Genomic DNA, 89934 nt, shown 5'->3' with positions numbered 1-89934 from the left:
CTCTTTATCTGCCAGAGATTGAGTGGCGACATATTCAGTAAGTTGACGTTCAAACTCCATCACCTTGATTGGGTCATTTTTAACCTGCACCGGTAACTCATCATGTTCTACTCTTATCCGCCCCAGTGTTCGAGTCAGTTCGGCCATTTGTAGCTTGTGAAGATTGTCTTCATCTTGGTGGGCTGTGCTGCGCGCCGCAACCTGTTTGGAAAGAGGTAAGAACAAGTCGCTCACATCCGCTAGAGGGTCATCGAGGGCAATAAACATCCCGCAATCTTGGGCGGGCAAGTCAGCTCGATAATCTAAGTCCCAACACCCAACCTTGTCTGCCACATGTTTGAAGTCATCAACTCCGCCTTCAATGGGAGTTAATGGTGTACAGGTCGTATCAAACACACCTGTCGGTGCTCCATCGGTGCCAACATCCGCCACATACTTACCAAGCTGAGACGAAAGGCCCGCATGGGGGTGACTCTGTGTTGAATGGAACTGTTGCAAGTTGACCTTACGCATCCATGTCGAACGATGGGATAGGTTAGAACGCATATGCTCACACAGTCGCCATGTCCAGCGTTGATGGGCAAACGCCATATAGAGTGTATTTTTCGCTGGGTAGACCAAGCAGCTTTTCGTTTCGCCTTTGCTGCCACGCTGATTCGCAGGTTTATCCGCTTCATCGTTTGACCAGTCAATTTTGGTCAACTCATACCCTTTCACCTGATACTCATCAAAAGTCTTATCCGTCTCGTCATAGACATACAACCAACCATCACGTAATTGCCTTAACGTATACTGACGCTGCTTTGGGGTAAATCGACCTTGCCACTGGGTATCGGTGGTAGGCAGTGGGTGAAGTGGTTGGCCTTGTTCATTCATATCATCCAAGGCGTAACGGACAGGGATGATACCTACGTCATTACGTCGAAAAGGGCATAAGGCAACCGCACTTTTTGCATTGCGGGTGGACGCGCATTTAGCGGCTTTATTGGGGGTGCTCATGGTTAGTTCTCCCTTGATTGGTTGGCAATTTGCTCGGCTAAGCTCGCCGCTTGAGCAATACGTTGTGATGAGGTGTGTGATGACGGTTGTTCGATAAGTTGAGTGAGATTTGGGTAGGTATTCTTTAGCAAAGCCTCTTCGCCGACATACCCAAGGATATTGAAGTAATAGAGTAAGTCTTGCTCGGTCTCAAAACCTTTAGCGTGAGCCGTCTCCATATGAGTACAAACCCAGCCCCTTAAATCGGGAATCTGATGGCTGCGCTCAGGAAACCAACGCTGCATGTGAGCAATCAATGTATTGGGCAGTGAATTTTGCCATGGGATGAGCGAGAGTCTTCGCCACTGTTCGTCTGTAAGTTTCAGCATTTGATGGGGGATTTCTGGCGGTATCAGAAAAGGATTTTCCAGCCTTTGCCACTGCCCTGCTTGGTGAATCCAAGCTTTGTTCATCGGCTGCCATAACATGGAACATTGAGTATCCAATAAAACATAGGCTACATGGCTGTCAGCAAAACGAAAAAATCCGGGATTACCACTTGGCATTTCAACCATAATTAGTCGCCGTAAAGCTTTCGCTGCATCACTTAATGATAAATCTGAAGAGAAAAAGTATCCCCATTGAAACTGGTTGAGGTCAAAAAACCAGTGTTGAACCTCTGGGGTCGCTTTCACTAGCCTCGGTGAAACACTCAATAGCTGATTATAAGGGGGATACAAAAAAATCGGTTCTTGTTCCATTACCCCAGGTAGCTGATAAAGCTGCCTTTCTAGGTCAGGAATGCAAGCACCTTCCACCAAAAGGAACAGTTGCTCTGATTTTGACAATTCAAATAACGGTTTCATTGCGTATTACTCTGGGCTGACGTAGATAATATCTTCTGTATTAAACCGAGAATAACGACCGCTCAATAAGCAAGCAATGGCACATTGAAAAATTACTCATTTTCTGACTTAAAAAGAAAAACTAGGCAAAAAATGTCGAAGTAAGATCACTTTTTCTCTATCTATGCGAGCGAGAGAAGATTTGAGCCGTTCTTGAACCATTTCCAATGCCACTTTTTCAGGAGGTCGAGAAATTGCTTTTCCTAATTGGCAATAAGTCGTATTTGGACATTTATTTACCAGCGTTTTTGCTAATTTAGCAACTAATGAATAACTACAGGTATGGCACAGCTAGCTATGAAGTGCTAGTGCGGTAAGTAAAATCGCACTAGCTAAAAAATTGGTTTAGGTTCACACTAAGTTAAATTGGACATATTTTTAGCGACATCCTCTGCACCTCTTTGTATTTCATCGATCACTGAAGATACAGTGTATAATTGTTCATTTGTATCTATTGCAGAGACTCTAATTTTCCCCATTGATTCGGATATTTTATTCGTCAACATTACATTTTCAGAGACCACTCGACTAATTTCATCTGTTGAACCTGATGTCTTGGAAGCTAAAACCCTCACTTCATCAGCCACAACAGCAAAACCACGTCCATATTCACCAGCTCTTGCTGCTTCTATTGCCGCATTTAAAGCCAGTAAGTTCGTTTGATCAGCAATGCTACCAATAACTTGGACGATATTTTCAATGTTAGTTGAGAGTTCATTTAGCTTATTTATTAGCTCGACGGAGCTTTCCACTTGTTGAACTGCGTCTAGTGATTGTTCTTGAACTTTGTTTATTGACTTTTTACCATCCGTTGCTACTTGTTCAGTTTCAACAGCCGTTGTGTAAGCAATCGATATGGCCTCATTTGAAGCCTCCTCTTGAAGGACCTCTGGTGTAATATCAGTAGCAAACTTAACCACTTTATATACTTCATTTTTATCGTTGAATATTGGGTTGTAAGACGCCTGAATCCAAATTCTATCGCCTAGTTTTGATTTTCTTAAAAAACGCCCACTAAATGCTCTCCCACCTTGTAACTCCCTCCAAAAATGAGGGTTTTCTTGATAAAAATCGTCAAAACAAAGCATTTTATGATGCTTGGTTACGACTTCATCTTGTGAATAACCTAAAGTACTCAGGAATGCATCATTTGCATTAATTACCTCTCCAGAAGGTGAAAATGTGATAACGGCAAACGTTCGGTCTAATGCACTTAATAACTCACAATCTTCAATGCTTCTTACATGTTGTTCTGTAACATCAGAGGCGACTTTAGCAATTTTTATAACTTTTCCATCAGAGATTATCGGGAAATACGTTGCCTCAACAAATATTTCTTTTCCTGATTTATTAAGTCGGGAGAAAACTCCACTTTGCGCTTCCCCTGAAGCTAGATTGTGCCAAAAATGGGAATACTGTTGCGATAACGCAATTTCTTCTAAACAAAAGAGAGAATGGTGCTTACCTATAATTTCTTGCCTTTGGTATCCAACACAGGATAAAAACAAATCACTAGCATTTAAAATCTCCCCTTCAGGGGTAAACTCAATAACGGCCAGAGATCCATATAAAGACTCAATAAAATCTTGATTAAGGTCGGGGGTTTTGACCATTTTTTTCTTTTTAAAAAACATATATTCCGATTCTAATTACGTTTATGATTTTGTAATAACAGTACTAACACAAAATAAGTATCAAAATTAACAGAACCAGAATAGAATAAATAAGCGACGAATGATGTAGTTAATTTCCTATTATGTTAAACGTGACTTGTACTCAAAACACCCCTTAAATCACCTCAAACGCTTTTAGCAACAATCGGCGCATTCATTTTAAAAATTGAAAGGACACACACCATAAATATCACTAGCTAAGTGGTATGGCTCACAACTCAACCACCACATGAGCTTCTCACCGCCAGTTTGGGTGGGAACACAACGCTTTTGTATGGCTGCTTGTCGCCTTCCATGCGTGACAGAATAATCTCTCCCGCCGCTCGGCCTATTTCTCTTGCAGAGACAGAAATAGAAGTCAACGAGGGGTTGGTATCGGCAGATTCCGCAACATCATCAAAACCCACAACTGCGATATCTTTCCCCACGGTTTTACCGAGATCTTTAATTGCCCGCATGACTCCAAAAGCAACAATATCTTGGTAGCCAATAATGGCGGTTATCTCAGGGTGTTGATCCAATAGCTCTCTTGTTACCTTCGCTCCCTCGGAGCGGCTCGCTGAACAGCTTCGAATGTATCGTTCATTGAAAGGAATCCCATGTTCAATCAACTTTGACATATAGCCCCCAAGACGATGGGAACGCGTCTTCGAAATATCCAATCCACCAACGAACGCAATATGTTTGTGACCTTTTTTGATAAGGTGCTCCGTTGCCAACTGTAAGCCCATAAAGTTATTGGTTCCGACGAAATCAAATTGATCTTCTCCAATAGGTCGAACAGCCAACACTATCGGAAACCCACGACTTTGTACTGTCTCCAGAAAGTCCAGATCGGTTTCCATCGCAGGGCACATAACTACACCACCGGCATTCTGACTCAACAACGAATCGATGAACTTGCTTTGACGCTCAACGCTCTCTTCAGCGTTAGCGAGAAAGAGTAACGAATCTTGCTCTTCAAGATAGTGACTAAGTCCTGCAATCATTTCAGCGAAAAATGGGTTGGTGATATCCGGTATGACGAGCCCAACTAGGTTACTGCGCTTGTGTCGCAAGTTGGCAGCGGCCTGATTGTAAACATAACCAAGCTCTTTAACCGCTTCTAATACCCGCTCACGCGTGGTGGCAGAGATTCGCCCTTTGTTCGTCAATACCATGGACACGGTTGCGGTGGAAACGCTGCAATACTTAGCCACATCTGCGATGGTTGCTTTCGTCATGTTGAACTCCAGTAAATGAAATTAGCGCCAGTTATAACGGCTTTCCTACCTGATTAAAACCAGATTAATCGATTAACCCAAATCACGGACTATTATCGCTATGATTATGTGATTAACTACAAAGTTAGCCTTCAAATCAAGGGTTAACGAACGCTAAATGAGTAGTTAACCGCGTTAACCAATTTGTTGATTGATTAACTGAGTGATTAGACTGTAGTCAAATGATTAACTCAAGGTGATGTATGAAATACCTATCTGGTCAATCCAATTATGACAAGTTTCCAAATGTAGAAGTGAAGGGCTTTGACCACTCAGCCGTTCGCGGTTGGGGCAGTATCGTTGACACAATTGAACAACGCCTTCAGGACCAAGATAAACATATTTTGGTGATCGATACCTATCATGGTGTCAATCACAATGAAATCCTCGACCAGCTTGTTGCTCCGCTCTCCCCCGCTTTAGTGGTGTCAATGGACGACGCAAAATATTCCGAAGAACATATCTTCGCTATGTTGCAACGCAACATTACCGATGACCGAGTCTTTGGTGTCATTGCACCACACAAGCTGGAAGAGTTTTTTGACTGTGAAAAACTACAACAACTAAAGCAAGCCGTTAAAAACGCTGATTCTGGTTTAATCGTTGTTTTAGGCCATGGCGCAAGATTGGTCGCTGAAGGGGATACCTTTATTTATGCTGACCTAGCCCGTTGGGAAGTCCAACAACGCTTTCGCCGTGGTGAGCTCGGGAACTGGGGCGCAGAAAACTACGATGAGGATGTATTACGTAGATACAAACGCTCATTCTTTATCGAGTGGCGTGTCTTCGACCGTTATAAGACCAAACTGCTGTCTGTCGTCGATTTTCTATTAGACACTAACACCGCTTTTGACCCTAAAATGGTCTCTGGCACAGCGTTCAACGCCGGCTTGCAACAAGCGACAACTCAACCATTTAGACTGGTGCCTTTCTTTGATCCAGGGGTCTGGGGCGGTCAATGGATGAAAGAAGTCTGCGACCTCGACCAAGACAAGCCAAACTATGCATGGTGTTTTGACTGCGTTCCTGAAGAAAACAGCTTACTACTTAAATACGGTGACGTTGTTGTCGAAATACCATCGCAAGACTTGGTATTAACACAACCACGCGCACTCTTAGGCGACAGTGTCCATGCACGTTTTGGCGCAGAGTTCCCAATTCGATTCGACTTCCTCGATACCATGCAAGGTCAGCATCTAAGCCTGCAAGTACACCCTCTAACAGAGTACATTCAGAACGAATTTGGGATGCACTATACCCAAGACGAGAGCTATTACATATTAGACGCTGGAGAAAAAGCCAGTGTTTATCTTGGCACTAAGTCTGGCATCAACCCAGATGAACTGATGGATGATTTATATGCAGCGCAACGCGGCGAAAAATCATTCGATGATGAGCGCTTTATCAATCAATTTCCAGCGAAAAAGCACGACCATTTCTTAATCCCTGCCGGCACTATTCACTGCTCGGGCTCCGACTCAATGGTGCTTGAAATCAGTGCAACCCCATATATTTTCACTTTCAAACTGTGGGATTGGGGTCGTCTAGGGCTTGATAACCTGCCACGACCAGTACATTTGGACCATGGCAAAGAAGTGATTCAATGGGAGCGCAACACGGAATGGTGTCAGGAGCATTTAGTTAACGCTATTACACCAATCGCAGAAGGCGAAGGCTGGAGAGAAGAAAAAACGGGTCTGCATGAGCGTGAGTTTATCGAGACCCGACGCCACTGGTTCAACAAACCCGTTCTTCATAAAACTGAGGGAACCGTCAATGTTCTGAACTTAGTCGAAGGTAGGGAGGCAATTATCTTGAGTCCAGACAATAAATTTGAGCCATTTGTTGTTCATTATGCCGAAACCTTCGTTATCCCAGCTCACATAGACGCTTATGTCATCCAACCATATGGCGAAAGCGAAGGAAAAGAAATTGCCACTATTAAAGCGTTCGTAAGAGGTTAATCATGCTCCATTTTATTGTAGCCAGTCACGGCCCATTAGCCACTGCACTTATCAGTAGCGCCAACATGGTATTTGGCGAACTCAATAACACGACTGCGATCTGTCTGACCGAAGAGGGAGGCATAGAGCAATTTAAACACGATTTTCACCATGAAATCACTGCGATAGCACCCAATGTCGACGGCATTATTGTGTTATGCGATTTGGAATGCGGCACACCCTACAACGTAGCTTGCACTTACGCATTCAACCCAGATTTAAATCCCAAGGTGGAAGTCGTAACTGGGGTTAACTTCCCAACACTTTTAATGACGGCAGACTTTGTTGAAGAGACGGACGCTTCATCGGTTGCAACGACCTTGCAGCAAGAAGCGCTAAAAACGGTTGTGGTTGCCAAGCCAGTAGAGCTGTCACAAGAAGACTATTTTTAAGGAGAAACACTATGGCTATTTCATTTGTGCGTATCGACGACCGCGTTATTCATGGACAGTTAATGACTCGTTGGGCAAAAGAACTTCCTTGTGATGGCATCGTGGCCATTGACGATGCTGTAGCAGCTGACCCATTGCTATCACAAGTCATGAAAGGCGCAGTAACCGACGTTAAAGTTTGGCTATTTGACACGGCTACCGCCGTCAGCAAGCTACCGAAGGTGATCGCCAGCGACAAGAAGTATTTCGTCATCGCGAAATCTCCAGTCACGCTGCGCCGTATTCGCGAAGCCGGTATTAGCCTTGAAAATCTCAATAACAAAATCAACGTAGGCCCAATGAGCGCTAGAGAAGGCACAACGACAATTGGCAGCAACCAATGCGTTAACCAAGAAGAAATCTCTGCGTTTAATTACCTCTCAGAAGACGGTCACCACATCGACTTTAGATTGGTTCCTGATGCCAGTTCCTACACCTGGCAAGATGCACTGCAAAAACTGAAATAACAACAAAACAACCTCCACTTTTGGCGCAGCTTTTAGCTTCAAAAGTGGAGAGACTAGTACGTGAGCTAAAGGATGACATTATGTTTATAGAAGCAGTATTTATCGGGATACTCTGCTATCTCGGTGCCCTCTCCACCCCCTGGTTACTTGGACTAACCGGTGGTTGGTACACTATCACTCGACCACTCGTGTCCGGTATGTTGGTGGGTATCATCTTAGGTGATATTCAAACTGGCATCATGGTTGGTGTAGCGGTACAAGCCGTTTACATCGCGATGGTTACACCTGGCGGCTCCATGCCAGCAGACCTTAACTTTGTCGCCTATCCTGCTGTCGCGCTGGGTATCATGTCTGGACAGGGCGTGGAAGTAGCCGTTGCTATTGCCGCAACCATCGGTATCGCAGGCACCATCATCTTCAACTTTATGATGGTCATTAACTCCTATTGGAACCATAAGGCGGATTTAGCCATAGAAGCTGGTGATGAGAAAGGCGTGTACATGAACTCCGCCATTTACCCGCAGGTCACCAACTTCTTGATGCGCTTTATTCCGACCTTTATTGCGGTTTACTTCGGTAACCAATACATCGAAGGCTTTATGGCTAGCCTCCCGGATTTGGTGATTAACACTATGACGGTTCTAGGTGGCATCTTACCTGCTGTGGGTATCGCAATTCTGTTAAAGCAGATTATCAAGGAGTCTACGATGCTGATTTATTTCTTAGTCGGTTTCGTTGGCATCGTATTCCTAAACCTCAACATGGTGGGTTTGGTAATGATTGGCGCACTATTCGCTCTACTTCATTACAACTACAAACCAGAACCACAAACAGCTAACGCTGCGCCAGTTCAACAGGCTGATGATGACGAGGATGAATTCTAATGACTGTACAACACAACAAATTTGGTAGTGAGATCGAACCAAAGGTCGCACTCGACAAAAAAGACCTAAAGAAATGCTGGCGAGCATGGATGATGTATAACCTATCATCGATGAGTTTTGAACGCTTGGAGTCGTTTGGCTTCTGTCTTGGTATGATGCCTGCCTTGAAAAAGCTCTACCCGAATCAAGAAGACCGAAAAGAAGCGATGAAACGCCATGCCTCCTTCTACAACACCGAACCGCAGTTGGGCGCTATCATCAATGGTATGGCTGTGGGTATGGAAGAGAAGAAAGCCAACGGCGAGCCGATTGACGGCGAGACCATCAATACACTCAAAGTCGGTTTGATGGGACCAGTTGCTGGCATTGGCGATTCCATGATTCCGGGTATGTTAGTACCTATCTTACTCAGTATTGGTATGGCACTAGCCGCTGGCGGTAGCATGTTAGGCCCGATCTTCTATATCGTGGCATTTAACGCTATCGCTATTATCGGCTCTTACCATCTGTTTATGAAAGGCTACAAGATGGGCGCAGGCTCCGTTGAGATGCTTGTCAGCCACCGTTCAACTAAGATTCGTGAAGCACTGTCGTTATTAGGTGTCTTTGTCATGGGCGGTGTTGCGGCTAGTTATGTCAACCTAGGCACTGGACTTGAGTTTGCAACCAAAGACGGCGTCGACATCAACGTACAAATGATGCTCGACGGAATTTTTCCTAAACTGCTGCCATTAATTGTCGTGTTAGGCACTTGGTTTGCGATGGCGAAAAAAGGTCTTAGCCCAGTAAAAGCAATGCTTTCGCTTGTGGTTCTCTCTTTCATCGGTGTCGCTATCGGTCTCTTCTAATTCTCAATACCTAGGGCACTCATTGAGTGCCCTATTCTTTGGAGTAAACCATGGACTCCCTAACATCTCAAATCGCTCGTTGCCAACACTGGCTTTCTCAACATGCCCTACCTCGATGGCAAAAAGCACAATCCAATCAAAGCGGGATTTTTGCCGAAGGCTTACTCTCCGACGGACAAGAGTTTAATGACGATTTACACAGATTTCGCGTGCAGCCACGTCAAGTTTACGTCTTCGCCCATGCTACAAAACTCAACCTAATTGACGGTCGTAATCAAGTTTTGGCGGCCATTGAACAAGGATTTACATACTTTGGCTCACCATCATCCGGTTATCGTTTTGCGCTGTGCAAAAACAATGACAGTAATAGTGAGGCGATTAACTTATACGAGCAAGCTTTCGCACTTCTTGGGTTTGCCTGGTATTACAGACTAGTGGCTAATGATATTGCTCTAGCCGCAATGGAAACCATTTACCAGCACATCTCAACATATCTTAGGGATACTGAACAAGGTGGCTTTTTTCTGACTGAAGGCAACACTGTCAACAAAGGGCAAAATCCTCACATGCATTTGTTCGAAGCGTTAATGGTCAGCTACGAACATACCGACAACCCTATTTGGTTGGAGCGAGCAACACAAATCTATTATTTGTTCCAAGCTCATTTCATACAAAGTGACCATTTAGCTGAGTTCTTTCAGGCCGATTTCTCACTTGACTTTGAAACAGGCTCCCACATCGATCCAGGCCATCATTACGAGTGGATCTGGTTACTCAACCATTACCACAAACTCACTGGCGCTTGTGTCGACAATGAAATTGATGTGTTGTACCGCTTTGCACAGCAATATGGGCATAACGACAATGGTCTGGTTAGGGACGAGATATACGCCAATGGAAAGCCCTTGCGTCCAACATCGCGCCTTTGGTGTCAAACCGAATACTTAAAAGCGTGTATTGCACTTTGGGAGCGAGCCCCAAGCGACAGCCGCCGAATCGCCATCACTCGAGCGGTGGAAAACATCTTTGTCCATTATTTAGATCCAGCATTACCCGGTTTATGGGTCGATCAAGTAAATAGCACAGGAGAGCCGTTAAATAGCCACTCTCCTGCGAGCAGTTTTTACCATCTATTTCTCGCATTTTCTGAACTACTCAGAATAGCGGATAAGGACTAACATGCATTTATCTATTCCTCCAACCATCAATTACTTAACAGGTCATATTGATGCAAAAAACATTGTCTGCAAAGAAACCACGCTTGGCGAACTTGAAGGCGTATTTGCCGACGAAACCCTACGTGCCGCAAGTGCACAGGACCAAATCATCTACCAAGTAGAAATGCTACCTGCGCAGCAAGCAGAAGGAGAGCTAAACTTTGGTGTTTCGCATATCGAACCCGGTTGTGTAGGCGACGAGTTCCACATGACCAGAGGGCACATTCACCAACGCAAAGAGCAAGCAGAGTTCTATTTGGGCTCGCAGGGTGAAGGGTTATTACTCATGCAAACAGAGCAAGGAGAAGTGTCCATTGAGAAAGTCTTCCCAGGCAGCGTGCATCATATTCCAGGCTTCATTGCCCACCGATTGATCAATACGGGTACCACTCGACTATCTGCAATTGCAGTTTGGCCTGCAATCGCAGGGCATAACTATGATTTTTTAAATGAGGTAGGGTTTAAAGTTCGTGTATTCAAATCGTCAACCGCATATAAAATAGTTTATATGGATATAACTGACTAATAAACCACCGCTTTTAATCATTGATTGCCGCCATTACTGTACAGAGTCTTTGATTAAGTGAGCAAAAATAAACTAAGATGGCAGGTCAGTTTGCATCTGCCATCTATTGCTGTTTTGGATTGGCTATATAAGAGGCGGTACAGATTAGGTTTGAGACTCTGACAAGCTCTGTACCGCATTCAAACCTTATGTTCTGTAAAGCACTTTCACAACATGCCAACCAAACTTAGTTTTCACTAGGTGCGGAACAAGCGTTTCGCCAGAGAAACAGACTTTGTCAAACTGAGGCACCATTTGCCCACGTCTGAACTCACCAAGGTCACCACCACGCTTACCCGACGGGCAGGTCGAATACTTCTTTGCTAATGTTTGAAATTTAGCGCCCTTTTTAAGCTGTTTAATGATGTCTTCTGCCTGTTCTTTATGTTTAACAAGAATATGCAGAGCAGCTGCTGTATTGGCCATGTTAATGCCTCGTGATTGGTAACAAATATGGGGCCGATTGTACCCGATCAAAATGAGATCTTCATCTAAGCGATGAGTTAATAATATTGAAAATATCTGACTCGCAGCCAAACGATAACAAAATTGATATAGGTTCATTGACCCTAAATGGTTTTACATTACCATGTAAGGTAACAAGCACTCGGATGAAGATGGAATGGCCAAGACAATTAGTAAAGCAAATCAATCGCAAGGTATGCTGATGTTTACTCTCACCAGTAACAAACAGCTATTTGCTATTGGTACACTTAAAGTACGCGAAATCGTCCCATACCAACCAACAACGCAGATCCCTTATTCACACCATCATGTCATTGGAACGGTCACTATTCGTAATAAGACCATTCCGGTGATAAATATGCCCGCTGCGATCGGTTTTCGTCCCATTCAGCCAGAAGAGTATGATTCATGCTATTTGATTGTGACTGACTGTCTACGAACAATAGTCGCCTTTATGGTTCGCTCCATCGAAAAGATTATTGAATGTGACTGGAAGTCGATAGAATCCGCACCAAAAACGGCTGGCAATAATGTGTTCGTTACGGGTATTACCCGATACAAGGATCAGATTGTACAAATGCTCGATGTCGAGCTGCTGTTGTCAAAAATCTATCCTCAGTATGAGTCCACCAATATTCCTATGCTCACTGATATTGAGCGAGAGCGCTTAAAAGCCCTCAGAATTCTGTTGGTTGATGACTCATCTATCGCTCGTAAGCAACTGTCTGATGCCCTTGATAGTATCAATATCCCCTATCAAATCTGTAACAACGGGCTAGATGCCTTGGCGTTAATGCGTGCATGCGCAGCCAAAGGCGAGGCTATCGATATGTTAGTGAGTGATATTGAAATGCCTGGGCTTGATGGTTATGAACTGGCATTCGAGACCCAAAATGAGCGAGAGTTGAGTAACAGTTATGTCATTTTACATACCTCACTCTCTAGCGAGATTTGTGTAGAACGTGCTCAGCAAGTGGGAGCACATGAAGCACTAGAAAAATTCAACGCTGGCGATTTGATTCAGGCTATGTTACGTGGTGCTAGCAGACTGGAAGAAGGCAACGTAAGAAGCGAAGTTATTGTCGGCGAATAAGCGCCAACAGTCAGGATGTTAAATTCGTCACGCTTCATTTGCTCAATCTCTATACAGCTTCTAGTATTTAGATGTGCTAAAGTTCATTTAATCAATCAATAAGTCAGAACAAAGTATTAGTAAATCAAGCATCTATGCGTTTTATCCGCTAATCTTAACGAACAGGTGCCTAGAGTAAGAATGCTCATAAAACATGACAGACGACGACTTTAAAAAATCGACGGCAAATTTAAAAAAAGCCGTCCCGCTAATGATGAAAAATCACGTAGCTGCTACCCCAGCAAACTATGCACTTTGGTACACCTATGTAGACAACGCGATCCCTCAGCTAAATAGAGAACTAGACAGCGTTTTAGAAAACTATGGCATCTGCCCACCCGCGGCAGGCGAACAACTCTATAACAACTATGTTGCCACTCGTTCTGAAACCGACATGAGGAATCTTCGGGCTAATATTGAGATTCTGGTGAACGAAGTAGCCAGTTCAATGACTGACACCCTCTCTGACACCTCTGAATTTTCACAACTGATTGATAAGAGCTTTGACAGCCTTGAAAGAGTGGAAGATGAATCGGTTTCTCTCGAAGAAGTGATGACCGTGATAAGACAACTGGTGGCAGAATCAAGAGAGATTCGTAATTCGACTCGATTCCTCAACAGCCAGCTTGCAAACGCGGCAAAAGAGATCAATCAGCTTAAAAGTCAATTAGCCGAAGTACAGCAAGACGCACTTTTTGATGCACTAACCAGCCTTTACAACCGTCGCGCATTCGATAGTGACATTAAAACACTGTGTCGAGCAGAGCAGAAAATGTGTTTAATCCTTGCTGACATCGATCACTTCAAGAACTTCAACGACTCGTACGGACACCTGTTCGGAGATACGGTTATTAAAGGAATTGCTCGTAGGATGCAATTAAGCTGCCGAGAAGGGATTCATGCGTACCGCTTCGGTGGTGAAGAGTTTGCGCTGATTATTCCAAATAAGTCTCTTCGCATCGCTAGACAATTTGCTGAAAGCCTGAGACGAACCATTGAAAAGCTTACCGTTAAAGACAGACGTACCGCTAAGTCGGTCGGCAATATCACTATTTCATTAGGTGTTGCCGAGCTAGAGCCAGGAGAGTCGCCAGATTCACTGATTGAGAGAGCCGACAAACTGCTTTATGAGGCCAAACAGCTAGGCCGTAACCGTGTTATGCCGATTTAGGGCTTAGCATACAAGCAAACATTGCAGCCCCAGCCAATCGCGCTGGGGCTTTTTTGTGCTTAACCGTCTGAGGTGATGGCTTTGATCAGTTCTTGCTCAACTTCATCTGCTCGTTGGTTGTCAATCTGACAGGTGCCAGCAGCTTTGTGTCCACCACCACCATATTTGAGCATCAGTTCCCCCACATTGGTCTTAGAGCTGCGATCAAATATCGATTTTCCGGTTGCAAATACCGTGTTCTGCTTTTGGAAGCCCCACATTTTGTGGATTGAGATATTACATTGTGGGTAGAGCGCGTAAATGATGAAGCGATTACCAGCATAGATGACCTCTTCTTCGGTCAAATCCAGCACCACTAGATTGTTGTAAACCTTTGCACAACGCTGGATCTGCTGTTTAAACAAGTTTTCATGTTCACGATAGAGGTCGATTCTCTCTCTCACATCAGGCAATCGTAATATTTCATCAATGGTATGGTTTTTACAATACTCAATCAGATCCATCATCAAGCTGTAGTTCGAAATTCGAAAATCTCGAAAACGCCCTAGCCCTGTGCGGGCGTCCATCAAGAAGTTGAGTAGGTTCCAGCCTGTAGAGTCGAGCACTTCATCGCGACTAAACTGAGCGGAGTCCCCTTTGTCCACAGCAGCCATCATATCAAGCCAGCGGCTGGGGAAAGTTTGCTCACCACCATAATGCTCCCAAACAACACGCGCGGCTGAGGGAGCGTTTGGGTCGATAATGTGGTTCTTTCTTTCACCCTGGTTGCGTATCACTTCTGACAAGTGATGGTCAAAGACAAGGTGGGCTTGTTCAACGTATGGCAGATTGGTCACGATATCGTTCCCCGTAATTTCCACAACGCCGTCTTGCATATCTTTAGGGTGAACAAATTTAATATCATCAATCAGTTCTAACTGCCTAAGTAGTACGGCACAAACCAATCCATCAAAATCACTACGAGTTACAAGTCGATGTTTTCTATCCGACATCTGACACTTCCTATGCTTCGAATTATTTTAGGGACACAACATACTTAGCAATAATCTTTGTGCTTATTTATAAGTATGTTGAATTGTTACTTTTAATTTTAGACATCGACTACTTTTTAACAAACTCAAGACAGAAATTTTAGTTCAATCCTCTATACTCGATATGCTACCAATTGATTCAATTGAGGAAACTCTATGAGAAATACCTATTTAGCTCTGGCAGTGTCCAGTGCTGTATTACTCGCAGGCTGCGCGAGCGAGCCAGATGAATACGAAGTGAAAGAGTACACATCTCTTGCTAACCCAGCTGCGGTTTATTGTGTCCAGCAAGGTGGAGCGCTTGAAACGGTGACTGAAGATGCTAAACGAGTCACCTACTGCGTATTCCAAGACGATCAACGCGTTGAACAGTGGGAGTACTACCGAAACAATCATAAGCAACAGAGCGACAATAGCTAATTGCTTGATCTGAATCGGGTTGGCACGAGAAACCGATTCGTTTGGCTAGATGAAAGAGAGAGCACTGTCTCTCTCTTTTGGATCTTAAGTGTACACTGTTCAGTTATGACATTTCTCTGACAAAGGAACCAAGGCGAAAAATAAAATGTGACGAAAATCACTAAAAAATTTCTACACAAAGGCGATAGATGCCATGAAATGCCAAACCTCAACCGATCACCCAGCCGATCACCGCGCCGTAGTCACTGTTAGCTCAAAAGCGACCTTCCAACGAGCTGCCCTTAATGTCTTGGTTCTAGCCGCACTCAGTATCTTTGTGAATCTCTGCTTGCGCGTCGATTTTACTCTACTTCATCATGGTTTAAGTGAAAGCTCTATGACAGAGTTGGCTCAATCACTCATGCTTGCGGTCACAAGCTTGGCGTTCTTTCTATTAGCCCAACGCAATCGCTCTATTCGTCACGCATCGATACTGTTCAGCGGCTTCTTTACTGTGCTGTTTATACGTGAATCCGATGTGTGGTTTGATTTTATATTTCATGGTGCGTGGGTTATCCCAGCCCTTTTGGTCACATTTTCTGCGTGCTTTTATGCTTACCGTGGGGGAAGTGATTCAATTCAACAGCTTGCCAAGATCTTAAACAGTCGATATATGCCGATGTTGATTACCGCTGTGGTGTTGCTGCTGGTATTTTCTCGTTTGTACGGGATGGGCTCGTTCTGGCACTCCGTGATGGAAGAGCACTATCTGCGAGAGGTAAAAAACCTATCAGAAGAAGCGATCGAGCTGCTTTGCTACAGCCTGATTTCACTGAGTGCAGTTAAGACTTATTACCTTCTCACAAAATCTGACGCTCAGGATCGTACTGGCGATTAAGCTTCGTCAGCGTCACATCAAGCCGCTTGAGCTGTTGTAACGTTTCTTCGCGATTCAATTGCGGGGTGGTCATTTCGACTGCCCTTTTTATCGCATCAAGATCAGCAAGCGTCTCTTCATCCCCTATACATTTTTCAAGCTCAATAAGTGCATTGCGAGCAATTTGATACGGTTGCTCCCTCACATCAGCCAATGGCCGTTTAAAGACATTTGACACGTATCCTTGCAGATAAACTCGATATGTAGTCAGTTCATCGAGTAGCAAAAACACTCGACTAAACTCATTGTCGTGCGGATAAGGTACTGAATAGTGAGCACTGACCGCCCTATCTATCTTGATGGGTAGTCCCGTCTCAGCACATCGCTTTTCCAATACACGCAATAAGCCCTGCTCATCCATCAACGCCTGTATTTCAAATATCCGTTTAAGGTGGTAGTCGTTCGAGACGAGTTGGACATTGATCCCCTCTCCCTTCGCACAGAGACCACTCTCAATCAATTTGTTGGCAGCATTACTAATATTCTCAATAGTGTTGGTGGATTGGTCTTCAAGCAGCAAATATAGTGGATTGAGATTGGCACCAGCAACGCAGCGTTTGAAGTAATCATACATAGCTTGCGCCTCAGTCACAGTCTGTCCTTCAGTGACTCCACCACAAAATAGCACCACCGTTTGACGCAAGTCCTTTGCCGCTAGAAGCGCTATCAAGGCTTTCACTCTTGAGCGACCTTCAGCCGTAATCGTGTTATCGACCAGTCGTTTTCCGAGAACTAGCACAACATTGATAATGTCCATTATTTACTCATGTCTCAATTATTCCTACTAACGATACGAGAAACTGTACAAGTATTGACCTTATCGCTAAGTTAGCTTGGATTATTATGTTGATGATCACACTGGCAAACGTGCAATTGCTCGGCACATGCCATACTTGTTATTAAAAGAGTCCGAAGTAGCGGCCATTCAAACAGGAAGTTAAGTTTATGCTGTCAATATTTGATATTTTTAAAGTTGGGGTCGGGCCTTCCAGTTCCCATACTAACGGTCCGATGCTCGCGGGTTATCATTTTACCCGCCTTCTCGCCTCCTCGATAGCGAGTGTCAGTCGCATTCAAGTGGATCTTTATGGTTCACTCTCCTTAACGGGTAAAGGTCACCACACTGATCGCGCGGTCATCCTTGGCTTACTTGGCAACAGACCGGACACCATCAAAATCTCCAGCGCGAAACAAGCATTAAGCTCAACAATCGAAGAGGGAAAACTTTGCCTTGCCGGAGCGCATACGATCAACTTCAGCTACGATAGCGATATTCTTTTTCACAAAGATAACCTACCTCTGCATGAAAATGGAATGACTATCACCGGCTATGATTCATTAGGCACCCAAATCGCGTTCGAGACTTATTATTCTGTGGGTGGTGGCTTTATCGCAACAGAAAAAGAGCTCAAAGAAGGCGGTGGTCAAAACGAAGTTGACGTTCCTTTCCCGTTTACCAGCGCAGATCAAATGCTAGAAATGGCAGAAGCAAATGGTTTAAGCCTTGGCGGCATGATCTTGCAAAATGAACTCCAGTTTTTCAGTGAAGAGGAAATCGTTCGTAAAGCAGACCAGATTTGGAAAGTGATGACGCTTTGTATGCAGCGAGGTTTTGAGACTGAAGGCATTCTAGAGGGCGGCCTCAACGTAACCCGACGCGCACCTAACCTTCTGAAGAAGCTTGAGGCAAATGCGGCAATAGAAAATGATCCGATGGAAATTATGGACTGGATCAACCTGTTTGCTTTTGCCGTCAGTGAGGAGAATGCCGCTGGCGGCCAGGTCGTAACGTCTCCAACTAACGGTGCAGCGGGCGTTATTCCTGCGGTTCTCATGTATTACCACCGTTTTATTAAAGAATTAGATACCAAACAACTCAAAGACTTTCTGGCCGTTGCTGGGGCGATTGGTATTCTTTACAAAACCAATGCGTCCATTTCTGGGGCAGAAGTAGGCTGTCAGGGCGAAGTCGGTGTGTCGTCATCTATGGCTGCTGCGGGCCTCACAGCGTTGCGCGGAGGCAGCAATGAACAAATCTGTATCGCAGCAGAAATTGCGATGGAACACTCGCTGGGCATGACCTGTGATCCTATTGGCGGACTGGTTCAAGTGCCTTGTATCGAGCGAAATGCGATGGGGGCAATGAAAGCAATTAACGCCTCACGTATGGCGCTAAAACGCACCAGTAAGTGTCTTATCTCTCTAGACAAGGTGATTGCGACTATGTACCAGACAGGTAAAGACATGAATAAAAAATACCGCGAAACATCATTGGGCGGATTGGCCGTGATCCATATGGCTCCGCCATGTGAATAACACTCCTAATAAAAACCCCTGAGATTCGTCTCAGGGGTTGAGTGTTTTGCTCATTTTAGCGCGATTAGATCTTATCGCTGACAGCGAACACTGCGCTCAGCATATCGTGTCCGAATTTAACACTACGTTCCGGAGACCAGCCGTAAAGTGGATCGGGATAATCGTTATTGTCTTTAAACGGCATCTCTACTGTGTATGACAAACATCTGAACTGTTCACCCACCCAGTTAGAACCAACCGTCAGGTTCGCCTTGCCTGCTTCGTCTTTATCGTAACCAAACTCATCCTGAAACTCTGGCGTAACCGTTTTTAGGACATCTTTGAACGCTTGCTCTAACTTAGCATGGCGCTCATCATACGATGGTATTCCCTCAGAGCCCGCTACAAAGTTATACGGTATCGCTTCATCACCATGAATGTCCAAGAACATATCAACCCCCGTTGCAAGCATACGCTCTCGCACTAGGTAGACTTCAGGGCTACGTTCCATTGAAGGCGTTTGCCATTCACGGTTTAGGTTGACCCCAATTGCATTGCAACGTAGGTGGCCTCGAATACCGCCATCTGGATTCATGTTAGGCACAACGTATAGGACGGCTTTCTCGAGCAAGGCACGCGCCGTTGTGTCATCGTCATCCAGTAGTCGCTGTATGAACCCCTCCATAAACCATTCAGCCATGGTTTCACCTGGATGTTGGCGTGCAATCAACCAGATTTTCTTTTTGCCCTCTTCTGGCTCACCAAAAGTGAGTAGGCTCATATCATTGCCATCAAGTGTATGACCCAAGGTTTCAAGCTGACAATGGTGCGCACTTTGCGCCATATGCAGGAGATCAAGGTGACGGTCGTAGGTATAAGGCGCGAAGTAAGCGAAATAGATAGAGCGACGCTCAGGAATCACAGTAAATGTCAGTGTGTCGCCATCAAAGTCTGCCGGAATTCGAAACCACTCTTCACGGTCATAAGAAGCAACCACGTCATAACCGTTCCAACCTTCTGGATACGCTGAGTTTTTCAGATCCAGTATTTTGAACGTGTGAGGCTGTTCAGCTTCAGACTCTAGACGAAAATGGAACCACTGATAAAACTCAGACTGATTGTCATTAGGGATTCTAAGCTGAATATCATCCATATTGGTGGTATTAACGACTTCTATACTACCGCTATCGAAGTTACTGAAAATTTTCATAACGTTACGTTCCTTTTACAAATTCAAGCTTGCAGCGCAGACTAACACAAAGATTTCTAACTAAGAATAGATTTGAACTTGAATGACTAACTAGCGCTGCTCAACAAATATCCAAGGCAAACGATTTAGATCAATAACATTACATTAATTTATGCGATTCTGATAAAACTTAGTGCATCAAGCATTATTTCTGCGATAATTGTTTCAATTTATAACATACCACAGATTCATTAATATTAAGTTGTTAATTCTGTGTTACAGGTTCTAAAAGAGACTATTATGTGGAATAAACTCAATAAATCAATGATGTTCTGCCAAGCCATGTTTGGATTATCATTCTATGGTGTAATGGTGATTCTAACCCGCTTCTTCTTAGAAGATTTAGGCTATAGCGAAGCGGATACTATGATGGTCGTGGGCGCATTTTCTTCTATCGGACCGCTGTTTGCGATCGCGGGCGGTTTTATAGCAGATAAGTTCCTTGGTGCCTACCGCTCTCTAACTATCGCATACGGCACTTTTGCTACAGGTTACACGCTACTTGTATTGGGTGCTTCAGCAACCAATATCCCGATGAGCTTGGTGGGTATTGCTCTAGCAAGCTATGCGCGCGGTTTGATGTCTCCTTCTTACCCTAGCCTTTACAAACGCACTTTTGCTTCAGAAGAAGATTTTGAAAACGGCTACCCTGTCAACTATTCGGTAAACAACGTCGGAGCACTATTAGGTCAGTACCTATTCCCGATGTTTGTACTTGTTATTGGTTTCCACGGCAGCTTCTCACTCTCAGCTGTTATGGCGGCTTTCGCGTTTGCGGTACTGGTCCTATTCAACAAACAACTTGTTAGCGTAGGTGCAGACATCGACCAGAAACCAGTTAGCGCAAAAAACTGGATCGCTTTCCTTACCCTATCTGCGGCGATGGTAGGCTTAGTATTCTTCATGTTCTCTAACATGGATATTGGTCAAAATATCGTTTATGCGATTGGCGCTGCCGCGATTCTTTACTTCATCTCACTAATGTTTAAATCAGGTAAATCTGACGCACTGAAAATGGGTACTATCCTAATCATGACAGTGCTAACGACCTGTTTCTTTGTTTACTACGGTCAGATGATGACATCTATGACAATGGTCACCATCAACACAATGCGTGGTGACCTGTTCAACTTGATCCCAATCGCACCAGAAGCCTCAATGGCGATGAACCCACTATGGTGTATTGTTGCAGGTCCAGTGATTTCACTGACTTTCTCTTCTTTGGAAAAGAAAGGCATCAATTTCTCAACAGCCACTAAGATTGGTTTTGCTTTCATCTTTACTGCGATCGCGTTTGGTATCCTGACGATGGCTGTCATGAATGTCGGCGAAGATGTCATTATTCGTCCTGAAGTGTTCCTTGCCATCCACTTCTTCCAAGCGTTCGCTGAAGTGATCGTTGGTAGCTTGGTGGTGGCGTTTATTCTGTCGGTTGCACCTAAGCACATCGAAGGCTTCTCAGTCTCGCTATTTTCCGTCGCTATGGCCCTAAGTGGGATCGTTGGTGCAGTATTCTCCACATCTATCGCATTAGAAAAAGGCCAGCAAATCACCCAAGAGATCGTGCAAACGGTTTACGGTGAGTACTTCCAGCTACTGACAATTCTTGCAGTCGTAATGGTCGCAATTGCTTTGCTCTCTTCAATGATCATCCGCAAAATGCTTGCAGCAGCGCGAGCAGATGAGCAACCTCAAATGGTTGAAGCGGAAAGCTAATTTACTGCCAGTAAGAAATAGAAAAACCCAAGCCATTGCTTGGGTTTTTGTTGTTTGTTGTCCTGGTCAAATCCAGCCGGACACTTTCTCTATTGAATCATGTCAGAGCATGAATCAAACCTGTGATCATCAGGGTGATTCCTACAGAACGAGTTAGACACCACTTCTCTCCCAAGAAATAGATCCCCATAAACAATCCAAATACAATACTGATTTGCCTTAGTGCCACAACTAAGCTGACGTTGTCGGTCATGGTCATCGCAAATAGCACCAAGCCGTAGGTTGATGCCATCATTACTCCTGCCATACTGGCTGTTTTGCGGATCTGCCACGCTGTCTTAATCTCATCTGGCTTACCCGTGACTAAGCACCACACAAGGGCAGGAATACCTATCGCCCAAAACTGCACGCCTAAGTAGAAGATCGCACTGTAGTGATCACTCAAGATCTCTGCTGCTTGTTCAGTGAGTAAACTGAGTGCTTCTTTGTCGACCACCGAGTAACCCGTTGTGCCTATTGCGGCAATCAATGCCCAGAACACACCGACGTTAAAGTAAGATCCCGATGTCATTTGACGAAAATTCGTCAGTGGAACCAGCATACAACCAAGGGTTATCAGCAAGAATCCAAGCCACTGCTGACTGGATAATTGATGCCCTAGAGCCACACTGATTGCGCCGACCATCATCACAGGCAGTGCCCGAGCAATCGGATAAACCACACCCACATCAGCGTGCTTATAAGCGACAATCAAACCGACCAGATAGACCATTTGTGAAATGCCGCTAATGAACAGCAATCCCCAAAATTCACTCGGCAATGATGTCCAGCCAATGGTTGCCAAATACCAAATCAAATAAGGGGTAAGAATGGCACAGGCAGAAAAGCTAGCCGCCATGGTAAACGCGAGCCCAGACCCTGAGTTGCTTTTACCAAGGATGTTCCAGCTTGCATGGAGAACAGCAGAAAAAACGACGAGACTAATCGCCAACAAATCCATTTCAATGTTCCTATTTGAATAAAATAAAGGCTCCGAGATGGAGCCTTAGATAATGAGAAAATCCACTTAACGATTGAGTTCTGCCAGAGATTCAATACTGATGGCATCGTGTCGCCAATACTCGATATCGCAATCAATCAACTCGCCGTGTTGGTTGTAGTTGATACGCTCTACCACCATCGCTGGCGTGCCTGCTGTTGCGCGAAGTGCCTGAGCCATTTCACCCAACAAGGTGCTGGTTGAAATGCGGTAGCGAATCTTTTGATACGTCACGCCATAATGATCGCGATAAATGTCCGTCAGTGAATTTGATAAATCGTAGTCCAACAGGTTCGGAAACAGCTCTGGGCGAATGTAGTTTGTTACAAATACCACAGGTCTATCTTCAAGGTATCGCACACGGTCGACTCGATATACGTCCGAGAAAGGCTGCAAGTCCAGCAAGCGCGCGGCTTGTTTGTTTGCTAACGTTCCTTTTGCTGCGATCAACTCCGTTTTTGGCACACGATTTTGCGCTTTCGCCATGTTCGGGAAGTTTAGCGTTTGGGTTGGGTCGTAACGCAAAGGCTCAGGTGAGATAAACCAACCTCGGCGATCTTCGCGATAGATTCGACCTTCCGCTTCTAGCAGTGATAACGCTTCACGCAGAGTGACGCGTGTAGTATCGAACGACTCTGCCAACTTACGCTCTGCTGGCAGTTTTTGACGCGGCGATAGCATGCCCGCTTCAATCTGTTCAACAATCGAATCTTTAATTTTTAAGTATTGCACGAAGTGTCCTTATCTTTTGCGCCAAGCTTGTGTGCGATTCTCTAACAATTTACCCAACGTCATCTGAACAATCTTCGCAATTGCGGCAGCAATCATGATCATCACAGCCATTGCCGCTGCTGCGCCAGTTTGACCTGCATCATCCATATTCAGAATCGAGACCGAAGCTGGAATCGTATCAGTTGAGTAAAGGAATACTACCGCAGAAGTGGTGGTCAATGCATTAACAAACAAGTAAGTCGCAATGTCCAAAATCGCAGGTAAACACACCGGTAATGTCACTTTAAAGAACAACTTGTATTGAGGAAGCTTCACCGATGCTGCTGTGGCTTCAATCTCCGATGGCAGCTGCTTCAACGCTGTCAGTGCAGTCATGTGACCTACTGTGTAGTAATGCACTACCGTGTTAATCACCAAGAATGCCATGGTGCCATAAAGCACGTTGAGAGGATTGTTCGCATCGTTAAAGTAAAAGATGTAACCCAAGCCAAGTACCATACCCGGAACCGCCATTGGTACCACGCTGAGCATTTGCATCACTTGACGAATTGGACCAAACGCACGCCCTTTCTCAATGCAGTAAGCACCGACAAAGATGATGGCAGTACCAATAACTGCCGTCCAACCTGACAGCGTTAGCGAGTTGAAGAATGGGCTCCAACCGTAAGTGCTCATTTCAGCAAAGTTGTAGTTGTTTAGCGTCAGCGCTTTGTTCCAAGGCCAGAACGTAACTAACGAGCCATACACCGCCATGCCAAGCACTGCAAGCACTGCGATAGAAATGATGCTACAGTAAACCAAACAAATCCAGTCGCGTGCTTTGTTGGGTTCTGGTTGATAAGGCACTGAACGTGTGTCGAATAAGCTCTTTTGCTTTTTCTGTACCCAACGGTCTGCACCAAATGCCATTACCGCAGGAAATAGCAGCATAATGCTGGTCACCGCACCCATGGCAAAGTTTTGCTGTCCCACGACTTGCTTGAAGATGTCGGTCGCCAGAACGTTATAGCTGCCACCAATCACTTTCGGTACACCAAAATCCGTGATAACCAGTGTAAAGACGACGATAAGTGTACTGATCAAACCGTATTTCGCCGCAGGTAACGTGACCATAAAGAAGGTCTTAATTGGTGAGGTTTTAAGCGCGCAAGCTGCCTCATACAAGCGAGCATCTGAGGTGCGCAGCGAAGTGGTCAAAATCATCAATGCATGAGGGAAGGTCCAGAAGATCAAACCCATCGAGATACCAATCACGCCGTAAACCGAATTTCCTAACAGCATCTCTTTGGCAATACCTTGATTACCGAAAAGGAAGATCATACTGATTGCCGGCAACAACGAAGGCGCGAGAATGGGTGCTGTGCCGAGGATTTGAAACAAACCTTTAAACCGCATACATGAACGAGTCAGCGCGTAAGCATAACCAAACGCAAGCACACCCACTACCGAGGTCACAATCACGCCCAAAGTAAAGGTATTTCCCACCGACACCCACAAGCTTGAAGAGGAGAAGTACGTCGCAAAGTTTGCCAATCCGACAAATTCGCCATTGGCATTTTGCACACTCTTAATCAACATTGCCCAAAGCGGCATCAAGATGAACAGCACCATTATGGTCGACAAACCAGCGAGCAAACCAAACAACACAAGGTTGTCGCGGCTAACACGTCCGAGTAAGGATTTTGCTTTGTCTTGTGTGGTCAGGCTAGTCATCGTCATTGTCTTCGCATCCATGTTTACACCTACGCTGCTAGCGCTTTATCAACCGAGGGCACGGCGTAACCATGCAACCCTTCTTCAGCAAACTGGATGTAACGTACATCGCCCGCCTTGATATTGAGTTGTTGAACCGTTTCCACAGGCACATCCACTACGATGGTTTTGGTTGAGCTGTCGTTTTGCAATACGCAATCAATGCGGAAAAACGCCCCCAGAAACTCGGTTGCCGTAACTCGCACTGGCAGAGAGTTGGTGTCGTTTTCAACGAACTTGATGCTTTCAGGACGCACCGCAAGGTCGAAGCGGTCACCACGTTGAATCTTACGATTGGTCAAACTTGGCGCTGGCATCAAGGTTTCTGCAATGCGTATTTGGGAGTCCGTTGCGACTGAGGTTTCAATAAAGTTCATGCTGCCGACAAACTCAGCGACAAAGCGCGTTGCTGGCTGTTGGTAGATTTCTTGAGGCGTGCCAACTTGCTCAATCACGCCATGGTTCATTACCACGATACGATCCGCCATCGACAACGCTTCGTCCTGATCATGCGTAACCATGATGGTGGTGATGCCAAGCTTGCGTTGCAGCTTACAAATCTCGTCACGTAAGTGCACACGTACTTTAGCATCCAGCGCCGATAATGGTTCATCAAGTAGCAGTAGACCCGGAGACAGCGCCAATGCACGAGCCAAAGCGACACGTTGTTGTTGACCACCAGAAAGTTGGTTAGGGAACTTCTCGCCAGAAGTTGGAAGACCAATCGTTTCTAGCCAATAATCTACCTTCTCTAGCGCTTCTTTGGTCGACATGCCTTGGTTCTTTAAACCCACAGCAATGTTCTCTTGTACAGTTAGGTTCGGAAACAGCGCGTAAGATTGAAATACGATGCCGAAATCGCGCTTCTCTGGAGGGAGGAATGTGGTCTCTTGGCCGTTTTGAAAAATCGCACCAGACGTTGGCAAGTCTAAACCTGCAATAGCACGTAATAGAGTGGTTTTACCGCAGCCAGAAGGGCCAAGAAAGCAAACAAACTCGCCCTTTTCAATCGCTAGCGAGATTTTCTTTAATGCGGTGAACTGCCCGAATTGCTTCACTACATTTTCAATATTTAGGTAATGTTGATTAGTTGACATAACACATGCTCCAAATGGTATATACCAAACTTAACTTTGGAGTGTTACGTTCCAATGACAAATTTATAGAAAAATAGGAATCTGATGCAATGAGAAAAGAACAAGCTGCGCCTTTGTGAGGAGCAGCTTTAATCACGGTAAATGTTAGCTGATTTTATCTGCTTTACCAGCTGGACCCGCTAACTTGGCTAACTGTTTATCAATCCAAAGTGGTGCATTTTCGTTATCTTCTGCATTCTCTTTTCTTCGCACAGCATCTCGCACCAACATCGCACCGACCCAACGAAATGGCTCTGGCGGAAAATGGCCTAATGGGCCGTTTGTCATACCGCATCGTGTCCATGGATTATCAAGATCTAAAACCAACGATGATAGTATTTTTCCTCCAATACGTGTTTGAGCAACACCGTTACCTGAATACCCTAAACCATAAAATATGTTGGATTGATTATTGAGCCTACCGAAAAATGGCAAACCGGAAACAGATCTGTCTGAACCGCCAGACCAATGATAGGAAAAAGACGATTGTTGTAACCTAGGAAATAGTTTTTGAAATGATCGACTCAACAGAGAAAGATATTCACTAGGCTGATTAAACATCGGATCGACTCGGTTAGCGAACGAGAATTTATTTCCACCTTTCCCAAGCATTAAGCGTCCGTCTCGAGTGTCACGATAGTAGTGGACGAATATTCTTGAATCGACTATTGCAACTCCCTTTTCTGGGCCGTGTTTTTCAAGGCGTTCTGCGATTGGGTCGGTGATCACCATATCGGAAGAAACAACCACTATGCTTCGTTTAAACTCTCTAAAATGTTCAACCATCCAAGCATTTAGTGCAATAACCACCTTATCAGCAACCAGCGAACCGTCAGGGGTCGTTATTTTGGCTGGTTGACCATATTCTAGTTTGGTCATAGGGCTATTCTCAAAAACTTGGATCCCCATTTTTAATGCAACGGTGCGCAACCCTCGCGCTAAAAGAGCGGGTTGAACACTGCCGGCTGCAGGAGAGTAATAACCCTCGATGTGTCGATCAGAACCTGCTTTCTGGGCAACCTCTTTCCCGCACTTTTGCCAACTGTTGATGCCTAAACGCGTTAATTCATCAACAACAGGTTGCATCCCACCTCTCTGTGCCTGATTGGTTGCTGTATAGTACGTCCCACTTCGATTCAAGTGTGCATCAATACCATGCTGCTCACAAAACTCTTCAATTTCGTAAATGACCTTTTCTGATTCCTCGACCAACCACTTTGCCTGTTGTTCACCATACAGTTTTTTTAAAGTCGGGTACTTGGTCGACCACGTTAGCATGCAACCGCCATTGGCACCTGAAGCACCGCTGCCACAGAGCGATTTATCAATAACCGCAATATCTTTATCGGGTTGTTGTTGCTTTAATAGTATCGCTGTCCATAATCCAGTATACCCTCCTCCAACAATAGCGATATCACAAGTTCGCTCCTCTCTGAGCTGGGTATAAGTGACTTGCTCGAAAGAGCCAAATTCTTGTTCAATGGCTTGTTTGAACCAATAAGAGTGGTGTTGTTTCATTGCATAATTCCAACAGACGTGTTGAGTGATGGGTTAACCAATGACAAATAAAGGAAGACAATGTCTTCCTTTATCGGTCTATGGGTTAACGAGATAAGTAACTACGATTTTGGCTCTGATTTCGCGTCAAACTTCTCAGACCATGCCGCTAGGATTTCCGCACGCTTGCTACCCATTTGCGCAAAGTCCATCTTCGCCATGTTCTCTTGAACGTTAGGGAAGTTAGCTACAGTCGCTTTCACATCTTTGTGACCAACCACTGGGTACATTTCTACGTAAAGCTCGTTTGCCGCTTTAGAGATTGACCAGTCCACAACTCGCTTCGCTGCATCAGACTCTTTTACTAGACCAACCGCTTCTGATTCCCAGCCGATACCTTTTGGTGTGATAACCGCTAGTGGTGCGCCTTGTGTTTTCAGCTTCGCGCCACGGCTCGCCATCGAAATGCCGATAGCCACTTCACCCATCCCCGCTTGAACACATGGCTTAGAGCCCGAGTGGGTGTAGTGTGCAATGTTCTTGTCTAGGTCACGCATGTAATTCCATGCCTGATCTTCACCCATGTTTTGTAGCCAAGCAGAAACCTGCATGTAACCAGTACCAGAAGAGGCAGGGTTAGGCATTGCAATGTGACCTTTGTAAACTGGCTTCGTTAGGTCTTCCCAAGATGTTGGTTTAGGCAGGTTAAGTTGTTTCGCTACCGCTTCGTTGAAACAAACTGCATTAAAGAACGCATCGTTACCGAACCAAGCTTGGTTTGATTGAGGGTCGTTTAGATTCGCGTGCAGCTCTTCCAAACCTTTTGGCGTGTAAGGCTTAAGAAGGCCTTCATCTTTAAGCAGCGCCATTGACGAGCCAGCAAGACCCCAAACCACCTCCGCTTGAGGGTTGTTCTTTTCTGCCAGCAATTTCGCCGTCATGATACCAGTTGAATCGCGAACCCACTTAATCTTGATATCTGGGTTATCTTTCTCAAACGCAGACTTGTATTTAGCAAGAATGTCAGTTTCGAAAGCGGTGTAAACCGTGACTTCCTGTGCTGCCATTGCGTTCGTTGCTAGCAGAGAGACAAGTGCAGCCAGCGATCCTTTCATCAAACGGTTTTTCATCATTTTCTCCAGTTAATTTGGCTAAGTTTTTATTTGGTCTGTACCAGTTGTACGATATAAACCCTACTGACACTTTGTGACGAAATCATGACCATTAAATGGCAGTTTTACGAAAATTTGCGCTGAATAATCGTTCAATAGATCCGCTATTTTTCGGATGTTAAAGTTTTATGAAATTGAAGATTTACCTATTTACTGCCCTTCTCTTCCTCGTTAGAGTGAATTGAAAATTTGGTGTAGACCAAAAAACCTATTCTGATGGAAATCGAGATGAAAAACGAATATCTACTACTGACTCCAGGCCCTCTATCTACTTCTGAAACGGTACGTGAAGCCATGCTAAAAGACTGGTGTACTTGGGATGATGAATACAACAAAGATATTGTAGAAGTGATCCGCACCAAGCTTGTTAAACTGGCGACTCAACAAGACGGCTACACCAGCGTATTAATGCAAGGTAGCGGCACAGCATCAGTAGAAGCCACGATTGGTAGCGCCATTGGTAAAGATGGAAAACTGTTGGTTGTCGACAACGGTGCGTACGGTGCACGTATCGCTCAGATCGCCAATTACCTGAATATTCCGTGCCATGTAGTTTCCCCTGGCGAAACATCACAGCCACACTTGAACGAGGTGGAAACTGCATTGGCATCGGATCCTGCTATCACACACGTTGCGATTGTTCACTGCGAGACAACCACGGGCATGCTTAACCCAATTGAGGCATTTGCTTCGGCTGCAAAAGCGCACGGTAAAGTCGTGATTCTTGATGCCATGTCCAGTTTTGGTGGCATTCCTATTGATATCGCGGAGTTAGGCATCGACTTTATGATCAGCTCTGCAAACAAGTGTATCCAAGGTGTACCGGGCTTTGGCTTTGTAATTGCGAAACAAACTGAGCTAGAAAAATGCAAAGGTCAAGCACGTTCATTAAGCCTCGATCTTTACGATCAATGGCACTGCATGGAAGTAAACCATGGCAAATGGCGTTTCACGTCTCCGACACACACGGTTCGCGCTTTCTACCAAGCATTGTTAGAGCTAGAACAAGAAGGCGGCATCGAGGCCCGTCACAACCGTTACCAGACTAACCAGAAAACACTGGTTGCAGGTATGCGTTCTCTTGGTTTCAAACCACTACTGCATGATGACCTTCACTCGCCAATCATTACCTCTTTCTACTCCCCGACGCACAGTGATTACCAGTTCAAAGAGTTCTACACCCGTTTGAAAGCGCAAGGTTTTGTGATTTATCCGGGTAAGGTGTCAAACGCAGACTGTTTCCGCATCGGCAACATTGGCGAAGTTTACCCAGCAGATATCGAACGATTAATCGGTGCGATTGAAAAAGCAATGTACTGGCAAATTGCCTAAAGCAGCCTTCTGATTGAGAGAGCGTTATGACTGAAAATGTAAAACCGACCCATTTTCGCAGTGAAGGCGATGTCAACACGACACTGGCACGCCAAGCTTGGAATGCATCGATGGACGACGCACGAACGCAAGCATTGTTGAATCGTGATTCAGAGATCTTTCTTCATCAAGCCATGTCGACACCTTGTTTAGATACCTTGGAAGCAGCGCAAGGCATCTACATCCAAGATGCTAGGGGTAAAAAATACATGGACTTCCATGGTAATAACGTGCACCAGTTAGGCTACGCTCACCCACACGTTATCAAACGTGTGCAAGAGCAAATTGCCAAACTGCCGTTTTCACCACGTCGCTTTACCAACGAAACCGCAATTGAATGTGCCGAAAAGCTAACGCAAATCTGTGGCGGCGAGTTGAATCGCGTATTGTTTGCTCCGGGTGGTACATCAGCGGTAGGTATGGCACTTAAACTAGCACGCCACATCACAGGGAACTACAAGGTAGTGTCCTTGTGGGACTCCTTCCACGGAGCATCGTTGGATGCCATCTCAGTGGGCGGCGAAGCGTGTTTCCGCCAAGGCATGGGACCATTAATGGCAGGTGTTGAACGCATTCCACCAGCGGTCTCTTATCGAGGTGCTTTTCCAGTCGCTGACGGTAGTGATGTGCATTACGCCGATTATCTTGAATACGTAATTGAGAAAGAAGGCGGCGTGGGTGCATTTATCGCAGAAGCGGTTCGCAACACGGATGTTCAAGTGCCGAGTAAAGCCTACTGGAAACGCATCCGCGAAATCTGTGACAAACATAATGTCATGCTGATCATCGACGACATCCCTAACGGCATGGGTCGTAGCGGTGAATGGTTTACCTACCAAGCCTACGACATCGAGCCAGATATGCTCTGCATTGGTAAAGGCTTGGGCGGAGGCCTAGTGCCTATCGCAGCCATGGTAACCAAAGATAAATATAACACTGCCGAGCAAATCTCGATGGGACACTACACTCATGAGAAAAGCCCTATCGGTTGTGCTGCGGCGCTGGCAACCATGGAAGCCATTGAGCAATACGGCTTGTTAGATAAAACCAAAGCCGACAGCCAGTTCATGCGCGAAAAGCTACTAGAGATGAAAGCCAAGTACCCAGTGATTGGTGATGTACGTGGCATCGGCATGTTGTGGGGCATTGAACTGGTCACCGACCACGAAAGCAAAGCGCGCGCGTATGACGAAGCGGAAGCTGTGCTGTACCAATGCCTCAACAATGGCGTCAGCTTTAAGGTATCGCAAGGCAATGTGATTCAACTCAGCCCCCCGCTGATCATAACGCGCGAGCAACTGACAGAAGCGTTGGCAATCTTCGAAGAAGCCATCGCCAAAGTGTGTAAAGACTTTAACTACTTCTAACTTCAACAAAAACCAATTTATCCAGAGCGTAGTTCCAGCGTGTAGGTAAGCGCTCTGGCAAACAAGACAAAGGATTAAACATGAACAAGTCACCAATTCAAGCTGTGATCTTTGACTGGGCAGGCACTATCGTCGACTTCGGCTCTTTTGCACCAACCAGCATCTTTGTGGAAGCATTTAAGCAAGGCTTTGATTTCGATATCGACCTTGAAGAAGCGCGTGAGCCGATGGGACTTGGCAAATGGGATCACATCCAAGCTGTGGGTCGCATCCCAGCGGTTGATAAGCGTTGGAATGAGAAGTTTGGTCGCTCAATGACCAGCGAAGACATCGACGCGATCTATGCCGCATTTATGCCTCTGCAAAAAGCGAAAGTCGCTGACCACGCCGAGCCGATTCTCAATGCAATTGAAGTCGTGAACGGTCTGAAAAACAAAGGCATCAAGATAGGTTCTTGTTCTGGTTACCCTCGCGAAGTGATGGATGTACTGATTCCAGTAGCAGCGGATTACGGCTACAAACCTGATTACGTGGTTGCCACGGATGATCTGCCTCAAGGAGGCCGCCCTGCACCATTTATGGCATTGAAGAACGTGATTGAATTGAACGTAACCGATGTTAACGCGTGTATCAAAGTGGATGACGCAGCACCGGGCATTGATGAAGGTCATAACGCAGGTATGTGGACCGTTGGTCTGCTGCTTTCTGGTAACGAAGCGGGTCTGACATTTGAAGAGTACCAAGCGGCCGACCAAACCACACTAGATACTGCTCGTGAAAAGGCACGTGCAAAATTGCTCAAGAGCTCGCCGCACTACCTAATCGACACCATTGCTGACTTCCCTGAAGTCGTTGCAGATATCGAACGTCGCCTAGCGGCAGGTGAGCGTCCATAGGATTTATGTAAAAGCCTCTAATTCAACTAAATTATCAACTGAGTTAGAGGTACGCTTCCACGGTATAACAATAGTACGGTTTTTCCTTCCGCTGCGCGGTACTTAGCGAGGCCTGACACTGCGAGAGACGCAGTGATAATAAGGTTTGGCATCAATAGATATCTGTTGTTTTCTCGCAGTTGTCATTTAATGTCCTGTATATGGCTCATGACCATAACACTAGCTAGGTAATTTGCGAGGTCGAGCGACCACGAGCAGAGAGCTTCAATCCTTTAACGGAACAGTAGTCTTTTAAATAGAGATGAACTCCAAACTAACAAATGTGGGAGCAGCCTAAACCAATAAAAGGCCACCTTTCAGAAACTATCGAAATGAACCCACTTGCCGCTCTTGAACTTGAATAACTAGTGCGGTTTTGGGCAAACCTGAAAAGTAGCGCGAAGCAAAAATGCCTCAGGTGTAATCACTCCTGTTTTCAGACAAAAAAGAGCCGCACTCTAAACGACACCAGCTCTAGGAAGGTTTTGGACAAAAGTGTTTTAGTGAATGTTCTAAATTAGCATCTCACGGATAATTTCAGGTATTGCAAACCTCCAATCAATTGACCAAATTAACTAAGCCACTACACTAGTGATGTTTTATTCTTGCTCCAAGTGCCTTGTAAACAACCAAGTTTATTGATATGAATAAAACTAACGCGAGTGATCCTCGGTAAGTTTGCTCAGCTCTTCAAAGAAAGCTTTCGCAACGGGAGAAAGCGAATCAAGTGGCTGTTTCATGACGGCATAAAACTGGCTAATTAGAAACCATCTCTCTGGTTGCAATGGAACTAAGGACTGGTCGTAATGACCACGATCAATCAAGTGAGAAGGGAGAAAACTTAAATGGGTGCCTGCCAGGGTGAGAAGAACGCCAGACTCCACATGCCAGCCGTCATAGAGCTTAATCGAGTCATATTGCTCAATGTTGAGTAATTCAAACATTTCGTCCTTTGCATATCCGCCCATATTGATACGACATCCATCAAGGGAGAACTCTAGATCCATGATCTTATCTGCAAGATCGCGGCGCGCATAGAGATAACTTCTCTCATCAAACAATGGGTAGCTGTGCTTAAAGGCGGTTTTTTGATGCCCCCCCAGTACTACGATCATTAAGTCAATTTGGTTTTTTGCGAGCTTTTCGTTAAGTTGAGTGAAGTCACCGACTTCAATACTCACTTCGACGCTATCACTACGCTGATAAAATGACTCGACCGCTTTGGGTAACGGGTTATTAGGGAGTGTCACCGTATTGTCTAAGCAACCAACACGAACGTGGCCCGAGAGTTCAGTTTGCACGCCTCGCAACTTATAAGCGAAGTCAGTAAGAGTGGATTTTAACTGATTTGCATATTTATAGACTTTCTCACCCTCGTGAGTAAGCTTAAACCCCTTTCTTCCGCGTTGGCATAGTGTTAAATCTAAACTATTTTCTAGCGCAATAAGTTGATTACTCAAGACGGGCTGGCTAAGACCTGTACTTGCAACCGCTTGGTTAATGCCTCCTTGCTCAACGATTTCACAAAAAAGCTCTAATCTTCGTAGGTCACGCTTATCTAACTTATTGTTTGAGTTCATCTAAATTAACACATTTGGTTTTTGTTATGTTTGCATTTAATTATATTCATTTATTGATAAGAAATACATCAGTATGATTTATTCAGGCTTATGGAATAACAATGCAAGGGATGCATCATGAATAAAGAAACATACATGGAAGAAGAGACGACAGAGCTAAGCCAAGCTGGTCAGACTCAAAAGAATATCGATGATTTCGAGTTAGAGCCAGTGCCAGAAAAAGCCAGGCGTTCTTGGTGGGTGATTAGCCTCATTTGGTTAGCGATCGGCATCGATATTTCTGGTCTTTTCTTGGGTTCTATCCTCAGCAGCGCTATGGGTTTTGAAGATGCACTCATCGCAACCTTTGTGGGCTCAGGTCTTCTCGCAGTGATTGCGATGCTGTGCGCCAATATCGGCTTTCAATCTGGAGTATCCACATCTTTGATGAGCAGCGCAGTTTTTGGTCGTAATGGCGGTAAGATTCTTGGGTTTATCAACGGTATCTCACTTGTCGGTTGGTTCGCTTTCCAAGCCGACTTCTTTGCATTCATCCTAGTTGATGCTCTAGCAAAATATGAGATTGTGGTTTCTCATCTATCTGCGCTGATTGGCGGCAGTATCTTGATGATGGCGACAGCAATCTATGGTGTCCGTGCTTTGGGTAAGTTGAGTACTTACTCTGTGCCCCTTATGGTCACTCTAATTACTCTTGGCTTATTTATGGCGGCGGATTACCAAGGTAGTGGCGCTCCATCCATTACTGATCCTCTAACGATGGGGCAAGCGATCTCGTTCGTTATGTCTATCTGGATCCTAGCAGCCGTCGCTGCGCCAGACATTGCTCGCTATGCGAAGACACGTAAAGATGCGATTTTGGGTGCGGGTATCGGTTTCTTGGTTGGCAACAGTGCGATCATCCTTGTCGCTCTTATTCTGACAAAAATCACCGGCACCGATGACCTTGTTGAAGTCTTCTTTAGCCTAGGTTTGGGCATGGCTGCCATCATTGTGTTGGTGTTTGCTCAATGGACAACCAACAGTAGCAACCTTACTTCTGGCGGCCTATGTATGTCGATGGTACTACCCAAGGTGCCGCGCCCTATCCTTGTGATTCTAATGACCGTCGCAGGTATCGCCATTGCCCAATTAGGCATGGTGGACAAGTTCACTGAGTTTTTAATGCTACTAAGTGTCACTATCGCACCGGCAGCGGGGGTTTATATCGCTCAATATTATGTTCTTGATTCGAGCAAAATGAATTTTAAGAACATTCAACAAGTGCCGAGTTGGATGCTAAGAGGCTTAGCATCTTGGGTGTTCGGTACCGTATTTAGTGCTTGTACAGCCCCAGAATTCTTCGACTTATTTTCGCTGACGAGCATTTCGGCACTTGATGGCATTATTGCTTCGGCTGTGTTTTATATTGCTCTGATGAAGCTATCAAAGCGCAAAAATCTTTCTAAATGATTGGAAATTAGTAATAAGGAAAGTTGTAGTGATTATTACAGAACAGATGATTGATGACATAGCACTGGGTGCTACCGTACTTGGCACTGGAGGTGGTGGTGACCCTTACAGTGGCGCGCTGATGGCGAAGGTTGCGATTGCAAATGCAAAACAGCCTGTGCAATTAATCGCTTTGGATGAAGTACAAGATGATTGGATGACAGTTCCTTCATCCATGATTGGGGCACCTACCGTTGCGATTGAAAAGCTTAACTCCAAAGACCAAATGCTGGTGGCGTTTGAGGCCATGGAACAGGCGCTTGAAACCGAGATAGCCGCAACATTCCCAATTGAAGTGGGTGGCTTCAACTCACTGATTCCTATCTTGGTGGCGGCACAAAAGAATATCCCTCTCGTTGACTGTGATGCGATGGGGCGCGCCTTCCCTGAGGCGCAGATGGTGACGTTTTTTCTCGACGACTTGCCATCGGCACCCAATACCTTGGCTGATGAACGAGGCAATGTGGTCACGCTCTATCCAGTCAATGGTCTTTGGTCTGAAAAATTTGCTCGCCCAATTACCGAGCAAATGGGCGGTTCAGCAGCAATGTGTGATTACCCAATGAGTGGAAAAAACCTCAAGCGCAGTGCTCTGCCAGCCACTTTGACCCAAGCAATGAAGATTGGTGAAGCGATACGCCAAGCCAATGAGGGTAACCAAAGCGGCACACAAGCGGTATTGGATATAGTGGGTGGTCATATCTTGATTAGTGGCAAGATCGTTGATATTCAGCGTGAAACCGATGGTGGCTTTGCCATGGGGGGAGTGGTGATCGAAAAACTCGTTCAGTTCGAAGACACGGGGGTAGACTCGGTATTTGTCCATTTCCAGAATGAACTTCTACTCGCCCACAAAGGACGTAGCAGGGCAGACATGTCACAAGAGAACTTGCTAGCGTCAACTCCTGACCTTATCTCGATCCTTGACCATGAAACAGGCAATCCCATCACCACAGAACAATTGCGCTATGGTCAGCGCATCGACTTAATTGCTTATCCTTGTGACCCGAAGTGGCGCAGTAAAAAAGGGATTGAAGTCGCAGGGCCAAACTACTTTGGTTATACCGTGGATTATCAGCCTATCGAACAACTGAAGTCGGCGTTAAAAGGAGAGTAATAGAATGGCAAACAACACATTAGATTACTACCGTTTAGGTATTGATGTTGGCGGAACGAATACCGATGGTGTGTTGCTAGATGCTGAACTCAATGTGGTAGCTAAAATCAAAACCGCCACCACACATGATATTTCAACCGGTATCGATAATGCAATTTCAAAGCTTTTACAGGTGACGAACATTGATGGATCGCAAGTTCAACATGCCATGCTTGGGACGACGCAATGTACCAATGCTATCGTTGAGAAAAAAGGACTCGACAGCGTGGGTATGATCCGCCTTTCTTTACCTAGCGGTGATAGCGTTCCACCATTGTGTGGCTGGAGCCAATCATGGCAGACACTGCTTGGTGAGCACTTTTATCAAGCGCACGGTGGATATGAATACGATGGTCAACTCATCGCAGAGTTGCAAGAACAAGAGATCCGCGAGATATGCCATAAGATGAAAGGTCGAGTAGACTCGATTGCGATCTGTGGTGTGTTCTCGCCGGTGAATGGTGATCAAGAACTGAGCGTTGCTGAGTGGGTCGCTGAAGAACTTCCAGGTGTAAACATCTCACTGTCTCATAAGATTGGGAGCTTAGGGTTACTTGAGCGCGAGAACGCAACGATTTTGAATGCGGCACTTCAAGGCACAGCCAAGCGCTTTGTCGATGGTTTTTGCCGTGCCTTAGTGAATCACAATATTAATACGACGCCTTACTTTGGTCAGAACGATGGCACACTCATGTCACAGCAGTTTGCGTTAATGTACCCAATCTTGACGGTCGCTTGTGGCCCTACGAACTCTATTCGTGGCGCAAGTCATCTTACTAAACTCAAAGATGCGATTGTGGTCGATGTAGGTGGAACAACATCCGATATCGGTGTGCTTACTCACGGATATCCTCGCGAGTCGAGTTTAGCTGTCGAAATTGGAGAAGTGCGTACTAACTTCCGGATGCCCGATATTTTGGCTCTTGCTATCGGTGGTGGCACCAAGATTGCCCTTGAGCGAGAACGTATCGTACTAGGGCCTGATAGCGTAGGTCATACACTGACTTCAACGGCTCGCAGTTTTGGTGGCGATGAGCTTACGTTAACAGATGTTGCTTTAAAGACAGGCAACATGCAGTGGCAATCCGACCATCTTTTGACGGACAATATCGGTATCACTCTGCAGCAAGCACAGGCTATTTATCAACAAATGGTGCTTGATGTGGAAGAAGGTATCGATAAGATGAAAACTTCTGCTGCCAGTGTCCCTGTGATCATGGTCGGGGGCGGCAGTGCGCTTTTCCCCGATAACTTCGAAGGAGTGAGCCAAGTTGTTCGTCCAGAACATTTTGAAGTTGCTAATGCTATTGGGGTTGCTCTTGGGGAAATTTCTGGGCAATTAGATAAAATAGTCCCGATTGAATCCACATCACGTGAAAAGGTGCTGTCAACATTAGAAGAGCAGGCAAAACAGTTCGCGATTGCAGCGGGTGCGTGCAGAGAAAATGTTTCCATTATCGAGCGCAGTGAAATCCCACTGAGCTATCTGCAGGGCAATATGGTTCACGTGAAAATCAAAGCTGCCGGACATATTAAGATGGATTAGTCTGGACTCAATTTATCGCTTCCAAAACAACGCTGCTACCTGCTCATACAGGTAGCAGTGTATAGAAGTAATGAGCCTCATATAGAGAGTGTTCAAAGTCAAAATCTAGCGTTGTGAGCCTCTCAATTAACTTCTCCAAAGAGGCATAATCCTGACTGATGATATGTTGATCGGCTTCTTTACTGAAATCGTTAAGTTCATTTCTCGTCATTAACAAAATGGCACCTCAAATACCTATGTGACTTAAATAGCGCCTTCCTAGTAGGTGCTTAACTGCATATTAAGTTGATTAGGATAATCTGGTCAAATGACACGTATCAGAACTCATACGAGCAATAGTTCTAGCACGGAAAGGGGCAGAAGTAAGTTGAGTTTTAGTGAGCAGAGGCATTTCATTGAGGTGATTAGAAACAGCCTTCAACGCAGCTACTAGAAAAGTAAAAGGCTTGATTAAGTGGCATTGCTCTTTGGCCTTTCTGTATATGGAAGCGCCTCGCTGGCTTGATTTTAGAAATACCAAGCCACCAAGGTATGATTCTGTATTATTCGTTCTGAGTAACTTTGACCATCGTTTCACCATTTATGAGGTCAATGTTCTCACCAAAGTAAGAAGCAATGTCATCAGGCTTGATTTTATCAAGCTTGCTTCCTGAATATTTGAAGGTGCCTTCATCACATACGTTATCTGGAGTACCACACAGTATCTTCACCTTGTAATCAGGATGATTTGACTCAAGTATTCTGAAACCAACGCCTCCATCAGGTGCAGAAATCCATAACATTTCACCAAGCATTTGGTGTTGCGTTGGTGCTGTTTTCTCGAACTTGAAGAAGGTGAAGAAAAGAACTAGAAGTGCTAATACAGTTGCTGCTCCTAAGATTAACAACCACTTTAATATTTTTCTCATATTACTCCGATACGACTAACGTATTCGTTGAGAAGTCGTAGTCTAAATCGACTTCAGAAAGTTGAAATTGTTCAATGTAAGCGCTTGGAATTACGACAGGTGGACGCCAGCTTGGATCCAACTCTAGATGCTCGGCGAGATCTATTACAAATGTCATACAGTTATGACTATCTAGATCATAAGGGAGTTTGTTAGGACTGCTATTACTGCTCATTTTATTTTTAAGCCAGCTATCTCCCTTTGCAAAAAAGCTTCCCCTTAAGACCACACCAGAAATTCTGCCGCTTTGTCCTGAGCTTTTTGAGATTGATTTCAATGTTTCTTTCAGAGAGCTTTCGGTAATCAATCCGTTGATCAGTTTCACATTTGGAATTGATACCTTTCTGACATTTCCTGGAATATCGGAAGCTCTGTTCGGGTAACGACCATATTCATAATACCTCGTCACTCCGGTCTCTCCGTTAATTAATATAACCCCAGCATGCCCGAGGTACGGTGCTTTCACTTTAGGGGTCGTAATATCAAACCCAAACAAATCAAATGTCTGTTCGCTTGCAACAAGAATTTCGTAATCAGGAAATACTATGGGTATCAGGAAATCTTCTGTGCCATCACTGAATACACAAATTAACTCCATTTCGGAACATACTGAGCCCGAGGATTCCTTAACCAAAAGATTGATATCGTATAGTTCTTCAGCAGCCGCAATAATTTTTTTTGCTGAAGCAGTTGAAGGGGCGTCCCCAATATTGACTATCGTGTGGCTCTAAAGGATCTCCAACTCTAGCTGCTGGAGAACCATCAAAATTGACTGTAGGAGATCCTGCGATTACACGTGTTGGAGGAAAGCCATCATGCTCAGTTCCTTGATCCCCCACTTTAACTGCTTTAGCCATTTCACAAGCCCACCACGATATTTATAGTAGATAAGACGTTAATTTCATATTTCTTATTATGCAATGAGGTTCTTTAAGAATATGAATAAAGATCAATAGATATCATGTGAGTCAGAAATATGATTCAAGTATATGCTATCAATAATCAAAACGGCGATCGTTAGTAGTCCAGTTAACAGCAGTTTAATTCTATCAATCATCGGCTTAGAATCTCCGGAAAATTATTTACCCATCATCGATCCAACCGCCGTGTAACCCCAAATTATTAGCCGCTTGCTTTAGTTAGCTAATATCGCATCGGCCCCTTCGTAGTTAAGACCCCGTAACACGTTTCCGGACAAAATGTTACGCAATTTAATAATTTAGTGAGAAATGGATTAGTTTAAGCAAGTTAAATGAGATTAGACTCAAATTGGACACAAAGCACTTAGGGCTGCCAAATACTCAATATTGTTTGCAGTTGCCATTTATTTAGTAGTGTCAACTCTTAAAGCTAGCCCTAGTTGCAAGCCACGTGAAGGGTCAAAGTATATGCAAATTAATTGAATGCTCGGGCTATCCTCCCATGCCCTTGATAATCGTATTTCACTGAGTTGCTGCTAACGAATACTGATTCACCAGCTCTCAAGACAAGGTGATTATTTTGACTTGAAATTGCCACTTCACCTTCAATACAAAACAGTATTTCTGCGCTACGGACAAACTGTACTTGGCTGCTATGTTCGACTGTCATTACATCAAAGCAAAAGTCATCAACTGGGATGGGATAGCTCACTTTATTACCCTCTTTATATATTGGTTTTAGCCGAATCTCCGCTGGATTAATCGGTTCGAATGAGGTGTTCTCTATCAACTCAATTACATCAATGTGTTTTGGTGTTAGCCCTGCGCGCAATACATTGTCCGAATTTGCCATGATCTCAAGGCCAGTGCCCTGCACGTAAGCGTGTGGGGTTTCTGCATAGAGGAACATTGCCTCACCTGGAGCCAGTTCAACGGTGTTTAGTATCAGTGGTGAAAATAGACCGATATCTCCCGGATAGTGCTGTTTGAATTCAGCACTGTATTGCAACGCTTCTCGTCCCATCATGGTTTTAGCGGGGCGATTATGGGCGGCTTCCAACTCTGCCAGAGCCACCTCTTTGTGTTTGCCTTCAAGTGACATGATAGTAGTGAAGAATGCCTTTAGTGCGGCGTTATCTGCCTGCTTTTCAAGCTCTGCGACCTCAGCGGCCAAGCTTAGGATATTGGCTTCTTTGAACAGGGCAACTATATCGGCGATCGGACGAAAGCCATTCATCGCTTTGTAGAAAGTTAGCGCATAAACCAACTCAGGCTTATGATTAGGATCTTTGTAGTTTCGGTGAGCAGCATCTAACGGAATCCCTTGTTGGTTTTCTCGCTCAAACCCTTGCTGCGCTTTATGTTTACTTGGGTGAACCTGAATAGAGAGTGGCGTCTCTGCGGCAAGGACTTTGAATAAGAAAGGCAACTCCCCAAAACGTGCGGCGGTGTAACCACCAAGGATATCTTGTTTGTTGTGCTCAATTACCTCAGCAAGAGGCTCTCCGGTATCATCGAGCTTAGAGCTGCCATTTGGGTGAGCACCCATCCAGATCTCTGCCTGCGGCTTGTGCTCTGGATTATTGATACCAAATAGGTTGTGAATGGAGTCTTTACTACCCCATGCATAGTTTTGGATGACGTTATCAAGCTTAAATAGAGACATACTACTTCTCTCCAAATATCTGTGCGCCGACTTTCAAGGTGGCGGCAATATTGCGTGCAGTGCGAGTCAGATTATCGCCCGCCTCTGTCAGAACTTGTTCTAGGGGTTGTGGTGAACGAACCGTGCCAAAGGTGCTATCGACAGCGTTGTAGAGTTCATCAATCTCTTTACCCAATGAGCCTGCAATTCCAATCACGGGAATACCTTGTAGCGTGGCTCGTTTTGCAATACCAAACGGGGTCTTGCCTTGCAGGGTTTGGTTATCCATCTGACCCTCGCCAGTGATAACGAGATCCGAGCCTTGCAACACTTGGTCTGCGTTTAAGGTGTCTAAAACCATCTCAATACCTTGCTTGATTTGAATATCAAATAGCAGTGATAAACCAAGAGATGCGCCACCAGCGGCGCCAAAGCCGGGTGTCGTTCGGTTGTCTTTTCCAGTGAGACGGCTGCTGATCTCTGCAAAATGATTTAGTGCGTCATCAAGCTGAACAATCAGTTTCGAAGAAGCCCCTTTTTGAGCACCGAAGATATAGCTAGCGCCGTTTTCACCAACTAGTGGATTGTTGACATCACAAGCAATCACAAACTCGACCTGTTGGCATCGAGGATAGATATTGCTCAAGTCGATGCGAGAAAGATGAGAAAGAGCGGCTCCACCCAAGGCAATCTCATTGCCTTGCTCGTCCAACAACTTTCCACCCAATGCTTGGACGATACCTGCCCCACCGTCATTGGTGGCACTTCCGCCAAGACCAAGCAGGATTTTATTTACACCTTTCTCAAGTGCCTCTTTGATCAACTCACCAGTACCATAGGTAGTTGCAAGGGCAGGATCGCGATCTTGTGGCGAAACTAGGTCTAATCCCGATGCCGCCGCTATCTCTATCAATGCCGTATTACCGTCATCAAGCAGTGCCCAATGTGCGTCGACGGTCTCACCCAGTGGGTTCATCACTTGGGTAGTTTGCATAATGCCATCTAACCCTTGCATCAATACATCCACCGTCCCCTCACCACCGTCAGCCAGCGGTAGATGCACATACTCCGCTTCTGGGAATACTTGTACAAAACCTGCTTCAATGCGTTGGCATACCTGCTTGGCACTAAGGGACTCTTTAAATGAATCGGGGGCAATTACAATCTTCATCTCAGTTCACCAACTCCGCCCAGTTGGAATCAGAGCGGAGGTTTCTACGTTTAAAAACTAGGATTAAAACTTCACTCGGAATGATTTAGCCTGACACGCTTTAAGGGCACCAAAGCTCTGGCTAGCGACTTCGGTATCACGTACTCGCTCATCCATGCTGGTCTCTAGCCATGAAGCCACTGGTTGAGTGAAGGCAACACCATCTTCAATCTGTCCAGATTCAGCAGGGTTGTAGACGCGTAGAATTAAGGCATCTTCATCTTCTGCTTTCTTTAAGACGCTTAGGACGGCACCTTTCTGCTCTTTAGCTAAGAGCGAGTAAGTCAAAGGTTTGTCTTGTACACCAACGTTTAGCTTCATTGCGTTGTATGGGATCTTGTTGTAACACTCGATTGGCGTTACATAGTCTCGTGCTTGAGCCATTACATTTGCGTCGATATGGTTACCAGCAAAACCAAGTAAGCTGAACTCACACACTAACTTGCCACGCGTTTGCGAATCTGGAGTCGGGATCTTGATCCCTGAAGGACGTCCCGGACGCAGCAACAGCTCTTCTTTACCCAGTACGCCAACACCACGTAGCAAAGTTAGGGCGAAAGTGTCACGATCTTGATTGCTTTGGCTCGAAACCACTTCAAACTCACGCAGGCCATTAGTCATGAGCGCCAAACCACCAGTTTGATTCTCAACAGCAGCAAAGTTCATCAGTTGGTACACTGGCACAGGCGCTTCTTTCCAACCTTCTTGCTCCCATACTTGCATCGCAGGGTCGTTAGTTGGACGTGTGATTAGGCCAAACTGGTTATCTGCCACCACATTTTCAGATACAAATGGCGTTGGGATTAGCACCCGCACACGGTGATCATCAGCTTGGTTATCTAGCTCCAGACGAACTTCAATACGGCGTGAACCTGCTTTCAGTACGACTTGGCAATCGACATCAACAAAACCATTTTGACCCGTGCGCTCTTCGCGTTCTTGCAGATTAGCTGGCACATCCATTCGCAGTTTGATACTAGCAACCGATTGGAAGCCTTCATGTTTAATATCGGTTTCTACCTTGAACTCATCTGAGTAAAGCAACCACTCTTTGCGAGATGGCGAGTAGTCGTACTCATCACCATCGTCTGAACCATCTTCAATTTTTAGCACTTGGTCGTACGTCATCTCGGTTTCTTTGTCCAAGATGGTTAGAGTGCCGTTGTCATTGACCTTGATGCTGTAGTACTCATTCTCAAGCAGGTAATCTTTTTGCTCAGCAATTTTTTGAGTGCCTTTCTCATTGCCTTGGATATGCAAAGTGGTAAAGCCCATCGCAGGTACAGATTGTTTAATCTGAATATCGTACTCAACAAACGGGTCATAGTTACCGTAGTGAACGATCTGACGGTCAATTTTGCCTGGGTCGATCACTCGTTGATCTTGGATGAAGAACTCTACTGGGTTGCCATTATCATCGAAGATGTTGAACTGCTCTGCACGGATAGTGATGGTGGTGTTGATCACCTCTTCACGTTCGTATGGCGATAGGTTAAAGAAAGCTAGCTTGTCGCAGCCTTCACGAGCTGGCATATGGTCAACGATTTTGCGCTTGTAGAAGGTAATCAGGTTGCTCGCCATATCGTCGGCTAGGATGTAACGGTTAAGAATCTCAGCGTGCACCTTATCTGAACAGCAACAACCGATAGAGTCGTGGGCATGGTTCTTCATGCTCTCTTTCCACATTTTCTCAATCAGACCGTGGTGATATTCAAAACCTAGCGACCAAGCGATAGAAGCGAGCGGTTCTAGGATGTTGACAATCTTGTTCTCTACCTGAGCGTGAATCAGTTTGATATCCATGCGAGTTGACGAGATAGTGCGATGAACACGCATGTATTTGCCGTCATTAAACTCGCCTTTTACTGTGTCTAGTTGATCGCGTTCTTGGTTGATGCGATCAAAAACCTCTTCAAAGCGGCTCATCACAAACTCACGTTCCGGATAAACCTCACGTAGCTTGTCCATCACCTCGAAGATGTCTTGTTGGATTGGCATCTGATCGTGACCATTCGGCAGCAGGATATCTTTGGTCACTGACGGCTTTTCTAACACAGGGAAGTATTTGTCTAGGCGAGCACGCAGCCCTTCTTCGTCTTGAGGTAGGTACTTCCCAATCGCATAACCAAGAGGCAGTACTTGTGCCGCAACTTCTGAACCATCATTAGATTGCCATAAGAACTCAGTTTTGTTGGTACCATGACGCTCAGAGCAACCGCGCCAGAACATCGCAGTATCGATATCAAAACCGTTGTAGATCATTGGCAATTGTGAGCTCATCGAGAATGAATCTGGCAGGTAGCCAATCTTCATTGGCTCGCCCAACTCTAGACAATCGCGTAGGCCGTACAACATATTACGGACGATTGACTCGCCACCAACCTGCATAGTGTCTGTTTGAGAGTACCAAGGACCAACAATCAGTTTGCCCGCCTGAACTAGGTCGCGTACACGCTCTTTGTTTTCAGGCTTGATAGCAAAGTAGTCTTCAAGGACCGCTGTCTGACCATCGAGTACATAGTATTTATAATCTGGATCGCTCTCCAGACGTTGCATGATCTCTTCCATGTTGTTCACCAAAAGAATACGAGACTCTTCAGTGGTGAAATACCATTCACGATCCCAGTGCATGTGTGGGGTAATATGAACGCGTGATTTAGTCATTGTTTTGTACCTGTAAAGACTGTGCTATGCGACTTAAATGAGTAATGGCTTTTGCGTAAACGCTGAGCTATCCAAATAATTTTGAAGCAATAGAGCCAAACAACCCTTTCTTCTCTTCAACTACTGGTGCTGGTTCTTCTGCTACCTCTTCAACTTGCTCTTCCTCATCGCTAAGAAGTGCAAAAATTTCTTCTACAGTCGTCGCGCTAAGTACCGCTTCACGAACTTCATCATCAATCAAAGTACTTGTAAGCTCGGTCAGTAATTGCATGTGTGTAGAACCCGCTTCAGCATTAGGAATAGCAATCAAGAAAATCAGATTGACATCCTCTTCTTCATCAATTCCCTGCCATTTCAAATCTTGTTTTAGGGTTGCGACAGCAAATGCCGCTTCTTTCACTGCGTCGGTTTTGCCATGTGGAACGGCAAGGCCTTCACCTAGCGCCGTTGCACCATGTTCTTCACGGGCAAACACCGCTTTTAAGTATTCTTCTTTGTCGTGCAGCTTGCCCTGTTGGTCGAGCTGTTCAGCGAGTGCCTTAATTGCAGCATCACGACTCTCGAACGTCGTTTGTAGATTGATCAGTGATGGATTTGTAAGCGTTGTAAGGTTCATAGTTTTAGCCCCGTATTCACGTTCTGTTGGGTTATTCGTTTATACACCAATAATACCAATCAAATACAAATAAACCGTGATACAGATCTCACAAACACCACAATATGTATTAAATTGGATTTAAAATGACATATTTGTATTTTTTAATTTATTAAACAGGGTGGAATTAGTATTATCTAAGTCTAAAGTCACACACTAAGACCTGTTAGAGCGGTTATGCAGGTTAATAAGCAAGAGGCTATCTAGGATATGACGACAAGATTACCCATGTACCGACAAATCGCTCATGCCATTCGAGATAAGATTAGCACCGGTATTTACAAGGTTGGTGAGACACTGCCTACAGAGGCACAACTACGTGAAGAGTTTTCTGTCAGCCGAGTCACTATACGCCAAGCGCTTAAGCTTCTAATCGAACAAGAAGAGCTAGAAAGTATTCAAGGTAGTGGTACCTATGTAAAAGAGAGCAAAATCAACTACAACATTTACCAACAGAGCAGTTTTGCTGAGAAGTGGGCTCATTTGCAGGGAGTAACGCACAGCGATGTCTTAGCCTTTGAGGTACAAGCTGCCTCGCTAACGATGGCAGAACACTTGGAAATCAACGAAGGAGAGCGCGTTTTCTACATCAAGAGGGTGCGTTTCCTAGACGAAACCGCCATTACGGTTGAAGAGACTTGGATGCCAACAGCGATATTCCCAGACCTCAGCTACCAAGTGATGCAGGGGTCGAAATATGACTACATCGAAAAACAGAAGAAGATGGTTATAGATAGAAGTGAGCAAGAAATCATGCCTGTTCTTCCACCAAGTGACGTGGCTGCATTGCTTGGCATCAATCCCACAGAACCCGTTATAGAAAAGCGCACACGCGGATACCTAGAAAATGACACCATCTTCGAGTACAGCCGAAACTATTTCACGACCAACAACTATAAGTTTACCCTCACCTCTAAGCGCCAAAGGGCGAAGACAAGCTATTCTATTTAAATAAGGGTTTTATTACTCAATGTCATCGTGTATCTATTTCATATTATATTTCAATACTATAGCGTCAAAATAAATTTTTGTATTACCTTTTAACCAAGAGAAACAAAAACAAATTAAATACAAATAATACAAATTATGAGAATTATCACAGATGATTAAAACAAATTAGGTAAAAATATAATCATTGAGTGACCTATTTGTCGCTCAAATGACGAGAGACGACGCAAAGGAACATCAGATGAAAATCTTAGCGATTACAGCATGTACGGCCGGTGTAGCGCACACCTACATGGCGGCTAAAAATTTAGAAAAGAAAGCAGCCGCGCGCGGCTGGGAAATAAAGGTCGAGAAACAAGGTGCGAATGGCCTAGATGGAAAACTAACCGCGCAAGATGTCGCGGAAGCCGATGGCATTATCTACGCTGTTGACGTAGGCGTAATTGAAGCTGAGCGTTTCGAGGGCCTAACGTCTGTGCAAGGTAAGGTTAAGGATGGCATCAAAGCAGCTGACGAAATGCTTGATGCACTCGAAGAGAAGGTCAAAGCGGGTGGCTCAAAAGCGAAAGCAACCACGACGACCAATAAGTTTGCCGAGAAGGAAGAGAGCAACGACAATATGATCGTTAGCTTCTTGAAACTTTGGTACAAGGGCGCTCTTTCAGGCGTATCTCACATCATTCCTCTTGTTATAATCGGTGGTCTTTGTGTAGGTCTTCTAAATCTATTCTTCGGCTACGATTACACCCACCTTTATGATGAAGCGATACTGGTTGAATACACGGGCAAAACATACGCAGACCTTGGCATTATTAACGCTGCTGAAGGGCTAGCAAACAGTGAAATCGATGCAATTAAGCAAGAAGTTTATGCAGCCATTGCACAGCCAGAAGCCAAAGCGCAGTTTGAGGCTTCGTTCCAAGGTATTATTCATTTCCTATACTACAGCACGTTAAAAGCCTTTAACCCTCTGTTAATCTGTGTGCTTGCGGCATTTACGGCTTACGGTATGGTAGGTAAACCCGGTTTAGCCCCTGGTTTCGTCGGTGGTTTCGTCGCCGTTGGTGGCGGGTTCGGTAAGATCTCGGTCATGACTGGCGGCTTCCTAGGTGGTTTAGTAGCCGGTGCAGCAGCAGCCTTATTTGTTATGCTTGTCCGCCAGATCAAAGTACCAAAAGTACTAGAATCAGTGAAGATGATTATCATCACACCTCTACTAGCCGGTATCGCCACACTGATCTTTATGTATGCAGGCCCTGGTAAGTTCTTCGCGATGCTTAACAGTGGTTTGGTCGATTGGCTAACGTCAATGGGTACGAATAACCTACTTATTCTTGGTTTCATCCTCGGTGCTATGGCTTGTTTCGATATGGGCGGCCCTGTAAACAAAGCCGCGTACCTATTCTGTATCGGTGTCGGTACTAGTGGAGACTTCGCTGGTGATGCATCAATCTTCTACGCAGCCTTTACTGCTGCGAAATGTATCCCAGGTATGTCACTAGGTATTATGTCTGTGGTATTCAAACGTTTCTTCGACGAAGAAGATCGCTTGGCAGGCCCTTCAACCGCTATCTTAGGTTTCTGTGGTATCACTGAAGGCGCTATTCCTTACGCTGTAAAAGATCCAATGCGTATCATACCAGCACATATGATTGGTGGTGGCGTAGCGGCTGCGTTAATTCTATCTTCTAAGATTACGATTGGTACCGTAGCTGGCGGCGCAGTATTCATGCTACCTGTTATCGGTAACCCTGTCGCTTGGCTGACTTACTTCGTCATAGGTATTGCAGTGTCAATGGTCCTAACCATCGCATTAAAAGGAATAGGAAACCAAAAAGAAAAGAAGTTAGCTGAAGCGAAAGTTTAGTTACCCTCAACTAAATATGCTCCAAAACTCCAAGTCGATCCCCCCTCGCTTGGAGTTTTTTTGTATTACCCGCTTGCTCTTTATCAACCGTATCTTGTATTCAGCGCTTTAATTCGTATCATTAAGCTTCTTGTGGGAAGCATAATCTGTTGCCCCCTATCTCTTTTGTATTACTTTCGAGGTTTACATGGCAAGACTGCCCCTGTATCGCAAAATAGCTGACGCCATTCGAGAAAAGATAATCAGCAAGGATTACAAAGTAGGTGAGGCACTTCCCACCGAGGCTCAACTTTGCAAAGAGTTCTCTGCCAGTCGAGTCACCGTTCGCCAAGCATTAAAGCTGCTCATCGAGAACGAAGAGTTAGAGAGTATTCAAGGCAGTGGCACCTACGTTAAAGAGACCAAAGTCAATTATGATATCTATCAGCAGAGTAGTTTCGCTGAAAAATGGGCACATTTGGAAGGTGTCACGCATAGCGATGTATTGGCCTTTGAAATTCAATCTGCGTCTCTCACTATGGCTGAACATTTAGATATCAACGAAGGTGAACGCATTTTCTATGTTAAGCGTGTACGTTTCCTTGATGAGAATCCAATCACGGTTGAAGAGACTTGGATGCCAGTAGAAATGTTTCCTGATTTGACCTACCAAGTAATGCAGGGATCAAAGTACGAGTTTATCGAGAATCAAAAAAAGCTAGTGATAGATCGAAGCGAACAAGAATTAGTGCCAATCCTACCTCCTGATGAAATAGCGAAGTTGTTAGGTATTAGCACTACCGACCCGATCATTGAGAAACGCACTCGCAGTTACTTACACGACGACACGGTATTCGAATATAGTCGTAACTTCTTTAAATCAAGTGACTATAAGTTCACCTTGGTAGCAAAAAGACATAAACCTAACAGTTAACTTGGATGTTTTAAGTAAAATTGTCGAACGCTAGAAGTAGCACCGTGAAGGTTATGGACAGAAATCATGTAACGCACCAAGGGCTATTTCGTGGTAAGAAATAGTGCTGGCACGCTGACGGTAGTAGGTTGAAAAAGTGATTTAATTCTTGAAAAAGAAAGCGGCTCATAGCCGCTTTTTATTTGACCTGCACTAAATTTAATTAGGTTTCCGTCGTCTTACCCATTCTACTTCATCTACACCAATTCTGTTGAAATCACCGACTAAAGAAGACACTTTATTTTGTATATCCAAGTCTTCTAAGTCACCAATCCAATAATATTTTTCACCTTGCACAGACTCAAATATAGCTAACCCGCTATCTTCATAAGCTTCAACTTTAGCTGCACCTCTAGCATCAAACTCTATATCTTCCAGTTGATAGAACTTTAAGTTTGTTTGTAAATGTACATACGAGTCTCCCTGAGTAATATCGGGGGCTATTAAGTCATACTCACCGTTGTTTGTAGTCAATTTAGCAAACAAGAAATTCCGTTTTTTGTTGACCCGAGCAGTGTCACACTTGGGCATAACACACAAAAAGTATTTATCGTCTTCTACAGACTTAATCAAAGTCCCCTGCGTCAGATAGGGATAGCCTACTCTCATATCTTTATATGTACGTCGAAACGCAGTTAAAGCGGATAGGGCTTGAGAAGACTTCTCTGTAGCCCCTTCTTTCTCACCAAATGCACCAACAATGCGCTCTAGATTAGCAATAGTCTTAACTATCACGTTAGCTCTTTTGCCGCTTGTCTGCTTCTGAATAGCTTTAAACAAACCTTTCCTATTTACAGTAAACCCGTGCTCAAATGACTCTAAAAAGTTTTCTTTGCTTAAGGTAATTTCCTTGTGAGAATCACCCGTAATTTTAGCTTTCTTGTGACGAGTAGAGTATTTAGCTTCTACCCAATCCTTGACCCTATGATACCCAAGAGTTTGTCGATCAACCTGAGCTAGAGCTAATATATTTCTCAAGTACGAGGCGTAATTCTCAAGCATTAGGACTTCAGAGTCTTCTGGGTTTGGCAGTAATGAGCGATGGGCTAAATATCCTGCATCCAAGCTAGAATCAAATTTCGCTAACAATGCTCCTGTATTTTGTCTGACAGTAGTTGCGGCTTTCATCGCAAAACCGGGAACTAACCCGTCAACAAGAACAGCAAATTCTCCCAAAGCCTTTCGAGGCAGTTGTTTTTCTGAAACGGGTCTAAGAGCGTTTATAGCAATATCTTTGTTGTAAAAGACGATATTTAGATGTTCTTTACTAATTGTATATTCAATATCTCTATTTAGGCTCATGTCCTCGAGGTAATTCCACAGCTCATCTCTCATCTGATGAAGATTTGATTCTCCTGTGTAGATGACTATTGTTCTTAGCCTGCCTCCCGACTGTTTATCTTGACCTAAGATTTGTTTAACAATAGCTTTACTATACGTCGAGTCATGATCAACGAGCATCCAATCTAAAATTACAATGTCCGCAGTAGCTACCACTTTTTCTGCTTTCAGAGCAAACTCTTCTGGTTGCTCATCCTCTACAATCTTGGGTTGGTATATCCCCGCAACAACTCCCAAATCATAGAATGCGCTTGTTAGATCTAGCGTATTAAGTCCATGAGTAATTTCTTCAGGCTCATCGACCTCTGCTTCATGATCTGGTTCAAATGTGGCAGCCAGAGGGTCATTAGTATCGTCAGGCTGCTCAATGATTTCGACATCTAAGATATCACGATTTAAACCAGCTCCATCATCTATAATCAGAACAGTTTGGACATAGTCATTAACGATATCCCTACAATGATTTTCAAATGCAGACATCACCCTTGCTCCGTATTTTTTTCACTTATAACAAAACATGGAGAGACATCTGCACCTCCACTAGCTAACTGAATGTCAAATCCCTCATGATTAAGGGATTCTTTACTAATAAATAAACCCATACCACGACCATTGAACTTTCTAGAGAAAGTAAATTCAAATATTCGTTCTCTGTCGATCAGCGCTATCGCAGGACCATTGTTACTTATTAGCAACTGGTCGTTTTTAACATCTAACGTGATTGATTTCTCTTGATTTTCGCTTTCAATCTGAGTGTTTAACCAATAAATTGCATTATCCACTACGTTAATGAATACTGGTAAAAATGATGATGGAAATACGTGAGTTGTCTTAATAATAAACTCTTTAGTAGAAAGCAGCTTAATGTTGTGTCGCTTTAAACGCTCATCAAAAATGTCTCTGAGATAGCTGTCAATTTCTTTACCTGACAGGTCAATCTTACTACGATATAAACGGCGATTTAGTGGGGTAAACATTTTTAAGTAACCGTCTAAATGCTCAAAGCTATGGCTAATATTTTTGTAAAGCCCACCTAACTTAGGGTTTTTATCAGCCCACGGTTTGAGTGAACGTATTGAGTTTCTAACATTGCGTGCAGTACTGCTAAATTCATGTTGAATAATGCCTAGTGACATTCCTAATTGAGCAAATTCATAGTATTGATTTAAAGACTCTTTCACTTGCTCATTTTCATTTTCTAAAGCGGTAAGGATATCAATTGAGTTTGACCCTTCTTCTTTGATATCGTTTAGAACAAGTTCTACTGTTTCGCGCAACTTGGTGAAGTAACTTTCCGTCTGGTCGTTAATATCCTCAAGCTTTTGCTCCCAATTCGATATCATCGCCATAGACTCTTCAGGACTGTATGTGTCTATTGCTGTCGAGTTAATCGCTGTCATTACTTCAGCCAACGCATGTGTATATTCGTTAGATTTCGCTCTCGCTTTCTCTTTTATAACCGAATCTATTTTACTTACATCTTCTTTTAGTTCATTTCTATAGCTAGAAATTGCTCTATTGAGGGACTTTTTTTCTTCCTCGACGAGTTCATTTACTCGTTCACGAACAGAAAAAGTCAAGCCGTGTTTAGAAATATATTCCGCTACTAAAGTATCAACTTCTCTTTTAGCTGGCTCAATTACGTCTTCACTAAGCTTAACTTTGTTCTTTAGGTAAGATTCCCACTCTTTGGTTGCAGTATTACTGAGTCCAACATTTGGTTTAGTCACTTTTATAAATCTATCGATATTCTTCCACTTTTGAGAAACATTGGCTCTAATATCGGAAATAAAATGATATTTCGTTTTATCATCCCAGCTATCGGAAGATTTTTTAAGTTCCGAATACACAAAAGAATTTATAGCCTCAACTTCAGATACGTAGAATCCATTGGATAGTCGTTCGAAAAATTCATCTATTTCTTTCTTGAATTGTTCCTTTTTGTAGGAAACTTGCTTCCTCCTTTTTGCTATTAATTCTTTTTGTGCAATTGCTACCTCTTTCAACTCATTTTTAATAACAGCAAACCTGTCATTCACAGAGTTTTCTCTAAAGAAGTCTTTTGCTAACTGTATAAAAAAGTTTATGAGAATATTCTTAAATTCTTGATAGGCAATATTCTCAATCAAGCCTTCCCTGCCAGCTTTCTCTACAAGACGACTGTTAATATCATGATCAATTTCAATGACTCCAAACATCAACCTGTAAGAGAAAAAGTTATCAGAAGCTCTTCTCGTTCTTCTTTCTTCAAAGCGTAAAAAGTCGAATTCTGGTTTACCATAAGGGAGAACACGAATACCGTCTTTATACAGGTATAGTCCGCCGTATTTATCTAGCTTATCTTTGATATCTTGATAAGAATCGGTTGGGACGAAGCTATCAGAAGGATCGCCCTGTAGATAAGTAAACTTTATTTTGAAAGGACCACACCTAGTTTTTGAACCATAGTTTTCGTTCCAATTGATAATATGCTCTTGAGGCTCTCCTTTATATACAGACACTGTGCCTTTAAACTGACCAAACTCGTCAAACTCGCCTTGGATGAAGTGGTCTCCATCATGAGTATCTTCTTTGGAAAAAAAGCCTTTCTCAATCAACTCCGACGGGTCTGCATTTCCTTGATGCAAACGAAATTTAGTTTTCAATACTTCAGTGTGGTCTGATGACAAAGTGTTAGAAAAGCCCACTAGAATTTTCTGAAGTTCTGTGGTCCCTTTGTCGTTAGGCTTGACATCTAGAGCCAAAGTTTCATCACAAGGCATGATGATGAAGTGTGTGCCTCGTCCAAGACCATCAAGCATGGGAAGTGGAGTCTCTGAATCCCCTTCTCTTTTCCCTTCTTCCCAAGTGCTTTGAGATTTCTTTTGTAGATTCTTAAACAACACGTCGGGAGAAAAAGAAAACAACTTAATGTCTTCTTCGATTAGATCTAAATATGAAGCGGGAATAGCGTCGCCGAGGCTTTTTAAGTGCTCAACTAGTTCATTAGCCATCGACTGTATATCTTGCGAAGACGGTAACTTTCCTTCAGGAAACGTACGAGTAGGAATGACAATTTCCGAAATCCCAATGTCGGGAATTTCGAATTGACTCCAATGGATAAGTGCCACAACCATATCATGCATACCGTCTTCACGTTCTGCACGACTAAGCACAAGCACCTGTCTACCTATGGAAGCAATTGCCAGTCGTCCGATGCCTTTTTCGCCCATGAGCTTGCGCTCAGACATTCCTTCAGGAATGTAATCGGATTTTCTATTAACCCCAAACTTACTTGAAGTACCGATGGTCAACCACTTCTTGTTAAAGTCTTCCTCGGTCATCCCAATACCGTCATCTCGGAGGGTAACAAGGTTTTGATCTTGGAAGTAGTCGATTTCTGCGTGGGTGGCATATGCATCATGAGCATTTTTGAATAACTCATGTATAGCTGTTGGGATACCCGCTATTTGCTGCCTTCCTAGCATGTCGACAGCCCTAGCGCTTACATTCATTTGAGCCATTTGTAACCCAATCTCAATATCTTAGACATAAAAAAAGTGCCTAACATTGTAGGCACTTTATTTACTTCAATCTACTGCATATATCACTTATCAGTACTTTACCGAGTAATGGAGGGACCGCATTTCCTATTTGCCGAGCCTTTTCAGTCGAACTCCCATGAAAATCAAACCAATCAGGGAAAGATTGCAGCCTAGCGGCATGCCTCAAGGTCATACCATGATGCAACCAAGGGTGCATAAATCGACCTTTTGAAGGATTATTGCATCCAGTCGTGATTGTATTACTTGGTAGGTGAATCATAATTCGCCCATAAACATCCTTATGCCCTTTGTATCCGTTTGAATGACATTTTTTTTGATGCTTTTCGCCTGCATCCTCTCTACTACCGTTTAGAGGAGTATCTTTAAACTGACTCACCATCTTGTCTGTAGGCTTCATATGAATATCGCAGATATCATTCTGTTTGAAGGGGTTACCATAAGTCAGACTGGATAGTAATTCGAAAGTCTGCTCTCTGCTGAGCTTAGTCTTTTTTATGAAGTATTCTTGCCAGTATTTCTCATAAAGCTCTAGGGGCACTTTGTCAAAAACACTAGATGCAGTTTCCCAGTTAGGCTTTTTCTCAGACGTGGGAGAAAAATGAGTTGGCTGGGGAGGAAAGTCGACACTCCTACAATCTAAGTCTTTTCGTACTCCATAGATAAACACACGCTTTCTATTCTGTGGAACTCCATAATCCTTTGCGTTTACTGCGTTGCAAAACTTAATTACGTAACCAGCTTTCTGTGCTAACGATAGAAATTTGTTTAAAAATTCTTCGTGGCGTTTCCACAACAAACCTGAGACATTTTCAACCAAGAAGGCTTTTGGTTTGAACTCATTGACAAACTCAAAATATCTCAATAGCAGCGCATTACGCGGGTCGTTAACACCAGCGTTATTAATTCGGTGGGTAGAAAAGCCCTGACACGGTGGTCCACCTAGAATCAAATCCAGCTCACCTTTCTCTAACCCAAGTGAATTTCGAAGCTCTAACGGCTGAACATTATTAATGTCACCATCTTCTGGGCCAGCTCTTAAATCAATATTCAGCTTGCGAGTATTAATAAAGTTTTCTTTGTAGGTATGAGCAGCCGCCTTATCAAATTCGATCGCTGCGAGCACGTCTACCCCTGCCTCGATAGCAGAAAGTGTGAAACCACCGGCGCCGGCAAACAAATCTATCGCTTTAACTGTCATTCAAACTACTCATAAAAAACTTAGCCGGCACATTCTACCGACTTAATCATAAATTACCATTGTTCGCTAAGTTAACAGGCTACAAATCAAACCAATGTGTGCAATCTGTGCACTACTAAACATTGTGCTACGTTTTTACACGGAATAGACTGTATACATATACAGCACAAAGAAATCATATTATGTCTATCCGTAACTTAAAAGATGGTTCAATCAAACCATGGATATGTGACTGCTACCCTAATGGACGCAATGGGAAACGCGTTCGCAGACGCTTTGCCACCAAAGGTGAGGCTGTCGGGTTTGAGAAGTTCACAATGAAAGAAGTGGATCAAAAGCCCTGGCTTGGAATGAGTAGTGATCACAGGCGGCTGTCTGATGTTGTGGATACCTGGTTCAGCCACTACGGCCGAACGCTCACCAACGGCGAAGTCATCTACCAAAAGTTTAACCATATGGTTAAAGCCATGGGTGACCCGCCAGCTTCCTTATTTAACGCCAAGCAATACGCTGAGTTTCGTAGCTTGAGGATGGCTGGCCAAATCAACTTTGTTGATGACCGCTGGCAAAAAGGCGCTCCAAGTGTTTCTACCCTCAATTCGGAGTTAGCGCGCTTTAAGGCGGTTTTCAGTAAGCTAAAAGAACTCGGTGAATGGAACCTCCCCCACCCTCTAGAAGAACTCAAGCCATTCAAAGTAGCAGAACGAGAGATGGCTTTTATTCCTAAAGAGAAGCTTCCCCTACTGCTCGAGCTGGTTGGCCAGCATCAGCGTGGAGACATGCCCAAAATAGTAAAAATATGCTTAGCCACAGGTGCGCGGTGGAATGAAGCGGCAAAACTGCGTGGAAGCCAGCTCAGCAAATACAAGATCACCTATACCAATACTAAAACCAAGAAGAACCGTTCAGTACCCATCTCCAAGGCGCTTTATGAAGAGATCTACAAGCCATGCTCCGGCTTAATGTATGAAGAGTGCTACACCCCTTTCTGAAACATTAGACATGAACCCGCTTGCTGCTCTTGGACTTGAATAATTGATGAGTTTTTATGCAAATCTGAAGAGTGGCGCGAAGCAAAAATGTCTCAGGTGTAGACACTTTGTAGACACTCCCCAAATTTCAGGCAATAAAAGAGCCGCAATCAGCGGCTCTCGATTATTCGTCTTTTTCGAAGTATTGGCTTACTTCTCTTTACCGAATACGTTGTTCTCTTGCTCTTGTACGCGGATGAACGTGGTACGCTTGGTTAGCTCTTTAAGCTTTGCTGCGCCTACGTATGTACAAGTTGAACGTACACCACCTAGGATGTCTGAGATAGTGCCGTGAACACTGCCACGGAATGGCAATAGTACGGTTTTACCTTCAGCTGCGCGGTACTTAGCCACACCACCTGAGTGCTTGTCCATCGCCGACTGAGAAGACATGCCGTAGAATTTCATGAAGGTTTCGCCATCTTTCTCGATGATTTCGCCTCCTGACTCTTCATGACCTGCAAGCATACCGCCTAACATAACGAAGTCTGCGCCGCCGCCAAACGCTTTCGCCACATCACCCGCACATGAACAGCCACCGTCACCGATGATCATACCGCCAAGGCCGTGCGCCGCATCACCACACTCAATGATTGCTGAAAGTTGTGGGTAGCCAACACCCGTTTTCACGCGTGTTGTACATACTGAACCAGGGCCGATACCCACTTTCACAATGTCCGCGCCAGCAAGAATCAACTCTTCACACATATCACCTGTCACAACGTTACCAGCAGAGATCACTTTGTTTGGGAATGCCGCACGTACTCTTTCTACGTACTCAACTAAATGCTCTGAGTAACCATTTGCGATGTCGATACAGATGAAGATAAGTTCTTCTGAAAGTGCCATGATCTCTTTGGTTTTTTCGAAATCAGCATCAGAAGTACCAGTAGAAACAAACACATTGTTTAATGTTTTTTGGTCCGCAGATTCTACAAACTCAGCCCACTGTTCTACTGAGTAGTGTTTATGAACAGCTGTCATAACACCGTGTTCAGCGAGCGCCTTTGCCATTTCGAAGCTACCTACCGAGTCCATATTGGCAGCAATGACTGGAGTACCAGACCATTGACGACCGCTATGCTTGAATGTAAACTCGCGGGTTAACTCAACTTGAGAACGACTTTTAAGAGTAGAACGCTTCGGGCGGAATAGTACATCTTTAAAGCCTAACTTAAGTTCTTGTTCGATACGCATGATAAATTTTCCTGTAAGCAAATTTACGTGTCGTGCGTTTTCGGTAAACGTTGGCAGACGTTTTACTGAGTTTCGGACACAAAAAAACCGGAGCGTTGGCAGACGCTCCGGTTTTCAGCATTATAGGTCGCGATTTATTTCTCGCAAGACTGATATTTTCAAAATTTTTATGCTACAGTTCGGTTAAGTTGCATACCTAGCCGACTGCAACTCACGCCTAAAACACCAATTATCTTTTCAAAACAAACACTTAATAACAGCCACACAAACGTTTGCGCAATCCTTTACGTAGGCAATTAAACCAACCTTTAAACTAAATGTTCGACTCGATGTCTCGTTTTGGTTAAAAACAGTGGTGTAGAGCTCAACGATTTTTCGCCTCTTGAGTAAAAAAATACGTGATTATTTACTTAGAAAGCCCAAAAACTACAGCTTGAAGAACGACAAATGTTGTTTTTGTTTCTCTGCGAGATCAGAAAGCGCTTCACTTGCGGTGGCGCTTTGAGAAATCCCTAACACGTTTTGATTCACCAACTGGGACATATTCGCCATGTTGCCGTTGATTTCTTGGGTAACGTGAGACTGTTGTTCCGCCGCTGTTGCCACCTGCGCATTGACGGCATTAATACTGGTGATAGTTTGCGTAATACCATGCAATGCACCGTTAGCCTGATTAGTAAGTTGGCTACTTTTGTCTAGCATATCCAAGCTTTTTTGCATGCTTTCATTGGCAAGATTCGACTGTTTCTGTAGTTCTTCAATGATGGTTTGAATCTCTACCGTGGAGTCTTGTGTTGTCGCCGCCAATTTTCGTACTTCATCTGCGACAACAGCAAAACCACGCCCAGTTTCTCCTGCTCGCGCCGCTTCTATAGCTGCATTCAACGCCAGTAAGTTGGTCTGCTCGGAGACACCGCGAATCACTTCAATCACGTCATTGACGCGCTCAGATTGAGACTTCAGAGTCATAATAACGTTCGCTGCGTCATTGAGTACTTTGCCCATTTTCACACCTTCCGCATGACTCAGCTCAAATACTTGTTGCCCAGACTTTGCCAACGTATCGGCTTCTTGGGCCGTTAGACCAGCCTGCTGAGCATTAGCACTGACATTGTCGGCAGCACTTGATAGCTCTTTGACAGCAGAAACAATTTGTTCGATTTCTGACAGTTCTTTCTCTGCATTGGATTCTGATTGGGTCATAACCTTAGCCAATACTGTCGAGGCACTGGCAACTTCGTCACTGATGTTCGTTAAGGTACCGACGATCGAATGGAATTGCTTCGCCGTTAGATTAACGTCATTGATTAGCTTTGAGATTTCGTTTTTACCCTTTGCGTCAGCTCGAACTGTTAAGTCACCTTGTGCTAACTGACGCATGACATTTTGCAGGTTGAGTATTGGGCGAACGATCATGCCAGACAGAACCCATGCGACATAAAGCGATATGCCGAATACCGAAGGGAGCAAAATAAGCGTCAGTCGTTTTACTTTTACATTCTGCGCCGCTCTCATCTCGACAAACTCACTTGCGAACGTCGCAATTTGTTGGGAAAGCTGATCAGCCACAATCACCATCTCATCGCCTGCTTGACGATAATTGCTAAGAAAGTCGTTATACTCCTCTCTACTCACCTGCCCTAACTCTTTCGCGTTTGTAAGTTCCACCACTCGCTCAGACTGCGCAATATAGTTTTTCAGCGCATCGCGAACCGGTTTCACCTGTTCGATAAATGTTCCCCGTTGATCAATCAGGGTTAGTTTTGCCTCAATAGCGGACCTTCCATGATCCAATTTGATAGGGAAATCGCTCTGATCTTCACTACCATAGATAACGTTTAACACATTGAGTCTGAGTGTGTATACCTCTTCGTCAAGCTCGTCCAACGTTTCGGTATAAAACATCAGTGATTCGATGATTTCATTGACCACGGCTTCTTCCGCTTGAATGCTTCTCTTGGTGATAAGTAACGCAATAATCAGTGCTAGGGCGGTAAAAAGAACAGGTAACAAAACCTGAGTTCGGATCGAAAAATTATTTAATGATGGCTGCATAATTCACTCTTAGTCAGTCTAAGCTCGCCCTTGTTTGTTATAAGCTCGCATTGGCTAAAAAGGGACTTAAAGCATTTCAAGTAATAGTGTCTGACTGGAGTGAGGTGCTTTTTCGGCAGCAGTATGTCCTGACCAATACTCTAGGTTCAGACGCCATTATATGCAAACCGACTATAGAGCATATACATTCAGATGACTTTAAAAGTTATATTAAACTAGGATACTTAGCCAAAAAAGGCCAAGCTGAGCTTGGCCATTACCACAGAATTTTCAGGCAACTCTGCGATTAAAAATCGTAGCGAACACCAAGGCGTAAGGTATCTTCACCCGTATCCTTGAATCCGTCGGCGTTCGTATCCGTCGACGTTACGCCATTAGAGTAGTAAGAAACATAGGTACGGAAATTACTGTTGAATTTGTAATAACCGACCAGCTCTACACCATCAGTATCATCATATTTACTGCCATTTGCTTGCTTGTTCTCCTGATTGGTGTAAAGCAACGCAGCAGAAAGCTGCTTGGTAAACTTGTATTGAGCCACCACTTCTAAGGCGGTGAACTCTTTGTCGTTCGTCCCTGTCGCTTTATCATCAAGATCACCAATAGAGTAAGTGGCACCAAGATAAAGATTGTCGAGCGTATAACCGAGACCACCAAGCACTTGTGATTGGCTGCCTAGCCCTTTACCTAGATCTGCGGCCGAAAATGCCAAACCAATATCCAACCCAAACGGCGCAGAATAGATCCCGGAAATACCATAGCCATCGGTGTCTTCTTCACTATTGGCTTGGTAGGTCGCCTGTAGTTTGAAAGATTCAAATGCTCCGCGATACGCAACCACACTGTCCTGCTTGTCGCTTGATGAATTATTGACTTGCTGGATCCCAGAGAATTCCGTGATGTCCGTTAGATCAGAGACAATGACAGACGCCATATCTTGACGACCGAACGATAAGGCATGACCATCAAAATCGACTCCTGCGTACATATAGCGGTTTTCAAATTCGTCTTTACCTGTGTCTTGCTCTGCTTCGTACACGCCAAATGCTGTCATGCCTTGGGCTATTTCAGACTTCCCTTTTAAATTCAGACGAGCACGGGTACTGTCATCCATCGTGCCCTGAATTTCAGCCCCCTTTGAGGTACCGATAAAGTCACCTCTAAACTCAACACGGCCACCGACTTGAAATTCGGTACCCTCTGCCTTGTACACGGTCGCTGCCAATGAAGATCCTGATACCAATGCTGCACATACTGCAGACGCTGCCACTGCTAATTTCATCTTACGTTACCTTTTAGTTTTCAATGAGCTTCATGCTCGAATGGGTTAATGCGAGATAAATTAATGTGCCAGCGTGACGCTTTGATGGCTGAACCATGACGGTTAAGTGGCGAAATAATGGAAGTAATGTGACAGGGCATGCCAAAGAAGACCTGCCCTATCGAGATGAAACTGATTGCTAACGTTTGTCTTTAGGCGAGTCCATCACTACCATGGTGGTAATCGACTGAACGTGCCTACACTCACCTAATACATCGGCGTGAAACTTTTTATAACTTGGTAAATCCTTGGTTTCTACACGGAGTAAATACTCGTTGGCCCCCGTAATGTTGTGGCATTCCACCACCTCATCGACAAAACGCACATGCTGTTCAAACTCTTGCTGAGCCTGTTTTCTGTGGCTGGCTAAGCCGATTGAAACATAAGCAATAAATCCGATACCAAGGCGGCTGTTATCCAGAATCACACGGTAACCTTTGATGACTCGCTGCTTCTCCAACTCCTGGACCCGTCGCAGCGTCGCTGATGGCGATAAACCAATACGCTCCGCAAGTTCAACATTGGAGATTCTTCCGTCTAACTTGAGCTCGTGCAATATCCTTTCGTCAAAACGATCCATTTCATCTCTTTATTGTGCAAATAACCAATTAGATTCGAATAAAAACACAAAATTGCTCACTTTTCCACCTAATATAGCCATTGACCGGTCAAGAGAAGCTCATCACGCAACTTTGTTGCGATCACTTTGCAATTAGGAACTCTCATGGAATTTGAACAACTTAGTGCTCTCATTTTATTTGCTTTTGTCTCGACCTTTACCCCAGGCCCCAATAACATCATGTTGATGACGTCTGGAGCCAATGTGGGTTATATGCGCACGCTTCCGCACATGTGTGGGATAGCAGTTGGCTTTGCGTTTATGGTATTGCTTGTTGGCCTAGGCTTGACCAAGATATTTGAAGCTTATCCAACAGCGCATGTCGTACTAAAATACGTCAGCTTGGCCTATCTGGCTTATTTGGCGCTTAAGATTGCGTTAAGTGGTAGAGCCTCAACAGTTGATGACTTTAGACCAATGAGCTTTCTTGCCGCAGCAAGCTTTCAGTGGGTCAACCCCAAAGGCTGGTCAATGGCTCTCAGTTCCGTCACCTTGTATAGCAATGGTGGAAGTTGGTTTGAACTAATGATCATATCAAGTACCTTTTTAATCGTGAACTTTCCCTCTGGTACTTTTTGGATACTGGCGGGACGTGAGCTACAACGTTGGCTAACCAGTACACTTCGTATTCGAAGCTTTAATATCGCGATGGCTACACTGCTCGTCGCCTCAACCCTGCCGATGATCTAGCTGGGCTGAATGTAAATTTACTTAAAGATGCTATCTAACTTGAAATTGTGCTGCTAATCTTAAACGCGAATACGAACAATTATCGGGTAAGAAATGAATAAGCCATCTCCAAGACAAGTAACCATCTCAGCGACTGAATCCATCACTCCCAACATGCAGCGCATTACTCTTCAGAGTGATGCGCTTGTTGAATTCCCTGCCGATTGTGAAGGTAGCTACATCAAGTTACTGTTTACACCATCAGGTGGCACTGATCTCACCACGATGAGCGAAGGCGATCGCCCTATCATGCGCACTTACACCATCCGCCGCTTTGACGCCGATAACGGATTGATTGAAGTCGATTTTGTTAAACATATTACTGAGGATCTACAGTGCGGATTTGCCGCTCGATGGGCAATGAGTGCCAAAGTGGGTGAACGCATTTCTATTGCGGGTCCAGGTTCGATTCAAGATATGAATACAGAAGCGGACTGGTTTTTTATGACCGCCGATATGACCGCACTGCCAGCACTATCCGCTAAGATCCGCCGTTTGCCGCATGATGCAAAAGGCTATGCTGTGATCAAGGTTATTTCAGAGCTCGATATTCAGCCTATTGAGACGCCAAGTCACTTTGACGTTAAATGGATTTTCGCAAACGAATCGCTAGTCGACACAGTACGTTCTTTACCTTGGCATGCAGGTAAAACTTCCGTTTGGTGCGCGTGTGAGTTTGACTCTATGCGAGGGCTACGCCAGTACTTTAGAAATGAAAGACAGGTAGAAAGAGAAAATATCTACATCAGTAGTTATTGGAAACAAGGCGTTGCAGAAGACGGTCACAAAGTGATTAAACGCCAAGATGCGGAACAGCATGACAACTAACCGGGATATAGATTGAGGGAATTTCTCCCTCAATCTGTTCATTAGTGAACCGTCAGACCAACTTCTCCGCGAGAAAATCAATCAACAACCGAACTTTAGGCGATAGGTTTCTGTTTTGCGGATAAAGCGCCCAAATACCTTCGCGTTCATCTCGATACTCCGTCAATACTTCGATCAAATCACCCTCATCCAAAGCGTGTTGAACATAGTGGTCGGGCAGTTGAACTAAACCTAGCCCTCGTTTCGCCGCATCAAGCAGCGCATAGCCTGAATTGCAGTGAATTCGGCCTGTAACGCGTATTGATTTTTCGCTCTTTGCATCCCTAAAGCGCCAGTAGTCTACTGACCCCACAAGGCACTGATGGCGAGCTAACTCAGATAATGTATAAGGCTCTCCATATCTGTCTAGGTAGCTCGGGCTAGCACAAACGTATAACTGCCGACTTGAGAGACGTTTTGCGATCAAACTCGAATCTTGTAGACGACCAAGGCGAATCGCCACATCAAAGCCCATCTCAATAAGATCCAGCTTCTGGTTGGTCAACATAAGCTCCAGATCGACCTGTGGGTACTGTTCCAGAAACTGATGCAACAAAGGCGCTAAATTTTGCTCACCGAAGGTGACTGGGGCGGTCACTTTTAACAATCCCTTCGGCGTTGACTGCATCTGAGTAACCGCCAGTTCAGCCAATTCTAACCCCTCCACAAGATGCTTACATTGCTGGAAGTAAACATGCCCAGCTTCGGTGAGGGTGACTTTGCGAGTCGTCCTGTTAAATAGCTTAACGGCCAAACGTTCCTCTAGCGTAGAAATGCGACGGCTGACCTGCGCAACTGAAGTCGCCAGTTTGTTTGCCGCCGCCGTAAATGAGTGTGTTTCCGCCACCGCGACAAACTCACTGACTCCTTCCCAATTCGCCATCTTGTCACTCTGTAATATTCAAGGTCATCTAACGGTCAATTATTGCAAAAAAGACAACAATCTCACAAGAATCGAAGTCGTGAATTGTTTAGCCGGATAGGTTCAAAGCAAAAAACCGCACTTCGATTGTGATAACATGGCCTCCTGTTCCGATTCCAAAAGCGACTGAAAATGTCTAAAGTCAAACTGTCACTGAGTATACTCATCATCACGATCGCACTCGTACTAGCATGGGTGTTCATTCCTACCCATGTTCGTCTCGGCAACGAAATCCTTAATCAATCAATTGGTGGTGGCTACAAATTGGTCGGTCACAAAGCGATATCAACCGATCCTCAAGCCGGTAAATTGAACCACTTCTTCCTCATCGATCAATCAGCCAGCGTCTCAGACTCAGAACCTTTTTTGATCACATCTGACCCATTTATTACTGTGACTAAGGTTGATGACAACAAATTATCGCTCTCGGTCAATGGTCGAGTTAAGTTCCTTGATAATGACGTTTGGATCGAAAGACCCGACGGTACAGTGCAACATTGGTACGTCAGTGCGAATATCAATTACATCCGCTAGCCTCTCACTGCGCTAGCATTCCAGACACAAACAGGTAAAATCACGCCAGTTGTTTTTACCTGTAGTGAATACCCTAATGCACCACCCTCAAGATCTATTTACCCGTTTCTCCACTGATATCGCACATTATTCACTACCAGAGAAATTTACCTTTCCGTTTTATTATCAACCGCACCCATTGTGCGTGTTAGCGGCTGAGCAACTGCAACAACACTTGACGACCCAGAAGCAATGGCAACATAACTTTGGCATCGATGGTGATGCAGCAGGAACGGGTAAAATGTTTGGCGTTCTACTGGTTAAGTCTCCTCTAGGTGAAATTGGTTATCTCTCTGCTTTTTCTGGCAAGATCGCAGACCAAAACCTACTACCAGGCTTTGTACCACCGGTGTTTGATATGCTGGCAGAGGAAAGTTTCTTTCGTTCAGATCTGGCTAATATAACTGAGATCAATAGTGCGGTTACCCAGCAGCAATCCAACCCCCGCTTTATAGAGCTTAAACAGACGTTAAGTCAATTACAGCAAGACTATCAGAGCGAAGAACATCAGCAGCGTCAAGCCATTATTGCTGGCCGAGCAGCGCGTAAAATGCAACGCGAACGCGGCGAACAAACATTAAGTAAAGCGGAGCTCGATGCGCTGTTAGTAGCGTTAGGCAAAGAGAGTGTCGCTGAAAAAAACAAACTCAAATACCTCAAGTTAGAGTGGGAAGAAAGAATCGCGGCGATCACAGCAGAGCTTGATGTCTTGCAGACGTCACTAGAACAGCTCAAGCAACAGAGAAAACAGTTGTCCAATACCCTGCAAAATAAACTGTTCAATCAATACCGTTTTCTTAATGCACATGGACAACAACAGTCTCTATCTGCAATCTTTGCACCGACGACGAGCCCGACTCCTCCCGCAGGAGCAGGCGAATGTGCGGCACCAAAGTTGTTACATTACGCCTTTAAGCACAACTTCAAACCATTAGCGCTGGCGGAATTCTGGTGGGGAGTCTCTCCAAAATCGGAAATTCGACAGCACGCAAAGTTCTATCCATCATGCAATAGCAAGTGCCAGCCAATATTAGGCCACATGTTGCAAGGCTTGCTGGTTGACGACAACCCACTGGAAGAGAGCTGGGCACAAGACAAAGAGTTGGAAATCTTATACGAAGACGAAGCATTAGTCGTCGTAAACAAACCTTCGGGCCTACTATCAGTGCCAGGCAAGACCATCTCAGACTCTGCCTATACACGCTTACAAATGCGTTATCCCGACGCAGAAGGACCATTTGTCATCCATCGATTGGATATGGCCACATCGGGATTGCTGGTTTTTGCACTCACTAAACGCGCCAACAAAAGCCTCCAGAAACAGTTTATCTCCCGCAGCGTACACAAGCGCTATGTCGCTTTGCTCGAGGGTAGTGTTGACCAAGAGAGCGGCCAGATTACTCTACCAATGCGAGGAGATCCCGTTGACCGCCCTCGCCAACTGGTCTGTTTTGAGCATGGCAAACCCGCTGAAACTTACTGGGAAAAAATGAACACCACTGACGGACGAAGCAAGCTCTACCTCTATCCGAAAACTGGACGCACTCACCAACTTAGGGTTCACTGTGCACACCATCTCGGACTAAACCTGCCTATGGTCGGTGATGGATTGTATGGTGAAAAAGCAGATCGCTTACATCTACACGCAGAGCGGTTGGAGTTTGACCACCCTTATAGCAAAGAGAGACTAACCTTTTCAGCACCGGCCGAGTTTTAGCTCGCAGACAGGACTCACTGCGCGGACTAGAAACCGTCAATGCTGTGAGTCTAGTCAGGCTTTTGTTATCTAAGGGTTCAGACCTCAACCTAATCAGTGTAAGACAATGTCTTAAAGCCAGCCTACAAGGAATGTTCAAATATGTCTGATTACACTGCTACGGTTAAATGGCAACGTGGCGAGCAAGAGCCCTTTAACGACAATCAATACAGCCGTGGCCACACTTGGGAGTTTGATGGCGGAATTGTTGTTCCCGCCTCGTCTTCACCTCATGTTGTCCCCCTACCCTTTTCAGTGGCGGAAAATGTTGATCCTGAAGAGGCGTATATCGCTGCGATCTCCAGCTGTCACATGCTAACTTTCCTTGGCATAGCCGCCAAACAGCGCTACGTGATCGACCAGTACATCGATCACGCTGTTGGTTATATGGAAGAAGACTCTCAAGGAAGAAGCTCCGTGACACAAGTGATTCTGCGGCCCGACATCATTTTCGTTGGAGACAAGCAACCAACGTTTGAGCAGTTGCAAAAACTCCATCACCTTGCTCATCAACACTGCTTCATCGCGAATTCAGTCAAAACAGAGATAACCACTGAAATCCTTGCTTAGAAGCGGTAAAGCGAGAGAAACAAAGCTAATCAAAATAACTCACTTCATGCTACACTCAGCGTCAATTATGGGGTAAACGCCCACTACGACAAAAAACCTGAGTGTAACCATGCCATTCTCCAAACTTGGCCTGAGCCAACCGATCACCGACGTGATTTCTCAACTTGGCTACAGCAAGCCAACTACAATTCAACAACAAGCGATTCCAGTGATCTTACGTGGTGATGACCTTATCGCTGCGGCACAGACGGGAACCGGTAAAACCGCCAGCTTTGTTCTGCCAATTTTACAAAAGCTCAGTCAAGGGCAAACCCAGCGTAAGAAACGCATTCGCGCTCTCATCCTTGCTCCTACCCGTGAGCTTGCAATGCAAGTTGAGCAAAAGGTACAAGATTATAGTAAGAATCTGTCTCTCACCTCTCTCGCTATGTACGGTGGCGTCGATGAGAGTAGCCAGAAACAAGCATTAATCGATGGTGTCGATATTCTGGTTGCAACACCAGGCCGCCTAATTGATATGTATGGCAAACGCGCAGTGCATTTCGATGAAGTCGAAGTGCTGGTACTCGATGAAGCAGACCGAATGCTCGACATGGGCTTCATTGAAGACATCAACAAGATTCTCGATCGTTTGCCTACCGATATTCAGCATCTTCTGTTTTCGGCGACCCTGTCGAACAAGGTGCGCGATCTGGCTAAAACCGCGGTTCATGACCCGTATGAAATCTCTATTGCGGCCAACCAAGCATCAAAGAAAAACATTGAGCAATGGCTGATAACGGTAGACAAAGACAGAAAATCAGCGCTGCTGAGTCATCTGATCCATGAGAATGACTGGGATCAGGCGCTGATTTTTATCGAAACTAAACATGGCGCAGCCAAGCTGGCGTCGCAGCTTGAAAAGCGCGGCATCATTGCTGAAGCGTTTCACAGTGGCCGAAGTCAGGCGGTGCGTTCACAACTACTCGCTGACTTCAAAGCAGGCAAAATTAAATACATGATTGCGACAGGCGTCGGCGCTCGCGGTATTGATATTGAAGGGCTATCGAGAGTCATTAACTATGATCTGCCATTCCCAGCAGACGAGTATGTTCATCGCATTGGTCGTACAGGTCGTGCGGATGCGCAAGGCGAAGCGATTTCATTTGTCTCGAAAGATAACTTCAAGAACCTTTGCATGATCGAATCTCGTTTAGGTCACTTGATTGAGCGCCGTGAAATTGAAGGTTTTGAGCCTCGTAAGCCAGTGCCGATTTCTATCTTAAACTATGTGCCAAAACACAAACGCCAACAAAAGGATAATTGATGAACGCACCAACTAAAATTACCTTTTTTGAGTTTCTGACTCCGTTGATCACGGCGGGAAAAAAGACCATTACCATCCGTGATGAGTCTGAGTCCCATTATGTTCCAGGAACGGAAGTGGAGGTGTACACCTTAGAAACTGACCAAAAAGTCTGCAACATTAAGATACTGTCGGTTACCCCCCTCCACTTTGATGATATCAACGAGTTCCATGCCGAGCAGGAATCGATTGAACTACCAAAACTCAAAGCACTGATTAGGGAGATTTACCCTAATACAGACACCCTTTTCGAAATCAGTTACGAGCTCGTTTAAGTGGCTTAACGCAGGCTACCAACGGTAGCCTGTGTCTTCTCATCAAGTTAATCTAGGTTCCGCCTGTTCGTTCGATCATTCTCTTAGCCAGTCCATGGTTATGTCGCGAAAAACAAAAACTAGACGACTGGTCTAATTTAAATTATAGTAGCGCCATGAACGCTAAAACCCAAGACACTCGTCAACACATACTCGAAGTCGGCTACCAATTGGTCGTGGCTAAAGGCTTTACTGCGGTTGGCCTATCTGAATTGCTTAAAAGTGCAGATGTACCTAAAGGTTCTTTCTATCACTACTTCAAATCAAAAGAACAGTTTGGAGAAGCGCTTATTGAAGAGTATTTCAAAACTTATCTGACACGAGTCGGTGACTTATTGTCGCATGACAAGACAACAGGCCGCGAACGCCTGCTAGATTATTTTTCGCGCTGGTTAGATGTCGACAACGGGATGTGTAACGCCAATAAGTGTTTGGTGGTAAAGCTAAGTGCTGAAGTAGCGGATTTATCAGAGCCTATGAGGTCGAAATTGGCGTCCGGTGCAGAAAAGATAGTTCAGATGCTGGCCAAATGCATTCAATCTGGTATTGAAGATGGCTCAATTCACTGTCGTGATGCGGATCAAATGGCACGTCAGCTCTATCAGCAATGGCTTGGGGCAAGTTTATTGAACAAATTGCATCAAGATGGCCGCAATCTGGAATCTTGCTACATTGCGACTCAACAACTTTTAAACAACTAATAATACCCGCCACTTTACACGGCGGGATTTTTTGAAACATCAACTAGACGACTGGTCTAATAATAAGGAACTACCCATGACTAATTCAACGAATCGCCGCATTGTCCTCGCTTCAAGACCGGTAGGTGCTCCGGTCGACAGTAACTTCCGTCTTGAGAATGTCGATAAACCAACACCTGCCGAAGGAGAAATGCTACTTCGCAGTGTTTACCTTTCTCTTGATCCCTACATGCGTGGACGTATGAGCGATGCTAAATCTTACGCCGATCCTGTCGCTTTGGGTGAAGTGATGGTTGGCGGTAGCGTTTGTCAGGTAGAGCAATCCAACCACCCTGACTTTGAAGTCGGTGAATGGGTTCTCGCCTTTACCGGTTGGCAGGACTACGGCATTTCAAATGGAGAAGGTCTCATTAAGATGGGTAAAGCACCTTCTCATCCATCTTATGCGTTAGGCGTTATGGGCATGCCAGGCTTCACCGCTTACATGGGGCTGCTAGACATTGGTCAGCCTAAAGCGGGAGAAACTCTTGTCGTTGCGGCTGCGACTGGCGCAGTGGGCTCTATGGTTGGCCAGATTGGTAAGTTAAAAGGCTGTCGAGTTATCGGTGTCGCTGGTGGTGAAGAAAAATGCCGTTACGCAAAAGAACAGTTAGGCTTTGATGAATGTATTGATCATAAGGCCGACGATTTCGCCGAGCAGCTAGCAAAGGTGTGTGATAAGGGTATTGATATCTATTTCGAGAACGTTGGCGGCAAAGTATTTGATGCAGTAATGCCTCTACTAAATACCAGCGCTCGTGTTCCTCTATGTGGGTTAATTTCTCAGTACAACGCGACAGAATTGCCTGCTGGGCCAGACCGCATGTCAATGCTAATGGCTCAACTGCTGATCAAACGCATTAAAATGCAAGGCTTTATCATTTTTGACGACTACGCTCACCGCTATGGCGAATTTGCAGCAGACATGGGGCAATGGCTAGCTGAAGGCAAAATTCACTACCGCGAGCATCTGGTCGAAGGTCTAGAAAACGCACCACAAGCCTTTATCGGCCTGCTGGAAGGAAAAAACTTCGGTAAACTCGTTGTTCAAACCAACGCTGCCCTTTGATCTAAACGTAGTGATCGAACACTAAAACATCATGCCAAAGAGGGCTCACTGTGGTGAGCCCTCTTTGCTGTTGCGAATCCAACCCAACCGTCCTCAACGTCTTTTCCAATCCGCGCTATTTGCTGAAGATAAAATTTGGCAATCCTGCAAAACCTACACTAAATTTATTGATGAAACCAAATAGGAAAAGAGGTGCATATAGCGCCTCTCTATTGGCTTAGCTCTGTAGGAACAATGAGGGGTGAACCATGAAAAGCTTCGATTTTTTTAGACTGTTTGACACCAAAGAGCTGTTTATTTTTTACTGATTTTTGCCTAGCGCTTTAATCAATACAGAGGTATCCATACGGCCATAGCCATCTTTTTGCAGTTGAGCGTATCGTTGGTCAATATCTTTAGTCAGAGGCAACTCGATACCAACTCGTTTTGCTTCTTTAAGACAGAATCCAAGATCTTTACGCATCCAATCGATGGCGAAGCCGAAATCAAACTGATCGTTAGCCATAGTGACCGCGCGATTCTCCATTTGCCATGATCCTGCAGCACCATGCTTTAAAGTATCAACGACTTTTTCAACATCAAGACCCGTTTTCTGCGCAAGCAAAATGGCTTCGCTGAGGCCTTGCAATACCGCACCCACACAAATCTGGTTAACCATCTTACAGCGTTGACCCTGCCCGTTTTCACCAAACAAGCTGACTTGTTTCGCATAGGCATCCATCACTGGAGATACGGCATCAAATACACTCTGATCACCACCGCACATGATGGTCAACACGCCATTTTCTGCGCCTGCTTGTCCACCAGAAACAGGGGCGTCAATAAAGGCATTTCCATTCTCATTCGCCGCATCTGCCAACTCAATCGCCAACTCTGCCGACGTCGTCGTATGATCAACCAATACTGCTCCTGGTTTTAGCCCTGCCAAGATACCATCTTCACCGTAAACAACGCTGCGCACGTCATCATCGTTACCAACACAGACAAAAACCACATCGCAATCTTGCGCGGCTTCTCTCGGTGTTGCACACGCTGTTCCTTGATACTCTTCAGCCCAACGCTCTGCCTTAGCCGATGTGCGGTTATACACCTTAGTCTGGTTTCCCGCTTTGCTAAGATAACCCGCCATTGGATAGCCCATCACTCCTAATCCGATGAAGGCGACTTTGTTGCTCATGACTCTATCTCTCTGTTATAGATTGTTGTGTTGCCAGTGTACTAAATAATGGCGGACAAATTAACTTCTCAAACGAACTGTTGTTCACATTCGAAAAGTACGCAAACTTAGCATTGTTTGTCACCGATAAGGGCAGATTAACCAACCACTTCTAGCCATTTACAAAACAAATCGCCCCAGCGAAGACGATTAAAATTGTCGAGATATCATTGATATGCTCTTTTACTCACTTGGCTAATTGTGCCAGAATCAACGCAGTTACTTCCATGTTTAATAAGTTGTCACATGAATTATCAAGCCGCTATCTTCGATATGGATGGCCTTCTACTCGACACTGAACGTGTCTGTATGCGCGTCTTCAAACAGGCCTGCGCTACAACCCATCAACCTTTCCATGAAGAGGTTTACCGATCGATTATTGGTTGTAACTCTGCAACGATTGAGAAGATCTTTCGTCACGCTTATGGGGAGCACTACCAAACCGTACACGATGAGTGGCGAGTCAACTACAACGCTATCGTCAAGCATCAGGCAATACCTGTCAAAGATGGCGTTATAGAGCTACTTGAGTGGCTAAAAAGCAACAAGATTCCAACGGCTGTCGCCACTTCAACACATAAGGATGTCGCCACTTTTAAGCTTAAACTGGCAGGTCTCGATAAGTATTTTGATAGCCTGACTTGTGGTTGCGAAGTGTCACATGGCAAACCTGACCCAGAGATTTACCTACTCGCCGCAACGCGTTTGGGAGTAGACCCGACTAAGTGTCTCGCGTTTGAAGACTCAAACAATGGTGTACGTAGTGCAGTGGCAGCGCGAATGAATACCTATCAAATCCCAGATCTGCTTGAACCTAGTGAGGATGTGATCGCCCTTGGCCACCAGATCCTGCCATCATTGCATGATGCCCTAGCCGATTTAAAACAGCAGTAATCTCGACAGCGAGTAAGCATTTCTCATCATTGCTTTACTCGCTACTTCTTCGCCGACCATCTTGTCGAACACGGCACCTCGCCCTTATACCCTTTACCAATTTTCAATAACTAAGCGTTCTATAGGCAGTTTGTTACTTAGGGTTTTTATCGACTAAAGTGACCCAATAATAGTATTGAACGCAATCCGAATAAGGAACGACAATGACAACTCAATACGTACCACCTAAAGTTTGGAAGAACGAACCTAGCTCAGGCAACCAATGGGCAAATATTAATCGCCCAGAAGCAGGGGCTCGATTTGAAAGGGATCTACCTGTTGGCGAACATCCCCTTCAGCTCTACTCTTTAGGCACTCCGAATGGCCAAAAAGTCACCATTTTATTGGAAGAGTTACTCGCCCTTGGTATTAAGGAGGCGGAGTATGATGCGCACCTAATTAAAATTGGGGATTCCGATCAGTTCTCTTCAGGATTCGTTGCCGTAAACCCGAACTCTAAGATACCTGCGTTGGTCGACAATTCAGGCGAAACACCTGAGAACGTGTTTGAATCGGCGTCAATTTTGGTTCACTTAGCAGAAAAATTTGGCAAGTTCTTACCACAAAGTGGGCCTGCCCGTACCCAAACCTTCAACTGGTTGTTCTGGGCTCAAGGTTCCGCACCATTCTTAGGTGGAGGCTTTGGCCACTTCTACGCGTATGCCGATGAGAAGCAAGAATACCCAATTAACCGCTTTGCGATGGAAGCCAAACGTCAGTTAGATGTACTGGACAAGCAGTTGGCAAACAACACCTTTGTCGCTGGTGAAGAGTACACGATTGCGGATATGGCGATCTGGCCATGGTATGGAAACCTAGTACTAGGCAAAATGTATAACGCAGCTGAGTTCTTACAGGTAGAGAGTTACACCCATGTGGTCCGTTGGGCAAAACAGATTGAGTCTCGTCAAGCCGTACAGCGAGGACGTATTGTGAACCGACCATTTGGTGAAGAGTGGGAACAGGTGCTCGAACGCCATAGCGCAGAGGATATCGATAAAGTCATGGCGTTAAAGCCAGAGTAAGGATGACCGGTGCAGAAAGAGGATGATGTCAGGAAGGCTAGAAAGTACACATCCTTGTGTCGTATTGCTCTGAGTTAAATCCAAACCAGAGACAACAGCAAAAATGGTAAGGCAATTGCCGACGCCATTTTTGCTAACGCCAAAAATTCTCGCATCATCACTTCACGCATAGGTGAAACAATCGCTGTAGAATATGACGCCGCAACTTGTGCACTGTTCATAAACCCTCAAACGGATAGAGTGTTAAGGAGCGGCGATTCTACAGACTGCCTACTGCGAGTTCAACCATAGTAACAGTTGAATCTGTTTCGTCCGGCTAGCCCCATTAAAGAAACCCAATCTTAGTGATCACCATTTTATGGTCAGAGCCGTTTGGATGATTGATACTTCGTCGTTCACATATCCGCCTTCCTTCCAAGGATGACTTTAACCATAAGTGATCAATCGCAATCATTGAAAAATCGGGGGTCGCAACCTCTTGAGCCCAATTAGGCCAACTCGCCACTGGCACCGTTTGAAAACTTGGCAAAATCTGACCAAACCTCAGGCTGACCGCGGATAGGTTGAAATCTCCAACCACCAGCATTTCATCGCTCGGATAAAGTTCAATGATAGACTCTATCGTCCTTATCAAGGCATTACGTCGATACCAGAGCTCTTTAGTCCTTGGTGAAGGAGGATGTGCAGCAATAAAGGTCACCGCACTATGCTTATTTGGCATCCACACACCGTGGATGATGGCTTGCTGATCTGGCGTCATGTACACGGAGACGTCTCGCAGTGGCGCTCGACTCAAAATCATCTGGCTAGAAGGGTAACCAATTCCCTCTTGTCCGCCGTAGTAATAGGGATACACATCATCGAGTGTCTTGAGTTTTTCACCTATCTCAGGCGCAACCTCTTGCAGCACGACTAAATCAGTGGGATTCGATAGCAGGCGGTTTATAAATTGATTGATGTTTCTGTTGCCGTAGTAAAGATTAAACTGACTCACTGTGATCGGATTAACGCAGTTGGTGGCTAAAGTGTGCTGAGAGTTTGGAGCGAGGAGCAAGAACACACCCGATAACAAAACAGACACGACACCCTGCGCCCAACACTTCTTCAATATCAAGGCCAACGCGAGTCCCCAGTAGATCAATAGAAAGACCGCCGGAAACGCGACAATGTTTTCAATCCACCAAGTCGATTCATAAAATGAGAATCCGACCCATGTCAATGTTGGACTGAAGATCAATAACCAGACTAAGCTGCGCTTTATCAATCGGCTCTCCTTATGCACGATATCAACCAAGTATGCGTCAAGCTGTCACATTACTCCGCTACACTATGAAATATAGCTCAACTCAAGTGACTAACAGTCAGCTACCTCTCCGCACAAATGCATAATTATGCAACTTTAATCTTAACATCCTAATTCGTAATGCAATTCAATACATACCGTGAGATCTCAAATTGTTAAGATTTAGAACAATTAACACTGATATCTTTAACATTTCATTAAACGATTGCTATAATCTAAGTTCTTATTTTTAGGCAACTTACGGTATTACATGACCAAGCTTACGGATAAAAAACTGCTGAACTTAATTACTTATGCTCCAGCTTCTATCGTTGCTGTCTTCACTCTATTCTGGATAATCCTTACCGCAAGAGACGTCATTCTAAACTCAGAAGAGCAATTACGCGCATTACGCCAAGAACATCAACAACAGCAACTGGCAACCCTAACCAGCCGAGTCGAATATGTTGAGCAGCAAATCCGCTACGCACGCACTCAAACAGAAGCCGAATTAGAAAGCACGATAAAAGAGCAGATATATCAAGCTCACAACATCGCGACACGCCTATACGAAAGCAACAAATCTTTGCCCGAGGCTGAAGTCACCAAACTCATTACCGATGCCCTCCGCGATATACGTTTCAATAACGGTCGTGGTTACTTCTTTATCTACAAAACCGATGGTTTGAGCATCATGCATCCCCTACTTCCTCGTGTCGAAGGCACCTCTTTGTGGGATTTTAAAGATGTTCGCGGCAGCTACATCGTCCGCGAGATGGGAGAAGAGGTGAAAAAGCATGGCGAAGCATTCTATCGCTGGTGGTTTGTAAAGCCAGATAACAAAAATAAAGAGTTTGAAAAAGTTGGCTTTGGTAAGTACTTCGAACCCTATGACTGGTTTATCGGTACGGGCGACTATGTCGTCGATGTAGAAAATGATATCAAGAAAAGGGTGCTTCACTGGTTGATAAATCTTAGATTTGATCAATTTGGCTATGTATTCGTCATCGAAAATGACGGGACGATTCTTTCGCACATTGAGTCTGACTTGATTGGCAAGAATGCGTATAACCTCGACAGTTCCGAATCTTTACAAGGCGCTTTAGCCCTCATGGACGCCAATAGAGAATTTGTACACTACAAAGCCACCTTTGGACCTGAAGATATCTCAGATTACTCTAAAACCAGTTACGTCGTTCAAGATGAAAGCTGGCAATGGACAATCGGCGCCGGTGTGTATGATGAAATCAATATGCGCTATCTCGCGTCTGTCGAGCAGCAGGCTAAACTTGAACAACGCAGCACCTTACAGCAGCTGTTGGTCATTGGGCTAAGCACAACCGCCATCGTGGCTCTTTTCTCCATTGCTTTAAGCCGTCTCATCGCCAAACGCTTTAAGCGATTTGAAAAACGAATCAACAACGACTTCGAGTATTTGCAGTCCACCAAGGATCAATTGGAGTACATTGCTTCCCATGATGAACTCACTGGCCTACCCAACCGTTCCCAATTACATCAACGTATTAGAGAGGGCATCAAGCAATCGGAGCAAGCATGTTGTCAGTTAGCGGTGATGTTTGTAGACCTTGATGACTTTAAGAAAGTGAACGATTTATATGGCCACTCCGCAGGAGACCGTCTACTCAGTGAAATCGGTAAGAAGTTTGAGGCATTTCTTGGGCCCAACGATTTTGTAGCGCGTTTCGGTGGCGATGAGTTTATCTTCTGTTTCTCCGGCTTAACTAATCTCGCTGAAACCGAAGCAAAAGTTGACAGTATTAAGCAAGTCTTTAAGCAGCAATTTGTCATCGATGGCAAGGTGCTATTTGCCAGTTGCTCTATCGGTGTCTCTATGTACCCTTCCGATGGTAATGAACCCGAAGAACTCATTTCCAAAGCTGATATCGTGCTCTACAAGTCGAAGGCTCGTCAAAAAGGTGATGTACTGTTTTTCGATAGCAGTATTAACAAACAAGTTCAATATGACTTCCTACTCGAACGCGAATTACGCGGTGCGGTTGAGCGCGGTGAGCTTTCCGTGGTTTATCAGCCACAGATTTGTGCAGACAGCGGTAAACTGTACGGAGTTGAAAGCTTGCTACGCTGGAGCAATACTCAACTTGGCCATGTCCCTCCACTGGAGTTTATTTCTCTGGCAGAAGAGATTGGTCTGATACATCAGTTAGGCGACTTTGTAATTAATAAGGCGTGCGAGGAGTTTAGCCAGCTGTTCCCTTCTCCTCAATTTGATTTGGTTCTTTCAATCAACATATCACCGATGCAGTTGATGAACGAACAGCTTATTCCCAACTTGCTGGCGGCAACCGATAGGCACCAGTTGCCTAATCATCGAGTGACATTAGAAATCACCGAAAATGTCCTTATTAGCGATCTCCCTAAAGTCGCACCTGTCATTAGCAAACTGAAGGAACTTGGGTTCACTATATCACTAGATGATTTTGGTACAGGCTATTCATCGTTAAGTTATCTGAGCAACCTACCACTCGACGAGCTCAAAATTGATCGAGTCTTCGTCGACAAGATGCTGAGTTCGGAGCAGAGTGATTCGCTCGTTAAAGCGATCCTTGCGATTGCCAAGTCTGCGGAAATGCGTGTCGTTGCTGAAGGGGTCGAAACGGAAGCCCAGAGAAGGATTTTGATCGAATATGGATGTGATGTGCTGCAAGGCTATTTAATTGAACGCCCTATCAGTGTCGATCAATTAGCAGAAAAGTACGCGTCGACCATACAAGAAAACTCGGCGTCGAAGACAAATCTGTAGCCCGAAGATTTCATTTTTGGAATTTATCTTTGCGTTTTTACTATTTAACCAATCGTGACAAAAGTGTTACTTTAAACGTCATTGGTTACACTGATATAAAGAAATTCCAAAGACCGAACACTCTTTATAACAGTTTAAATAAGGATATGGACCAACAATCTCCAAACAAACAATATGAATTGTTGCCCTTTTTAGCCCGTGCAGTTGCCCACTGTACGGGCATTTTCTTTTCTAGCATGTCCACTTACGCGATACGTCACAAATTAATCACTTGTTTAAATATTGATTAATTTTTGTCGTGTCGAACAAATCATAGCCACACTATAATTAATCGTCTGTTTAATATAAGAGATTTTGGTGTGACGACTAAGCCACGTAAAGCAGGACGTCCCAGTGACAGTATCGATGCTCGACAACAGCTGATCCATCAAGCCAGAGAGCTGTTTACTGTCATGGCTTACGATAAGGTATCGACTCGACTTATCGCCAATCGCGCAGGCGTCAATGTTGCCATGATCCGCTATTACTTCGGTAACAAAGAAGGATTATTTGAAACCATGTTGCGTGAAACCTTGGAGCCAATGCGACGACAAATGCAGGTGCTATTAAAAGAGAGTTCTCAGAAGAACTTTCTCGATCTCATGCGAACTTACTATCGTGAGATGGTCAAGGTGCCGCAATTCCCGCGCTTAGTCGCTCAAGTCATGCACATGGACGCAAGTGAAACACAACGCAAATTATTGGAGAAGGTTTTTCTCGATATCAGCCAACCCATGCAACAGGTTATGTTTACGAAACTCGTTGAGGGCAAAATCCTCAGGCCAGATGCTGACCCGAAACTGTGTAAAGTCTCCTACATCAGTCTGATGGTCTTTCCATTTATTGCACCGCCTGCTTTGCTCGCGATTCATGGCATTGAACTGAATGAAGCCTTCTTAGACCGACTGCTCGAACACAACATCAAACTCATGACTCACGGATTTCTGCAATCCAACCACCAGCAGGATTAACATCAATGAAAATTAACAAGAAACTACTGTTCTTCCCCGCACTCGCTGTTGGCGTGATCACCCTGATTATCGCGGTAAAAATGAAACCTGATCTGCCCGTTAAACCCGCTGGCGATCGCGCCCGTTTAGTCGAAACCGCAACGTTAGAACTCAAGTCAATGGCTCCGCAGGCTATCGGGTTTGGTAAAATTGCCCCTAAATTAGAGTGGAAAGCGATCGCCGAGGTCACAGGTAAAATCGTCTTCCGCCATCCGAGACTTGAAAAAGGGCAGGTTCTTCAAGCCGGAACAGAAATCCTGCGTATCGACCCACTCGATTATGAACTAAAACTGGTTCAAGCTCAGGCTGATCTCAAATCTGCTCAAACCTCTTTAGCTAAGCTGAATCAAGAAGAAGATAACCTTAAACAAACCTTAAAGATCGAACGTAACCGACTTGAGATTGCGAACAAAGAGTTACAACGGAAACAGAATCTGCGCACTAAAGGGCTGACATCTCAGTCAGATGTCGATCAACAAGAGCAAAGTGCGTTATCACAACGCAAACTGGTTCTGGACATCGAAAACCAAATAGGACTGATGCCAGATGAAAAACGTGTCGCGCAAGCCTTAGTTAAAGTCAATGCATCGAAAGTTGATGAAGCACAGCGTTCCCTTGAGAAAACCATTATTACTCTTCCGTATGATCTGCGAATTGCCTCAGTCGATGTCGAGCAAAATCAAGTTGTGAACCTCCAGCAAACGATGGTCACCGCACATGGTATGGGCGTGATGGAAGTTGAAGCGCAGTTATCGATTCACGACATGCAGACCCTTGCATCTAGTCTTGGAGAGTTTGGTCGTGATGCGAATGGAATTCCTCAGCCTGACATGACCTTCATTGATGCCTATATCGAACTAAGTAGCGGAAGCTTGAAGGCAACATGGCCTGCCAAAGTTGCCCGTATCAGTGAAACGGTTGACCCAAATCAGGCAACAGCGGGCGTGATTCTAGAAATCGAGCAAGACTACCGCAACCTTAACCCGACGTCCGCACCGCCACTGGTCAATGGTATGTTTGTCCGAGCGGTCATTGAAGGTCAAGCCAATCCAAGTTGGGTCATCCCTGAACGCGCTTTGCACGGTGACAAAATCTATCTGATGAATCAGGAAAACCAGTTGGAAATCCATGCTGTCGAAGTTCTGTATCGCCGAGACAACCAAGTAGTCATCGATGGTAATTTTAGCCAAGGGGATCAACTGATTGTTAATGATCTTCTTCCTGCCATTGAAGGGATGCTGCTTAAAACAGCGCACAATAGCGATCAGGAGTCAACGCAATGATCCGATTCTTTGCCAAGCATCCGACAGCCGCCAACCTGATGATGCTCGCCCTATTAGTACTCGGCCTCACCTCATTACCCAACATCAAAAGGGAGACTTTCCCCGAGTTTGATCCACCCTATATTATGGCTGGCGTCGTCTACCCGGGTGCATCTCCTCAAGAAGTCGAGGAGAGCATCTGTGTAAGAATGGAAGATGCCGTCGATGGATTAGCCAATATTGAAGAGACCCAATGTGAAGCCGTTGAAGGTTCAGCGCGCCTGATCCTCAAGCTCAATGAGAAAGCCGATATTGGTCGGATGCTGGTTGATGTTCAGACTCAAATTAACTCTATCAATGACTTCCCTCAACAGATTGAGTCCCCTGTCGTTCAAGAACTAGACTGGAACGAGCCTGTCGTTGATGTCGCGATTACTGCCGATACCACTTGGCCTGAGCTAAAAGCGTATGCCGAACAGCTTAAACGAACGTTAAAGCTCGATTATGATGTTTCGTTGGTCGATGTAGCAGGCTTTTCGGATCACCAGTTTAGAGTCGAGCTTGATGGGCAAGCGATGCGTCAATTGGGTCTAAGTGTTGGCGATATCGCTGATCAGATTGGTCGTCAGAATATCAAGCTACCAAGCGGAAACGTTGAAACTCCCGACAAAAACTTCCTTATCCGTTTTGATGAGCGACGCATCACTCCACAAGAAATGGAAAGCATTGTTGTCGGCTCAGGCCCCAATGGATCGCTCATACGTCTTAGAGACATCGCTACCATCACTGATCGCTTCGAACTGGACGAACAAAAAGTGCTATTCGATGGCCATCCTTCTGCACTGCTTAAAGTCAGTAAAAACAAAGAAGATGATGCGCTGCGTATCAAAGAGCGTGTCGCCCAGTTTGTGGAAGAACAACAGGCGATTGCGCCCATGGGTGTCAAACTTGAGCTGACCAATGATCTCTCATCCGTACTCTGGGATCGCTTAACTATGATGGTACGCAACGGCTGGCAAGGTATTGTCTTGGTGTTTGCTACCATGTGGTTGTTCTTCACTCTTCGTTACTCATTTTGGGTTGCCGCCGGTTTGCCAGTCGCGTTTCTTGGCGGTCTATTCTTAATGGCACAACTCGGACTGTCAATCAACATCATGTCGCTGGTGGGTCTTCTGATGGCAATAGGCATCATGATGGATGATGCAATCGTGATCGCCGAGTCTATCGCATCACACCTAGACCGTGGTGAAGAGGTGGATGACGCAGTGATAAAAGGGGTGAAAAAGGTTCTGCCCGGCGTTATCTCTTCGTTCCTAACCACTGTGTGTATCTTTGGCAGTCTATTGTTTCTCGAAGGAGAGATGGGGGCGGTTCTGAAAGCCGTTCCGCAAGTGCTCATTCTGGTTCTAACGTTAAGCTTGGTGGAAGCATTTTTAATCCTGCCTAACCACTTATCCCATTCGTTACACCGAGAAAAAAACGATCAACCACCTGCTAAGTTCAAACAAAAGCTCCTCGATAAGTTTGAGAACTTCCGTAACACCACCCTAGTCTATGGTGTCGAAAAAGTGGTCGAATACCGCTACGCCTTCCTCGGTAGTATCGTCGCGTTACTTCTGATTTCAATAGCCACCATTGCTGGTGGACTACTTAAATTCCAACCATTTCCAGAATTAGATGGCGATATCGCTGAAGCTCGTATCATTTTACCTCCCGGCTCGTCTCTCTCCCAGACCGAAGCTGTGGTCGATAAAATCGTCGCTTCCGCTCGTAAGCTTGATAAAGAGTGGAGTGAAACTGTCGAAAATGGCACACCGCTGATCGAGCATATTACCAGTCAGTTTAACGCCAACGCGGACGCCAACGAGTCTGGCCCTCATATCGCGACCGTCAGGCTTGACTTGCTCGGGGCAGAAAGCCGCAACACAGTCATCGATGAGTTTATTGCCGCATGGAGAAAAGATATTGGAGAGCTCGCCGATCCTATCTCTCTGGTATTTAAACAACCCACTATGGGACCAGGAGGACGAGCCATTGAAATCCGCGCCAAACATGATGATCTTAACGCCTTAAAAGCGGCCTCGATCGATATTCAGCAGTACTTAAAAGAGTTTGATGGCGTTCACGGCGTACTCGATGACATGCGCATGGGCAAGGAAGAGGTGCTCGTCAAACTAAGACCGGGCGCTGAAACCTACGGAGTCAATGGTCAGCTTATCGCCAACCAACTGAGAGCCGCTTTCTTTGGTCAAACGGCCGATGAGATTCAGGTTGGCGTCGAAAACATCTCCGTTGAGGTGCGATTAAATAAGGTTCAAGCGGGCGATCTACAACAGTTAGCTAACTTCCCGATCATTGTCGCTGACGGTAGCCAAATTCCCTTGGCAACCATCGCGACGCTCGATTTCCAGAGAAACTATGTACGCATACAGCGCATTGACGGATTGAGAACCATCAGTGTTTTTGGTGACACAGACAATACCAAAGTCAACTCAACCGCTATCATCAATCAGTTCCAGAAAGATGAAGCGCCTAAGTTAATGGCTAAGTATCCGGGGCTACGCTTTGATTTTGAAGGGGAAGCAAAAGACACCGCAGAAACCAGTTCTTCGATGGCGAAAGGCTTCTTGCTCGGACTGTTCGGTGTATTCACCATCTTGAGCTATCAGTTCCGCAGCTACTTAGAACCGTTTGTGGTTATGCTCGCCATTCCACTCGCTTTTATCGGTGTAGTATGGGGACATATTCTGCTTGGTCACTCACTCAGCATGCCAAGTATGATGGGATTTGTTTCTTTGGCGGGGATAGTGGTCAATGACTCTATCCTGCTGGTACAGTATATCCATCACCATGTGGATGAAGGAGACAATGTCCATAACTCGGTTGTAAAAGCGAGCAGAGAGAGGTTCCGCGCGGTTTTCTTAACGTCGATGACTACGGCTGCGGGTTTGCTACCACTGCTCACTGAAACCAGCTTGCAGGCGCAAGTGATTCAACCACTAGTGATCTCTATCGTCTTTGGTATTTTTGCCTCCACACTTCTAGTGTTGTTTATGATCCCCGCCGCCTACGCCGTATTGGCTGACTTCGGTTTGGTTCATAAACATCAAGAAATCTGATGGTCGAAACATTAAAATAAAAATAAGCCAGACAAGATGCCTGGCTTATTTTTTATCTATCGAGATCATTGCTCAAGACGTGGTTTGTGCCTTCGCTTTCGCTCGTGGAAACAGGCGTTTTAGCTTGCCAAACACGCCTTTGATATCCTCCAACATCAAATAGAGACATGGGACGAGAACCAGCGTCAGCAGTGTTGCAAACAAAACGGCGAAACCGAGTGCGACCGCCATAGGTATGACAAACCTTGCCTGAAGACTGGTTTCAAACATAATCGGCAGTACACCAACAAAGGTAGTAATGGAAGTTAGTATGATGGCTCGGAATCGAGCACAGCCAGCTTCTATCACGGCTTCTTTGATCGTCACGCCTTGCGCTCGAACCTGATTGACATAATCTGTCATCACCAAGGAGTCGTTAACCACCACCCCCGCGGCAGCGATAAGACCAAATGTCGACATCATGCTCAGATCGAGTCCAAACCAATAGTGTCCCCAGATCGCCCCAGTTAGACTAAACGGAATGACAGACATAATGATCAGCGGCTGAGTGTAGCTCTTGAGCGGCACAGCCAGCAAAATATAAACAATGATCATGCCAGCGACAAAGAAGATTTTTTGCTCATTTTGCTGAGCTTGTTGCTCTTCTATCGAGCCACCAAGTTGGCTCTTAACGCCGGGATAAGATGTCAAAATGTCTGGAATGATTTCATCGGTGATCTGACCAACAACCTGATTCGGCTCAACCAGTTCCTCATCAATAGAACCGTAGACATACACACTGCGATAGCCACCTTCTCGTCGAATACTGCTCACGCCAGGTTGCTGATTAATTTCGACCACATCCCCCAGCATCACCTTTTTGCCTTCTGGAGTCGTAATGACGGCATATCGCAGTGAAGAGAACGCTTCACGAGTCAACTGTGGGTAGCGAACCATTACTTTAATTTCTTCACCATCGCGCAGCACTCGTTGTGCTTCGCCACCGTAAAAACTCCCACCGACCTGAGTGGCAATATCGAAGAGATCCAGACCGAGATCGTAGGCAACTGGTGCGAGAGAGAGCAGAACTTCCTGACTACCCGCATCAATAGATGAAGAGATATCAAACAAGCCTTTCTGCTGTTGCAGAGTCAAAATCAGATCGCGTCCAGCCGCATTCAGACTTTCAATATCCGACCCATAAAGCAAGAATCCGAACTCATCCCCTTTCTCATCATCGTTAACGTTGTCAGATACATTGAGCATCTTGAGCCCTGGGATATCTGGCAGACGTTCGCGCCATCTTCGCGCCAACTCAAATGTGGTAAATGGTCTCAGTTCCTCATCAACCAAAGGAATCACCAAGCGCCCCTCTTTTCTACCCTGGCTAAAGGTGAGGATGTCACGAATCATTTTCTGACCCGTCTCTTGCTCGATCTCTTTATCAATCGTCAGAACCGTCGATTCGATGAGTTTCAACGCGTCTATCGTCTGTTCGCTAGAAACATTGTCGTTCATCACCAACTTAATACTTGGGAAATCATGAGGTACCTTAGGTGATGGGACGATTCGAACGTAACTCGCCATCACCATAGCGATACTGATAACGAGTATCGCGACAAAGCCAGCAAACACACTCCAACGCCAGTAGGTACAGGTTGTGACAAAACGTTTGTACGGCCCATTGATGAATGCAAAGAAACGAGTATTGAATCGATCTCGCCAACTGCCTTTCTTGATTGGAGTGAAATTAGAATGTGCTAAGTGCGCCGGAAGAATCAATTTCGACTCAATCAAACTAAACAACAAACACAGAATAACAATCGACGCGATACCAAAGAAGAAGGCGCGTTCAATACCTTTAGACATCAAGAACGGAGCGAATACTGCCATGGTGGTAAGAACACCAAAGGTCGCAGGAGTCGCGACGCGTTTTACGCCTCGAACCACATTTTCAACCCCGCCACCTTTTTTCTCGATTTCACTATAAGCACTCTCGCCAATCACTATCGCGTCATCGACAACAATACCCAGCACCATAATGAAGGCAAACAGTGAAATAATATTGATACTGACACCAATCGCAGGCATCACCATCACCGCGCCGAGGAAACAGACAGGCAGACCGATCATCACCCACATTGCTAACTTAACGCGCAAGAATAGACTAAGCATGAGTGCGACCAAAACCGCACCTTGCAGTAGGTTCTTCAACATCATGTCTAAACGCGCATTCAGATAATAGGTCATATCAACCAAAGTTTTGATCTTCAGATCGGCTGGCAACGTTTGATTCTTTTGCTCAATATACGCTTTGACTGACTCCGCAACGGCGACCATGTTTTGATCTTTTGTCGCCTTAACCGAAAGGTACATCGCGTTTTGACCCGAATACTTGAAGTATCGATCATCTTCGGTAAAGCCATCTTTAATCGTGGCGATATCTTGTAAAAGAACCTTGCCACCATTGTTACCAATTTTGACTGGAATATCGCGGAACTCTTCACCGCTGTAATACTGATTCTCTATTCGTACCGAGATCATTCCCGCATTGGTGCGCACTTCACCCGCAGAATAGTTCGCTGAGTAACGCTTAATCGCGTTGCTAACGTCATTAAGCGTTAAACTGTACTTTTGCAGCACTTGAGGTTCGATTTCTATGGCGATCTCGTAATCAGGCGCCCCTAAATCAACCAAAGCCACATTCCCCAGTTGTAGCAACTCATCTTCAATCTGTTTAGCAATCGGCTTTAGCTCAAGTAAACTGCGATCACCCACCAGAGCCATCTCAATGACATCTTGACGCCACTCGTATTGGTAAACCTGAATCGGCTCCATGGCATCTGGGAAGTTAGAAGTGGCATCGACCTTCTGCTTAACCTTATCGAGAACATCATCGATATTCTCATTAACGTTCACTTCCAGCTCAATGTTACCGCTACCACGATATGCCGTGGATACCGCTTTTTTAATTCCCGTGACATCCTTCAACGACTCTTCAAGTTTGATTAGGATGCTCTCTTCAATTTCTTGTGGTGACGCCCCCGGATACTGTGCGCTGACATTGATGTAGTTGACCTCAATGTTGGGGAACATTTGTCTTTGTATGAAGAAAAAACTCACCGTTCCGACGATAAGAATGAACACCATCAGCAAGTTTGCCGCCACAGGGTTGTTGGCGAAATAGGCAATCAGCCCTGTTTGTTTCGTCTCTTCCATGCTCAAACCCTACATGCTTGATTGGTTAGTTTTCGCAGCAACTTCGACCTGTAACCCTTGCTGCGGATACTCAGGCACAGTGAGGACTAACATGTCATCATCATTTAATCCCTGATTGATCAGCATGAACTCTTTTTCTGCACGCAACACATTAACGGTTCTTGGTTCTAACTGATTGTTGTCGTTAACCACCCAAACCTGACGATTGTTAACCAGTTCTTGCGGCAGACGGTAAATATGCTTCAGCTCTTTGCCTGCGAACTGCACCTCGACATAAGAACCGAATTTCATCGCGGGCTGATCACTATCAATGGCGTAAGGATTCTCGACGCGAACCACCATATTGATCATCCTTGTGCTGCTATCTACTACACCGAGGTCACGGTCGATAACACCTTCACGGAAGGTATTTTCGATACCGCGCTGAATGATCTGAGCTGATGTTCCTGCGTAGTCTTGTGGCAAGAAAGCACTATCAAAACCTGCGATTGGAATATGCACTTCACCCGCTTCGACGTTATTTAACGTTGCGACGTGAGCACCCGCAGTGATGAATTGACCAACACCAATATCCCTCGACACCACTAGTGCATCGTAAGGTGCGATGATCTGGCAGTTTTCTAAATCACGTTTCGCTCTTTTTAGCTCGGCCTGTGCAGATTTCACTTGGGCATTGGCACTGAGCAGTTGCGGTTTACGGAGATATAAATCTGTGACCTGTTTTTCAGGCATACTCTTCGCTTGACGCTTTGCGACTTCGGCTTTTGCTTTCTCCTCGATAAGCGCTGCTTGTGCGCTCGCTAACTGAGCTTCAGCCTGCAATACCGCCGCTTGGTAGTTGTCGTTTTCAATACTGAATAGAACCTCGCCTCGTTTTACAATACCACCAACGACAAAGTTGGCGTGCCAGCTGATTACCTCACCTGACACCTGGGCTGAAAGTTGAGTGACTTCCACAGGTCGAAGCTCGCCGTGGCTAGTAATCACGACCTTATGGTCACTTGATTGAACTTTAGAAACGGTGACGACTGGTGGTGCTTTGGGTGGCTTACTCTCTAGTGACTCCGGTGCACTTGAAGCGATAGCTGAGTAGCCCGCATAGACAGCCCCTAACGTGATAAATGGCAGTAACCAACGTAACGGCTTAGTTGTCATGTGAATTCCTTATCCGCTTGTAATAATACATTTGTGCAATCTCGGCTGACTTCACCGAGTATTAGAATTTATATACGTATGTAGAGAGGTTTTGCACCAATTCAGCCCACACTATACACCCAATAAATGACGTTCATAATAAATCCTTATCAATTCTCATTTTTGTTCATACATTGAATACCTAATTAGGCGATAGCAATTGCAGTGCCAAAATTAACTCTCTGATAAATAAAAGCTTCCACAGGACTAATCAATACTTACTAACTATGCAGTTGGTGAATGTAATCACTAGTAGGTGAAATTTACCTACTAGTGATTACAATAAAACCTGATGAGGCAAATATGACTAACAAGGAAGCCGTCAGATGAAGCGAGTCATTCTATTTGATTGGGGTAACACCCTAATGGTTGATTTTCCCCAATACAGCGGAAAAATGTATTTGTGGCCAGAGATTGAAACCGTAGATCAAGCACACACTACCTTGGAAAAGCTGAGGCAGGATTACGATCTATACATCGCGACCAGCGCACAAGATTCATCCGAATCAGACGTTCGTGCAGCCTTCGAGCGTGGTGGCTTAGACGTTTTTATTGCGGGTTACTTCTGCAAAGCCAACGTAGGAATCGATAAGAACTGTGCTGAATTTTATCGTTCGATCACCCACTCACTAGGCCAAGTGGCTTCTCACGTCACTATGGTTGGTGATTCACTTGAAAAAGATATTCTCCCCGCTAGAGAAGCTGGACTTCAAACCGTCTATTTCAATCCTCAGCGTCATCAGGTTGATGAAGGCATCACTGAGATTCACTGTTTATCTCAGCTACTAGAACAAAAATGGTAACTGGCACTTTACCTCAGCTTAGGTTGAGGTTTTATAGTCTCGTCCTTAGCAAGGTATCAACATCAAAAAGGACAACAAGTGAAAACATTGATTCTATTCTCAAGCGCAAACAAACAAGGAAATACGGCTAAAACCATTGATGCGGTCAATCGCAGCCACGAAAGCGAGATTATCGACATTGATGAGCTGGCGATCACTCCCTACAACTACCAAAATGACTATCCTGCCGATGACTTTTATCCATTGGTCGATAAGATGCTCGCGGCTGACAACATTGTGTTTGCCTCTCCGGTATATTGGTATACCGTGACTGCGCCGATGAAAGCCCTGATCGATCGTTTAACCGAGTTGCTCGATGTTGCCGAACTAAAGCCCAAAGCGCGGGCGCTTGAACATAAGCGTGGGTTCTTAGTGACCAGCTCAGGTAAAGCGCAAATATGCCCAATATTTTATGGGCTGTTTCACGGTCTATTTGATTATTTTAATATGGAGTTTACTGCAACTCTGCACGCCGCTTGCAATGATGGCTACTCTTTGTCTGACCAGGATTTGCAGCACTTCACTAACGCCTTGAGTCATAGCCAATCCCATTGCTAAGTAAATTACCACCTTCTAAAGAAGGTGGCTTTGTGTGAGCCCCCTAAAAGGGGGCCTTTGTTTAGTCCAGCGCTA

The 89934-nt window shown here is 44.9% G+C and carries 73 protein-coding genes and 2 pseudogenes; 40 read left to right on the top strand and 35 right to left on the bottom strand.

All coding sequences use genetic code 11. The features are described from left to right. The 4 genes from ACQEXR_RS07900 to ACQEXR_RS07885 all read right to left on the bottom strand — a co-directional run. On the bottom strand, positions 1-999 hold a 999-nt coding region (locus ACQEXR_RS07900), incomplete at its 3' end, for a toxin VasX (RefSeq protein ID WP_427020078.1). 2 nt (positions 1000-1001) lie between these two features. Then, positions 1002-1844: a DUF4123 domain-containing protein gene (locus ACQEXR_RS07895; RefSeq protein ID WP_427020077.1), complete on the bottom strand. Its 843-nt coding sequence runs from the start codon at positions 1842-1844 to the stop codon at positions 1002-1004. Positions 1845-2239: 395 nt separating this feature from the next. After that, a complete protein-coding gene (locus ACQEXR_RS07890; protein WP_426950146.1) occupies positions 2240-3517 on the bottom strand; it encodes a methyl-accepting chemotaxis protein in 1278 nt (425 codons plus the stop codon). A 257-nt stretch (positions 3518-3774) separates the two neighbouring features. Further along, positions 3775-4779 (bottom strand): LacI family DNA-binding transcriptional regulator, encoded by a 1005-nt coding sequence (locus ACQEXR_RS07885; protein ID WP_427020076.1) that lies wholly within the window; start codon positions 4777-4779, stop codon positions 3775-3777. Between the two features lie 242 nt (positions 4780-5021). On the opposite strand from ACQEXR_RS07885, the gene ACQEXR_RS07880 reads away from it, so the two are divergent. From ACQEXR_RS07880 to ACQEXR_RS07850, 7 genes are all read left to right on the top strand, one after another. Then, on the top strand, positions 5022-6782 hold the full coding sequence (locus tag ACQEXR_RS07880) for a class I mannose-6-phosphate isomerase (protein WP_426950144.1): 1761 nt from the start codon (positions 5022-5024) through the stop codon (positions 6780-6782). A gap of 2 nt (positions 6783-6784) precedes the next feature. After that, the gene (locus ACQEXR_RS07875) at positions 6785-7213 is read left to right on the top strand and encodes a PTS sugar transporter subunit IIA (protein ID WP_426950143.1); all 429 of its coding nucleotides are present in this window, start codon (positions 6785-6787) and stop codon (positions 7211-7213) included. 11 nt (positions 7214-7224) lie between these two features. Next, positions 7225-7719, top strand: a complete 495-nt coding sequence (locus ACQEXR_RS07870; protein WP_138972166.1) for a PTS system mannose/fructose/N-acetylgalactosamine-transporter subunit IIB — start codon at positions 7225-7227, stop codon at positions 7717-7719. Between the two features lie 80 nt (positions 7720-7799). Beyond that, a complete protein-coding gene (locus ACQEXR_RS07865) occupies positions 7800-8603 on the top strand; it encodes a PTS mannose/fructose/sorbose/N-acetylgalactosamine transporter subunit IIC (protein WP_426950142.1) in 804 nt (267 codons plus the stop codon). After that, positions 8603-9451 (top strand): PTS system mannose/fructose/sorbose family transporter subunit IID, encoded by an 849-nt coding sequence (locus ACQEXR_RS07860; RefSeq protein ID WP_426950139.1) that lies wholly within the window; start codon positions 8603-8605, stop codon positions 9449-9451. Before ACQEXR_RS07865 ends, ACQEXR_RS07860 begins: the two co-directional genes overlap by 1 nt. A gap of 50 nt (positions 9452-9501) precedes the next feature. After that, positions 9502-10629, top strand: a complete 1128-nt coding sequence (locus ACQEXR_RS07855) for an AGE family epimerase/isomerase (RefSeq protein WP_426950137.1) — start codon at positions 9502-9504, stop codon at positions 10627-10629. A gap of 1 nt (position 10630) precedes the next feature. Then, the gene (locus ACQEXR_RS07850; RefSeq protein WP_427020075.1) at positions 10631-11194 is read left to right on the top strand and encodes a glucose-6-phosphate isomerase family protein; all 564 of its coding nucleotides are present in this window, start codon (positions 10631-10633) and stop codon (positions 11192-11194) included. A gap of 186 nt (positions 11195-11380) precedes the next feature. Here ACQEXR_RS07850 and ppiC read toward each other — a convergent pair whose 3' ends face one another. Next, positions 11381-11659 (bottom strand): peptidylprolyl isomerase PpiC, encoded by a 279-nt coding sequence (gene ppiC, locus ACQEXR_RS07845; RefSeq protein WP_038177557.1) that lies wholly within the window; start codon positions 11657-11659, stop codon positions 11381-11383. Between the two features lie 196 nt (positions 11660-11855). Here ppiC and ACQEXR_RS07840 point away from each other — a divergent pair, with 196 nt between their 5' ends. Both ACQEXR_RS07840 and ACQEXR_RS07835 read left to right on the top strand, forming a co-directional pair. Then, positions 11856-12791 (top strand): chemotaxis protein, encoded by a 936-nt coding sequence (locus ACQEXR_RS07840; RefSeq protein ID WP_138972171.1) that lies wholly within the window; start codon positions 11856-11858, stop codon positions 12789-12791. A 193-nt stretch (positions 12792-12984) separates the two neighbouring features. Then, positions 12985-14001: a GGDEF domain-containing protein gene (locus tag ACQEXR_RS07835; protein ID WP_331427665.1), complete on the top strand. Its 1017-nt coding sequence runs from the start codon at positions 12985-12987 to the stop codon at positions 13999-14001. A gap of 59 nt (positions 14002-14060) precedes the next feature. On the opposite strand, the gene ACQEXR_RS07830 is transcribed toward ACQEXR_RS07835, so the two are convergent. After that, a complete protein-coding gene (locus ACQEXR_RS07830) occupies positions 14061-14993 on the bottom strand; it encodes an exopolyphosphatase (RefSeq protein ID WP_138972173.1) in 933 nt (310 codons plus the stop codon). Between the two features lie 195 nt (positions 14994-15188). On the opposite strand from ACQEXR_RS07830, the gene ACQEXR_RS07825 reads away from it, so the two are divergent. Together ACQEXR_RS07825 and ACQEXR_RS07820 are read left to right on the top strand one after the other, a co-directional pair. Further along, complete coding sequence (locus tag ACQEXR_RS07825) at positions 15189-15452, top strand: DUF333 domain-containing protein (RefSeq protein ID WP_331418307.1); 264 nt, start codon at positions 15189-15191, stop codon at positions 15450-15452. A gap of 193 nt (positions 15453-15645) precedes the next feature. After that, on the top strand, positions 15646-16329 hold the full coding sequence (locus tag ACQEXR_RS07820) for a hypothetical protein (RefSeq protein ID WP_427020074.1): 684 nt from the start codon (positions 15646-15648) through the stop codon (positions 16327-16329). Here the strand turns inward: ACQEXR_RS07820 and ACQEXR_RS07815 are convergent. Continuing rightward, the gene (locus ACQEXR_RS07815; RefSeq protein ID WP_427020073.1) at positions 16292-17125 is read right to left on the bottom strand and encodes a YdcF family protein; all 834 of its coding nucleotides are present in this window, start codon (positions 17123-17125) and stop codon (positions 16292-16294) included. The two genes, ACQEXR_RS07820 and ACQEXR_RS07815, sit on opposite strands and share 38 nt — an antisense overlap. Before the next feature lie 188 nt (positions 17126-17313). Between ACQEXR_RS07815 and ACQEXR_RS07810 the strand changes: the two genes are divergently transcribed. Further along, positions 17314-18684, top strand: coding sequence for an L-serine ammonia-lyase (locus ACQEXR_RS07810; RefSeq protein ID WP_331418310.1), 1371 nt, complete (start codon positions 17314-17316; stop codon positions 18682-18684). Positions 18685-18748: 64 nt separating this feature from the next. Here ACQEXR_RS07810 and ACQEXR_RS07805 read toward each other — a convergent pair whose 3' ends face one another. Continuing rightward, entirely contained in the window at positions 18749-19873 is a 1125-nt protein-coding gene (locus tag ACQEXR_RS07805; protein WP_331418311.1) for a M14 family metallopeptidase, read from the bottom strand. 279 nt (positions 19874-20152) lie between these two features. Between ACQEXR_RS07805 and ACQEXR_RS07800 the strand changes: the two genes are divergently transcribed. Beyond that, positions 20153-21628, top strand: coding sequence for a peptide MFS transporter (locus tag ACQEXR_RS07800; RefSeq protein WP_427020072.1), 1476 nt, complete (start codon positions 20153-20155; stop codon positions 21626-21628). A gap of 97 nt (positions 21629-21725) precedes the next feature. On the opposite strand, the gene ACQEXR_RS07795 is transcribed toward ACQEXR_RS07800, so the two are convergent. The 6 genes from ACQEXR_RS07795 to ACQEXR_RS07770 form a co-directional block, all read right to left on the bottom strand. Continuing rightward, positions 21726-22628 (bottom strand): EamA family transporter, encoded by a 903-nt coding sequence (locus ACQEXR_RS07795; RefSeq protein WP_427020071.1) that lies wholly within the window; start codon positions 22626-22628, stop codon positions 21726-21728. 66 nt (positions 22629-22694) lie between these two features. Further along, on the bottom strand, positions 22695-23399 hold the full coding sequence (gene phnR, locus ACQEXR_RS07790) for a phosphonate utilization transcriptional regulator PhnR (RefSeq protein WP_138972180.1): 705 nt from the start codon (positions 23397-23399) through the stop codon (positions 22695-22697). A 9-nt stretch (positions 23400-23408) separates the two neighbouring features. Beyond that, positions 23409-25133, bottom strand: coding sequence for a putative 2-aminoethylphosphonate ABC transporter permease subunit (locus ACQEXR_RS07785; protein WP_427020070.1), 1725 nt, complete (start codon positions 25131-25133; stop codon positions 23409-23411). Positions 25134-25141: 8 nt separating this feature from the next. Beyond that, the gene (locus ACQEXR_RS07780) at positions 25142-26248 is read right to left on the bottom strand and encodes a putative 2-aminoethylphosphonate ABC transporter ATP-binding protein (RefSeq protein WP_427020069.1); all 1107 of its coding nucleotides are present in this window, start codon (positions 26246-26248) and stop codon (positions 25142-25144) included. Between the two features lie 144 nt (positions 26249-26392). After that, entirely contained in the window at positions 26393-27805 is a 1413-nt protein-coding gene (locus tag ACQEXR_RS07775; protein ID WP_427020068.1) for an FAD-dependent oxidoreductase, read from the bottom strand. Positions 27806-27906: 101 nt separating this feature from the next. Beyond that, the gene (locus tag ACQEXR_RS07770) at positions 27907-28917 is read right to left on the bottom strand and encodes a putative 2-aminoethylphosphonate ABC transporter substrate-binding protein (protein WP_138972183.1); all 1011 of its coding nucleotides are present in this window, start codon (positions 28915-28917) and stop codon (positions 27907-27909) included. A gap of 267 nt (positions 28918-29184) precedes the next feature. On the opposite strand from ACQEXR_RS07770, the gene phnW reads away from it, so the two are divergent. From phnW to phnX, 3 genes are all read left to right on the top strand, one after another. Further along, positions 29185-30288 carry a 2-aminoethylphosphonate--pyruvate transaminase gene (gene phnW, locus ACQEXR_RS07765; RefSeq protein ID WP_427020067.1) on the top strand — a complete coding sequence of 368 codons (1104 nt, stop codon included), beginning with the start codon at positions 29185-29187 and terminating at the stop codon, positions 30286-30288. Positions 30289-30314: 26 nt separating this feature from the next. Further along, positions 30315-31694, top strand: coding sequence for an aspartate aminotransferase family protein (locus ACQEXR_RS07760; protein WP_427020066.1), 1380 nt, complete (start codon positions 30315-30317; stop codon positions 31692-31694). Between the two features lie 80 nt (positions 31695-31774). Beyond that, complete coding sequence (gene phnX / locus ACQEXR_RS07755; RefSeq protein ID WP_427020065.1) at positions 31775-32590, top strand: phosphonoacetaldehyde hydrolase; 816 nt, start codon at positions 31775-31777, stop codon at positions 32588-32590. 692 nt (positions 32591-33282) lie between these two features. On the opposite strand, the gene ACQEXR_RS07750 is transcribed toward phnX, so the two are convergent. Beyond that, entirely contained in the window at positions 33283-34209 is a 927-nt protein-coding gene (locus ACQEXR_RS07750; protein WP_426950116.1) for a LysR family transcriptional regulator, read from the bottom strand. Between the two features lie 135 nt (positions 34210-34344). Here ACQEXR_RS07750 and ACQEXR_RS07745 point away from each other — a divergent pair, with 135 nt between their 5' ends. From ACQEXR_RS07745 to ACQEXR_RS07735, 3 genes are read left to right on the top strand one after another with little or no spacing between them, the layout of a single operon-like run. Next, positions 34345-35658, top strand: a complete 1314-nt coding sequence (locus ACQEXR_RS07745; protein ID WP_427020080.1) for a purine-cytosine permease family protein — start codon at positions 34345-34347, stop codon at positions 35656-35658. 28 nt (positions 35659-35686) lie between these two features. After that, on the top strand, positions 35687-36814 hold the full coding sequence (locus tag ACQEXR_RS07740) for a DUF917 domain-containing protein (protein ID WP_426950114.1): 1128 nt from the start codon (positions 35687-35689) through the stop codon (positions 36812-36814). A 4-nt stretch (positions 36815-36818) separates the two neighbouring features. Continuing rightward, entirely contained in the window at positions 36819-38399 is a 1581-nt protein-coding gene (locus tag ACQEXR_RS07735; RefSeq protein WP_426950113.1) for a hydantoinase/oxoprolinase N-terminal domain-containing protein, read from the top strand. Positions 38400-38442: 43 nt separating this feature from the next. On the opposite strand, the gene ACQEXR_RS07730 is transcribed toward ACQEXR_RS07735, so the two are convergent. From ACQEXR_RS07730 to ACQEXR_RS07700, 7 genes and pseudogenes are all read right to left on the bottom strand, one after another. Continuing rightward, the gene (locus ACQEXR_RS07730) at positions 38443-38610 is read right to left on the bottom strand and encodes a hypothetical protein (RefSeq protein ID WP_427020064.1); all 168 of its coding nucleotides are present in this window, start codon (positions 38608-38610) and stop codon (positions 38443-38445) included. A 331-nt stretch (positions 38611-38941) separates the two neighbouring features. Beyond that, positions 38942-39307 carry a hypothetical protein gene (locus ACQEXR_RS07725; RefSeq protein WP_427020063.1) on the bottom strand — a complete coding sequence of 122 codons (366 nt, stop codon included), beginning with the start codon at positions 39305-39307 and terminating at the stop codon, positions 38942-38944. Position 39308: 1 nt separating this feature from the next. After that, positions 39309-39944: a hypothetical protein gene (locus ACQEXR_RS07720; protein WP_427020062.1), complete on the bottom strand. Its 636-nt coding sequence runs from the start codon at positions 39942-39944 to the stop codon at positions 39309-39311. Between the two features lie 797 nt (positions 39945-40741). Then, positions 40742-41932: a mannose-6-phosphate isomerase, class I gene (manA, locus tag ACQEXR_RS07715; RefSeq protein WP_427020061.1), complete on the bottom strand. Its 1191-nt coding sequence runs from the start codon at positions 41930-41932 to the stop codon at positions 40742-40744. Between the two features lies 1 nt (position 41933). Next, positions 41934-43082 (bottom strand): glycerate kinase, encoded by a 1149-nt coding sequence (locus tag ACQEXR_RS07710; RefSeq protein ID WP_426950106.1) that lies wholly within the window; start codon positions 43080-43082, stop codon positions 41934-41936. 63 nt (positions 43083-43145) lie between these two features. Beyond that, on the bottom strand, positions 43146-45785 hold the full coding sequence (gene mngB, locus ACQEXR_RS07705; RefSeq protein ID WP_427020060.1) for a mannosylglycerate hydrolase: 2640 nt from the start codon (positions 45783-45785) through the stop codon (positions 43146-43148). Positions 45786-45930: 145 nt separating this feature from the next. Then, positions 45931-46401: pseudogene (locus ACQEXR_RS07700) on the bottom strand (fructose PTS transporter subunit IIA); the annotation flags it as partial. A gap of 249 nt (positions 46402-46650) precedes the next feature. On the opposite strand from ACQEXR_RS07700, the gene ACQEXR_RS07695 reads away from it, so the two are divergent. From ACQEXR_RS07695 to ACQEXR_RS07685, 3 genes are all read left to right on the top strand, one after another. Next, positions 46651-47391: a GntR family transcriptional regulator gene (locus ACQEXR_RS07695; protein WP_240800877.1), complete on the top strand. Its 741-nt coding sequence runs from the start codon at positions 46651-46653 to the stop codon at positions 47389-47391. 238 nt (positions 47392-47629) lie between these two features. Beyond that, positions 47630-49255 (top strand): PTS fructose transporter subunit IIC, encoded by a 1626-nt coding sequence (locus tag ACQEXR_RS07690; protein WP_427020059.1) that lies wholly within the window; start codon positions 47630-47632, stop codon positions 49253-49255. 187 nt (positions 49256-49442) lie between these two features. Then, positions 49443-50168 carry a GntR family transcriptional regulator gene (locus ACQEXR_RS07685; RefSeq protein ID WP_138971116.1) on the top strand — a complete coding sequence of 242 codons (726 nt, stop codon included), beginning with the start codon at positions 49443-49445 and terminating at the stop codon, positions 50166-50168. A 198-nt stretch (positions 50169-50366) separates the two neighbouring features. Here the strand turns inward: ACQEXR_RS07685 and ACQEXR_RS07680 are convergent, their stop codons facing one another. The 3 genes from ACQEXR_RS07680 to ACQEXR_RS07670 all read right to left on the bottom strand — a co-directional run bounded on the left by ACQEXR_RS07680 (position 50367) and on the right by ACQEXR_RS07670 (position 56291). After that, the gene (locus ACQEXR_RS07680) at positions 50367-52028 is read right to left on the bottom strand and encodes a response regulator receiver domain (protein WP_427020058.1); all 1662 of its coding nucleotides are present in this window, start codon (positions 52026-52028) and stop codon (positions 50367-50369) included. Then, positions 52028-55051, bottom strand: coding sequence for an ATP-binding protein (locus ACQEXR_RS07675; RefSeq protein ID WP_427020057.1), 3024 nt, complete (start codon positions 55049-55051; stop codon positions 52028-52030). The genes ACQEXR_RS07680 and ACQEXR_RS07675 overlap by 1 nt, the downstream gene beginning before the upstream one ends. 61 nt (positions 55052-55112) lie before the next feature. Continuing rightward, a complete protein-coding gene (locus ACQEXR_RS07670) occupies positions 55113-56291 on the bottom strand; it encodes a DNA cytosine methyltransferase (protein ID WP_427020056.1) in 1179 nt (392 codons plus the stop codon). A 182-nt stretch (positions 56292-56473) separates the two neighbouring features. Here ACQEXR_RS07670 and ACQEXR_RS07665 point away from each other — a divergent pair. Continuing rightward, positions 56474-57280 (top strand): annotated as a pseudogene (locus ACQEXR_RS07665) (phage integrase); the annotation flags it as partial. A gap of 192 nt (positions 57281-57472) precedes the next feature. Here ACQEXR_RS07665 and ACQEXR_RS07660 read toward each other — a convergent pair. The 4 genes from ACQEXR_RS07660 to ACQEXR_RS07645 all read right to left on the bottom strand — a co-directional run bounded on the left by ACQEXR_RS07660 (position 57473) and on the right by ACQEXR_RS07645 (position 62475). Next, positions 57473-58519 carry a GMP reductase gene (locus ACQEXR_RS07660; RefSeq protein WP_427020055.1) on the bottom strand — a complete coding sequence of 349 codons (1047 nt, stop codon included), beginning with the start codon at positions 58517-58519 and terminating at the stop codon, positions 57473-57475. Between the two features lie 426 nt (positions 58520-58945). Then, positions 58946-60574, bottom strand: a complete 1629-nt coding sequence (locus ACQEXR_RS07655) for a methyl-accepting chemotaxis protein (protein ID WP_427020054.1) — start codon at positions 60572-60574, stop codon at positions 58946-58948. Positions 60575-60860: 286 nt separating this feature from the next. Beyond that, a complete protein-coding gene (locus ACQEXR_RS07650; RefSeq protein WP_426950069.1) occupies positions 60861-61856 on the bottom strand; it encodes a porin in 996 nt (331 codons plus the stop codon). A 178-nt stretch (positions 61857-62034) separates the two neighbouring features. Then, positions 62035-62475, bottom strand: coding sequence for an Lrp/AsnC family transcriptional regulator (locus ACQEXR_RS07645; protein WP_138971112.1), 441 nt, complete (start codon positions 62473-62475; stop codon positions 62035-62037). 144 nt (positions 62476-62619) lie between these two features. Here ACQEXR_RS07645 and ACQEXR_RS07640 point away from each other — a divergent pair, with 144 nt between their 5' ends. Next, a complete protein-coding gene (locus ACQEXR_RS07640) occupies positions 62620-63204 on the top strand; it encodes a LysE family translocator (RefSeq protein ID WP_426950067.1) in 585 nt (194 codons plus the stop codon). 93 nt (positions 63205-63297) lie between these two features. Then, positions 63298-64071: a siderophore-interacting protein gene (locus ACQEXR_RS07635; protein WP_426950066.1), complete on the top strand. Its 774-nt coding sequence runs from the start codon at positions 63298-63300 to the stop codon at positions 64069-64071. Between the two features lie 52 nt (positions 64072-64123). Here the strand turns inward: ACQEXR_RS07635 and ACQEXR_RS07630 are convergent, their stop codons facing one another. Beyond that, complete coding sequence (locus ACQEXR_RS07630; protein ID WP_426950064.1) at positions 64124-64993, bottom strand: LysR family transcriptional regulator; 870 nt, start codon at positions 64991-64993, stop codon at positions 64124-64126. Between the two features lie 171 nt (positions 64994-65164). Between ACQEXR_RS07630 and ACQEXR_RS07625 the strand changes: the two genes are divergently transcribed. The 7 genes from ACQEXR_RS07625 (at position 65165) to ACQEXR_RS07595 (ending at position 71399) form a co-directional block, all read left to right on the top strand. Beyond that, positions 65165-65566 carry a hypothetical protein gene (locus tag ACQEXR_RS07625; RefSeq protein WP_426950063.1) on the top strand — a complete coding sequence of 134 codons (402 nt, stop codon included), beginning with the start codon at positions 65165-65167 and terminating at the stop codon, positions 65564-65566. A gap of 76 nt (positions 65567-65642) precedes the next feature. Further along, on the top strand, positions 65643-67322 hold the full coding sequence (locus tag ACQEXR_RS07620) for a pseudouridine synthase (protein ID WP_427020053.1): 1680 nt from the start codon (positions 65643-65645) through the stop codon (positions 67320-67322). A 141-nt stretch (positions 67323-67463) separates the two neighbouring features. Beyond that, on the top strand, positions 67464-67931 hold the full coding sequence (locus ACQEXR_RS07615) for an OsmC family protein (RefSeq protein ID WP_138971106.1): 468 nt from the start codon (positions 67464-67466) through the stop codon (positions 67929-67931). A gap of 109 nt (positions 67932-68040) precedes the next feature. Beyond that, on the top strand, positions 68041-69237 hold the full coding sequence (locus tag ACQEXR_RS07610; RefSeq protein ID WP_427020052.1) for a DEAD/DEAH box helicase: 1197 nt from the start codon (positions 68041-68043) through the stop codon (positions 69235-69237). Next, on the top strand, positions 69234-69551 hold the full coding sequence (gene yqfB, locus ACQEXR_RS07605; RefSeq protein WP_426950060.1) for a N(4)-acetylcytidine aminohydrolase: 318 nt from the start codon (positions 69234-69236) through the stop codon (positions 69549-69551). The genes ACQEXR_RS07610 and yqfB overlap by 4 nt, the downstream gene beginning before the upstream one ends. A 155-nt stretch (positions 69552-69706) precedes the next feature. Continuing rightward, the gene (locus tag ACQEXR_RS07600; RefSeq protein WP_427020051.1) at positions 69707-70291 is read left to right on the top strand and encodes a TetR/AcrR family transcriptional regulator; all 585 of its coding nucleotides are present in this window, start codon (positions 69707-69709) and stop codon (positions 70289-70291) included. A gap of 76 nt (positions 70292-70367) precedes the next feature. Further along, positions 70368-71399 (top strand): NADP-dependent oxidoreductase, encoded by a 1032-nt coding sequence (locus ACQEXR_RS07595; protein WP_426950058.1) that lies wholly within the window; start codon positions 70368-70370, stop codon positions 71397-71399. A 301-nt stretch (positions 71400-71700) separates the two neighbouring features. Here ACQEXR_RS07595 and ACQEXR_RS07590 read toward each other — a convergent pair whose 3' ends face one another. Further along, the gene (locus tag ACQEXR_RS07590) at positions 71701-72576 is read right to left on the bottom strand and encodes an NAD(P)-dependent oxidoreductase (RefSeq protein ID WP_427020050.1); all 876 of its coding nucleotides are present in this window, start codon (positions 72574-72576) and stop codon (positions 71701-71703) included. 285 nt (positions 72577-72861) lie between these two features. Between ACQEXR_RS07590 and ACQEXR_RS07585 the strand changes: the two genes are divergently transcribed. Next, positions 72862-73509, top strand: a complete 648-nt coding sequence (locus tag ACQEXR_RS07585; RefSeq protein WP_427020049.1) for an HAD family hydrolase — start codon at positions 72862-72864, stop codon at positions 73507-73509. Positions 73510-73712: 203 nt separating this feature from the next. Beyond that, positions 73713-74573, top strand: a complete 861-nt coding sequence (gene yghU, locus ACQEXR_RS07580; protein ID WP_427020048.1) for a glutathione-dependent disulfide-bond oxidoreductase — start codon at positions 73713-73715, stop codon at positions 74571-74573. A 74-nt stretch (positions 74574-74647) separates the two neighbouring features. Here yghU and ACQEXR_RS07575 read toward each other — a convergent pair whose 3' ends face one another. Both ACQEXR_RS07575 and ACQEXR_RS07570 read right to left on the bottom strand, forming a co-directional pair. Continuing rightward, on the bottom strand, positions 74648-74794 hold the full coding sequence (locus ACQEXR_RS07575; protein ID WP_171052136.1) for a hypothetical protein: 147 nt from the start codon (positions 74792-74794) through the stop codon (positions 74648-74650). A 104-nt stretch (positions 74795-74898) separates the two neighbouring features. Further along, the gene (locus ACQEXR_RS07570; RefSeq protein ID WP_427020079.1) at positions 74899-75834 is read right to left on the bottom strand and encodes an endonuclease/exonuclease/phosphatase family protein; all 936 of its coding nucleotides are present in this window, start codon (positions 75832-75834) and stop codon (positions 74899-74901) included. A 292-nt stretch (positions 75835-76126) separates the two neighbouring features. Here ACQEXR_RS07570 and ACQEXR_RS07565 point away from each other — a divergent pair, with 292 nt between their 5' ends. From ACQEXR_RS07565 to ACQEXR_RS07550, 4 genes are all read left to right on the top strand, one after another. Further along, positions 76127-78637 carry a bifunctional diguanylate cyclase/phosphodiesterase gene (locus ACQEXR_RS07565; protein ID WP_427020047.1) on the top strand — a complete coding sequence of 837 codons (2511 nt, stop codon included), beginning with the start codon at positions 76127-76129 and terminating at the stop codon, positions 78635-78637. A 359-nt stretch (positions 78638-78996) separates the two neighbouring features. After that, positions 78997-79647, top strand: coding sequence for a TetR/AcrR family transcriptional regulator (locus ACQEXR_RS07560; protein WP_331417813.1), 651 nt, complete (start codon positions 78997-78999; stop codon positions 79645-79647). A 5-nt stretch (positions 79648-79652) separates the two neighbouring features. Continuing rightward, positions 79653-80969 (top strand): efflux RND transporter periplasmic adaptor subunit, encoded by a 1317-nt coding sequence (locus ACQEXR_RS07555; RefSeq protein ID WP_426950049.1) that lies wholly within the window; start codon positions 79653-79655, stop codon positions 80967-80969. Beyond that, a complete protein-coding gene (locus ACQEXR_RS07550; RefSeq protein ID WP_427020046.1) occupies positions 80966-84067 on the top strand; it encodes an efflux RND transporter permease subunit in 3102 nt (1033 codons plus the stop codon). Before ACQEXR_RS07555 ends, ACQEXR_RS07550 begins: the two co-directional genes overlap by 4 nt. A 72-nt stretch (positions 84068-84139) precedes the next feature. On the opposite strand, the gene ACQEXR_RS07545 is transcribed toward ACQEXR_RS07550, so the two are convergent. Both ACQEXR_RS07545 and ACQEXR_RS07540 read right to left on the bottom strand, forming a co-directional pair. Beyond that, positions 84140-87265, bottom strand: coding sequence for an efflux RND transporter permease subunit (locus ACQEXR_RS07545; RefSeq protein ID WP_426950045.1), 3126 nt, complete (start codon positions 87263-87265; stop codon positions 84140-84142). A 9-nt stretch (positions 87266-87274) separates the two neighbouring features. Next, positions 87275-88420 carry an efflux RND transporter periplasmic adaptor subunit gene (locus ACQEXR_RS07540; RefSeq protein WP_427020045.1) on the bottom strand — a complete coding sequence of 382 codons (1146 nt, stop codon included), beginning with the start codon at positions 88418-88420 and terminating at the stop codon, positions 87275-87277. Positions 88421-88785: 365 nt separating this feature from the next. Here ACQEXR_RS07540 and ACQEXR_RS07535 point away from each other — a divergent pair, with 365 nt between their 5' ends. Both ACQEXR_RS07535 and ACQEXR_RS07530 read left to right on the top strand, forming a co-directional pair. Then, complete coding sequence (locus ACQEXR_RS07535; RefSeq protein WP_427020044.1) at positions 88786-89262, top strand: HAD family hydrolase; 477 nt, start codon at positions 88786-88788, stop codon at positions 89260-89262. Between the two features lie 78 nt (positions 89263-89340). Next, a complete protein-coding gene (locus ACQEXR_RS07530; RefSeq protein WP_427020043.1) occupies positions 89341-89859 on the top strand; it encodes a flavodoxin family protein in 519 nt (172 codons plus the stop codon). Positions 89860-89934: the final 75 nt, after the last annotated feature.

The sequence above is a fragment of the Vibrio sp. TRT 2004 genome, assembly GCF_050113735.1.
Classification (GTDB): domain Bacteria; phylum Pseudomonadota; class Gammaproteobacteria; order Enterobacterales; family Vibrionaceae; genus Vibrio.
The sequence above is the reverse complement of the archived record's forward strand: the minus strand, read 5'-3'. Positions and strand labels throughout refer to the sequence as shown.

Excerpts from the sequence above, each read along its gene's own strand:
- ACQEXR_RS07770 (WP_138972183.1), bottom strand. The coding sequence starts at position 28,917 with ATGATGAAAAACCGTTTGATGAAAGGATCGCTGGCTGCACTTGTCTCT.
- ACQEXR_RS07800 (WP_427020072.1), top strand. The coding sequence starts at position 20,153 with ATGTGGAATAAACTCAATAAATCAATGATGTTCTGCCAAGCCATGTTT.
- ACQEXR_RS07805 (WP_331418311.1), bottom strand. The coding sequence starts at position 19,873 with ATGAAAATTTTCAGTAACTTCGATAGCGGTAGTATAGAAGTCGTTAAT.
- mngB (WP_427020060.1), bottom strand. The coding sequence starts at position 45,785 with ATGACTAAATCACGCGTTCATATTACCCCACACATGCACTGGGATCGT.
- ACQEXR_RS07645 (WP_138971112.1), bottom strand. The coding sequence starts at position 62,475 with ATGGATCGTTTTGACGAAAGGATATTGCACGAGCTCAAGTTAGACGGA.
- ACQEXR_RS07825 (WP_331418307.1), top strand. The coding sequence starts at position 15,189 with ATGAGAAATACCTATTTAGCTCTGGCAGTGTCCAGTGCTGTATTACTC.
- ACQEXR_RS07565 (WP_427020047.1), top strand. The coding sequence starts at position 76,127 with ATGACCAAGCTTACGGATAAAAAACTGCTGAACTTAATTACTTATGCT.
- ppiC (WP_038177557.1), bottom strand. The coding sequence starts at position 11,659 with ATGGCCAATACAGCAGCTGCTCTGCATATTCTTGTTAAACATAAAGAA.
- ACQEXR_RS07835 (WP_331427665.1), top strand. The coding sequence starts at position 12,985 with ATGACAGACGACGACTTTAAAAAATCGACGGCAAATTTAAAAAAAGCC.
- ACQEXR_RS07535 (WP_427020044.1), top strand. The coding sequence starts at position 88,786 with ATGAAGCGAGTCATTCTATTTGATTGGGGTAACACCCTAATGGTTGAT.
- ACQEXR_RS07840 (WP_138972171.1), top strand. The coding sequence starts at position 11,856 with ATGGCCAAGACAATTAGTAAAGCAAATCAATCGCAAGGTATGCTGATG.
- ACQEXR_RS07860 (WP_426950139.1), top strand. The coding sequence starts at position 8,603 with ATGACTGTACAACACAACAAATTTGGTAGTGAGATCGAACCAAAGGTC.
- ACQEXR_RS07750 (WP_426950116.1), bottom strand. The coding sequence starts at position 34,209 with ATGAACTCAAACAATAAGTTAGATAAGCGTGACCTACGAAGATTAGAG.
- ACQEXR_RS07775 (WP_427020068.1), bottom strand. The coding sequence starts at position 27,805 with ATGAAACAACACCACTCTTATTGGTTCAAACAAGCCATTGAACAAGAA.
- ACQEXR_RS07830 (WP_138972173.1), bottom strand. The coding sequence starts at position 14,993 with ATGTCGGATAGAAAACATCGACTTGTAACTCGTAGTGATTTTGATGGA.
- ACQEXR_RS07745 (WP_427020080.1), top strand. The coding sequence starts at position 34,345 with ATGGAAGAAGAGACGACAGAGCTAAGCCAAGCTGGTCAGACTCAAAAG.
- ACQEXR_RS07875 (WP_426950143.1), top strand. The coding sequence starts at position 6,785 with ATGCTCCATTTTATTGTAGCCAGTCACGGCCCATTAGCCACTGCACTT.
- ACQEXR_RS07655 (WP_427020054.1), bottom strand. The coding sequence starts at position 60,574 with ATGCAGCCATCATTAAATAATTTTTCGATCCGAACTCAGGTTTTGTTA.
- ACQEXR_RS07870 (WP_138972166.1), top strand. The coding sequence starts at position 7,225 with ATGGCTATTTCATTTGTGCGTATCGACGACCGCGTTATTCATGGACAG.
- manA (WP_427020061.1), bottom strand. The coding sequence starts at position 41,932 with ATGTCTCTATTTAAGCTTGATAACGTCATCCAAAACTATGCATGGGGT.
- ACQEXR_RS07595 (WP_426950058.1), top strand. The coding sequence starts at position 70,368 with ATGACTAATTCAACGAATCGCCGCATTGTCCTCGCTTCAAGACCGGTA.
- ACQEXR_RS07690 (WP_427020059.1), top strand. The coding sequence starts at position 47,630 with ATGAAAATCTTAGCGATTACAGCATGTACGGCCGGTGTAGCGCACACC.
- ACQEXR_RS07675 (WP_427020057.1), bottom strand. The coding sequence starts at position 55,051 with ATGGCTCAAATGAATGTAAGCGCTAGGGCTGTCGACATGCTAGGAAGG.
- ACQEXR_RS07710 (WP_426950106.1), bottom strand. The coding sequence starts at position 43,082 with ATGAAGATTGTAATTGCCCCCGATTCATTTAAAGAGTCCCTTAGTGCC.
- phnW (WP_427020067.1), top strand. The coding sequence starts at position 29,185 with ATGAAAAACGAATATCTACTACTGACTCCAGGCCCTCTATCTACTTCT.
- yghU (WP_427020048.1), top strand. The coding sequence starts at position 73,713 with ATGACAACTCAATACGTACCACCTAAAGTTTGGAAGAACGAACCTAGC.
- ACQEXR_RS07660 (WP_427020055.1), bottom strand. The coding sequence starts at position 58,519 with ATGCGTATCGAACAAGAACTTAAGTTAGGCTTTAAAGATGTACTATTC.
- ACQEXR_RS07730 (WP_427020064.1), bottom strand. The coding sequence starts at position 38,610 with ATGACGAGAAATGAACTTAACGATTTCAGTAAAGAAGCCGATCAACAT.
- phnX (WP_427020065.1), top strand. The coding sequence starts at position 31,775 with ATGAACAAGTCACCAATTCAAGCTGTGATCTTTGACTGGGCAGGCACT.
- ACQEXR_RS07635 (WP_426950066.1), top strand. The coding sequence starts at position 63,298 with ATGAATAAGCCATCTCCAAGACAAGTAACCATCTCAGCGACTGAATCC.
- ACQEXR_RS07670 (WP_427020056.1), bottom strand. The coding sequence starts at position 56,291 with ATGACAGTTAAAGCGATAGATTTGTTTGCCGGCGCCGGTGGTTTCACA.
- ACQEXR_RS07590 (WP_427020050.1), bottom strand. The coding sequence starts at position 72,576 with ATGAGCAACAAAGTCGCCTTCATCGGATTAGGAGTGATGGGCTATCCA.
- ACQEXR_RS07610 (WP_427020052.1), top strand. The coding sequence starts at position 68,041 with ATGCCATTCTCCAAACTTGGCCTGAGCCAACCGATCACCGACGTGATT.
- ACQEXR_RS07680 (WP_427020058.1), bottom strand. The coding sequence starts at position 52,028 with ATGTCTGCATTTGAAAATCATTGTAGGGATATCGTTAATGACTATGTC.
- ACQEXR_RS07795 (WP_427020071.1), bottom strand. The coding sequence starts at position 22,628 with ATGGATTTGTTGGCGATTAGTCTCGTCGTTTTTTCTGCTGTTCTCCAT.
- ACQEXR_RS07815 (WP_427020073.1), bottom strand. The coding sequence starts at position 17,125 with ATGGACATTATCAATGTTGTGCTAGTTCTCGGAAAACGACTGGTCGAT.
- ACQEXR_RS07630 (WP_426950064.1), bottom strand. The coding sequence starts at position 64,993 with ATGGCGAATTGGGAAGGAGTCAGTGAGTTTGTCGCGGTGGCGGAAACA.
- ACQEXR_RS07735 (WP_426950113.1), top strand. The coding sequence starts at position 36,819 with ATGGCAAACAACACATTAGATTACTACCGTTTAGGTATTGATGTTGGC.
- ACQEXR_RS07695 (WP_240800877.1), top strand. The coding sequence starts at position 46,651 with ATGACGACAAGATTACCCATGTACCGACAAATCGCTCATGCCATTCGA.
- ACQEXR_RS07550 (WP_427020046.1), top strand. The coding sequence starts at position 80,966 with ATGATCCGATTCTTTGCCAAGCATCCGACAGCCGCCAACCTGATGATG.
- ACQEXR_RS07640 (WP_426950067.1), top strand. The coding sequence starts at position 62,620 with ATGGAATTTGAACAACTTAGTGCTCTCATTTTATTTGCTTTTGTCTCG.
- ACQEXR_RS07585 (WP_427020049.1), top strand. The coding sequence starts at position 72,862 with ATGAATTATCAAGCCGCTATCTTCGATATGGATGGCCTTCTACTCGAC.
- ACQEXR_RS07885 (WP_427020076.1), bottom strand. The coding sequence starts at position 4,779 with ATGACGAAAGCAACCATCGCAGATGTGGCTAAGTATTGCAGCGTTTCC.
- ACQEXR_RS07785 (WP_427020070.1), bottom strand. The coding sequence starts at position 25,133 with ATGGATGCGAAGACAATGACGATGACTAGCCTGACCACACAAGACAAA.
- ACQEXR_RS07850 (WP_427020075.1), top strand. The coding sequence starts at position 10,631 with ATGCATTTATCTATTCCTCCAACCATCAATTACTTAACAGGTCATATT.
- ACQEXR_RS07540 (WP_427020045.1), bottom strand. The coding sequence starts at position 88,420 with ATGACAACTAAGCCGTTACGTTGGTTACTGCCATTTATCACGTTAGGG.
- ACQEXR_RS07600 (WP_427020051.1), top strand. The coding sequence starts at position 69,707 with ATGAACGCTAAAACCCAAGACACTCGTCAACACATACTCGAAGTCGGC.
- ACQEXR_RS07625 (WP_426950063.1), top strand. The coding sequence starts at position 65,165 with ATGTCTAAAGTCAAACTGTCACTGAGTATACTCATCATCACGATCGCA.
- ACQEXR_RS07855 (WP_426950137.1), top strand. The coding sequence starts at position 9,502 with ATGGACTCCCTAACATCTCAAATCGCTCGTTGCCAACACTGGCTTTCT.
- ACQEXR_RS07685 (WP_138971116.1), top strand. The coding sequence starts at position 49,443 with ATGGCAAGACTGCCCCTGTATCGCAAAATAGCTGACGCCATTCGAGAA.
- ACQEXR_RS07810 (WP_331418310.1), top strand. The coding sequence starts at position 17,314 with ATGCTGTCAATATTTGATATTTTTAAAGTTGGGGTCGGGCCTTCCAGT.
- ACQEXR_RS07780 (WP_427020069.1), bottom strand. The coding sequence starts at position 26,248 with ATGTCAACTAATCAACATTACCTAAATATTGAAAATGTAGTGAAGCAA.
- ACQEXR_RS07725 (WP_427020063.1), bottom strand. The coding sequence starts at position 39,307 with ATGAGAAAAATATTAAAGTGGTTGTTAATCTTAGGAGCAGCAACTGTA.
- ACQEXR_RS07555 (WP_426950049.1), top strand. The coding sequence starts at position 79,653 with ATGAAAATTAACAAGAAACTACTGTTCTTCCCCGCACTCGCTGTTGGC.
- ACQEXR_RS07650 (WP_426950069.1), bottom strand. The coding sequence starts at position 61,856 with ATGAAATTAGCAGTGGCAGCGTCTGCAGTATGTGCAGCATTGGTATCA.
- ACQEXR_RS07545 (WP_426950045.1), bottom strand. The coding sequence starts at position 87,265 with ATGGAAGAGACGAAACAAACAGGGCTGATTGCCTATTTCGCCAACAAC.
- ACQEXR_RS07890 (WP_426950146.1), bottom strand. The coding sequence starts at position 3,517 with ATGTTTTTTAAAAAGAAAAAAATGGTCAAAACCCCCGACCTTAATCAA.
- ACQEXR_RS07865 (WP_426950142.1), top strand. The coding sequence starts at position 7,800 with ATGTTTATAGAAGCAGTATTTATCGGGATACTCTGCTATCTCGGTGCC.
- ACQEXR_RS07760 (WP_427020066.1), top strand. The coding sequence starts at position 30,315 with ATGACTGAAAATGTAAAACCGACCCATTTTCGCAGTGAAGGCGATGTC.
- ACQEXR_RS07880 (WP_426950144.1), top strand. The coding sequence starts at position 5,022 with ATGAAATACCTATCTGGTCAATCCAATTATGACAAGTTTCCAAATGTA.
- ACQEXR_RS07895 (WP_427020077.1), bottom strand. The coding sequence starts at position 1,844 with ATGAAACCGTTATTTGAATTGTCAAAATCAGAGCAACTGTTCCTTTTG.
- ACQEXR_RS07615 (WP_138971106.1), top strand. The coding sequence starts at position 67,464 with ATGTCTGATTACACTGCTACGGTTAAATGGCAACGTGGCGAGCAAGAG.
- ACQEXR_RS07820 (WP_427020074.1), top strand. The coding sequence starts at position 15,646 with ATGAAATGCCAAACCTCAACCGATCACCCAGCCGATCACCGCGCCGTA.
- ACQEXR_RS07720 (WP_427020062.1), bottom strand. The coding sequence starts at position 39,944 with ATGGAGTTAATTTGTGTATTCAGTGATGGCACAGAAGATTTCCTGATA.
- ACQEXR_RS07620 (WP_427020053.1), top strand. The coding sequence starts at position 65,643 with ATGCACCACCCTCAAGATCTATTTACCCGTTTCTCCACTGATATCGCA.
- ACQEXR_RS07575 (WP_171052136.1), bottom strand. The coding sequence starts at position 74,794 with ATGAACAGTGCACAAGTTGCGGCGTCATATTCTACAGCGATTGTTTCA.